Here is a 115343-nt window from a genome sequence, read left to right as displayed (position 1 = left end):
TGGCAGAAAAGCGTCACCCGTGACGAGCGGCTGGGTGAGAAGGATCGGCTGGCCGGCCGCGCCACCCTGCAATGGAAGCCGGAAGGCGGGCTGGTGGCCACGCTGCGCTCCAGCTTCTGGCGCGACAGGTCCGACACCCAGGCGCCCCAGGCCATCTATTACCTGCCGGAGAACCCGGCCGGTGCCCTGGATGCGGCGCTGATCACGCCGTCGCTGCTGCTGGACGCGAAGAACAGTCAGGCCGACTGGGTGCCGGCCGACCATCCCGGTTCGCGCAGCTTTTCGGGACAGCGCCCACCCTATCGCATGAATGCCGATTTCCAGGGCCATGCGCTGGACCTGGAATATGCGTTCGACAATGGGCTGCTGCTGAACAGTTCGACCGCTTACAACCGTGTCACCCGTGATGACATGATCGACGCCAATGGCGCGCCGGTCGAAACGTTGAGCTATCAGCCGCGCGGTCATGTCAATTCCTTCTCCCAGGAACTGCGCCTGTCGGGTGAGGCGGAGCGGCTGAGTTGGACGCTTGGCAGCTACTACGCCCATGACGACATCTTCGAGGGCATGACGGCCTGGCTGGACGATTTCTCCACCGTCGGCGTGCTGCGCGCCGTGGGTGCCACGGTCCCCAACGCCTATCTGCCGGGCCAGATCGCGGAGGGGCTGCGCGTCGATGAGGCGGTGGCCGATATGAAGACCGACAGCTATTCGCTCTTCGGCAGCGGGCAGTACGAGCTGACCGAGGCCCTGAAGCTGACCCTGGGTGCCCGCTACAATGTCGACCGTACGGCTTTCGACGGCTGCACCCGCGATGTGGGCAATAACACCGCACCCATCTGGAATACGGTGGTGGCCGGTGTCCTGGCGGGTGTGCCGGCCAATATCCAGCCTGGCGGCTGCATCACCTTCAACGAGACGATGACGGCGCTGGCCGATACAGTCCATGACAGGCTGCGGGAGGACAATCTCTCCTGGCGCGCGGGCCTGGACTGGACCCTGTCGGATGATACGCTGCTCTATGGCACGATCAGCCGTGGCTACAAGTCCGGCGGCTTCCCCGTCATCGCCGCCAATACCAGCCGGCAGCTGCTGCCGGTTCGGCAGGAGGAGGTGACATCCTATGAGATGGGAACCAAGCTGCGCCTGCTGGATGGGGTCCTGCGCACCAATCTGGCCGCCTATTACAGCGATTATCGCGACAAGCAGGTGTTCGGCGTTCTTACCGACCCGCTGTTCCGCACACTGGAGCGGGTGCTGAACGTGCCCAAGTCGGAGATCTGGGGGCTGGAGGCCGACGTGAGCTGGCGGCTGGCGGCCGGCCTGACGGCACGGGCCGCAGCGTCCTGGATGCAGACCAAGGTGCTGGACTATGAAGGTTTCGACCAGTTCGGCAATGCGGTCGATTTCCGGGGCAGCGCGTTTCCCTATTCACCGGAATGGCAGGTCAATGCCGGCCTGGACCATGTCACGGACCTGTCGGCCGACCTGTCGCTGCGCAGTACGCTCTCCCTCAGCTACCAATCGCGCTCCCACGGGGATTTCCAGGACCTGCCCTATTACAGTGTGAAATCCCGCGCCCTGATCGATGGCGGGCTGACCCTGATGGGACCGGGCGAACGTTGGACGGCCGGCATATGGGTCCGCAACCTGTTCAACGAGGAATACTGGACCAGCGTCAATTACGGTCGCGACATGTTCAGCCGCACCGCCGGCATGCCGCGCACCTATGGCGTCAATCTGGGCTGGAAGTTCGTGTGACCCATGCGAATGGATCATAAGTTTATAGTGATAGACATTTACGAAGCCTTGCTTTGTAAATGTCTATAAACCTGAACCTTGAGGCACAGTTTGAAGCTATGCTATTTTACTAAGTATGACTAGGCAAAGCATAGGAAAGCTGAACTTGCTGGAGCGGACGCTCCCTGATGGGCTGCTGGTGGACGCAGCCTGGATGGAGCGGCACGGCTATTCGACCAGCCTCCGCAGCCAGTATGTCGCAGCCGGCTGGCTGGTACAGCCGGTTCGTGGCACCTACAAGCGGCCGCTTGGCAAGCTGACCTGGGAAAGAGCCGTCATCTCATTGCAATCGCTGATGAAGCATCCATTGATCGTGGGTGGCCGGACCGCGCTTGAACTGCAAGGGTTTGGTCACTACGTCTCCACCAGCGGACCGGCGAGCATCCACCTCTATGGTGACGAACCCCCACCCGGCTGGCTTGCGAAACTGCCTTTCAGGGAGCGCTTCATCTTCCACAAGGCCCAGACCCTGTTCAGTGCAACGACGGCCGCGGAAGGTCCGTTCAGCTTGGCAGGTGGCGACGATGGCGATGACCATGAACGAACCGGGGACCATGTTCGCCCGCTGTCCATGAACGCGCAATGGCCTCTGCTGGTTTCCACACCTGAACGGGCCTTTCTGGAATTGCTGGATGAACTGCCGAAGCGCCAGACATTCCACAATGTCGATGTGATCGCGGAAGGGCTGCGCACGCTCAGCCCGACCCGTCTCCAGAGGCTGCTGGAAGATTGCCGTAGCGTAAAGGCCAAGCGGCTGTTCTTCTGGTTTGCCGAACGGCACGGCCATCGCTGGGTCAACCGGATCGACCGGGACCGCGTGTCGCTCGGCAGCGGCAAGCGCATGCTGGTCAAGGGTGGCCGGCTTGATCCGAAGTACCTGATCACCGTGCCGGAGGATCTTGGTGCCCCTGTCTGATCGCTACCGGGCGCAGGTCGCACTCCTGATCGCCGTAATGCCGTTCGTTGCGGCGGAAGAGGATTTCGCGCTGAAGGGCGGCACGGCGATCAACCTGTTCGTCCGCGACATGCCTCGCCTGTCGGTCGACATCGACCTGACCTATTTGCCGGTGGCTGGGCGTCCGGAATCCCTGTCTGCGATCGATGCCGGCATGAAGCGGATTGCCGCTGCCATCCGCAAGGGACTGCGCGGTGTGCGTGTCACCGAAGTCCTGAACGCGCGCGAGCCGGTCGTCACGAAGCTGACCGTGCAGTGAACCGGTCCGGGATTGTCGGCGGCTCCAACTCCTGAGAGGATGGGGCTACGATGAGCAAGACAACGAACAAATTTTCGGCTGAGGTCCGCGAGCGGGCTGTTCGGCTGGTGCTGGACCACGAGAAGGATCATCCGTCGCGATGGGCGGCAGTTTCATCCGTGGCATCCAAGATCGGGTGTTCGGCGCACACGCTGAATGAATGGGTCAAGAGAGCCGAGGTAGAAAGCGGCAGCCGTGCTGGCATTCCGCTGGATGTGCTGGAGAAGTTGAAGGCGCAGGAGCGGGAGATCCGTGAGCTGCGCCAGGCGAATGAGATCCTGCGCAAGGCATCGGCATATTTCGCGATGGCGGAGCTCGACCGCCGACAGAAATGATGCTGGGCTTCATCGATGCCCACCGCCAGGAATACGGGGTCGAGCCGATTTGCGAGGTTTTGCCAATCGCCCCGTCAACTGTGCGTCGGCATGCGGCCCGCGCCGCTGATCGGGCCAAACTGCCGGCGCGGGCACAGCGCGATATCGGCTTGAAGGCCGCTATCCGCCGGGTGTTCGAAGAGAATTTCCAGGTCTATGGGGTGCGCAAGGTGTGGCGGCAGTTGCAGCGCGAGGGCATCCAGGTGGCGCGCTGCACGGTCGCGCGGCTGATGCGGGAGATGGGCCTGCGCGGTGCCATCCGTGGAAAGCCGGTGAAAACCACCATTGCCGACAAGGCCTTACCCTGTCCGCTGGATCGGGTGAACCGGCAATTCCGGGCGGACAGGCCCGATCAACTGTGGCTTTCTGATTTCACGTATGTGTCCACCTGGAGCGGGTTCGTCTATGTGGCTTTCATCATCGACGCCTTTGCCCGGCGGATCGTCGGCTGGCGAGTGTCCCGGACGGCCGACGCCGGTTTTGTCCTGGATGCCCTGGAGCAGGCCCTGCACCAGCGCCGACCGAAGGGGAAATCCGGACTGGTTCACCATTCGGACCGGGGCAGCCAATATTTGTCCATCCGATACACCGAGCGGCTGGGGCTGGCCGGCATCGAACCGTCGGTCGGCAGCGTCGGCGATTCATACGACAATGCCTTGGCCGAAACCGTCAACGGCCTCTACAAGGCGGAGGTCATTCACAGGCGAGGACCGTGGAAATCCTTTGAAGCCGTGGAATACGCAACCCTCGAATGGGTCGACTGGTTCAACAACCGACGCCTGCTCGAGCCTATCGGAAATATCCCGCCCGCAGAGGCCGAACAACGCTATCATGACGCCGTGAGCATTCAGCAAATGGCAGCATGACTCACGAACTTTTGCCGCCGACAATCCCGGCGCGGTTCAGATGCCCAGATCAAGGTCGAGGTGACGCCCGTCCTGCGTGGCTGCGTCTTCGCACCGGAGCTGCGCTCTGTGTCGGCTGCGGTGGAGGAGGCGTTCGGCTTTGCCGAAATGCAGGTCGTCTCGTTTGCCGATCTTTATGCCGGAAAGATCGTGGCGGCACTCGACCGGCAACATCCGCGGGATCTGTTCGACATCAGGGACCTGCTGGCCAACGAGGGCATCAATGACGAACTGCGCCGCGCCTTCATCGTCTATCTGGTCAGCCATGACCGCTTGATATTTGAACTGGTGGCACCCCGTCGCAAAGACCTGACGCAGGAGTTCGCGCAGGGTTTCAAGGGCATGACGACGGAGCCCGTCGTTCTTGAGGACCTGGCGGCGGCGCGGGAAGCGTTGATTGCCACGATAATCGGCGGGATGCCGGCCGCGCATCGAGACTTCCTGTTGCGGTTCAAGCGCGGTGAGCCGGACTGGCGTCTCGTCGGACTTCCCGAAGCGGCGAACCTGCCAGCCGTGCGGTGGAAACAGCTGAACCTGGACAAACTTGCCAAGACTGTCCGGGCACGTCTTGTCGATCAACTGGGTGCAGCACTGTCATCCTGACCATGATATGCCGTAGCGCCTGCCGGAGATGCAGAAGCAGCTATGAAGGACGAAAGGGGAGGGGCGCCCTGCCTCTACGGGGCCGATTTCGCGCTCGCCCAGGATCCCAAGGGCTGGACCGTATATTTGTGATTGCGCTGCCGTTTTGTGCTGATCGTCGCCTGCTTGGCGATAAAGTCCGAGACCTTCTCCATGGCATTCTTGACGGGGTCGGCCGCCAGATGGGCATAGCGGGCTGTGGTCTGCACCTGGGTATGTCCGAGCAGCTTGCCGATCATCGGCAGCCCTTCGCCCAGGAACAGGGCGCCGCTGGCGAACGAGTGCCGCAGGTCATGGATGCGGACATCATCCAGCCCGGCCTTCTTGCGAATGCGGCGCCAGGGCGGCTGCAGATCGGTCAGCCGGGCACCTTCCTTCGTGCCGGTGACGACCCAGGGATTGTCCTTCAGCCGGGGGATCGACCGCAGGACGGCGGCCACGGCTTCTCCGAAATGGACGACCTTGGCGCCTGTCTTGGAATCCGGCAGCCGCAACACCCGCGCCTGGCAATCCACATAGGACCATTTCAAGGTCATGATCTCGCCCAGACGGCAGCCTGTCAGCATCAGCAACCGGACGGCGGCGACCACGGCCGGAGGTTCCGAGCCGTCCGCCTCAACCTCGGCCAATGTCCGGCCCAGGGAGGCGTACTCGTCGGCACCCAGGAACCGTTCGCGCTTCTCTTCACGATACTTCTTCACATGCAGGCACGGATTGCTGCCGTCCGGCCGCAATCCCCAGACCTCGGCAAGATTGAACATCTTCGACAACACCCCCAGGGTCCGGTTGGCCTGGTAGGGAATATGCTGCAGGGATTGGTGCAGTTCGGCGATGTCCCGGCGCTCGATATCCAGGACCTTGCGGGTACCGATCTCGGGATTGATGAACAGCTCGACGGAGCGCCTGTATTCATACTGGGTGGAGGGCTTGCAGCGGACGGCGACATGTTCCTTGAGGAAACGCTCGCCGAGCCCTTTGACCGTAGGCGATTTGCGAGCCACGTCCAACTCCTTGACAGGGTCGTTGCCAGCTTTCGCCTGTGAGATGATTTCGTGTGCCTTGATCCGGGCCTTCTCGGCGGTGATGGGGCCATGCGTGCCGATCGTTACTTTCCGTAGTCGGCCTTTGACCCGCGTCATGGCCACATAGACCTTGCGGCCCGATGGCCAGACCCGCACGCCGAAGCCGCGAAGCTCATCATCCCAATGGATGGTTTCGACGGCTTCCGGCTCCAACTGTTCGACCACGCGCTTTGTCAGTTTCGCCACCATCAGCCTCCGTGCCTGCCAAAAACTGTGGTCATGCCACCGGTCCGCAGGTAACATATAGGTAACAGGAGAGAGTGAAATCAGGGTAACTGAAGCGTACTTGAGAGGCAATGGATCATTGTGATTAGTATTTATAAACAATATATTATGGGGAGTGGGCTTGTTTGGTCGTATTTGATCGCACGAGTACTTTTCAAACTCATAACCTGAAGGCCGCAGGTTCAAATCCTGCCCCCGCATCCAATGATGTTACAATACCTGTCCAGTCAAGCCTGGGCGGGTTGTGGTAGGCTCGCTGCAAGCTTGCCACGAACTTTTCATGCACGTCCTCGCCATGGTGGTCGGCGAGGACGTGCGGGAGAAATTCGCCTGTCGGTCCTGCGAGGCGGTAAGCTAAGGCACCGGCCGCCTCCCAACCGATCCAAGGCAGCCACTGGTTGATTATGGGTGTATGTGCGGGATGACTGGCCGTTCGGCAGCAGCAATTCGTCCGCCGCCCTGTACCACTATGCCCACACCCGCGCCGGTGAGCATCTGCATCGGCACCTGGCCGACCGCGCCATTCCGGAACGCGCCAATATCCGGTATGAGGTACGCGTCCGGTGTGAACCGCCTTGCGGTGTGTGCGGGATAGCTGGGAGTCTTTGCGTAAGCGCGATAGCGCGGACGCAAACGAGTGGCAAACGTGATGGCTTATCAGCGGCTGGAGGTTTTGACGGGTACGGAGCGGCGTCGAAAGTGGTCGGACGCGGAGAAGGTCCGGCTGGTGGAGGCGGCGTTCAGGCCGGGGATCGTGGTCAAGGATGTTGCCCGGCGGTTCGGGGTCCATGAGAGCCTGCTGTACCGGTGGCGCCGGCAATTGGGCGTATCGGTTTCGACGGTCGACAGCCCGGTTCCGGCGTTTGCGCCGGTCCAGCTTGCCGCTGTGAATGAGCCGATGGCCATGCCGGTCGCGGAGACGGCGCTGCCGACCCCCAGCCCGTCCGCAACATCGGTCGCTGAGATCTCCGTGCTTCTGCCCGGCGGGGTCGAGGTGCGGCTGCGGGGGTCGGTGGATCTGGCGCTGGCCAGGGCGGTGATCCGGGCGGCCGGAGGGGCGGGATGATCCCGATCCCGCCGGGGGTGCATGTGTGGCTGGCGACGGGGCGGACGGACATGCGCAAGGGGTTCGACAGCCTTGCCCGTCAGGTGCAGGAGGTTCTGGGACGCGATCCCCATGGCGGTCACCTGTTCGTCTTTCGTGGCCGCCGCGGTGACCTGGTGAAGGTCATCTGGCATGACGGCCAAGGCGCCTGCCTGTTCACCAAGCGCCTGGAGCGCGGCCGGTTCATCTGGCCGTCGGTGGTGGACGGGGCGGTGACGCTGAGCCCGGCCCAGTTGGGCTATCTGCTGGAGGGGATCGACTGGCGGCTGCCGCAACACACGGCCCGGCCCGAACGGGCGGGCTGAAAAGCTGCAGACAAGACGGCGTGGGCATGATTCAATGACCCCATGTCCAGCCCCAATCCTCTCGCCCAAGCTGCCGACAATCTGCCCGCCGATCTGGCGGCAGCCCATGCGTTGATCCTGGCGTTGCAGGGGGAGTTGGCGACGGCGCGCCAACAGGCCGGTGAACGGGCGATCGAGATTGAACGGCTGCGTCTAGCCCTGGCCAAGGCCCGGCGGGAGCTTTACGGCCAATCCTCCGAGCGGGGCAGGCTGCTGGTGGAGCAGTTGGAACTGCAACTGGAGGAGTTGGAGGAGACCAGCGCCGAGAACGAGGTGGCCGGCGAACTCAGCACGCCCGCCCCCACCCTTGCCGTCACACCGCGCAAGCCGGCGCGGCGACCACTGCCGGAGGCGCTGCCACGGGAGCGTATCGTCCATCCGGGACCCTGTGTCTGCGACCGCTGCGGCGGCGATGCCTTACGCAAGATCGGCGAGGATGTGCTGGAAAGCCTGGAATGCGAACCCCGCCGCTGGAAGGTGGTGCAGCATGTGCGGGAGAAGTTCGCCTGCCGGTCCTGCGAGGCGGTAAGCCAGACGCCGGCGCCCTCCCATCCGATCCGGCGTGGCCGGGCCGGGCCGAACCTGCTGGCCATGGTGCTGGCCGGGAAATATGCCCAGCATCTGCCGCTGCACCGGCAGAGTGCCGCCTATGCCCGGGAAGGGGTCGACCTGGACGTTTCCACTCTGGCCGACTGGGTCGGCGCGGCGGCAGCAACCCTGGCCCCGCTGGTGGCGGCGATACGCTCCCACGTTCTGGCGGCTGATCGTCTCCATGGCGATGACACGCCGGTGCCGGTTCTGGCCAAGGGCAAAGCCGCCACCGGCCGACTATGGGTCTATGTGCGGGACGATCAGCCGTTCGGTGGCAGCGATCCGCCCGCCGCCCTCTACCATTATGCCCGCACCCGTGCCGGCGAACATCCGCAGCGCCACTTGGCCGGCTGGGCCGGAATATTCCAGGCCGACGCCTACAGCGGCTATGCCGGCCTCTACGATCCCGCCCGCAAGCCCGGTCCCCTCCAGGAGACCGGATGCTGGAGCCATGTCCGCCGTCGGTTCTTTGACCTGGCCAAGGATGGCAAGTCGCCCCTGGCAGCCGAGGCCGTGAAGCGCATCGACGCGTTGTTCGCCATCGAGCGGACCATCAACGGCCGCGCCATCGCGGAACGTGCCGAAACCCGCCAGGAGAAAAGCCGTCCCCTGATCGACGATCTGGAGCGATGGCTGCGCCACGCCTGTGCCCGCCTGTCGCCCAAGTCGGATCCTGCCAAGGCCATGGACTATGCCTTGAAACGTTGGCAAGCGATGACCCGGTTCCTGGAGGACGGGCGCATCTGCCTGTCGAACAATGCCGCCGAACGCGCCTTGCGTGGCATCGCCGTCGGACGCCGGAATTGGACCTTCTGCGGTTCCGATGCCGGCGGCGACAGGGCCGCCGCCATCTACACCCTCATCGAGACCGCAAAGCTCAACAACGTCGATCCCCAAGCCTGGCTCGCCGACACCCTCGCCCGCATCCATGATCATCCCGCAAAGGCCATCGCCGACCTCTTGCCATGGAACTGGAAGGCAAAGGCCTGAATGGGTCTACGCCGGATGCTTACGGTATGAGAAAAGCCGCCCCCTGATCGACGATCTGGAGCAACGGCAGCGTCACGCACGAGCCAGTCTGTCGCCCATGTCGGATCCTGCCAAGGCCATGGACTCCGCCATGAACAGTTGGTGCGCCATAACCCGGTTCTTGGAGGACGGACGCATATGCCTGTCGAACAACGCCGCCGAACGCGCCCTGCGCGGCATCGCCGTCGGGCGCCGGAATTGGACAATCTGCGACTCTGATGCCGATGACGATAGGGCCACCGCCATCTACACCCTCATCGAGACGGCAAACCTCAATGACTTCGATCCCCAAGCCTGGCTCGCCGACACCCTCACCCACAGCCACGATCATCCCTCAAAGGCCATCGCCGACCTCCTGCCATGGAATTGGAAAATTGGGTCTACGCCGGATGCTTACGCTTTAGGAGCCAGCCGCTAGGCACTTTCAGGTTTGCAACAATGCAATGCAGTTATGCATTTAGCGCTATTCGATCAGGACTGATCACCATGACTGGACCGGAGCATTTGCCTAAGTAGGTGCAAAGGTTCCGGGTGTCATGAAATGCTTTATACCCTTGAAGAAGCAGCGTTGATGATTCGCCCTGACGGGCTGGTGTCGGCCAGATCCCTGCGTGCAGAGGTGGCAGCGGGTCGGTTGCGACCTACCCGTATTGCCGGCAGGATATTCGTCACGCATGATGATCTGACCGCTTTTCTTCAAACAGCCCGACAGCCTGATAATCATGCCCGGAAGAACACTGGGCAGGATTGGCCGCCTTGCCATTCATCCGTGACGAAGCTGAGCGCTGTCGCCAATGCGTTGACGAAGCGTAAGGCGCAGTGATCCAAGGATGGCTCACCGGACCAATCACCCGCGTAAGGGCGTGATGGGACCGCGGCTCGTACCGATATGTACGACCGGGTCGACGGCGCATCGTTGGTACATCCGTTTCCAGGATCCAGTGAAAGGGAAGCGCGATATCTCCACCGGCTGCACGATGGAGGATAAGGCGGGGGCCGAGTTGGCCCTGGCCAAGTTCATCCTCCAGCGGGCCGCGACCGCGGTGGAGAACGAGATGGCGGCCGTCAGGGGGAAGCGATCAGACGCGGTGACCTGTGGTCAGGTACTGACCATCTACGCAGAGCAACATGCGACAACCACTGCCGACCCGCAGAGGATCGGATGGGCAATCCAGGCATTGTTGCCGTTCTGGGCTGATATCCTGGTATCTGAGGTGCGCGGGGAGACATGTCGCAGATATCTTGAGACCCGCAAGAAACGGGAGCGTATCCCGGAGTCCCATCCTGCCCGCTATCGGTCGGTGGCTGTATCCCCAGCAACGGTCAGGCGCGAGTTGTCCACACTTGCCGCTGCCTTGGCTTACTGTCAGCGGGAAGGCCATCTGCTCGAAGCGCCGACCGTCTGGCGTCCACCCGCATCTGCCCCACGGGAGGCCTATCTTTCGCGTCAAGAGGTAGCACGTCTGATCCGGGCGGCGCGGAAAGATGCGAGGTCGGGCCGGCACCTCGCGCTCTTCATTCTCCTCGCCTACTACACGGGACGCCGGAAAGAGGCGATCCTGACGCTGCAATGGGCACCAAATTCCGAAGGCGGACATGTCGATCTCGAAAAGGGCGTGATCGATTTCCGTCCCACGGGTCGGGTAGAAACGGCAAAGCGCCGTGGGCGACTGGAGATTCCCGATCGGCTTCTCCGGTTTTTGCGCCATGCCCGCCGGCGAACCCGCACGCATCTGTTCGAGTACGGACCTCATAACCGGCCCATCCGCGACGTTAAACGGTCGTTCGCCTCAGCAGCAAGGGCGGCCGGCTTGGCCCCCGAAATCGTCACCCCCCACATACTCCGGCACACCTGTATCAGTCATCTGGCGCAAGCTGGCGTGCCGCTGTTCGACGCTTGTCAATGGGTCGATGTCACCATGGAGACGGCCGAGAGGGTCTATGCCCACAACGATGGACGGCATGACAGAGTGCGGAACGCTCTGGGACAGGGTGGGCGGATGAGGCGCCCCCATTAATTACCCCCCAGCCTTTAGGGTAATGATATGAGATTTGCGTAATTCTGTAGCCAAAGGATTGTGCCGTCATGTGCGCTGCTGCCACTGGTGTGGGTCGCGGCGGTCATGGAAACAGGCGACGATCTCCACCTCGCCTGGGAGGATGCGGAAAACCAGACCATAGGGGAAGCGGCGAAATCCGACGCGGCGGATGTCCCGACGGACACAGGGAAACTGGTGAGGATTGTCGCGCAGGCGCTCCAGCAGACGCTCAAACTCGTCAAGGAAGCGGGCGGCCAGACCCTCGCGGATGCCGCCGTACCACGCCACCGCGTCGTCCAGTTCGGCCTCGGCGGCAGACGTCAGACGGACGCGCATCACGCGTGGCGACGGCGAAGATCGGCCAGCGCCTCGAAAGCGTCGCGGCCCTCGCCCGGCTCCGCATCCAACATGGCCAGCCGCCGGTCCAACTCAGCGGCCTGGGCGTTGGTGAGCGGTACCGCGTCATGGTCGATGCTGTCGCAGAGGTCTGCAATCAGGTCGAGCCGCTGCTCGGTGGTAAGATGGCTGAAATCCAGTGTCGACATGCTTAGCACTCCAACTCGTCCTACGTTCGTACCGTGGCTCGCCACCGCGGCAGAGGTCATAATTTGGGCCCACGCGGTCGGTTCCGCAATGTCCATATCAGCCAGCCGGTATTCGGCACGACAGCGTTTGTCGGTGGGGTGATGTCGTTGCTGGAGGACGAGAGGTGTTGGACGCGATCTTCAGGGGTAGGGCCGGTAGGCCCTGCAATGGATGTATCATCGCTCAATCATCGCTCAAACCCCCGTCACAAGACGCCAAAATCAGCGCAGTTCGCTAAGCTGAACCCCTCAGAAACCTTGATGATTGGGCATTTTTGCGCCAAACGCCTCGGCGCTCCGAAGGCAGAGGCCGATGGTTCGAATCCATTCGGGTCCGCCAATTTTCTCCCAAAAGTCAAACCGATGGAAAATTGTTGGCGATATGTGCCTAGCGCGGTGCCCGCCAGCACCGCTCTCGTTTGGCGCCTGTGACGGGGGTGCCCCTGTGGGACAGGCAACGCCCGGGCCTGTCCCGTCGATAAAACCGACCTTCTGGCATGAACCGGGTCAGCCGTGCAGGCCGGGCGCTTCCTGCCCCGTGCTGGCCACATATTCCGTATAGCCGCCGCCATATTGATGGATGCCGTCCGGCGTCAGTTCCAGCACCCGGTTGGAAAGTGCCGCCAGGAAGTGCCGGTCGTGCGACACGAACAGCATGGTCCCCTCATAGGCGGCCAATGCGGTGATCAGCATTTGCTTGGTGTCGAGGTCGAGATGGTTGGTCGGCTCATCCAGCACCAGGAAATTCGGCGGGTTATACAGCATGATCGCCATGACCAGCCGCGCCTTTTCCCCGCCGGACAGGACACGGCAGCGTTTTTCCACATCATCGCCGGAAAAGCCGAAACAGCCGGCCAGCGCCCGCAGCGACCCCTGGCCAGCCTGCGGGAAGGCGCTCTCCAGCGCCTCGAACACGGTCTGTTCGCCGTCCAGCAATTCCATCGCGTGCTGGGAGAAATAGCCCATCTTCACGCTGGCGCCGACATTGACGGTGCCGGTGTCGGGCTGTGCGGCACCCGCCACCAGCTTCAGCAGCGTCGACTTGCCGGCACCATTGACACCCATGACGCACCAGCGCTCCTTCCGGCGTATGGTGAAATCAAAGCCCTGATAGATGGTCCGGCTGCCATAGCCCTTGTACACATTGCGCAGCACCGCGACATCCTCGCCCGAGCGCGGGGCCGGCGGGAAGTCGAACATGACGGTCTGGCGGCGCTTCGGCGGTTCGACCCGGTCGATCTTGTCCAGTTTCTTGACGCGGCTTTGCACTTGGGCGGCGTGCGAGGCCCTTGCCTTGAACCGCTCGATGAACTTGATCTCCTTGGCCAGCATGGCCTGCTGGCGTTCAAACTGCGCCTGCTGCTGCCGCTCGTTCAGCGCCCGCTGCTGTTCATAGAAGGCATAGTCACCGGAATAGCTGGTCAGCGATCCGCCATCGATCTCGATGATCTTGTTGACGATCCGGTTCATGAATTCCCGGTCGTGAGAGGTCATCAGCAAGGCACCGTCATAGCCCTTCAGGAACCCTTCCAGCCAGATCAGGCTTTCAATGTCCAGATGGTTGCTGGGCTCGTCCAGCAGCATGGCGTCGGGCTTCATCAGCAGGATGCGGCCCAGCGCCACGCGCATCTTCCAGCCACCCGACAGCGCACCGACATCCTTGTCCATCATTTCCTGGCTGAAGCTGAGGCCGGCCAGCACCTCCCGCGCCCGGCCCTCCAGCTCATAGCCGCCCAGCTCATCGAAGCGCGCCTGCACCTCGCCATAACGCTCGATGATCGCATCCATGCGGTCGGCCTGGCCGGGATCGGCCATGGCCTCTTCCAGGCTCGCCAACTCCTTGGCGACCGTGCTGACCGGTCCGGCACCGTCCATCACCTCCTGCACCGCGCTGCGGCCGGACATCTCGCCGACATCCTGGCTGAAATAACCGATGGAAACCTGTTTCTCCACCGACACCTGGCCCGTGTCCGGCGGCTCCTCGCCCGTGATCATCCGGAACAAGGTGGTCTTGCCGGCCCCGTTGGGCCCGACCAGCCCCACCTTCTCCCCCCGGTTCAGCGCCGCGGAGGATTCCAGGAAAAGGATGCGGTGACCATTGTGTTTGCTGATATTCTCAAGGCGAATCATGACAGGCGGCCGGGTTCCAGGGGCGTGGGGGTTGGCCCCCTTATGCCACAAGATGCGGGATGCGACAGTGCCCTGATCCACCCCGATCCCGACAAGAGGCGCAGTCCAGCCCAGCGTGCCCGCCCTGAAGCGGGGCCGGACATGTCGCCCCGCCGGCCGCACGGAAGATGAGAAAGAAGGCCAGAACCCTGTCAGGCCGGTTGGTCGGGACAGGGCTGGGGACCGCCAACAGGGAACCGGCCAACAGGGGCCGGCCAACAGGGGCTGAACCGCGCCGGGATTGTCGGCGGCAAAAGTTCGTGAGTCATGCTGCCATTTGCTGAATGCTCACGGCGTCATGATAGCGTTGTTCGGCCTCTGCGGGCGGGATATTTCCGATAGGCTCGAGCAGGCGTCGGTTGTTGAACCAGTCGACCCATTCGAGGGTTGCGTATTCCACGGCTTCAAAGGATTTCCACGGTCCTCGCCTGTGAATGACCTCCGCCTTGTAGAGGCCGTTGACGGTTTCGGCCAAGGCATTGTCGTATGAATCGCCGACGCTGCCGACCGACGGTTCGATGCCGGCCAGCCCCAGCCGCTCGGTGTATCGGATGGACAAATATTGGCTGCCCCGGTCCGAATGGTGAACCAGTCCGGATTTCCCCTTCGGTCGGCGCTGGTGCAGGGCCTGCTCCAGGGCATCCAGGACAAAACCGGCGTCGGCCGTCCGGGACACTCGCCAGCCGACGATCCGCCGGGCAAAGGCGTCGATGATGAAAGCCACATAGACGAACCCGCTCCAGGTGGACACATACGTGAAATCAGAAAGCCACAGTTGATCGGGCCTGTCCGCCCGGAATTGCCGGTTCACCCGATCCAGCGGACAGGGTAAGGCCTTGTCGGCAATGGTGGTTTTCACCGGCTTTCCACGGATGGCACCGCGCAGGCCCATCTCCCGCATCAGCCGCGCGACCGTGCAGCGCGCCACCTGGATGCCCTCGCGCTGCAACTGCCGCCACACCTTGCGCACCCCATAGACCTGGAAATTCTCTTCGAACACCCGGCGGATAGCGGCCTTCAAGCCGATATCGCGCTGTGCCCGCGCCGGCAGTTTGGCCCGATCAGCGGCGCGGGCCGCATGCCGACGCACAGTTGACGGGGCGATTGGCAAAACCTCGCAAATCGGCTCGACCCCGTATTCCTGGCGGTGGGCATCGATGAAGCCCAGCATCATTTCTGTCGGCGGTCGAGCTCCGCCATCGCGAAATATGCCGATGCCTTGCGCAGGATCTCATTCGCCTGGCGCAGCTCACGGATCTCCCGCTCCTGCGCCTTCAACTTCTCCAGCACATCCAGCGGAATGCCAGCACGGCTGCCGCTTTCTACCTCGGCTCTCTTGACCCATTCATTCAGCGTGTGCGCCGAACACCCGATCTTGGATGCCACGGATGAAACTGCCGCCCATCGCGACGGATGATCCTTCTCGTGGTCCAGCACCAGCCGAACAGCCCGCTCGCGGACCTCAGCCGAAAATTTGTTCGTTGTCTTGCTCATCGTAGCCCCATCCTCTCAGGAGTTGGAGCCGCCGACAATCCCGGACCGGTTCAGGCCGGTCAGCATGGCGTGGGTTCAAAATGGCGTGGGTTCAGACGCTGAGGTCCAGCTTGTCACCCCGGCCACGCGGCGGGGGACCGTTCGTCCGGCTGTTGACGGCCGCCGCCTCATTGTCGAACGCATGGCCGACGAAGGTGCCATCCGTATTCTCGCGGGAGCGATCGCCCTGGGCCACGGCACTGGCGGCACGGCGCGTCTGTGTTTCCGTCGGCTTGGCCAGCTTCTGCGCCGCAACGGCAGCCGTCGCCATGGCCGCATTATTCTGCGGTGATGGCGATGGGGCCGCCTGCGCTGTCGGCAGCGGCGGAAGATGCGGCGGAATGATCATGATGTATCAGGCCGCCTGTTACGCGGCGGAGTCAAGCACCAAGAGGGGCTAATCCTAAAGCCGGCGCGTGGGCGACGGGATGGGGGCTTTGTGGCAAGGGGCGGTTTGATGGACAGGAGACAACTTTGCACCTCAATCTTATCATCCACACATAAATGTCGCTTTTCCTTTGTGGGCTGTACAAACAGAGGCTCACTACGGTCACTTTCTAGGCGCTACACCTCCGCGACGGCCCAGGCCAAAGCCCACGCGATAAAGATCCGGCATATCAATTCGGCCATCTTTCCGGGTGACAAGAATGCCGAGGCGTTCCAGATCCTTGCGAACCCCCTCCCAGCTTTCAGTATGCTGGGGGGGGAGTTGATCTGATGGGATCGTGCTTGCCCCCCCGGGAAATTTCCCGGCCCAGGCGTTAGAAATCGTTTCGAAATCGCAGGGAACATTAATTCCGCTAAGGGGTTCCATGACCCCTGGAACCCATGGATCGTCTTCTGCAACTTGGATTACGCGAATTTGTGATGCCTTTTGAATGCCGCGCTTAATGCTTTCGTAGTGAAGGGCCAATGGGTAGTCAGCGTAGCGCTGAGCGCTATCGTCAGCAGCACCTAGAATGGCCGCCAGAAATGAGCGCGGTGATGTCCAGCCATGACCATCGGCCAGATGACCGACGCTCCAAACATAGGGAACACCGCGGCGCGCATCCTTGCCCATCTTGTCCCCGGCCAGCGCTTCGAACAAGCGCCGCTGATAGGGCGAGTCCGACGTCAATACGGATGGCAATGACCAGTGACTTCCATGGTTGGTCAATAAATCTGAAGGCGGCAGAACGGACGTCACCACAGAGCGTAGGCATATTCCATGTTGATCGGGCGCATTGATGAGCCGTTGCCAGAGCATGGCGTGCAAATCATGCCGATCCCAGGTCAGTTGTACGCCTGTCGAGGTGATTTTTGATGCATCGGGGAAGGCAGTAACTGTGCGTTCCATCTGATCGGGGCGCAGGAATATTTTCGCGCGCAGGCGCGAAAGATCACGTAACCATAGTGCAACCCGCAGCAGATCGCGGACGATGAGGTTCATCGTTCCCCAATCATGGCTGGTTCGGTCCAGAGCGTCAAAGAGGATGAGCCCGAACTGACCATTGGAAGCCAGTTTCTCATTAGCAGCCTCAATGATCTGGGCGAAGGGCTCCGGGTTGTCTCTCACCCATTCCACAGTTGCCTTCCATGTTTCGACAGGGACCTGTCGGCCAGCGACCTGTGCCAGCCACCTCAGAACGACAGCCCGCCAGACGGTGTATGGTTCACATCCCTGGCCAAGCAGGGCCTTGAAAGTCTCAACATCAGGGTACGACCTGAGGTCCGACCTTGCCGCGTAACCGACGTAGATGGTGGTATTGACCAGCTCCGGCACCGCGGCGCCGATTTGTCTGCGCAGGGCATCGTCGCTCAACGCGGCCGTCCAGAACGACTTGCCAACCCCGCGCGCGCCGATCACCAGCACGGCCTCGCGCGCCAATGCCTTGCGGTGGGCCAAGGGGATGTGAAGTGTACCCGGCTTGGGCGTATCTCCCGTATTGTCCAACTCAAATGGGGCCGCTTGGATGGCCAGCCGTATCGCCTGCGCGTTCGTCATGCGGCACTCCCTTTGCCGACAGCCCGATCCAGGAAACCCAGCAAACTTCCGAAGACCGAATTCACTTCCCCGGGATCCACCTGAACCATTCGGTGCTGCAGGCTCAACATACCGTACCAGCCACGGTTCCAACGAATGGCCAGGGGGGAGTGGGGGGCGTTATCGTCGTCTTCTTCGAAGTTCCAATCGCTGACTGCCCCCGGCTCCACTTGGTCATAGGTATCCTCGAACAAGGCATAGGAATCGGCGCGCAGCGCCGTCAGATACTCAAGCCGGCGTTCATCATCTGGAACCAGGCCGGCAACCAGTTGCAGGCGATCGCGGATTTGGGTGATAACGCTGCGCTGCTGCCAGTGCGAGAACAGTGCGCGGTATCCCGTCCAGGTCTGTTGGCCCTGGATGGCAAACATCAACACCGTGTGCGCTCCCAGGTCCGTCACACAGGCCGCCGCCACCTCATCGATGCCCGCGCGGGAATCGATGAGGATGACGTCCGGTTGATGAGTATTTTCCAATCGGTTGACCAGCCGGTCCAGGCGCTTTGACCAGGATTCCAGTGTCCCCCGGCTATCGCGTTTCGGCATCCAGGCTCGCCCCAGCTTGGAAACATATTCCCCCGGTTCCTTCCCATGCGCCGGCACGATAACAATCTGACCGGGGGTGGGCAGATCGCTGGTAGCATAGATACCGGTCAGCAACGTGTCCCCATTATCGACCAAATCTTCAACCAACCAGTCGGTGATACCGAATTCGGGTTGCCGATCGGTCGGGAGCAAAGCACTGGACAGGCCCGGTGATTCCAGGTCCAGGTCCAGCACCAGCACCCGTTTGCCCTGCATGGCCAATGACCATGCGCTGGCCGCAAGGGCTGTTGAACGGCCGACCCCACCCTTGATGGAAAAGAACACGATGCGTGGTGCGCCGGTGGATACGTCCTCTATCAACTCCCACCGGCTTTCCGTCGCCAGACGGTCAACGAACCAAACCTTATCCCCGTCGCCAATCGGGAACGCCGATGTCCCGTGGCAGGCCTCATCGCGCGAGGCTTCATAAAGAATCCCCGTCCCTGCCGCATGGGCGTGCGGTTTGATCCGCCCCGCCAAATCGCTATACAGGACCTCAAGTTGTTCCCGAAGGCCAGCAGCCGAGGCCGTGCTGTCCGGCGCGATCAGGCGGACACGTCCATTAAGGTCGCGGTTCACCAATAACCAATCCAGTTGGGCAACCACGCCTTGATGTGCCCGCAACACCTCCACCGTGATGGGCAGGATTTGGTCGAAAGTGGTCATATCAACCCCTCCCGACTGGCCTTCTTAATCAGTTCACAAACGATCTGTGCAGCCGCTTGATGGGGCTGCACCCGTGCCGCATCGAAATTTCCTTGGTGAGCATAACGTTGGTTTACAGCCCAATCACCAAAGGGGTTGGAAGCGGGTAATGGGTATCCTGTGCCTTTATGGTGTCCGCTGCGGTAGGTTTCATACCTCGCCCAGATGACGTCGACGTGCTTCCGATCCTTATTCACATCCGTCGGATCGCCGGTGAGGGTGTCTACTGCCATGCCGAACGCCACCATCAGCCGTTTCAGGCCGCATTCCGACGCTATCCCATAGAGGTGATCAGCATTGGCCAAGCGGCCGGATTGGAAAAGGCGCTCCGCATCATCGAGGTGCCGTTGGTGTGCATCCAGGAAGTCAGCTTGCACTTATTTTGCTCCCCCAAGTCCCCCGGCAACCTATCGCCCAGGAAGTCCGCCATTTAGTCACGGATTTGGTTGATCGCCGTTAGCGGAAAAGTATCTTTAGCACCTCGTGATGGCGGATGTTAACCACCTCTGTGGTCAGCTTTATCATTCGCCATGCTTACTTACGACCTTCCCGTATTGGGCCGGGATCAGCCCAGGCGCAGCAGGACCGAAAGGCCGCGGTCGCCGCCCAGCATGAGATCATGATCCAGGCTGCGGGCGATATGGTCCGTGAGGGCCAGCCCCAATCCCAGGCCGCGGCGGGCCGGCCCGTCGGCCCGGTCCAGCCGGCCGCCCGGCTCCAGCATGCGCGACCGCTGATCGGCGGGGATGCCCGGTCCGTCGTCGGCGACCAACAGGGCGGGGCCGCCGGCCCGGCGCACGCCGATCACCACCTTCCCGCCCCGCCTTCCATGATGGATGGCATTTTCGACCACGGCCCGCAGCAGGCGGTCCAGCATCACGGGATCGGTCTGGACCGTCACGCTGCTGCGAACCAGCCGCAGGCGGATGCCCGCGGCCTCGGCCTGCGGGGCCAGTTCGCCCACGACGCGGTCCAGCAGCGGCCCCAGGGGAACCTGTTCCCGCCGGACACGGGCCGTGCCGGCGGCCAGGGAGGCCAGGGTCAGCACGGCATCCATCTGGGCGGCCCCGATCTCCAGCGCTTCCTCCAGCCGGCCGGCCAGTTCCACCTGCCCCGGATCACTTAATCGGCCCTGCAAGAGATGCAGGAAAAGACGCATGGCCTGAAATGGCTGCCGCAGGTCATGACCCACGGAAGACAAAAGGCGCACTGGGTCGATCGAAGGGGAAAGGGTCATGGAAAGCCTGATTCTGGAGATAAAACGACAGGTATAATGGCACGTTTTCTTCAAACCTGTGCAAGACCCTGTCGTTTGTCACAGGCATCCGGCTTGATATTTGCCTTGCGATTTCCAGCATGGTTTCCCCGCCGGCCACAAGCGGGGTTGAGACCACGTCCCGGCGATCGCAACCGATCACCGGCCCCGCTTGACGGCGCTGCCCGCCGGCAGCCTGGCGATGCGGCATGTGCCGCGCGGCGGCGGTCCCGGGCGTGACAGCTTCCCCGTCAAGGGCGCCGCTCAAGGGAAAGCCGCTCAAGGGAAAGCTGCTAAAGATGCCCGGCGACCCAGTCCGTCACAGCCGTCAGGGCCGCCGGGTCGGCAGGACCCGTGAAGCCTGGATCGCCGCGCTTCATATTGTGGCTCAATCCGTCCAGCACGATCACGGCGCTGCCATCCGTGCGCCCCGACAGGGTGCGGCGCAGCGCGGCGGCATCCTGTTCCGGCGATACCTGCATATCCCGGCTGCCGAACAGGGCCAGCAGGGGCATCCGCGCGCGGCCGGCCGCCGCCGCCGGATCGAATGTCAGCAGCCCATGCAGGAAATTGCCCAGATAGGCGGGATAGAGCGCCTGGAGCCCCGGCGGCACCTTGTCCACGGGCACCTGCCCCGTGGCAACGATCTCCTGCCGGATGGCCCGGTCGGCGTCCAGGAATTGCTGCTGCACGGCCGGCGGCGCCCCCTGCCGGATCAGCAGGCGCGTCAACTGCTCGGCCAGCAGGTCGCCCAGCGGCCGGCCGGGACCGGCCAGCATCACCGCCGCGCGGGGCGCCACCTTGCCGGCATCGGCCGCCGCCAGCAGCAGCAGGGCGCCTTCGCTGTGGCCCAGGATGCCGGTGCGGGCCGGATCGATCCCCGCTTCGCCCCCCAGCGCGGCATAGGACGCGGCCAGATCACCAATGGCCGCATCCCAGGTGTAGAAGGCGGCCAGACCGGCCGCATCCTCCGGCATCTGGGCCGCGTTGGCATGCATGCCGCGCTTGTCCAGCCGCAAGCTGGCGATACCCTTCCCGGCCAGCGCCGCCGCCACCTGCTTCAACAGGTCGGCCTGCATGCCTTTCTGGCTGCCGTCCCGGTCCGTGGGGCCGCTGCCCTGCACCAGCAACAGGGCCGGAAACCCACCGGCCGGGGCCGGCCCGTCGGGCAGCAGCAGCGTGCCGGAAAGCCGCACGTTCCCCGCCGCGGCAACAGTGACGGCGCGTTCCCCGGCCCAGGCCGGCGATGCCGTCAGAAGACAGGCGGACAGAACGGCGAACATGGCCCGGCGCATCATCATGCCGTCTTCTCCTGCACAAGAGGGCCGGCGAAGGGCGCCTCCAGCCCCGCCGTCACATAATCGACGACGCGGACGGCCACCGCCTCCAGATCATCCAGCTGGCAAAGGCCGCCGGACAGCGATTCCAGCCGCTTCATGTCGGTATAAAGGGAATGCAGCACCCCCATGGCGAAATGCAGCCGCCAATAGACCTCCTGCTGCGGCAGGTGCGGCAGGGCGCGGGCCAGCGACAGGGCAAAACGCTGAAGATGCCCCACATCCTTGTCCAGAATCTCCCGCGCCTCCGCCGGGCCATCCCCCCGGGCGAAGGCCACGAACTGGTTGTAGAGCGCCAGGCGGGTGGAGGTGAAGGAATAACGGATGGCCGGCAGGACCAGGGCCGACACGATCTCGCGCAGCGGCGGCGTGCCGCCCCCGGCCTTTTCCTCCGCCTCGCGCAGCATGCGCGCGCGCTCACGGTTCAGGGCCAGGGCGCCACGCCGGAAAACCGCGATCAGCAACGCATCCTTGGACCCGAAATGATAGTTCACGGCGGCCAGATTGACACCGGCCGCCTGCGTCAGCTCACGCAAGGAGACGCTGGCATAGCTTTTCTCGGCAAACAGCCGTTCGGCGGAATCCAGGATCACTTCCTTCGTATCCTGCCGCGCGGCGATACCCGCGGCGTCCGCTTCGGCCTGTTCGGCAACAACCCTCATCCGCTCCATCCCCCCAGGCGCCCGCCGCCATCCGCCATCGGACCGGGACGCTGTTCTTCCGCTGAAGGCCCCCCGCACCGGCCGGCCCGGGGCTGTGCCCCTGCCGCGCGCGGGTCTCAAACGACTGTTCACAGACTATCCGCAGCGGCGGCCCGCGCCAACATCTCTGTTTTGCGGCAAATCCGCTGGCATGACGTAACGGAAGGTCGCGGGGAGGACACAGGTTGACTTAAACATCCGTTTGAAACTACCATCGGCGTATGACAATGGCCCGGCCGGCTTTTTTGCCGGCACCGGCCCCCAGGGGGAAGACACCAGAGATGACCCAGCCCGTCCGCTATGATCGCCAGGGCGCGATCGGCATCGTCACCATCGACAGCCCGCCCGTGAATGCCCTGTCGCAGGCGGTGCGCCAGGGGGTGATCGATTGCGTGGGCCAGGGCTATGCCGATCCGGCCGTCACCGCGCTGGTCATCGTCGGCGCCGGCCGCACCTTCATCGCCGGGGCCGACATCACGGAATTCATCAAGGGCGGCATGGCCGATCCCGACCTGAACGATGTCAATGCGCTGATCGAGAACGGGCCCAAGCCTGTCATCGCCGCACTGCACGGCACGGCACTGGGCGGCGGGCTGGAGGTGGCATTGTCCTGCCATTATCGCGTCGCCGTGCCCAAGGCACAGGTCGGCCTGCCGGAAGTGAAGCTGGGCATCCTGCCCGGCGGCGGCGGCACACAGCGCCTGTCGCGGCTGGTCGGCGCGAAGACCGCGATCGAGATGATCACCACGGGCACCTTCCTGCCGGCCGCCAAGGCGCTGGCGCTGGGTATCATCGACCATGTGGGCGAGGGGGCCGACCCGCTTTCCGTGGCCCTGGATTTCGCCACCCGCCTGCCGGCGGGCCCGCACACGCGCACCCGTGACCGGGAAGAGAAGCTGGCCGCCGACCGGGGCACGGATGTGTTCGACACGGCCCGCGCCGCCCTGGCGAAATCGGCCCGCGGCCAGTTCGCGCCGCAACGCTGCGTCGATGCCGTGGAGGCCGCCTTCACCCTGCCCTTCGATGAAGGGCTGAAGCGCGAGCGCGAACTGTTCACCGAATGCATGGCGCATGATCAGGCCAAGGCCCTGATCCATGTCTTCTTCGCCGAACGCGCCGTGACCAAGATCCCCGACCTGCCCGCCGATGTGACCCCGCGCAAGCTGGAACAGGTGGCCGTGCTGGGCAGCGGCACCATGGGCGGCGGCATCGCCATGTGCTTTGCCAATGCCGGCATCCCCGTGCGCCTGCTGGACCTGGACCGGGCCGCACTGGACCGCGGCATCGCCGTCATCGCCAAGAATTATGCCGGCACCGTCGCCAAGGGCCGCCTGTCGCAGGCGGACATGGACAAGCGCCTGTCGCTGATCCAGCCCACCACCGACTATGCCGATCTGGCCGACGCCGACCTGATCGTGGAAGCGGTGTTCGAGGATATGGACGTGAAGGCCAAGGTCTTCCGCCGCCTGGACGAGGTGGCGAAGCCGGGCGCCATCCTGGCGTCCAACACCTCCACCCTGGACCTGGATGCCATCGCCGCCAACACGTCCCGGCCGGCCGATGTCATCGGCATGCATTTCTTCAGCCCGGCCAATGTCATGAAGCTGCTGGAGGTGGTGCGCGGCCGTCACACGGCCCCCGACGTGATCGCCACGGCCATGGGCGTGGGCCGGAAGATCGGCAAGGTGTCCGTGCTGGTCGGCAATTGCGACGGCTTCGTCGGCAACCGCATGGTGCAATATTACGCGACGGAGGCCCAGCGCCTGGTGATCGAAGGCGCCTCGGTCGAGCAGGTGGACAAGGCCGCCCTGGAATTCGGGCTGGCCATGGGGCCGTTCGCCATGGGTGATCTGGCCGGCCTGGACGTGATGGGTTTCATCCGTGCCCGCCGCGTGGCCGCCGGCCTGATCTACGGCACGCCGCTTTCCGACCGGATCGACCCATCCCGCAAGGGACAGAAGAACGGCCGGGGCTGGTATCGCTATGAGCCCGGCAGCCGCACGCCCCTGCCCGACCCGGAAATCACGGCCGTGGTCGATGCCTATCGCGCCGAAAGGGGCATCACCCCGCGCGAGATCGGCAACGAGGAGATCGCCCGGCGCCTGATCTACACCCTGGTGAACGAGGGCGCACGCATCCTGGACGAAGGGATGGCGATGCGGTCCGGGGATATCGACATCGTCTATATCTACGGCTACGGCTTCCCCGCCTGGCGCGGCGGCCCCATGAAGTTCGCGGAACTGTCCGGCCTGGACAAGGTCCTGGCCGATATCAGCCGCTATCATGCGGATGCCGTGGCGGCCGGCGATGCCGACGGCGCCTATTGGGAACCGGCTCCCCTGCTGAAGCGGCTGGTGGCGGAAGGGCGGAACAGCTTCGGCTGAACCGCCCCGCCCCCTCACTTCCGCCTGTGCGGGGGTTGAGAGGAAGAGGGCTTCCACCGCAGACCGGACACGTTCAGTTCAGCACCGCCTGGCCAGGAAGGGCGCGGACCGCCCGCCACCCGGGCGGTCGCAGCCAGACAGGAACCCACGCCATGACCGCCATCTTCGAGATGTCCCCGCGCGCCAGCGCCCTGCATGAACGGCTGACGGCCTTCATGGAGGCGCATGTCTATCCCAACGAAAAGGCCCTGTCCGCGCAGGTGGCGGAGGGGGAAACGCGATGGAAGCCGTTGCCGCTGCTGGATGAATTGAAGCAGAAGGCGCGCGAGGCCGGCCTGTGGAACCTGTTCCTGCCGGAATCGGACAAGGGCGCCGGCCTGACCAACCTGGAATATGCCCCGCTGTGCGAGATCATGGGCCGCAGCCACTGGGCCCCGGAAATCTTCAACTGTTCCGCCCCCGACACGGGCAATATGGAGGTGCTGGTCCGCTACGCCTCTCCCGCGCATCAGGAGCGCTGGCTGAAGCCGCTGCTGGCGGGGGAGATACGGTCAGCCTTCGCCATGACGGAACCGGATGTCGCCTCGTCCGACGCCACGAACATCGCCACCCGCATCATGCGCGACGGTGACGATTATGTGATCAATGGCCGCAAATGGTGGATCAGCGGGGCCAGTGACACGCGCTGCAAGATCATGATCGTCATGGGCAAGACCGACCCGGACAATCCCGACCGCCACCGCCAGCAATCCATGATCCTGGTCCCCACCGACACGCCGGGCGTGACCGTGAAACGGCCCCTGCCCGTCTTCGGCTATGATGACGCGCCGCACGGCCATTCCGAGGTGCTGTTCGAGAATGTGCGCGTGCCGGCAGAGAACATCCTGCTGGGCGAGGGCCGCGGGTTCGAAATCGCGCAAGGCCGCCTGGGGCCGGGCCGCATCCATCATTGCATGCGCCTGATCGGCGCGTCGGAGCGAGCCCTGGAACTGATGTGCAAGCGCCTGTCGACGCGCGTCGCCTTCGGCAAGCCCATCGCGGCGCAGAGCATCTGGCTGGAGCGCATCGCCGACGCCCGCGTCGCCATCGACCAGGCCCGCCTGCTGACGCTGAAGGCCGCGCACATGATGGACACGGTGGGCAACAAGGGCGCCAAGGCCGAGATCGCCATGATCAAGGTGGTGGCCCCCAATGTGGCCTGCCAGGTGATCGACATGGCCATCCAGGCGCATGGCGGCGGCGGGGTGTCGGACGATTTCCCCCTGGCCTGGGCCTATGCCAGTGCCCGCACCCTGCGCCTGGCCGACGGACCGGACGAGGTGCATCGCAACCAGTTGGGCAAGATGGAACTGGGCAAGTACCGGGGCTGAGGCCAGCCCCGGTCACCTTCCGTCACAACAGGTCGCGCAGGATGGGGATCAGGGGCAGATCGGCCGGGGGCATGGGATAATCTCCCATGCGCACCGGCTTGACCCAGGCCAGTTGCTGGCCTTCCAGCGGGGTGGGCGTGCCCTTCCAGACGCGCACGGCGTATAGCGGCATCAGCAGGTGGAACGTCTCATAGGTGTGGCTGGCGAAGGCGATGGGGGCCAGGCAGCTCTCCGCCGTATCGATCCCCAATTCCTCCTTCAGTTCCCGCACAAGGGCCGCTTCCGGCGTCTCGCCCGCGTCCACCTTGCCGCCGGGAAACTCCCAGAGCCCGGCCATGGACTTGCCGGGCGGGCGCTGGGCCAGCAGCACGCGCCCGTCGGCATCCACCAGCGCCACCGCCGCGACCAGCACGGTGCGGACCGGTCCCCTGGCGACCGGGTCCTGCCAGCAGGGCGTGTCGTCCCCGCTCACGACCGGTAACTGCCGTTGATGTCGATATAGCCGTGGGTCAGGTCGCAGGTCCAGACCGTGGCACTGCCGTCACCCAGGCCGATATCGACCTCGATCAGGATTTCCCCGCCCTTCATGTGGGCGGCCACGGGCGCCTCGTCATAGCCCGGCACCTCCATCCCGCTGGCGCAGATCTGCACGCCGCCGACGGAGATGACCAGCAGGTCGCGGTCGGCACGCTCGCCCGACCGGCCCACGGCGGCGACGATGCGGCCCCAGTTGGCATCCTCCCCGGCCACGGCCGTCTTGACCAGCGGGGAATTGGCGACGGTCAGCGCGATGCGCTTGGCGGCGGCATCGCTGTCGGCGCCCGTCACACGGATTTCCACGAACTTGGTCGCCCCCTCGCCATCGCGCACGATCTGCTTGGCCAGGTCCAGGCAGACCGCGTCCAGCGCCGTGGCGAAGGCGGCCAGCCGCGCGTCATCCGCGCTGTCGATGGCCGCATGCGCCGCCTTGCGGGTCGCGCACAGCACCAGCGTGTCGGATGTGGAGGTGTCGCCATCCACGGTGATGGCATTGAAGCTGCGATCCGTCGCGGCCGACAGGGCCGCCTGCAAAGGCGCCGGTGCGATGTTGGCGTCGGTGAAGACATAGGCCAGCATCGTCGCCATGTCGGGCGCGATCATGCCGCTGCCCTTGGCGAAGCCGGCCACGGTCACGGTCACGCCATCGATGGTGGCGGTGGCCGAGGCGCCCTTGGGGAAAGTGTCCGTGGTCATGATGGCGCGGGCCGCCACCTCCCAGGCGTCGCCTGCCGCCGGCACCAGTGCGGCGAAGGCGTCGGGCAGCGACTTTGCGACCAGATCGGCCGGCATGGGCTGGCCGATGACGCCGGTCGATGCCGGAAACACCTCCGTCGGCTTGCAGCCGGCAAGTGCAACCGCGGCATCGATCGTGGCATCCACGAACGCTTCGCCCGCCTTGCCCGTGAAGGCGTTGGAATTGCCGGCATTGACGACCAGGGCCCGCACCGAACCGCCCGCCAGGTGGGCGCGGCAGCGATGCACGGGCGCCGATGCCGTCAGCGACCGGGTCAGCACGGCCGCCACGCTGGACCCCTCGTCCAGCAGCGCCACCATGACGTCGTTGCGCGGCGTCTTGTACCGGATGCCGGCGCGGTGACCGGCCAGTCGCACGCCCGCGACGGGCGGCAGCGACGGAAAGGCGGCGGGGGCGAGCGGAGAGATGGCGGTCGCCATGGGTGCGGGCTCCGAAGGAAAGTGGTTTTGCGCATCAAGCCGATGCCGGTGCGCCCGGTCAAGTGTGGGTTCCGTGACGGTGTGTCAAGGCAGCAATGGTTCCAGCAGGTCCGGCACCCGGTCCCTTTCCACCGCTTCCAGCCAGCAATCAGCCAGCCGGTCGGTTTCGGCCACAGCCGCGCGCCAGTATTTCTGCCGGGCGGCCGTTCCCATGCGCTTGAAGTCGCCGCGATCGGGGATCTTGCCGAAGGGCAGCGCCCCGGCGAATGCCGCCGACGGGCACAGGACAAGCATGCGCGACAGGCTGTCCGCCCGTGCCCGGCGCCAGGGCAGCGCCTTGTCGAACCAGCCGGGCACGACACGGTGGGAGAAATGCGGATAGAGTACCAAGCCCGGCGGCGTGAATGCCATGTCCAGATGGTAATCCATGATCCCGCCATCCAGGTAGAGGCCGGGCCGCGCCCCGTCGGGGTCCACCACCCCTTCGAACACGAAGGGCACCGCGCTGGAGGCCAGCAGGGCGGGGATCAGGTTCGTGGATGTGAGGGCCACGGCCTGGGTCGGGAACCCGGCAGACAGGTCGAAGGGCGGCGGGTCGCGCCGGTCGTGCAGGACCGTGCGCTCGAAGAACAGGGGCAGGGCCTGCCGGCTGGCCAGATTGGCCAGACCCGCCGCCCCGAGGCCCAGGCCCAGCCGCACCTTCCCCGCCCGCGGCCCGATGGGCCCGCGCCCGCGCACAGCCAGGATGGACTGGCGCATGAAAGGATGGTCCAGCAGATGTTCCACCCCGCCGGCGCCGAAGATCACATCCAGGAAATCACGGCAATGGGCCGTCAGTTCAGCCACGGTCACCGGCCCTTCGACGGCATAATCCAGATAGCAGGCCTCGAACCGCCGGCAGGCCTCCACGGGATCGGGCTGAGCCAGGCAGGCGAAGCGCCAGGTCCCGATGGAACTGCCGATCATGTGCAGGGGACGGGTGCGGCTGCGGAACCAGCGGCCGAACAGGGCCTGGTCCAGCCGGGTCAGCGCCAGCCATTTGGCCCCGCCGCTGGCCCCCGCCACCACATCCACCATATCCTCGTGCAGCCCGTCACGGCGGATGCGGGCCATGGCCTCCGGCCCGGCCAGGAAACGCAGGGGCTGTGACGTCATGGGATGCCGGTCCGGTCCTCAAATCTTCTCGCAATGCAAAATAGGCAGCCGCGGGGCGGCTGGCAACGCCGGGAAGGCATCGCATCGGCGAAAAGAGACGGAGCGGCGTCACATCGTGGTCTTGGTGTCCAGCGCATAGCCGGCGGAACGGACCGTGCGGATCACGTCCTGTTCCTCCGTCTCGTTCAGCGCCTTGCGCAGGCGGCGGATATGAACGTCCACGGTGCGCAGTTCGACATAGACATCATGCCCCCAGACGATATCCAGCAACTGTTCGCGTGAGAAGACGCGGCCGGGATGCTGCATGAAATGGCGCAGCAGGGCGAATTCCTTCGGTCCCAGATGGATATCCCGTTCACCACGGCGCACGCGGTGGGCCGCCAGATCCATGGAGATGTCGGAGAAGCGCAGCAGTTCCTCCGCCAGGGCCGGCGAGGCGCGGCGCAGCACGGCGCGGATGCGGGCCACCAGCTCGGTGGGGCTGAAGGGCTTGGACAGGTAATCATCGGCCCCGCTGTTCAGGCCGCGGACCTTGTCCGCCTCCTCGCCGCGGGCCGTCAGCATGATCACAGGGATATCGCGGGTCTTTGAATTGCGGCGCAACTGCCGGCAGACCTCAAGCCCGCTCATCAGCGGCAGCATCCAGTCCAGCAGGATCAGGTGCGGGCTGCGCTCGTCGGCCTGCAACAGGGCCTCTTCCCCGTCACCGGCGGTGATGACCCGGAAACCTTCGCGTTCCAGGTTGTAGGACAGCAGGGTGACCAGGTCGGCTTCGTCTTCGACAACCAGGATCAGCGGCTTCAAGGCGGCGTTCATCGGGTTCCCTGGAGGCTAGTCGGTCACGGAAGGGCTGCGGCGGCGCCTCAGCCCTCTTCCGGCTCGATGATGGTGAAGCTGGACTTGTCGCTCTTGGGCCGCTCCGCCGTCAGCGGCTGGCCCTTGACCAGGAAATGCACGGTCTCGGCGATGTTGGTGGCATGGTCGCCGGCACGCTCCAGGTTTTTGGCGATGAACAGCAGGTGCGTGCAGGGCGTGATGTTGCGCGGGTCTTCCATCATGTAGGTCAGGACCTCGCGGAACAGGCTGGTATAGAGATCGTCCAGTTCCTCGTCCCGGTGCCAGGCGGCCACGGCCTTTTCGACATCGCGGTCGATATAGGCGTCCAGCACGTCCTTCAGCATCTCCTGCACCAGCCGGCCCATGCGCGGAATGGTGCCGGCGGGGCGCATCACGGGCAACTGGGCCAGGGCGACGGACCGCTTGGCGATGTTGGCGGCATAGTCGCCCGTGCGTTCAAGATCGGCGGAAATCTTCAGGGCCGCCAGCACCTCGCGCAGGTCGACGCCGACCGGCGCACGCAGCGCCAGCATGCGGATGGCGTCATGCTCGATCTGACGTTCAAAGGCATCCAGCCGGGCATCGCCCTGCATGACGCGCGACGCGCCATCCACGTCGCGGCGGCCGACGGCCTGCACGGCCGCCTCCACCTGCGCTTCCACCACACCGCCCATCTGGGCGATCTGGTTGGACAGGCGCTGCAATTCCGCCTCGAAGGACTTGACGGTATGTTCGGTCGGCGACATGGACACGGGTCCTTAAAATGTGTGGGCTGACGAACGGTTCACATCGAACGGGCCCCCGCGAAAGCGGGGACGCACACAGCAATGAAGGAGAGCGGACAAGGCCGGCTCAGCCGTACCGGCCGGTGATGTAGCCCTGCGTGCGCTCGTCACGCGGATTGGTGAAAATCTCCTCGGTGTCGCCGACCTCCACCAGGTCACCCAGGTGGAAGAAGGCCGTGCGCTGGGACACGCGGGCGGCCTGCTGCATGTTGTGGGTGACGATGGCAATGGTGAAGCTCTCGCGCAGCTCGTCGATCAGTTCCTCGATATGCGCGGTGGCGATCGGGTCCAGGGCCGAGCAGGGCTCGTCCATCAGGATGACTTCGGGGCTGACGGCCACGGCGCGGGCGATGCAAAGGCGCTGCTGCTGGCCGCCGGACAGGCCGGTGCCGGGCTCGTGCAGGCGGTCCTTCACCTCGTTCCACAGGCCGGCGCGCTTCAGCGAGGTTTCGACGATGGCGTCGAACTCATCCTTGCGCGTGGCTAGGCCATGCAACTTCGGCCCGTAGATGATGTTCTCATAGATCGATTTCGGGAACGGATTCGGCTTCTGGAACACCATGCCGATCCGGGCGCGCAGTTGCACCACGTCCAGCCGGGGGTCGTAGATGTCGTGGCCGTCCAGCGTGATGAGGCCTTCCACGCGGCAGATGTCGATCGTGTCGTTCATGCGGTTGATGGTCCGCAGGAAGGTCGACTTGCCGCAGCCCGAGGGACCGATCAGGGCCAGCACCTCGTTCTGGTAGATATCGACATTGACGCCGTGCAGCGCGCGCTTGGCACCGTAATAGACCTTCACGTCGCGGGCCGAGACCTTCACCGGCTGGGTGGTCGTCGCGGCTTGCTCGGGCTTGTTCAGGGTCATGCTGTCCATGGTTACCACCGCCGTTCGAATTTCTTGCGCAGCCAGATCGCCGCGCCGTTCATCATGATGAGGAAGGTCAGCAGCACCAGGATGGCGGCCGAGGTCAGTTCGACGAAGCCGCGTTCCGGCTTGTCTGCCCAGATGAATATCTGGACGGGCAGGACGGACGAGCTGTCCAGCAGGCTGGTCGGAGCCGAGGTGACGAAGGCGTTCATGCCGATCATCAGCAGCGGCGCCGTTTCGCCCACGGCATGGGCCATGCCGATGATGGTGCCCGTCATGATGCCCGGCATGGCCAGCGGCAGCACATGATGCAGCACGGTCTGCAGGCGGGAGGCGCCCATGCCCAGTGCGGCTTCCCGGATCGACGGCGGCACGGCCTTCAGCGCGGCACGGCTGGCGATGATGATGGTGGGCAGCACCAGCAGGCCCAGCACCAGGCCGCCGACCAGCGGCGCCGACCGCGGCATGCCGAAGAAGTTGAGGAACACCGCCAGGCCCAGCAGGCCGAACACGATGGAGGGCACGGCCGCCAGATTGTTGATGTTCACCTCGATCAGGTCGGTCAACCTGTTCTTGGGCGCGAACTCCTCCAGATAGACGGCGGCCGCCACCCCGATGGGCAGGGAGATGGCCAGCGTCACCAGCATGGTCAGCAGCGTCCCCACGGCCGCGCCGAACAGGCCGGCCAGTTCGGGATAATTGCTGTCGCTGGAGGTGAAGAAGGTCGTGTTGAAGGCCATGCGCACGTCGCCGCGCTCATCCAGCGCATCGAACCAGCCCAGTTGCCGGTCGCCGATCCGGCGCTGTGATTCCGGCAGGCTGCGGTCGATGCTGCCCTTGACGATCTGGTTGATGCCGTCCGACGCGGGCAGCCACATCTCGATCGTCTGGCCGACCAGGGACGGGTCCTTGTCCAGCAGCCGGCCTACCCAGACGCCGGCCACCGGGCTGACCAGCCCGCGCAGGTCGCGCCGTTCCAGACGGGCCGTGACCTCCGGAAATTCCTTGTACAGCGCATCGCTCACCAGATCCTGGAAGGCGCCGCGGTCCCACTGGGCCGGGTTGCCGGTGCCGCGCGGGTCGATGGTGCCCGCATCCATCGTGATGGCCAGCTTCACCTCCGTCTGGAAGAAGGCCGAGGTGCCTTCCTTCAGCAGGGTGAACAGCAGGATGAACAGCATCACGCAGGCGAACAGGATCGCCAGGATGCCATAGATACGGAAACGCCGTTCGGCCGCGTAGCGCGCCTTCAGGCGCCGGGTGGCAGCTTCGCCGGTGTGGAAGGACACGGGAGCGGCTGTCTGCATCGGCTCTGCGATCTCAGTCATATTTTTCCCGGTATTTCTGGACGATGCGGAGGGCGATCACGTTCAGCGCCAGGGTCACCAGGAACAGGACCAGACCCAGGGCGAAGACCGACAGCGTCTTGGCGCTGTCGAATTCCTGGTCACCGACCAGGATGGATTTGATCTGCACGGTCACGGTCGTGACGCTGGCCAGCGGGTTCAGCGTCAGGTTGGCCTGAAGGCCGGCCGCCATCACCACGATCATCGTTTCGCCGATGGCCCGGCTGACGGCCAGCAGCATGGCGCCCACGATGCCCGGCAGGGCCGCCGGCAGCACCACCTGCTTGATCGTTTCCGACCGCGTGGCGCCCAGGCCCAGCGATCCGTCACGCAGCGATTGCGGCACCGCCGTGATAACGTCGTCGGCCAGGGAGGAAACGAAGGGCACGATCATTACGCCCATCACCACGCCGGCCGCCAGCGCGCTCTGCGAGGAAATGGGGATGCCCATCGCCGCACCGACATCCCGGATGAAGGGGGCCACCGTCAGGATGGCGAAGAAGCCATAGACCACGGTCGGCACGCCGGCCAGGATCTCCAGCACCGGCTTGACCAGCGACCGCACGCGCTTGGGCGCATATTCGGACAGATAGATGGCCGACATCAGACCGACCGGCGCCGCCACGATCATGGCAATGGTGGCGATCAGCAGGGTGCCGGTGAACAGCGGCACGGCACCGAAGGCGCCAGAGGAGCCGACCTGGTCGGCGCGGATGGCGGTCTGTGGCGACCAGTGCAGGCCGAACAGGAATTCCGTCACCGGCACCTTGGTGAAGAAGCGCACGCTTTCGAACAGCAGCGACATCACGATGCCCACCGTCGTGAAGACGGCGATGACCGAGCACAGGATCAGCAGCCAGGTGACGATCCGCTCGACATTGTTGCGGGCCCGCAATTCCGGGCTGATCCGGCTCCAGGTATAGGCCAGCGCCCCGCCGGCCAGCGCCACCACGAAACCGAACAGGGTCCAGTCGGCCAGCGTGCGAAGCTGGTTCAGATGGGCCGCAGCGGGCGCCAGGGCATCGATGACGGCGGCATTGACATATTGCGGCTGCCCGGCCGCCAGATTGTTGATGTTGATCAACAGAAGCTGGCGATGTGTCTGGGTCAGGGCCTGCGCCTCGTCGGCGATGTTGGCCAGCAGCGTGTCAAGCTCGGCCGGGGCCAGCATGACGCGGGCCCAGGCTTCCACCTGGTCGGGCGTCAGGCCGTCCAGGACCAGCCATTCCATCACGGGGCTGCGCAGCGCCAGCCAGGCCAGCACCAGCACCAGGGCCGGCAGGCCGGCCCACAGCGCGACATAGGAGCCGTAATAGACGGGAACGGAATGCAGCGTGGCGACACGGCCGCCGGCAACGGCGACAGCCCGGCTCCGGCCAAGCCAGAACCCGGCCAGCGACAGAAACAACAGGACGCCTACGGTCAAGGTGACTGACATGGGTTCGATCCGCCGCTGTCAGGGGAAACCGGTTGCAAGATGAACCGGCGGCATCGGTCATGACACCGCCGGTTCCGCCATCTGCTTATACAAGGTGCGCGGCCGGGAGTCCGATCCCCCGAACGGTCGGCCCCGCACCTGATGGCTTTTCTTTTTAAGAGGCCGGACGGGCCATCGGGGTCAGCTTCTGCGCGGAGGCCTCAGAGGCCTTGCGCTTGTCGGCGGGCAGGGGCACCAGGCCCTTGTCGGCCAGATAGCCCTCATCGCCCATGGCGCGTTCCGAACCGTATTCGGCCAGGAATTCCTTCAGGCCGGGGATCACGCCGAAATGCTGGTTCTTGAAATAGACGAACAGCGGACGGGAGATCGGGTACTGGCTGGAGGCGATGGTCTCGTAAGAGGGCGCCACGCCATCGATCGTCAGGCCGTGCAGCTTGTCCTGGTTTTCTTCCAGGTAGCTGTAGCCGAAGATGCCGAAGGCGCGCGGATTGGCGACCAGGCGCTGTACGATCACGTTGTCGTTCTCGCCGGCTTCGATATAGGCGCCATCCTCGCGGACGGTCTTGCAGACGGCGTCGTGACGGGCCTTGTCCAGGGCCTTGATGGCCGGGAACTCCTTGCAGCCCGGCTCCATCACCAGTTCGACCCAGGCGTCGCGCGTGCCGGAGGTCGGGGGCGGGCCCAGCACCTCGATCGGGGTGGCCGGCAGGGAAGCGTCAACATCCTTCCAGGTCTTGTGCGGGTTTGGCACGATCTGGCCGTTGACTTCCACTTCCTTGGCCAGCGCGGCGAAAAGCTGCGCACGGGTCAAATCGAACGACTGGCCCGCCTTGGACTGCACGAAGCCGATGCCGTCATAGCCGATGACCAGTTCGGTGATCTGCTCCACGCCGTTCTTCTGGCAGCTGTCATACTCGCTGGCCTTCATGGCGCGCGAGGCGCCCGTGGCGTCCGGGAAATCGGCGCCGACGCCGGAGCAGAACAGCTTCATGCCGCCGCCGGTGCCCGTGGATTCCAGGATCGGGGCGGCGAACTTCGTGGTCTGGCCGAACCGCTCGACAACCGTGGAAGTGAAGGGGAACACGGTGGAAGACCCGACGATGCGGATCTGGTCGCGGGCAGCGGCGGCGCCGGCCAGGCCGACGATAGACACGGCGCCGAGCACGGCGGCGAGGACAAGCTTCTTGGTGGTCACGACAAGGGCCTCCGGTTTCTGGGCGGCACACCGACGGCGCATCGCTTGATGCCTGCCATCGTCAATGTGTCCATGTCCCTGCTGGGTGCCGGGACCATAGCCGCGCTGCGAGAAGCAATTACTACATCTCTGTTACGCTTTCATGACACCGGCCCGGATCGCCGGCCGGATGCCCGGCGCGGCATGGCGGGCAGCATTGCGCCCGCAGCATTGTGCCCATGGCACGGGTCAGAAGGGGCCCATGGCACGGGTCAGAAGGGGCCGCGGCAGGGGTCAGCCGGCGTCCCGCCGTTCTGCCGCCGCGGCTCCCGCGGCGGGCAGCACGACGGTGAAGGTGCTGCCCTTGCCCACCTCGCTGTCGATGACCAGGCGGCCGCGATGGCGGTTGACGATATGCTTCACGATGGCCAGGCCCAGGCCCGTGCCGCCCAGCGCGCGCGACCGGGCGGGGTCCACGCGGTAGAATTGTTCCGTCAGGCGCGGCAGATGGGTGCGGGCGATACCGTCGCCCCGGTCGGCGACGGCCACGGTCACGGCCGGCCCACGCACCGTGCCCGCCCGGCCCGATGGCCGGGCCGACAGGGTGACCGTCACCTCCGTCTGTTCCTTGCCGTACTTGATGGCATTGTCGATCAGGTTCTGAAACACCTGGGCAAGCTGATCCTCGTCCCCCACCACGGCCGGCAGGCTGTCCGGCTGGTCAAGGCGCAGCTTCACCTTGCGCGACGCCGCCCGCAGTTCCAGCGTGGCCGCCACGTTGCGGACAATCTTGCCCACGTCCACCTCGGCCGTAGGCGGGGAATGCTCGTCCATCTCGATCCGCGACAGGGACAGAAGATCGTTCACCAGCCGGGACATGCGGTTGGACTGCTCGAACATGATGCCCAGGAACCGCTCATGCGCGGCCCGGTCATCCTTTGCCGGACCGCGCAACGTCTCGATGAAGCCGATCAAGGCTGCCAGGGGCGTGCGCAATTCATGGCTGGCATTGGCCACGAAATCGGCCCGCATCTGCTCGGACCGTTTCAGCACGGTGATGTCGTGCAGGCTCAACAGCACCAGCAGGCCCCCGTCCTGCCCCGGCGGGCGGAAGGGCTTCACACGGGCCTGCAGCGTGCGTTCCACCGGTACGGGCAGCAGAACCTCCACGGTGCGCGACGCGCCGCCGGCCAGCACGGCGTCGGCGGCCTCCAGCAGGCTGGGCGTGCGCACCGTGCTGGCCAGGTCGCGGGCCAGGATGCGGTCGCCGAACAGGTCGCGGGCGGCCTTGTTGGCGCGCTGCACCTCCCGCCCGGCACCCAGCAGGATCACGGGATCGTGCAACTGGTCGATCACCGCCTCCACCAGGACAGCGCGCGCCCTGTCACGGCTTTCGCGGTCCAGCCGGTCCTGATGGGCACGGGCCAGGGCGGCAGCGATCGTCTTGGCCGCGGTGCTGGCCATCGCCGGGGGAGACAGGGGGGCCGGCGTCTCCGCCAGCCGGTCGGCATAATCGGTCAGCCGCCTTGTGTCGGTCTGGATCATGCGCAGCACGGCAGCGGCCACGGCGATATTCACCAGCAGGACGGGCAGCGCCACAATGGCATCGACATGGCCGGCCAGCAGCAGCGACAGCAATATCGCCGCCGTCGGCCCGACCAGCGCCACACCAATGATCACGAACCGGACCGGCCGGCCCCCTTCCCACCGCATCTGTTCCCGCCCGTCCTATCTTCGTCTTGCCCGCCACGCGGGCGGGATCGCTGGAGATAACATTGCCGCAGGGCCAGGGTAACAGCATCACGGAAACTTAATAATGGGCGGAAGATACACCTCCCGCAGGCCCGGCTTGACCAGCTCCCCGGAAAGCCCCCCTTCCCGCCGTCGCGCAAAGGGGGGCCGCCGCCTACCGCGTCAGGCTGTCATGGGCCGCCATGACGGCCGCCGTGGTCAGTTCGCTGACCGTGGCGCCCATCTGAACGACCTGGACGGGCTTGTCCATACCGATCAGCAGGGGGCCGATCAGGTTGCCGCCGCCGAACTTGTGCAGCAGCTTGGCCCCGATATTGGCGGCATGCAGGGCCGGCATGATCAGCACATTGGCCGGACCCGACAGGCGTGCGAACGGATAGAGACGCTTCATCAGCTCGTAATCCAGCGCTGTGTCGGCCGACATCTCGCCATCATACTCGAAATCCACCTTGCGCTTGTCCATCAGGGCCACGGCCTCGCGCACATGGGCGGCGCGGTCGCGCAGCGGCTGGCCGAAATTGCTGAAGGACAGGAAGGCCACCCGCGGCTCGTGCCCCATCAGGCGGGCCATGCGCGCCGACTGGATGGCGATATCGGCCAACTGCTCGGGGGTCGGCCGCTCATGGACGGTTGTGTCGGAGATGAAGACGGTCTGCTTGCGGGTGGCCAGCACCGACAGGCCGAACACGATATGGTCGGGCTGCGGGTCGATGACGCGCTCGATATCCTCGAAGCTGACGGCGAAGGAACGGGTCAGGCCCGTCACCATGGCATCGGCATCACCCGTGGCCACCATGCAGGCGGCAAACACGTTGCGGTTCTGGTTCACCCAGCGCTGGCAGTCGCGGTGCAGGCTGCCGCGCCTTTGCAGGCGCTTGTACAGGAAATCGGTATAGCGCTCGATGCTGGGCGCGCCGAACTTGGCGTTCTGGATGTCCAGCGGCTCGATCCCCGCCAGGCCCAGGCTGGCCAGCTTCTCCTTGACCACATTCTCCCGCCCGATCAGGACGGGATGGCCGAAGCCGGCGGCGCGATAGGCGATGGCGGCGCGGATGGCCCGCTCCTCCTCCCCCTCGGCAAAGACCACACGGCGCGGGCTGCTGCGCAGCTTGTCGGCGATGAGCTGCAGGCTGTCCGCCGTGGGATCCAGGCGCAGGCGGAGCGAGCGGCGGTATTCGTCCATGTCGACGATGGGCTTGCGCGCCACGCCCGTGTCCATGGCGGCCTGCGCCACGGCGGCGGGAATGGTGGAGATCAGGCGCGGGTCGAAGGGCACCGGGATGATGTATTCCGGGCCATAGCGCAGGCGCCGGCCGGAATAGGCGGCGTCCACCTCGTCCGGCACATCCTCGCGCGCCAGTTCGGCCAGCGCCCTGGCGGCGGCGATCTTCATCTGATCGTTGATGGTGCTGGCCCGCACATCCAGCGCGCCGCGGAAGATATAGGGGAAGCCCAGGACGTTGTTGACCTGGTTGGGATAGTCCGACCGGCCCGTGGCGACGATGGCGTCGTCACGCACCTGGCGCACCTCTTCCGGCGTGATCTCCGGATCGGGGTTGGCCAGCGCGAAGATGATGGGGTTCTTCGCCATGGACTTGACCATGGCCGGCGTCATGGCGCCCTTGGCCGACAGGCCCACGAACACGTCCGAGCCGTCCACCGCCTCGGCCAGGGTGCGGGCGTCGGTCACGACGGCATGGGCGGATTTCCACTGGTTCATGCCCTCCGCCCGGCCCTTCCAGACCACGCCCTTGGTATCGCACAGCGTGATATTGCCATGGGGGATGCCCATGGACTTGAACAGTTCGGCGCAGGCGATGGCGGCGGCCCCGGCGCCGTTGATGACCAGCCGGGTCTCCTTGATGTCGCGGCCGGTCATCTCCAGCGCGTTGAACAGGCCGGCGGCGGCGATGATGGCCGTGCCGTGCTGGTCGTCATGGAAGACGGGAATGTCCATCAATTCGCGCAGGCGCTGCTCGATGATGAAACAGTCCGGCGCCTTGATGTCCTCCAGGTTGATGCCGCCGAAGCTGGGGCCCAGATAGCGCACGGAATTGATGAACTCCTCCACATCGCGGGTATCGACCTCCAGGTCGATGCCATCCACGTCGGCGAAGCGCTTGAACAGGACGGCCTTGCCCTCCATCACCGGCTTGGACGCCAATGCGCCCAGGTCTCCCAGCCCCAGCACGGCCGTGCCGTTGGAGATGACGGCCACGATATTGCCCTTGGCCGTATAATCATAGGCCGTGGACGGATCGGCATGGATGCGCAGACAGGGGATGGCCACGCCCGGGGAATAGGCCAGCGACAGGTCGCGCTGGGTCGCCATGGGCTTGGTGGGGGTCACTTCCAACTTGCCAGGGCGCCCGCTGCTGTGCAGGAGAAGCGCCTCTTCCTCAGTAATACGCTTGTCGATACCGGCCATCCCACTTTTTCCTTCTTTGCCCGGCCCGGTATTCGGTCCGGACGGGTTTCCTGCTGTCGGGGCACATCGTAACGACCGAAAGCTACCCATGCCAGACCGTTGGCATTGCGAAAATGACGCGGCTGGTGCCGGCCACCGCCATCCGGTCACGATTGCCCCCGGCCGACGCACACCGGCCCTTGCCCTGATCGCAAAGCTTCCGTTAGCTGTATTTCTTCGGACAATCCATCCGGTCGGCGAACCGGAATGACAATGAAAAAGGAAACGGGCATGGCAGTCTTGGAGCGTGAGGAAAAGGTGGGTGGCATCCTGGGGGCCATCGAACGGGTCGGCAACCGGTTGCCGGACCCGGCAACCCTGTTCCTGATAGCCATCATCATTCTGATCCTGCTGTCGGCCATCCTGTCGGCCATGGGGGTTTCGGCCGTCCATCCCGGCACGGGCCAGGAACTGGCGGCCACAAACCTGCTGACCGGGGCCAATATCAGCCGGTTCCTGATCGAGCTGCCGCGGATCTTCGCGGACTTCCCGCCACTGGCCATCGTGCTGCTCTGCGTGATGGGGGTGGGCGTGGCGGAGAAGACGGGCCTGATCGCCGTGTCGCTGGGCTCCCTGGTCCGTGCCATGCCGAAAAGCCTGCTGACCCTGACCGTGGTCTTCGCCGGCGTGCAATCCAGCCTGGCCACCGACGCCGGCTATGTGGTTCTGATACCGCTGGCGGGGCTGTTGTTCCACAGTTCCGGGCGCCATCCCATCGCCGGCATCGCGGCCGGCTTTGCCGGCGTGTCGGGCGGCTTCTCCTCCAACCTGCTGGTCACCTCGCTGGACCCGCTGCTGAGCGGGATCAGCCAGGCCGCCGCCCGCCTGATCGATCCCGGCTATGAGGTGCTGGCGACCTCCAACTACTATCTGATGTTCGCGCTGGTGCCCCTGTTCACCATCATCGGCGCCCTGGTCACCGACAAGCTGATCGAGCCGCGGCTGATGCGCACCTCCCCCGTGCAGGCCGGCAAGATGGAGCCGGAGGCCGACCCCACGCCCGAGCAGCGGGCCAATGAACGGCGCGGCCTGCGCTTCGCCGGCCTGACCCTGCTGGGCATCGCCGCCCTGTTCGGGGCCGCCGTGGTGCCGGAAGGCGCCATGCTGCGCGATGCCAATGGCACGGTGGAACCGTTCCTGCGCGGCATCGTGGCCATCATCTTCATCAGCTTCCTGTCGATCGGCCTGGCCTATGGCATCGGTGCCCGGGTCATCCGGTCGGACCGCGACGTGGTCAGGATGATGAGCCAGAGCATGTCCGAGATGGGCGGCTATATCGTGCTGGCCTTCTGCTGCGCCGTCTTCATCGCGCTGTTCGCCTGGTCCAACCTGGGCGCCATCCTGGCCGTCAACGGTGCCGCCTTCCTCCAGGCTGCCGGGTTCACCGGCCTGCCGCTGCTGCTGGCCATCATCACCGTATCGGCCTTCATCAATGTGCTGATCGGCAGCGCGTCGGCCAAATGGGCCATCCTGGGGCCCGTGATGGTGCCCATGCTGATGTTGCTGGGGGTCACGCCGGAAGCCACGCAGGCGGCCTATCGTATCGGTGACAGCTTTACGAACCCGATCACGCCGCTGCTGCCCTATTTCCCGCTGATCCTGATCATGTGCAAGCGCTATGTGCCGGATTTCGGGATCGGGTCGCTGATCGCCACCATGCTGCCGCTGGCTGTCTGGATGGGTATGGGCGCCCTGCTGCTTTTCAGCGGCTGGTACCTGCTGGACCTGCCGCTGGGACCGGGCAGCGTTATACACATGCCCGTGGCACCATGACGGCACCGGCGCCCGACAGTTGGGTCACCCCCTGCCCGCCTGATCAGGGCGGGGGGCTGTGGGTGGCGCCGGGCGGGTTCCATATCGACCCGACCCGGCCTGTCGGGCGGGCCGTCATCACCCACGGCCATTCAGACCACGCACGGCCGGGACACGCCCATGTCCTGGCCACGCCCGGCACGCTGGCCATCATGCAAGCCCGCCTGGGCGAAGGCGCCGGCCTGCACCGCCAGCCGCTGGCCTATCGCCAGCCCATCCGCATCGGCGAGGTGACGGTGACGCTGGTCCCCGCCGGCCATGTCCTTGGATCGGCCCAGGTGGTGCTGGACTGGCGCGGCAGCCGCGTCGTCATCTCGGGCGATTACAAGCGCCGGCCCGACCCGACCTGCGAACCGTTCGAGCCCGTGCCCTGCGATGCCTTCGTCACGGAGGCGACCTTCGGCCTTCCCGTCTTCCGCCACCCGCCCGTGGAGGGGGAGATTGCCAAGGTCCTGCACGCCCTGTCGCTGTTCCCGGAACGCACCATCGTCATCGGCTGCTATGCGCTGGGCAAGTGCCAGCGGCTGATCACCGAGCTGCGGCGGGCCGGCTATGACCATCCGCTCTATCTGCACGGTGCGCACCTGCCCTTGTGCGAGCTTTACCGCGGGCAGGGGGTGGAGCTGGGGGAATTGCGGCCGGCCACGGCCACGGACGGGGCCGCCATGCGCGGCGGCATCGTGCTGGCCCCGCCATCAGCCATGGCCGACAAATGGCTGCGCCGGCTGGTCGATCCGCTGCCGGCCTATGCCTCCGGCTGGATGCGCGTGCGGGCGCGGGCCCGCCAGCACGGTGTCGAACTGCCCCTGATCGTGTCCGACCACGCCGATTGGGACGAACTGTGCCAGACGGTCCGCGATGTGGCGCCGGGCGAATTGTGGGTGACCCATGGCAGCGAGGAAGCGCTGGTCCATTGGGCCGGCACCCAGGGCGTGAAGGCCCGGCCGCTTCATCTGGTCGGATTCGGGGAGGAGGAGTGATGCAGCGCTTCGCCGCCCTGCTGGACGCGCTGGCCTACACCCCTTCCCGCAACGGCAAGCAGCACCTGATCGCCGATTATCTGGATACCACCCCCGACCCCGACCGCGGCTATGGCCTGGCGGCGCTGACGGGCGATCTTTCCTTCCGGGCGGCCAAGCCGGCCATGATCCGCGAACTGGTGACCCGCCGTGTCGATCCGGCGCTGTTCGGCTGGTCCTATGATTTCGTGGGCGACTTGGCGGAAACCGCGGCCCTGATCTGGCCGGCGCCGCACGGCCCGAACCGCCCGCCGCCGGGGCTGGCCGAGGTGGTGGAGACACTGTCCACCGCCGGGCGCGCCGGCGTGCCGGACCTGCTGGCCGGCTGGCTGGACGTGCTGGACGCCACGGGGCGATGGGCGCTGCTGAAACTGATCACCGGGGGGCTGCGCGTCGGCGTGTCGGGCCGGCTGGCGCGCACGGCCCTGGTGGAATGGGCGGCGGCCCGCGGCAACGCGATCGGACTGGAAATGGTGGAGGAACTGTGGCACGGGCTGGACCCGCCCTTCACCCCGCTGTTCGACTGGCTGGCGGGCCGGGCGGACAAGCCCGACCTGGACCGGACCGGCGGCTTCCGCCCCATGATGCTGGCCCACCCGCTGGAAGAGGCGGACATCCGGTCCCTGGACCCGGCCGCGTACCGCGCGGAATGGAAATGGGACGGTATCCGCGTCCAGCTTGTGGCGCGCGGGGCGCCGGAACAGGCCCGCATCTACAGCCGCACGGGTGATGAGATCGCGCAGGCCTTTCCCGATGTGGCGGCCCATATGGGCTTCGATGCCGTGCTGGACGGGGAATTGCTGATCCGCCGCGACGGTCGCATCGCGCCCTTCAACGACCTGCAGCAACGGCTGAACCGCAAGCGGGTGACGCCGGCCCTGCTGCGCGCCCATCCGGCCTGGGTCCGCCTTTACGATATCCTGTTCGAAGCAGGAGAGGATCTGCGCGCCCTGCCCTTCGATGCCCGCCGCGCCCGGCTGGAACAATGGCATGCCAGGGTGCGGCCGGCGGGAATGGACCTTTCCCCCCTTGTCCCGTTCGACCATTGGGACCATCTGTCGGAACTGCGCCTGTCGGCCCGCGATGCGGGCGTAGAGGACGGGGCCATCGAAGGGCTGATGCTGAAACGGTCCGACAGTGCCTATGTCGGGGGCCGGCCCAAGGGTCCGTGGTTCAAATGGAAGCGTGGACCGTTGACGGCGGATTGCGTGCTGATGTACGCCCAGAGAGGGCATGGCAAGCGATCCAGCTTCTACAGCGATTATACGTTCGGTGCCTGGCGGGGGGAGCCGGGGGCCGGCGGTGAACTGGTGCCGGTCGGCAAGGCCTATTTCGGCTTCACCGACGCGGAACTGGTCGAGATTGACCGCTGGGTGCGCAACCATACCACCAACCGCTTCGGTCCCGTGCGGGAGGTGTCACCCGGTCTGGTGTTCGAGGTGGCGTTCGACAGCGTCCATCGGTCCACCCGGCACAAGAGCGGTATCGCCATGCGCTTCCCCCGCATTGCAAGACTGCGCTGGGACAAGCCGGCGGCCGAAGCCGACCGGCTGGCGTATCTGGAAAGGATGGTGGCGGAATGAAGCAGCACCGGATCTACTCGGCAGACCCCGTTTCCGACGAAACGGCGCGCAGGCTGCGCATGGGGCGCAACAAGGTGCGGCTGGCAGGGCTGGTGGCGGCCGGGTTCGGCGCGCTGGCCGTGCCCATGTGGATCGTCGCCGCCACCTTCGGCTATTTCAAGCTGGACCAGGATTTCGGCCCCACCGTCTTCCCCCGCCTGATGTCGGAGCAGGAGGCGCAGACCATCCAGCAGCAGCGGATCGAGGAGAACCGCGCCGCCGCCGGCCAGCCCTCCCCCACTGACTGATACCAATCTCCCTTGATCGTGACCGATCAAGGGAGATTTAGTGTTCCCTCAATTGCCGGGCGGCGGCATCCGCCGCCTTGGCTCACGGCGCATGAGCGCCGGGCTGGCAGTCGCCAGCCTCCAACCTCCCTAAAGGTCAACCTTTAGGGAGGTTGGTATGATACCCCGGCCTTGGGCCGGGGCCGGGCCTTACTTTTTCAGGAACGCGCTGTCGAAATCCGGGGCCGCGATGTCCAGGTAGCGCAGGCGCTTCATCTCCCGCCGGCCGCGCGTCACCGTGTCCAGGATCAACCCGCAGGTCATGGACAGGAAGGACAGCAGGCCCAGCCCCGTGGCCAGCACGGCCGTGGGGAAGCGCGGGACCAGCCCGGTCTGGTAGTAGGTGATGAACAGCGGCACGGCGATGATGATCGACAGCAGCGCCAGCACCAGCGCCACCAGGCCGAAGGATTGCAGCGGCCTTTCCTCCTTGATCAGCTTGCCGATCATCCACAGGATGCGGAACCCGTCGCGGAAGGTGGACAGTTTCGACACCGATCCCGGCGCCCTGTCCTTGTAGGGCGTTTCAACCTCGCCCAGCGGCATGTTCATTTCCAGCGCGTGGACCACCAGTTCGGTTTCGATCTCGAACCCGCCGGCCAGCACGGGGAAGCTTTTCACGAAGCGGCGGGAAAACACGCGATAACCCGACAGAAGATCGTCGGTGCGCTTGCCGAAGACCATGGTGACCAGCGTGGTCAGCATGACGTTCCCGAGCCGATGGCCGGCGCGATAATTCTCCCAGTCGGTGACACGGGCGCCGTTGACCATATCCAGCTTCTCGTCCAGCAGCCGGGCGACCAGGGCCGGCGCACTGGGGGCGTGATAGGTATCGTCGCCATCGACCATCACATAGATGTCGGCCTCGATATCCGCGAACATGCGGCGCACGACATGGCCCTTGCCCTGCAACGGTTCCCGCCGCACCACGGCCCCCGCGGCCCGCGCGATCTCCGACGTGCGGTCCTTGGAATTGTTGTCATAGACATAGATCGTGGCGGTGGGCAGGGCGGCCTTGAAGTCGCGCACGACGGCTTCGATGGACGCTTCCTCATTATAACAGGGCACCAGCACGGCAATGCGCGGTGCGGCCTGGATCACGCTTTCAGGATTGGACATGGGATGCAGGGTCCGATTGGACGAAGGATGGAAACACGAGAGATAACACGGATCAGAGGGGAAAGCTGCGGCGCAAACGCGGCGATTTCATGTTCTTAAGGGTGGGGCAGGCCGCATCATCCACCCATCAAGGCACCGCTTCCGGTGCCGGCTCCGGCTGTGGCGCGGATGATCTGCGCAGCCGGCACAGCATCATCGGTTCATCCAGGTTGGACGTCACCAGCCGGCAATCCCCCATATCGGCGACCAGCCCATAGGCCGGCAGGATGTGATCGGCCGTCCAGACCTCCCAATGCGCGACCAGCCAGAAGAAATCGCCGTCATGTGCATCGATCCGCTGGCGCATGCGGCGGTTCAGCAGGATGTCGCCATGGTCGGGATGGATGAAATAGCTGTGGACGCGCAGGAACGGCACCTGCGGCGGAAAACCATAGGCCAGGAAGCTTGTCGGGGCATAGCCGGTCTGGATCACGATGGTATTGTCGGGATCCGGCAGGGCCGGCACGTTCACCTCCACGAACCGGTCGGCAAACGGCATGCGGGCCCAGGTGCCTGGCCGGGCCGTCACGCTGACCAGCACCAGCAGGGCCAGCACCAGCGCCCCCCTGGCCCGGGCCGGCAGCGGCCAGAGGCCGATGGCCGCCACCATGACCAGCGGCGCCAGCATTTCCAGCGGGATCAGGTAGCGGTAGATGGAGAACAGCTTCAGCCAGGCCAGATAGGTCAGCGCACCCGCAACGATAACGTACAGCGCCGGTCGCACGGGCACACCGGCGGCCGGGCGACGGCCCATGAGGCGCCCGGCCGCCAGCAGCAGCGGCGTGGCCAGCAGCACGACATACATGACCGGCACCCGCAGGTCGGTGAACAGGATTTCGCCCACCTTCCTGGGGTCCGTCACCCAGCTATAGGGAAAGACGAGATTGTTCCAGACGCCGTGCGGCAGGAACTTGTCATCGCGATAGGGCTCCGGCACCCCCCAGGGGGAGCGGAAGACATCGTTGAAATAGGGGAAAAGCGGGTTCTGGTAGGTTGACCAGAGGTGCCACATCCAATGGCCGGAGAACAGGGCCATGCCCGCGATAACCCCGATGCCGAAGAAGAAGGCCAGGAACATCCGCCGCCAGAACCCGCCGGCCACGGCCAGAAAGGCGAAGCACAGGCCGATGGCATAGGGCAGGGTCGGCTGTTTCAGCCCCACGGCGCCCCCCACCATCAGGCCCGCGACGAACACGACGGGAAAGGCCCGGCGGCCCGGCCCGTCCCAGACATCACCGGCCCGCGCCACCACCAGCCAGGCGCTGCCCAGCACGAAAAGGCTGATGACATTGTCATAGAAGGTGGTGCCCAGCAGGCCCATCTGCCCGCCACCCAGGAAACAGGCCAGGGCAAGCGCCACGGCGGCCAGGGCGCGCGACCGCGGGTTCAGCCCGGCCAGCAGGACCCAGCCCAGCCCCGTCAGCGGCACCAGATTCAGCCCCTGAACGAAGGACAGCACAAACGACACACCGCGCGCCGGCAGCACCTGCGCCAGCCAATAGATCGGCAGGTCCAGCGTGGGGTTGTAATAGGTGGCGACCTGGGCCGGTGCCACGTCCAGCACAAGCTCGCGCCCCGTCAGGAAGGCATAGGCATTGTACCAATGGTAATTGCGCAGATCCCAGTTCCCGTCCTGGCCCAGCGTCAGCGAATAGAAGGCGATCAGCAGCGGCAGGACGACCAGCAGCGGCACGATGATGGCGCTGGGCCGCGACAGGAAGGGCGGGCGGAGGGGCATGGGCGGGGCCGGACATCGGTTGAACCTTCCCGGTGATAAGCCGGCATCCGGGCGCAATCAAGGCGAAGCGACGCGACAGCGCCGGCCGGCGAAGATGAACGGCGGCTGAATACGGGCTTCAGGCGCCGTTCAGACAGGGGCGGGCAGGATGGGCCATCGGCTGCGGCCTTCCTTGACCGCGCCCGACCCGTCTGAACCATTCAGGAGAGAGACCCCATGTCGCGCAAGTCCGCTGCCGCCAGCCCGTTCGAGGGCGGCTACCGCTTCACCCAGATCAACGGCGCCATCACGGGCGTTCAGGAAATGGAGAAGGGCCGCTGGAAGAACGAGAAGATCGACCGCAATGAAAGCTGGTCGACGACGGAGAACGGCATCATCAAGACCGAGACGGACCGCGACGGCAGCGAGGTGACGCTTTATGTCGATACCAATGGCGATGGGGTCTATTTCGAGGCCTATAGCTGGAAGCGCCCCGTGGCTGGCGCCCAGGACGACCTTTACCGGTTCGGCTTCGCCGCCGATGGCCGCGTGACCTCCATCCAGGAATGGGATGATGGCCGGTGGGAGGTGGAACGCCCCGACCGCAACGAAACCTATGTCCTGCAGGACGGGCTGGTCATCAGGACGGAGATGGAAAAGGGCCGTGTCGAATGGACCGTCTTCGCCGACAGCAATGGTGACGGCACCTGGACCGAACTGGCCGATGGCAAGGGCGCACTGGACCTGATCGGGGTGAAGTCGCTGCTGGCCGGCCTGACGGCCGAAGGCCTGGTCTACTGACCCTGCCCCCCCAGGGTGGCGCCAACCGGGCGGTTCCCCCGCGGGACCGCCCGCGCTACCATCCGCCGACCCTGCCCCGTTCCCCCCCGCCCCCTTTCCCGCCCTTCCCCTTTCCCGCAGCCGCCGAGCGAGACCCCCCGCCCCCATGCGACGCCTGTTTCTGCTGCTTCCCCTTTGCCTGGCGCTTGCCGCAGCCGGCACCGTCCATGTCCGGGCCGTCGGCGACGAACCGGCCTGGACCGACGAGGGGGATGATGACGATGATGACGATATCGACGACCATGATCTGGCGCGGGCGGCGCTGGAGCGGGGGGAGATCATGTCCCTGCGCGACATCATGGAAATGGCGGAAAGGGGCTATCCGGGACGGTTGCTGGAGGTGGAACTGGAGATCAAGCGCGGCCGGTTTGTCTATGATATCGAGCTTCTGTCCCCCGATGGCCGGCTGATCGAACTGCTGTACGATGCCCGGACGGGCGAATTGCTGCGGGTGAAGGGGGCCGGCCGGAAGGACGGCCGGCCCGCGGGGGGCGGTTGATGCGTATCCTTGTGGCTGAAGACGATGCCAATCTGCGCGGCCAGCTTATCACCGCGCTGAACGCGGCCGGCTATGTCGCCGATGCCGCGCCGGATGGGCCGGAGGCGGCCTTCCTGGGCGAAACGGAACCCTATGACGCCGTGATTCTGGATCTGGGCCTGCCGGGGCGTGACGGGCTGTCCGTGCTGCGCGGCTGGCGCGCGCAGGCGCGGACCATGCCGGTCCTGATCCTGACGGCGCGCGGCACCTGGCAGGAAAAGGTGGAAGGCATGGATGCCGGGGCCGATGATTATCTGGCCAAGCCCTTCCGCATGGAGGAACTGCTGGCCCGGCTGCGCGCCCTGATCCGCCGCGCCGGCGGCCAGGCCTCCCCTGCCCTTGCCTGTGGCCCCGTGGCGCTGGACACCCGCACGGGGCGGGTGACCGTGGCGGACATGCCGGTGACGCTGACGGCGCATGAACATCGCGTCCTGTCCTATCTGATGCACCATCAGGGCCGGGTCATCTCGCGCACTGAACTGACCGAACATGTCTATGCCCAGGATTTCGACCGCGACAGCAACACGATCGAGGTGTTCATCGGCCGGCTGCGGCGCAAGCTGGGCGTGCCCGTGATCCAGACGGAACGGGGCCTGGGCTACCGCATGGATGCGGGCTGATGCGGCGCGGGTCCCTGGGCCTGCGACTGCTGGTGCTGGCGGCCATCTGGGTGCTGCTGGCCGTGGCCGGTGCCGGCATCCTTCTGACCGACATCTTCCGCCATCATGCGGAAGCCGAACTGGCCCGCCATGTCGAACAGCATGTGGACGAATTGACGGCGACGCTGACCCGCAGCACCGGCAACCGCGTGATTTCCAGCCGTGACCTGTCCGATCCGCGTTTCCAGCGTCCCCTGTCGGGCACCTACTGGCAGGTTTCCGATACGCTGGGTGTCGTGCTGCGCTCCCGTTCCCTGTGGGATCAGACCTTGCGGCTGGAGGGCAGCGTGCCCGACGATGGCGGCCTGCACCGCCGCACGGCGACCGGCCCCGACGGGGAGGAACTGCTGGTCTGGTCGCGGCGCGTGCGCCTGCCGGAGATGGCCGGCCCCGTTGAGGTCTCCGTCGCCGTCATGGCCGCCGACCTGAAGGCGGCAACGCGGCGATTCGCGGGCGTGCTGGCCCTGTCGCTGGGCGTGCTGGCCCTGGGCCTGCTGGCGGCGGCAATGGCCCAGGTGCGGCTGGGACTGGTGCCGCTGGACCGGCTGCGGAAGGCGCTGGCCGACCTGCGGGCCGGCCGGTCGACCCGCCTGGTGGGGGCCTTCCCGTCGGAGGTGCAGCCACTGGCCGACGACCTGAACCAGTTGCTGTCCGACAATGCGGAAATGGTGGAGCGGGCCCGCACCCAGGCGGGCAATCTGGCCCACGCGCTGAGAACGCCGCTGACCATCATCACCAACAGCGCCGCCGGCCTGTCCGATCCGGCCGAAGCCCGGCTGATCGCGGCGGAGGCCGACCGCATGCGCCGGCAGATCGACCGCCACCTGACCCGGGCCCGTGCCGCCGCCATGGCCAAGGGGGCAGGGCTGCGCACACCGGTGGCCGCCACGCTGCGCCCCCTGGCCCGCACCATCACCCGCCTGCATCCGGACAAGAATATTCAGGTCACGGTGGACGGGGATGACGGGCTGCTGTTCCGAGGCGAGGCGCAGGACCTGCAGGAAATGGCCGGCAACCTGCTGGATAATGCCGCAAAATGGGGGCGGCGGACGGTCACCGTGACCATAACCGCCGTCGGCACCGCCACCGGGCCGGGGATGGTGCGAATCGGGATCGCCGATGACGGGCCGGGCATCCCGCCGGCCGCGCGGGATGCCGTGCTGGCCCGCGGTGTCCGACTGGACGAGGCGACGCCGGGCAGCGGCCTCGGCCTGGCCATCGTGGATGATCTGGCCCGGCTCTATGGCGGGTCGCTGGCGCTGGAGACGGCGGCAGCCGGCGGGCTTCTGGCCGTGCTGACCCTGCCGGGGGCGTGAAGTCAGCCCAGCGCCGCCGGCTCTGCCATCCGCGTCAGAAACGCCCGCAATTCCGGAATACCCAGCCCGGTTTCCGCCGAGGTGGCCAGCACCTCTGGATGGGCGGCACCATGGGTCTTCAGCGCCTGGGCCACCTGTGCGCGGATCTTGTCCATCCCGCCGGGCTTCAGCGTGTCGGCCTTGGTCAGCACGATCTGATAGCCGACCGCCGTCTGGTCCATCATCTTCATCATGTCCACGTCATGCGGCTTCAGCCCGTGGCGGGCATCGACCAGCACCAGCGCGCGCTTCAGCGTCACACGCCCGCGCAGATAGGCGCGGATGAAATCCGTCCAGGCGGCCGAACGCTCCTTGGACACCTGGGCATAGCCGTAGCCCGGCATGTCCACCAGCACCAGCCGCTGGCCCAGGGAGAAGAAATTGAGCTGCTGGGTGCGGCCCGGCGTCTGCGAGGTACGCGCCAGTGTCTTGCGCCCCGTCAGGGCGTTGACCAGGGATGATTTGCCCACGTTCGACCGTCCGGCGAAACAGATCTCCGGCAGGATGGCCTCCGGCAGGGTCGTGGCGGCCTCCGCCCCCCAGAAGAAGTCGCATTCCCTGGCGAACAGCAGGCGCCCGGCCTCGATCTCCGCCTCGGTCAGATCACCGAGCAGGGACGGGGTGATAGTCAGCGGCTTCGCCATGATGCGGGTCCTTGCACTGGGGCGGGGCTGCCGGCAGGCGCCCCTTAAACAAATCAACCCTCCCCGGTGGGGGAGGGTGCGATCCGCGCGCCCTTCCGGCGCGGGTGAAAGCAGGAAGGCGGGGAAAAGCGCGCCGAACGGCGCCCTTCCCCCCGCCCCGGCCTTACGTGGCCTTCACGCCCATGCGGCGCATGATGAACCATTGCTGCGCGATGGACAGCAGATTGGACCAGGTCCAGTAGATCACCAGGCCGGCCGGGAAGGATGCCATCATGTAGGTGAAGATGAAGGGCAGCAGCATGAACACCTTCTGCTGCACCGGGTCCGGGTTGGACGGGTTCAGCTTCTGCTGCAGCCACATGGTGATGCCCATCAGCAGCGGCCAGACACCGACATGCAGGAAGCTGGGCGGGTCCCACGGGATCAGGCCGAACAGGTTGAACATCGTCGTCGGATCAATGGCCGACAGGTCGGTGATCCAGCCGAAGAAGGGCGCATGACGCATTTCGATGGTGACGTACAGCACCTTGTACAGCGCGAAGAAGACCGGGATCTGCAGCAGGATGGGCAGGCAACCCGCCAGCGGGTTGGCCTTTTCCTCCTTGTACAGCTTCATCATGGCCATGGAGAGCTGTTCGCGGTTGTCGCCGTGCTTCTTCTTCAGTTCTTCCATCTTCGGCTGAAGCTTCTTCATCTTGGCGAAGGCTTCATACTGCTTGTTGGCGATCGGGAAGAAGGCCAGACGCAGGAAGACGGTGAAGATCAGGATCGCGACGCCGAAATTGCCGACCAGCCCACCCAGGAAATCCAGGGCATGGAAGAAGGGAATGGTCAGGAAGTAGAACCAGCCCCAGTCCACGGCGTAATCCAGGCTGTCGATGCCCAGTTTCTCGTTATAGCTATCCAGCAGGCTGACGATCTTGGCGCCGGCAAACAGGCGATGGGTCGTTTCCGCCGTGCCGCCGGCCGCCACGCTGATGGCCGGGGCCTTGTAATCGACCTGATAGACGTCGCCCGCACCGCCCTGGTGCAGGACGCGCATGTCCGTCGTCTGCGACTGGTCGGGGATCAGGCCGACCAGCCAGTATTTGTCGGTGATGCCGATCCAGCCGCCTGTGGAGGACAGGTTGACGGTGGCGCCATCCTCCTTCAGGTCCTTGTACTTGTATTCCTTCAGGGTGCCGTTGACGATGGCCAGCGGTCCCTCATGCAGGACGAACATGCCCTCGGTCTTCGGGGTGCCGCGGCGCTGCACGAAGCCATAGGGGCTGAGCGCCACATCCGCCCCCGTCTCGTTGCGCACCCGCTGCGTCACCGTGAACATGTAGTCGGCATCGACCGTGATGGTGCGCTCGAACACCAGGCCGGCGCCATTGTCCCAGGTCAGGACCAGCGGCGCATCGGGCGTCAGCCGGTCGGCGCTGGCCGTCCAGACCGTGTCGGCCTTGGGCAGGTCCAACGCCGTGCCGGCATGGGCCGGCACCCAGCCGAATTCCGCGAAATAGGGATCGACGGCGCCGACCGGCGACAGCAGCACGACCTCCGCGCTGTCCTTGTCCGGCGTGACCTTGTACTTGGCCAGCGTCAGATCATCGATGCGGCCGCCGCGCAGGTTGATCGACCCGTGCAGGCTGGGCGTGGCGATGGTGACGCGGCCGGCCTCGGCCAACACGTCGGCCCGCGGCCGCGGTGCAGCCGGGCCGCCAATGGCCCCCACGCCCGGCGTGCTGCCCGGCACGGTGCTGCTGGGCAGCTGCTCGGCCTGCAGGGCCTGCTGGCGCTGGAATTCCGCCTGTGCCGCCATCTGGCGGGGGCGCTCGTAGAAGAAATGGAACCCGAACAGGATCGCGATGGAAATCACGATGGTCAGGATGAGGTTCTTCTGATCCGTCATGGGTGCTTGGTCCAGGTTCCGCTCGAAGTCATGGGCCAATCCGGTGCGTCGGCCGGGTTTGTGCCCGGTTGTTCACACGAAAACGGCAGGCAATCAATGCCCGCCGCAACATTTTCCGTCATCCACGTGTCTTGGATGCGCCGGGGGCACCGGGTCATACCCCGATCCGCCCCAGGGATGACAGCGCGCCAAGCGCCGCAGGGTCAGCCATCCGCCACGGATCGCGCCGTGCATGGACAGCGCCTCCAGCGCGTAATGGGAACAGCTCGGGTAGAAACGGCAGCGCGGCGGCCCCATCAGGGGCCGCACGACCCAGCGATAGCAAAGCACAAAAGCCCGGAGCAGCCAGGCCGCCGGGCTCATGCCGTGCCATCCGCGGGGCGGGCCGATTCGGCCGCCGCCCTCTCTTCCCGCCAGACCCGCAGCTTCTTCAGCGCCTGCTTCAGATCGGCCTTCAGCGCGGCATAGGGGCGCCGCACCGTCTCCGACCGCGCCACCAGCACGAAATCATGGCCGGGGGCGGCGTTAGGGGCCAGCACCTCGGCCAGGGCCGCGCGCAAACGACGACGGGCGCGGTTGCGTTCAACCGCGCCACCCACCTTCTTGCTCGCTGTCAGACCGATCCGCACCGGCGGTTCGCCGGGGTTCGGGTGCTGCCGGTCATCATGGGCACGGGCCTGAAGGATCAGACCCGGCGTGGCCCATTTGCGGCGGGCGCCCGCGACGGCCAGGAACTGGGGCCGCCTGGTCAGGCGCCCCACCTTGGCTTTGGCCGGGGGCGCCATGCCGGTCACCCTCAGGCGCTCAGACGCTTGCGGCCCTGGGCGCGGCGGGAATTGATGATCTTGCGGCCCGACACGGTGGCCATGCGGGCGCGGAAGCCGTGACGGCGGGCGCGCACGATCTTGGAGGGCTGGAAGGGACGCTTCACGGTACTTACTCCGCTCTTGGAAAACTGAATGCGAAAACGAAGCGCGTTCTATAGTGGCGAAGGGGCATGGAGTCAACCGGGCACGGGGGCCGGTGCTGCAACCCTGGCACGCGGGCCGGGCGCTCGGGCGAACGCGCGGGACGGCCGGCGGGGGCGTCGATGGCCGCCGCCGGCCGCCCGTCCTCAATAACCCGGGGGCCGTTTGGTCGTCGCCACCTTCTTGGGCAATGTCATCTCCGCCTTCTGGCGGGCATAGGCGATGGCGATGCGGGCCCCGATGCGGGCATTGTTCAAAAGCAGGGCACGGTTGGCCGCCAGGCTGGCGCCGCCCGTCAGTTCCTCCATCCGGCTCAGCAGGAACGGGGTCAGCGCCTTGCCCCGCACGCCCTGCGCCTCGGCCTCGCCCACGGCCTGGGCGATGGCGGCCTCGACCGCCTCGGCATCCAGCGCCGCCTCGGGCGGGATGGGGACGCCGATGACGACCCCGCCCCCCAGGCCCAACTGCCATTTGGTGCGCAGCACGCGCGCCACCTCTTCGGCCGAGTCGCAGCGGCCATCGACCGGCAGCGGCAGGGATGCCGTATAGAAGGCCGGAAACCGGTCCGTGCCGAACCCGATCACGGGCACGCCCTTGGTTTCCAGATATTCCAGCGTGCGCGGCAGGTCCAGGATGGCCTTGGCCCCCGCGCAGATGACGGCCACGTCGGTGTCAGCCAGTTCTTCCAGGTCGGCGGAGATGTCCAGCGTGGTTTCCACCCCGCGATGCACGCCGCCGATGCCGCCCGTGGCGAAAACGGCGATGCCGGCCAGGGCGGCACCGATCATGGTCGCCGCCACCGTCGTGGCGCCTTCGGCCCCTTGGGCCAGCGCCAGCGCCAGATCCCGGCGGCTGACCTTGCGCACGCCGCTCTGCGCCAGCCGCTCGATATCGTCGGCATCCAGACCGACGCGAATACGGCCATCCAGCACGGCGATGGTGGCCGGCACCGCGCCCTCCGCACGGATCGCGGCCTCCAGGGCGTTCGCCGTCTCCACATTCTCCGGATAGGGCAGGCCATGGCTGATGACGGTCGATTCCAGGGCCACGACCGGTCCGCCCGCCTTCAGCGCCGCCGCCACTTCCGGATGGATGGAAAGAAAGTCCTGCATCGTATCGGCCCCGTCACCTCTGGTCGCGGCGGAGAATGCAACGCCGCCGCGCCCCGCGCAACGCAAGCCCTCACCAGGGCCGCCATGCGCCCGGCAGGGTTCTTATGCCAGATGCCGGTGAGAGCAACTCACCGGCATCTGTTCCGGCGGCAACCGCCGCCCCGCCGCACATGCGGCGTCGCCAAGCCCACGGATGTGGGCGCCGGTGCCAAGCCCACGGATGTGGGCGCCGGTGATTGAGACCGGTGATCGGGTGCGATCACCGGGACTTATTAGGATGGCGCCCCTCGTCGCAGTGGTCACAAGCGAACGAGCGTGCTAAAAATTCCCGGAATATCAATCAGCCGCCCTGAAGGCGCCCGACCGGAGGAACGACCGAAGATGCCCATCCCCAGCCTGTTCCAGGGAAAGCTGTCACTGCCCGTCATCGCCTCGCCGATGTTCATCGTCAGCTATCCCGATCTGGTGCTGGCCCAGTGCAAGGCCGGGATCGTCGGCACCTTCCCCAGCCTGAACGCGCGGCAGCCGGAATTGCTGGATGAATGGCTGGGCCGCATCACGGCCGAACTGGCCGGCTTCGGCGCCGACCATCCGGGCGCGGCCGTGGCCCCCTTCGGCGTGAACCTGATCGTCCACCGGTCCAACAGCCGCCTGCAGGGCGATGTCGAACTGATGGTCAAGCACAAGGTGCCCCTGATCATCACCTCGGTCGGCGCGCCGGTGGGCATCGTGGAGGCCGTGCATTCCTATGGCGGGCTGGTCTTCCATGACGTGACCAACATCCGCCACGCCCGCAAGGCGCTGGAAGCGGGCGTGGACGGGCTGATCCTGGTGGCGGCCGGGGCCGGCGGGCATGCCGGCACCACCTCGCCCTTCGCGCTGCTGGCCGAGGTGCGCGCCTTCTTCGACGGTCCCATCGTGCTGGCCGGCGCCATTTCGACGGGTACGGAGATTCGCGCGGCGGAGGTGCTGGGCGCCGATTTCGCCTATATCGGCACCCGCTTCATCGCCACGGCAGAGGGCAATGCCCCGCCGGAATACAAGCAGATGCTGATCGACCATGCCGCCGCCGACATCGTCTATACGCCCATGTTCAGCGGCATCCCCGGCAACTACCTCGCGCCCAGCGTCGCCGCCGCCGGCCTGGACCCGGCCGCCATCACGGGCGGCAAGGCCGACCCCAACCTGACGATCGAGGATTGGTCGAAGAAGAAGGCCTGGAAGGACATCTGGTCGGCCGGCCAGGGCATCGGTTCCATCCACGACGCCCCCACCGTCGCCGACCTGGTGGACCGTATGAAGGCCGAATACCGCGCGGCCGCGGCCAGGCCCGCCCCCTTCGCCTGATGAAGGCCAGACCGGACATGCCGGCCGGCCCCTGGCCGCCGGCACCGAAGCGCAGGAGCCCGCATGGCGGATGACATCCCCGGAAACGCCGGTAGCCCCGAACCGGGGACCGGCAGGCCACGCAGGCGGCAGCCGCGCCCCGCGGCGTCAAAATCGGCCCCACCCACGGCACCAGCGGACGCGGCCGGGGGCGTGGTCCTGCTTTCGGGCGGCAACCCGCAAATCGCCAAAGGGTATGGCGATGAACCCGTCCAGCGCTATATCGCCGCCCTGCCCGGCTGGAAGGCCGGGGTGGGGCGGCGGCTGGACAGCCTGATCGGACAGACGGTCCCCGATGTGACCAAGGCGGTCAAGTGGAACTCCCCCCTTTACGGGGTGGAGGGGGCGGGCTGGTTCCTGGCGCTCCACAGCTTCACGAAATACATCAAGGTGACGTTCTTCCGCGGGACCTCGCTGGACCCCGTGCCGCCCGGCACCTCCAAGCACCCGGAAACCCGCTATCTCGACATCCGCGAGGGGCAGTTGGACGAGGCACAGTTCGTCGAATGGGTGCGTCAGGCCAGCCGGCTGCCGGGCGAGAAACTGTGACATCGCCGCCCGGCGGGATCAGGACGAGGCCTGGTCGCCGGTATCGCCATACCCGTCCAGCACCACCGGGTCGCCGCCCAATCCGCGCAGCAGCACGGTGACGGCCGTGACGGCCGCTTCCAGCGCCGCCTCATCCGTGGCGCGCAGGACCAGCGCGGTGGACACCTTGCCCTGGCGAAAGGCCGGGTAGGACCCGATATCGACGCCGGCATGTTCCACCGCCAGCCCGCGCAGGCCGTCGGCGAAGGTGCCTTCCGGCACGCCGGAAAGGACGGATCTGGTCCTCACCACGGGGCCACCCACCAGCCGGTCCCCGATGCCCGTCAGCATGGCCTGCATGATGATGGGCACGCCAGCCAGCACGAAGACATTGCCGATCTGGAAGCCCGGCGCGGTCGACACGGGATTATCGATCAGCACGGCACCGTCCGGGGTGTTCGCCATGCGCATCCGCGCCTCGTTCAGCATGCCGGTGCCGGCATAATGCGCCTCCAGCCGGCGCGCAGCCTCCGGATGGCGGATCAGGGGCAGGCCGAAAGCCGTGGCAACGCATTCCGCGGTGATGTCGTCATGCGTCGGGCCGATGCCACCGGTCGTGAAGACATAGGTGTAGCGGGCACGCAAGGCATTGACGGCGGCCACGATCTCCGCCTCCTCGTCCGGCACGACGCGCGCCTCGCGGAACCGGATGCCCAGCCCGCCCAGATATTTGGCAAGGAAGGCCAGATTGGCATCCTGGGTACGGCCGGACAATATCTCGTTGCCGATGATCAGCAGGGCCGCCGTGGGCGCGTCGGTCATTTTCCTGGAACTCCGGTTCTGGGGACGGCAGGGATTATAGCGCCACGTGATCAGCCAAGCACCAGATCGTCGCGATGCACCATCTCGTCGCGTCCGCGATAGCCCAGGACGGCCTCGATCTCCGCACTGCGCCGGCCGGCGATGGCGCGGGCGTCGCCGGCGGCATAGGCCGACAGGCCGCGCCCCATCGTGTGCCCGTCCGGCCCCCGGAGCAGCACCAGATCGCCACGCTCGAAATCACCCTCCACACCGCGCACGCCGGCCGGCAGCAGGCTGCCGCCCTTCAGCAGGGCGGCCACGGCACCGGCATCCAGCACCAGCGTGCCCAGCGGCTTCAGCGCCCCGGCGATCCAGCGCTTGCGGGCCGTGCGGGGCTCGGCCTGCGGCACGAACCAGGTGGCCAGTGCGCCCCCCTGCCCGGCAGGCGTCAGCAGCGCCGACAAGGGGTTGGTACGCTGGCCCATGGCGATGGCCATGCGGCAACCGGCCGCGAGCGCGATGCGCCCGGCCACGATCTTGGTCACCATGCCGCCGCTGCTGTATCCCGGCGGCGGCTCGCCGGCCATGCCCACGATTTCCGGCGTGATCTCGCGCACCAGGGGGATGTGCCTGGCGTCCGGGTCCTTGCGCGGGTCGGCGGTGTACAGCCCATCGATGTCCGACAGCAGGACCAGCGTGTCGGCGCTGATCATCTGGGCCACGCGCGCGGCCAGCCGGTCATTGTCGCCGAAGCGGATTTCGGCCGTGGCCACCGTGTCATTCTCGTTGATGACGGGCACGGCACCCAGCTTCAGCAGGGTTTCGATGGTGGCGCGGCCGTTCAGGTGGCGGCGGCGGTCTTCCGTATCATCCAGGGTCAGCAGCACCTGCGCCACCGTGATGCCGTGGCGGGCCAGCGTCTCCTGATAGGCATGGGCCAGGCGGATCTGGCCCGTGGCGGCGGCGGCCTGTTTTTCCTCCAGCCGCAGCGGCCGGCCGACCAGACCCAGGTGCTCACGCCCGCAGGCCACGGCGCCGGAGGTGACGATCACCACCTCCACGCCGCGCGCGCGCAGCGCCGCGACATCGTCGGCCACCGAATCCAGCCATTCGCGCCGGATGCGGTGCGTGGCGGCATCCACCATCAGCGCCGACCCGATCTTGATGATCAGCCGCCGCGCCGAACCCAGATCCTGCGAAACCGCCGCAACCGCACCCATGGCAACCATCCTGGCAAGAGAGGTGCTGCCTTATGCTTTTCGGCAAGCCGGGCGGTCAATGCATGAAGGAATATTGCCGGTATGCTCGGGTGGCGGGCTTGGCGGAATGTTACAAGGCCGCCATCAGCCGGCCGGCCGCGGCCACCGTTCCCGCCAGACGGGATAAAGGGTGACGATATGGTCGATCAGGACCGGCAGCACGGAAAGAACATTGTCCATCCCGCCGGGATGCCTGTACCCGTGGCCGGTCCTCGCTATCGTCTGGCACCGGAATCCATGACCGATCACCGGGTTCACCTGCATGGCGAGCTCGTCCACGCAGCGCCTTCCGTCGGGATGCATCCTGAGCGGGCTGTAACAAAGCTCGAACTTGGGACGGTCGGCACCAATATTGACACGGAACAGGGGCTTGCGCTGCCTGTCCGGCGCATCGACGGTGAAGTTGATGCGCTTGCCCTGCGCCGGGTCCGTCACCGCCGGCTGACCGAACCAGGTGACCGGCATGTCCGGTCGGGCCCGCAATTCATCCAGGCGCGCCCGGATCACGGTCCGTTCGGCGTCGGTATAATCCCCCTTCGACGGGGATGGCAGACGCACCGGCAAGGGCTGCCAGCCGCGCAGGATCTCCGCCGCCGCCGGCATCATCCGGCGCCAGGACCGGCTGAATTCGTGATGGAAGTCGATGGCCTCGCGAAATGCGCCGAATGAAGCGGCCTCCTGTTCCCAATCCGACCATGTATAGTTGCCCGGATCATGGAGCATGCTGCCATCCTGCATGCGGAACACCTGGATGGCCTCCCGATCGACGCCGGACAGGTGATCGGGCATGTAGCGCAGGAAGGGCCGCAGCTGCGCGGTCGCCTCCAGACCCGGTTTCGCGCCGATACCGGGATGTCCCCTGCGGTTCAGCCGCCGGTCCTCCGCCCGGATCAAAAGACAGCGCGGCGTCAGCATGGCCGCGGTGAAGGCTCCGTCGAAGAATGCCGCGGGGTCGGCCAGGAAGGCATCGCCCCTGACCAGGGCGGTGACGGGCAGCACATGCTCATCAACCTGACCGCGATCATCATATGGCAGGGACAGCAGCCATTCCTCGTCCCGAAGGGACATCAGCCGCCCCTGGGATATGAATAGGGGCGGCAGCATCAAGCTGACCGCGCGCACGATCTCCTGTATCCGCTGTGCGGGGTTGCCCACCCGCCCTGCGGGGGCGGTGAAGACGGCGAACGCCGCCTCGGCCGCCTGCATCATGGCTGCCCACATCGCACCGGGAACCGGGCTGCGGGCACGCTCCAGCTTCGTGCCTGCATCCGGCAGTTCCCGGCGGACAATGTCCCTGACGACATCGGACGTGAAGGCGGGCGGCATGCGATCCGGTTCTCCCAACGCAGGTGTCAACCGTGTCAGGCTGCCTGCCCACGGGCCTGCAGCGCCGCTTCGGCCTGGGCCAGCAGGTCGGCCAGGATATCGGCCACGGGCTGCTCGCGGGTCACCATCCCCACCGACTGCCCGGCCATCAGCGACCCGTTTTCCACATCGCCGTCGATCACGGCGCGACGCAGCGCGCCGGCCCAGTAATGCTCGATCTCAAGCTGGGCCTGCTTCTGGTCCAGCTCACCCGCGTCGAACCGGGCGATCACCTCGCGCTGCTTTTCCATGAAGCGCTTGGTGCCCTCGTTCTGCAGGGCGCGGACGGGGATCACGGGGAAACGGCTGTCCAGCGCCACCGACGCGATGGCCTCGCGCGCGCTGCCGCGGATGAAGGCCTGCTTGAATTTCGGATGCGCGCGGCATTCGGTGGCACAGACGAAACGGGTGCCAAGCTGCACGCCCGCAGCCCCCATCTCCAGATAGGACAGGATCGCTTCGCCCCGGCCGATGCCGCCGGCCACGAAGACGGGCACGTCACGGATTTCCGGCAGGATCTCCTGCGCCAGGACGGAGGTGGAGACGGGGCCGATATGGCCGCCGGCCTCGCTGCCTTCGATCACGATGGCATCGGCCCCGCTGCGGACCAGCTTCCTGGCGATGACCAGCGCCGGGGCGAAGCACATGACCTTGGCCCCGCCATCCCTGGCCGCCTTGATCGCGCCGCCGGGCGGCAGGCCGCCGGCCAGCACGATATGGCCCACCTTCTCCTCCAGGCAGACCTGGATAAGCTGGTCGAGCTGGGGGTGCAGCGTGATCAGGTTGACGCCGAAGGGCTTTTCCGTCAGCGCCTGCGTCGCCTGGATTTCCGCCCGCAGCAGGTCGGGCGGCATGGCGCCCGACGCGATGACCCCGAAACCACCGGCATTGGAGATGGCCGCAACCAGATTGCGATCCGACACCCAGGTCATGGCCCCGCCCATGATGGCAAGGTCGGTGCCCAGATAGTCCCGGCCCCGCGACCAGAGCTGATCGAGGCGTTGGCGTGCGGTCATGGCGGCGGGTCCCCAGAAGTCGAAATCATTCGGTCGGCTTCACTACCGTTCGTGGCGACCGGCGGTCAAGGGGAAGCAGGCGAGAACGGGCCGCAGGCCGGTCCCGAAGCGCAAAGGGCCCGTCCACGACCCGCCAGGGGGGGATCGTGGCCGGGCCCCTTCAGGAAGGAAGGGCGTCACCGGGGCCGGTCAGGCCTTGTCCAGCCCATAGGCCGTGTGCAGGGAGCGCAGGGCCAGTTCGGTATATTCCTCGGCGATCAGCACGGAGACCTTGATCTCGCTGGTGGAGATGACCTGGATGTTGATGCCGCGGTCGGCCAGCGCCTTGAACATGCGCTGGGCCACACCGGCATGGGAGCGCATGCCCACGCCGATCACCGACACTTTCACCACATTGGCATCGGCCGCCAGCCGGCGATAATTCAGGTCGGCCTGGGCCTTCTCCAGCACCTGGACCGCGCGGTCCAGGTCGGCCTTGCCGACCGTGAAGGTCATGTCGGTGGTGCGGCCATCCTCGGACACGTTCTGCACGATCATGTCGACATTGATGGCGGCATCCGTCAGGGGGCCGAAGATGGCGGCGGCGACGCCCGGCCGGTCCTCGACGCCCAGCAGGGTGATCTTCGCCTCGTCCCGGCTATAGGCGATGCCGCTGACCAGTTCCTGTTCCACGATTTCATCCTCGTCCACAACCAGGGTGCCGGGAAGATCGGAGCCCGGCGCCTGTTCAAAGGTTGACAATACCTGCACGCGCACATGGTGCTTCATGGCCATTTCGACCGACCGGGTCTGCAGGACCTTGGCGCCCAGCGACGCCATTTCCAGCATCTCCTCATATGTGATGCGGTGCAGCTTGCGCGCCGTCTTCACGATGCGGGGGTCGGTCGTATAGACGCCGTCGACATCCGTATAGATGTCGCAGCGGTCTGCATTCAAGGCGGCGGCCAGCGCCACGGCGGAGGTATCGGACCCGCCGCGACCCAGCGTGGCGATGCGGCCCTTCTCCGTCACGCCCTGGAAGCCGGCGACGACGCCGACCACGCCCTTGGACATGTTGTCCGACAGGGAGGTCGTGTCGATCCGCTCGATCCGGGACTTGCCGTGCGTCTCGTCGGCGATCAACGGGATCTGCCAGCCCTGCCAGGAACGGGCGGGGATGCCGATCTCCTGCAACGCGATGGCAAGCAGCCCCGACGTCACCTGCTCGCCCGAGGCGACGACGGCGTCATATTCGGCCTGGTCGTGGACCTTGGCGATCTGGCGGCAATAATCGACGAGCTGGTTCGTCACGCCCGACATGGCGGAGACGACGACCGCGACCTCGTGCCCGGCATCGACCTCCTGTTTCACCTTTTTGGCGACATTCTTGATCCGCTCGATATCGCCGACCGAGGTGCCACCGAATTTCAGGACTAGCCGCGCCATAACGCCATTCCATCAAGGGTCAGGGTAATTTTCGTAAAAGCTCCGGTGCCGGAGCGGGCTATCCATAACCCCGCCGGCCCGGACCACGCAAGCCGCGCCACCCCCCGCCGGCCGCACTGCACCCATGAGAATGGCGCCAATCATATCCCCGCTGCGCTCAAATGTGCCCCGCCCCATTGTCCGCGCGACAGGACGGCCCACCTTTGCTATGCCAGTCACGCCCTTTTCCGCGAGGAGAGCCATGACCGCCGCGACCGCCACCGACAGCCCGCCGGGCCGCACGACCGTCGATCCCGCCGAGATCGAGCGTTTCAGCCGCATCGCAGCCGAATGGTGGGACCCCGCCGGCAAGTTCCGGCCGTTGCACAAGTTCAACCCCGTGCGCCTGGCCTGGCTGCGCGACGTGATCTGCAAGGCCCATGGCCGCGACCCGCACGCCCCCCGGCCGCTGCAGGGGCTGCGCATCATCGATGTGGGATGTGGCGGCGGGCTGCTGTCGGAACCGCTGGCCCGTCTGGGGGCCAGCGTGACGGGCATCGATGCGGCCGAGAAGAATGTGAAGACGGCGGCGGCGCATGCCGCCGAGACCGGTGTGGATGTCGATTACCGCGCCGCCACGGCGGAGGATCTGGTGCAGGCCGGCGAACAGTTCGACGTGGTGCTGGCCATGGAGATCGTGGAGCATGTCGCCGATGTCGACCTGTTCCTGGGGGCGGTTTCCGCCCTGGCCCGGCCCGGCGGCCTGGTCTTCATGGCGACCCTGAACCGCACGGCCAAGGGCTGGCTGCTAGGTATCGTGGCCGCGGAATACATCCTGCGCTGGCTGCCGCGCGGCACGCATGACTGGAAGCGTTTCCTGAAGCCATCGGAACTGACCGGCGCCCTGCGCCGCACGGGCGTGGAGGTCCGGGAACTGACGGGCGTGGCCTACAACCCCATTTCCGACCGGTTCAGCCTGGCACCGCGCGACCTGGATGTTAATTATATGCTGTGGGGCGTGCGGGGCTGAACACCCCCCACCCCCACCCCAACCCCCTGGCCCCACCCCCTGGGGTATCAGATTTCAGCCTCCGATTTCAGCCTCCAGCGCGTCGAACGCATCGTTCAGCATGTCGACAAAGGAACGCCGGCCCCCTTCCCGGCCGAAGGTCTCCGTTGCCAGGCGTATCGCGCCCATTGCGAGCATGGCGACCAGCCGGAGCCCGGTTTCCCGGCCCGGCGCCGGCCAGCGTTCGCGCAACGCCGTGAACAGGGCCATTTCCTGCTGGACGTAGCTGGCCTGCTTGCGCGCCTGCACGGCCTCGCTTGAGCGCATCAGCCGGTCGATGGCGATCATGTCATCGGTGGGAATGAGCGCGCAGACCTTCACCGTGGCCTCGCGTATCGCCTCGATGGGCCGCTTGCCGGGCGCCACCTCCCGCAGTGCGGCGACAATCATCTCCCCCGCCCCGCTTTGCAGGGAGAGCAGGATTTCGTCCTTCGATTTGAAATAATGGAAGAAGGTTCGGCGGGAAATTCCAGCCGCAGCCGCGATCTCATCCAGCGTGGCGACGTCATAGCCCTTTTCGATGAACAGACGGATCCCGGCATCGGTGATGCGCTGACGGGTCTGGCGCCGCTTGCGTTGCCGCAGCCCCTCACGGGGAGAATCCGTTCCAGCATCCACTTTCATCAGGCCAGCCTCTTGAATTTGCACTGAGTGCAATTATTATTTTACACCAAGTGCAAATTTTGGAGAAGGCAGGATCATGCCAGGCTGGACCAATGCGGATATTCCCGCCCAGACAGGCCGCTCGGCCGTCGTGACGGGCACGGGCGGGCTGGGGTTCCAGACTGCCCGTGCCCTGGCGAAAGCCGGGTGCGGGGTGGTCGTCGCGGGCCGCAACCCCGACAAGGGGGCGGCGGCCATCGCAGCAATCCGACGCGAGTTGCCGGACGCGGCCGTCCGGTTCGAACGGCTGGACCTTGCCAGCCTTGCATCCGTGCAGGATTTCGCCGCGCGGCTGTGTGGACGTCAGGACAGTCTCGACCTGCTGATCAACAATGCCGGCGTGATGGTGCCACCAAAGCGGCAGCAGACGGAGGATGGCTTCGAACAGCAATTCGGCACCAATCATCTCGGCCATTTCGCGCTTACCGGTCATCTCATGCCTCTGTTGCGCAGGGCAAGGGATGCGCGGGTGATCACACTGTCCAGCATTGCGGCCCGCAAGGGCCGCATCGATTTCGATGATCTGGACGCACAGCGCCACTACAGACCGATGCCGGTATACAGCCAGTCGAAACTGGCCTGCCTGATGTTTTCCCTGGAACTGCAGCGGCGGTCCGTGGCGGCAGGGTGGAACATCGCCAGCATCGCCGCCCATCCGGGGATTTCGCGCACCGACCTTTTGCACAATGCGCCCGGCCGCTGGAGCGGTGTCGGCATGATGCGATCCCTGCTCTGGTTCATGTTCCAGCCGGCGGCGCAGGGGGCCCTGCCGGCCCTGTTCGCCGCCACATCGCCGCAGGCAGAAGGCGGCGGCTATTACGGCCCCGACAGGATGAACGAGACCAGGGGCTTCCCCACCCTGGCGATGATCCCGCCACAAGCCCTGGACCCGGTCGCTTCAGCCCGCCTGTGGGAGGTTTCCCGGCAGATGACCGGGGCAACCTTCTGAGACACCGGCGCCCCGCTTCAGCGGCAGCCCGCACGGCGCAGCATGTCATCGACGAGAATGGGGGTGGCGGCCGACCCGTCCCGTTTATCCGTGTCCGTGCGCGACAACCGCGTCGCTGAAAATCCCCAACGGTCGGGCGCAGGCAATAAGGTCGGGCGAAAGCTGCGCGACCCTTGCGATCATCAGGCCCCGTGCTCTCCCCGAACGCATCCACCTGCACGATGCGCAGGGGTCATCCCTGCCGGTGCAGGGGCAACCTGGCCCTGCGCCTGGTCGATACCGGGGCGGAGGGTTCATCCCTGCCGGTGCAGGGGCAACGCCGCATCGAGGCGCTGCGCCGCGCCACGCTGGGGTTCATCCCTGCCGGTGCAGGGGCAACCCGGTGATTGTCGGCAGTGGGTCCATGGGGTCGGGTTCATCCCTGCCGGTGCAGGGGCAACTTCCGTCAGCGCCGCACGGCGCCAGCGGACCAGGGTTCATCCCTGCCGGTGCAGGGGCAACGGATCTTCCACTGCCGCCCCGCCCCATTCGACGGGTTCATCCCTGCCGGTGCAGGGGCAACAGGCGGCGCGCGATGTCGCCCTTGGCCGCTGGGGGTTCATCCCTGCCGGTGCAGGGGCAACTGGCAGCGGCCGGGCACAGTGCGCGGGGGCAGGGGTTCATCCCTGCCGGTGCAGGGGCAACAGGCCAGGGCATTCAGCCCGCAGGCGGGACACGGGTTCATCCCTGCCGGTGCAGGGGCAACGCATGGCCCGCGTGCTGGAAAGGCTGGCTCAGGGGTTCATCCCTGCCGGTGCAGGGGCAACTTGGTCAGCGTGAAGCCGGTGCCCCCGTGCGGGGGTTCATCCCTGCCGGTGCAGGGGCAACCCGGCGCCGGCGAGTTCGCGGTGCTGGTCCTGGGGTTCATCCCTGCCGGTGCAGGGGCAACCCGCATAGTTCAGCGATGGGATCGGCGTGGACAGGTTCATCCCTGCCGGTGCAGGGGCAACTGCGTCGTCCGGCGCCACGGCTCGCTGAAATAGGGTTCATCCCTGCCGGTGCAGGGGCAACGTTTCCGACAACCGCGTCTCGCTGTCCGTGCAGGGTTCATCCCTGCCGGTGCAGGGGCAACCAGGCGGCGTCCGGGGCCGTCAGGCGGGGAAAGGGTTCATCCCTGCCGGTGCAGGGGCAACGGGGCTTCGGCCAGCACGGCCAGCCGGCGGACGGGTTCATCCCTGCCGGTGCAGGGGCAACGATGTCCAGTTCACCGTCCGGCCAGAAAGTCGGGGTTCATCCCTGCCGGTGCAGGGGCAACGCAGGGCCATGCTGCGGCGGTAATCATCCAGGGGGTTCATCCCTGCCGGTGCAGGGGCAACCCCCATACCTATCACTGGCGCTGGGGGGCGGAGGGTTCATCCCTGCCGGTGCAGGGGCAATGCCTGTTGCGCCGCGCCCGTGTCATTACCCTGGGGTTCATCCCTGCCGGTGCAGGGGCAACTGAAAATCGTTCCGGAATTCGACGTGGGAATTGGGTTCATCCCTGCCGGTGCAGGGGCAACGGACGATTGCGCGCAACTTGGGCGTTGGCAACGGGTTCATCCCTGCCGGTGCAGGGGCAACAACTGGGCGACCTGCGGCGGCAACTGCGGCAGGGGTTCATCCCTGCCGGTGCAGGGGCAACCAATTGCAGGGCGCGTTGAATTTCCAGAACAAGGGTTCATCCCTGCCGGTGCAGGGGCAACACCCTTGGCTTCTCCGACGAACTACAGGCGGGGGGTTCATCCCTGCCGGTGCAGGGGCAACCTCAGACCCACCAGCGGGAACCGCGCTTTGCAGGGTTCATCCCTGCCGGTGCAGGGGCAACCCATCTTGCCCCACTTCCTCCGCGGCCAGCAGGGGTTCATCCCTGCCGGTGCAGGGGCAACACGGATATGGCCAATGGCGCACGTTGGTCTATGGGTTCATCCCTGCCGGTGCAGGGGCAACGGGCGTGCCGGTCGTGCCAATATCCACGGTCGGGGTTCATCCCTGCCGGTGCAGGGGCAACGTTCGCATCACCAGTGCCGGCGACGATGACGGGGGTTCATCCCTGCCGGTGCAGGGGCAACGCGGGGCGGCGATGATCCGGCGGGCGACGGAGGGGTTCATCCCTGCCGGTGCAGGGGCAACGGTAGACTGCTTTGTCGAGGATTGCGACACCGGGGTTCATCCCTGCCGGTGCAGGGGCAACCCAGAGAAACAGCAACTCAATGCCCGAGACACGGGTTCATCCCTGCCGGTGCAGGGGCAACGCTCTGACGATATCATCGTCTCTGGCTACCGGGGGTTCATCCCTGCCGGTGCAGGGGCAACTGTTCGACCCGCTCCCGCGTCGCCCCTGTTTCGGGTTCATCCCTGCCGGTGCAGGGGCAACTTGAACAGGGTCGCGGCACTGAAGCGGCGCTGCGGTTCATCCCTGCCGGTGCAGGGGCAACCGGGAGCCAGGGGTGGCTATGCGTGGACGCTGGGGTTCATCCCTGCCGGTGCAGGGGCAACGATGACATCGCCGCCTTGGAGAAGGCGGGCATGGGTTCATCCCTGCCGGTGCAGGGGCAACGCTGATCTGGACCGGCTGGCGCAAGAGGTGTTGGGTTCATCCCTGCCGGTGCAGGGGCAACCAGCACACCCACGGGCCGGGCACGTCGCGCAAGGGTTCATCCCTGCCGGTGCAGGGGCAACTGCGCCTCTATCAGCCGCTGGGCATAGCCCGTGGGTTCATCCCTGCCGGTGCAGGGGCAACTCACGCCTGCGCCCGACGGCATCTATCGGACGGGGTTCATCCCTGCCGGTGCAGGGGCAACCATGGCGGGCTTTTTCATGGAGAATGCATCATGGGTTCATCCCTGCCGGTGCAGGGGCAACCTTGCTTCCAAGTTTTTGACCCAAAACGGCTTTCGTCTCAATCACTTTCCGTCATCTTCACCATTTCCATCAACGCATAATGCCCATCATAGTCGACAATGTCTCGTTTCGGGGCGCCCAAGCAGCGGAAGTCGATTTCCATCGGTTTCGACTTGTCCCGGTAAATCATGACGGCCTGTCCCTGCGGGTCCGACTGCCACCAGTTTTCCAGGATCCGCCAAATGCGGTCGCGTGAGCCTGCATCCAGGTCCATCGTCACATAGACGCCCGGATGCACGTTCAGCATGGTGGACCGCAGGAAGCCGTGGAAACGGTCGGCGGTGGCCGACAGGCAGATGACGATCATCAGGCCAGAAGCTCCTTGATATCCGTGATCACGGTATCGATGAAGTCCTTGTCGCGGACATGGCGCGACACCGCGCGCCGGCACAGCCGGTCCAGTGTCTCGCCCGGGCGGTCACGCTGCTGCCGCACGCAGGAAAACGCGATAGGCACCGTCACCGTCGTGCGGTAGAGGTCGCAGAGGTCCAGCACCCAGCTTTTGGCGCTGTCCTCATGCAGGAATCCCAGCGGTGGCAGGGTGCCGGTGGCCTGGACGGCGATGGCGACACAGGCTTCAACCGCCGTCACCGCATGGTTGATGGCCTGATTGGGGGCGTCGTCCCCCTCGGGATTGGCGCGATCGAAATGGCGGCCGCGCCAGATGATGCCGGCCTGGCCGGCGATGATCTCATAGGAACGCTTGATGCGCGCCGCCTCCATCCCGCGCAGGCTGTCCAGCGACGTGGTGCGCGGCGTCTCGCCGAAGCGTTTGGCATACATGCGCTTGGCCACCATCATGCGGGTGGTTTCCGACGCCCACCATGTCGCCTGCTGCCGGGCCAGCGTGCTGTCGCGCGCGAACAAGGGCGGGGCGGTGTACAGCCTTGTGCCGTCGGTACCGACGAAAGCCAGGCAGGTACCGTGGCCGGAACAATGGCGCACGGCGTCATGGGTGATGGAACTGCCGGGACCCAGCAGGATGGCGTTCAGCCGCTGATAGGGCAGTTCCAGCGTCTCGCCCTTCTCGGTGAAATGCAGGATCAGGCTGCCATTGTCGATCGACAGCGCGCAGCGCTCCACATAGATCAGGCCATTGCGGGATTTCTGCGGTATCCGCGCCTCATCCAGGCCCAGCCGTCCCTTCAGCATTCGCCTTGGCTCCTCTCGACATGACAGCCCGTGCCGCCGCCCGGTGCCGGTTCCGGGCGGCGGGTTGGTGCAACCTTTTCACTTGTCCATGACCCGGCCCCTCGTGCTTTACGGCGCGGGGGCGATCTGCATCAGGCCATTGCCGAAGGCGCGGCCATTGCCCAACCCGTCGGCCAGTGCCCTGCGCAGGGCCGCCGGGTCCGTCACGCTCAGCACCCCCTCGAACGTAACGGCGCCAAAGCTGATCTGCCTGCGTGCCTTTGTGGTGGGCGTGCGCGACCATTCATACTCGCGCAGTTCCACCATCCCCTCGGCAAAGCTGAAGCCGCAGCGCGCCCCCTGCCGCGCCAGCCAGTCCAGGCAGGCGGCCTGGGCGGCTTCCTCCAGCCGTTCGTCGGTGCGTTCATCGGCGGGGATCCGGCGCCAGGCGGCGACCACCACATCCTCGCGCTTGCCCCGCTTGGCACCGGGCTGCGGCTGCCAATGGCTGGCCACGGCGCGCAGGCGGAAGCGCAGGCGTTGCCCGGCCACAAGCTGCGGGTCGAAGGGGCGCACCTTTTCGATCCGCCACACCCCGCCCAGCCCGTCCACGGGCGGACGCCGCGACCGGATGATGGCGGTGAAGGGCTTTTCCTTCTCCACATGGAACAGGAACAGGCCAGGGCGGCGCGCCTCGGGCGTGTCGGCGAACAGGGTCCAGATCATCTTGTGCGCGAACTGGCCGCCCTGGCGTGCCTTGGGGTCCAGAATGGCATGCAGGGCCTGCGGGTTGCGCGGTGCCAGCACCACCCGGCTTTCATAAAGGGGACCGGGATCGGCATCGAGCGGCGGGGCGGGGCTGTCAGGCATGGGCTTCCTCCCCGCTTTCCACCGGGACGGGCCAGTTCATGCGGATTTCCTGCCGGTCATGGAAGCGCTGATAGATGCGCCCGCCCGGCAGGGGCAGCGGGTCGGGCTGGTCCCGGCGGCTGATCCGGCGCTGGATGATGCCGTCGGCCGGCTGCGGTGCGCCGGGATAGCCCTCCTCCACGGCCAGCATCTCCGGCTCCCGGCGGGCGGCCTTCAGGGTCAGAAGGGGGGCCAGCGCGCCTTCCTTCAGATCGGGATGCCGCTCCCACGGCCAGCCATAGTCCGTCAGCGCCGCCACCGGTCCCGAAGCGGTGACCAGTGCCGGGTCGGGCGGCAGACCCAACATGCAGGATTTCCGCCCGGCATAGAGCACCCAGCGCGGGGAACCTAGTGCCGCCGCCAGACCGGCCAGATCGGCGCCTGCCCCGGTGGCGGCCACGGCCACGCTCCACAGGCCGCAATGCCAATATTCGCGTTTGGACAGCATGGCGCCGCTATCGTCGCGGCCCTCCAGCGCGGGGCGCAGTTCCTCGAACCGCGACCAGCGCTCCCGCCCTTCGGGCCGGCGGGCGCGGCTGATCGTGTGGTAATCGGGCCGTGGGTCATGGCGCGGGCGGATGCCGGTGCGCACCGCCACCCGGAGTGCGGCCGCCAGTGGCCCCAGTGCCGCCCGCTCCACCCCCATTGCTGCGCCCAGCAGCCCGACAATGGCCGATTTCGGCGGGTCCAGCTCCGTCGCCTTCCAGGCCGTGGTGGCCGAGGATGGCGATGCCGCCCCCCAGGCGCCATAAGGCGCCATCAGGGTGAAGCAGAGCTGCGGAAAGGCCGGCACCGTCATGTGCGGGGCCCCAGCACGAAGTTGCGCAGTTCCGCCATTGTCCACACCTCGTTCACGGCCGGCTGATTGGCGCGGGCGGGCGGATAGGCGTTGAAGATGCAGATATCGTTGCCCAGACCATAGGCCTCGGCCAGCTTCTGCTGGAAATCGGCCAGCCGTCCGATGGACGCCTTCATGATGTCGCTGTCCTGATCCGTCGTCACCGGGTCCAGGAAGGCCAGCCCCAGGTTCAGCGACGGGTCGCCCCCGCGCGTGACCAGCACATAGGAGGCGCCGACATCGCTGGCGTGGCTGTTGCGCTTTCCCTTGGGCTGGGACAGAACCAGGCCGGTCAGGAAAGCATCGATGGCCTGATCGGCCAGCAGTTTCGCTTCCGCCAGCGTGCGCCCCCTGGTCAGGTTCTCACGCAGGTGTCCCCGGTCCAGCACCGCATGCTGGTAATAGACACCGCCGCCGAAGAAGGCATAGCTGGTGATGGCGGCCCCAGTGCCCTTCAGTTCGTTCAGTTCCTCTCCGGCGGAGAAGTAATCCGGCTCCTCCCGGAAGGCGTGGGTGGTGAAGGCATGGCCGACCGCACAGGCCGCCTCAATATTGAAGCCGGGATCGGCGGCGACCATGCGGCCGAACAGGGCCGTGTCCAGGTCGTGATCGTCGGTGGTCAGCAGCTTGTCCTTGGCCACTTGCCGCACCCAGGTCTCCAGGTGCCCGGCGAAGCCGTCACGGTCCTCTTGCCAGGCCTGGATCAGCCGCGCCATGGCCTCGTCGATGCGGGCGAATTCGCGGGTGCTGATGACCAGGCCCTGTTCGGTGCCCAGGGCCTTTTCCACGGCCGCCCGATCGATGATGGCATCCTCGGCCGGGGCCGCCGCCTTGCCCTTCTTTCCGCCTTTGCCTCCACCGCCCAGCAGCTTTTCGGCCTCGGCCAGGGTTGGAGCATTACCGCCGGCCCCTGTGGCATGGTTGACGGCCAGTGCCGCCCAGACCGCATGCACATCATCGATGCCGGCCGCGGTCAGTTGGCGATAGCAGCGAATGCCCGCCTCGCGCGTGCGTTTTGCACGCTGGGCCTCGGGGAAATGCGGGGCGAAGCGCAGGGCGCGCTTTTTGGCCTGGCTGGAGATGCGGCCGCGCAGCGTGCCGCCCAACTGGCAGCTTTTCGGCCGCCCATCCTCGTCCCGGTTCACATTGTGCGGGGGAAAGGTGGTCAGCATATGGAACTGCAGCAGGTCCGCGCGCGGCAGGGACGTGTCAGGCATTGTCGATCTCCGAAACGGGCAGGGAGCGATAATAGGAGAGGAAAATCGCGCGCCGGACGTCGGCGCGCAGCGACGGCGTGTGCCAGGCGCCGACCACGTCGGCCACGTCCTGGACCGGCGCCCTGTCATCCAGCAAGCCCAGCGTGCTGCGGAGCAGGCGCAGGAACTGGTCGGGATCGTCGGCCGACAGCAGCAGGCGCAGCCGCTCCTTTGAGACACGGCGCTTGCCGGACGGTGCCATCACGGCCAGTGCCCGGCCCAGGGTCACGCCCCAGCTCACCGGCTTGTCCGGCATCCCGTCGGCATCCTCCCCCTCGGCTGGGCTTTCGGTCCGGTCCTGGCGGATCGTGGCCAGCGCCATGGCGATGCGGGCGGCGGTCAGCGGTCGGTTCCATCGGCCGAGCCGGGGTTGAAGCGCATGATAGGCGGTGACGCCAAAGACCTCCTCCACCTGCTGCGCCCGGCGCAGTGCCGCCCGCTCACCCTTCATTCCCGGCACCTGCAGCCAGGCATGCCAGCGCTCGGTGGCGGTGCTTTCGTCTTCCGGCTTCTGCGCCGTGGGATCGGGGCTCATGCGTGTGCCTCCCCTTTCAGGATAGTGTTCAGCCGCCGGACCAGGCGGGTGCGGAACGCGGCCAGCTTGTCGTCGATCGGCCCCAGCCCATCGATGGGAAAGCCGGCATCGAACAGGGCCAGGGCGCGGCGGCGGGCCAAGGCCAGGAAATCATCGCGCAGCCTGTCGGCCTGCGCGTAACAGTCCGGCCCCGCTTCCCGCACAACCTGGGCCAGTTGCCCCGGCAGGTTCAGGGCCGCGGCGTCCAGGTCGGCCAGCAGCGCGTCGCCCAGATTGTCAGCCAATGCGGCCGGCCCCTCCCGGCGGCCCAGGCGGACGGCTTCCCGCGCCATCCAGCGCAGCGCCCCGGCCATGGCCGACGCTTTCTCCAACACCGTCGTCACCTCGCCGCACAGCCAGTCCAACTGTGCATCGGGCAGCAGCCAGAGGGGCAGTTCCCGCTGGCTCATCCCGCCCACAGCCTTGCCATAGTTGAACTGGGCAAAGGCGCGGACGCGCAGGCTGCCCCGACCCAGGGCCGTGTCCACCCCGTCCACCGCCGGCAGCAGAGTGGAGCGTTCGACATTGGCGATCTGTTGCAGCACGGCCGGCAAATGGCGGCGCTGGGCGCCAGCCTTCTCCGTCTTGCGCTCCCGCGGCGGGGCCAGCGCGGTTTCCAGCCAGTCGTCGAAGCGCAGGGGGCCGGATGCGCGTGCGAACCGCGCCTCCTCCTCCGGCTTGCCCACGATCTCCTTGCGGGAAACGTTGGGATAGCGCCAACCGCGCGGCGCATATTGCAGCCCCTTGGGCCAGCGGTCATAGGATTGATAGACCGGCCCCTCCAGCCCCGTCAGGTCGCATCGGCCCTGTACCGGCGGCGACAACAGATAGCGGCGCGGCATGGGGATATGGGCCGGGTGCAGGCGCGGCCGGTCCAGCGCCTTGGCCGCCCCCTCATCGCGCCGACCCAGCGGCAGATGCGGCAATTCCGGGTCCAGCCAGGGGAAGGCCGATGCATCCAGGGGCGCCGGCCGCCCGGCACCCGGACCCTCATACCCGTCCATGCCGGGATACAGCACGTTCAGCCACAAGGTACGCCACAGCGTGTCGCCCACCATCTGATACTTGATGCTGTCCGCCCCGTGCGGCAGCCCGAAATAGCCACCGCCGCCGGGCGGGAACAGCACCATGTGGCCATACAGCACGGGCAGCATGGCCCCGGCCCCGATAGCCTTTACTCCGCCGCGCCGCACGAAGAAATCCGCATCCTGCTTCACCGCCTCGCCCGTGGGCAGGTCGGGCAGCAGGGCGGCGATGGGCTGGCTGCCCGCTTCCTCACCCTCATCCTCGTCGGCATTTTTTGCGGGGCGTTTGGCCCCCTTGCCCGCTGTGGCGGCGGACAGGCTGTGCGGGGAAGGACGGGCCTGAAGGCAGGGCGTGTCGGGATGATCCAGCCGGAAGACGCTTTGGTAGGGCGCCAGTGCTGCGGCCAGTTCCGCCGGCGTCGGGGGTGTGGCCAGCCGGTGCAGCCACTCCGCCTTGTCGCGCGGCGGGAAGGCGGCCTGCAGGATGTCCCGCATCAAAAGCTCGAACCCACGGTCGGCCAGGGGATGGCCGAACTGGACGGCGATAATGGGGTCGTCAGTGTGATCGGCCGTCAGTTCCAGAGGCGTAGCGGTACCGGGGCCGGAATGTCGGCGCAGAATGGGTATTCTTGTATTAAACCAACAGATATGATCCCCTTTCACGCGGTCCTCCGCCTGAGATTGTTTTTTAATTTAGAATTTTATCTACACTATGCAATTCATGATTTCGATCAACCCAGTTCGATACCAAAGGTGAACTTGGTCATGGATCGATGGGCCAAGGCCGGCAAGGACAGCCACCACCCGCTCCCGTACCATTGCCTGGATGTGGCAGCGGTGCTGGATGTCGGGCTGGCGCGGCGGCCGGCGTTGCTGGATTTCATCGCCGCCGGCCTGTCGATGAGCCTGGCCGATACGCGGGCCATGCTGCTGGTGCTGCTGGCCCTGCATGATATCGGCAAGGTCTCGGCGGCTTTTCAGGTGAAGCGGCCGGACATCCTGCGCCGTCTGGGTCGTGTCCCGCCGTCACGAAAGCCGGCCAACTGGCCCCATGATGCCGTCGGGCAGATGATCCTGCTGGACAGGCTGGGGCCGTCGGGTCTGGCGGCGCTGGGCCTGCCGCTGGCGGACATGCCCCGCGACGGACTGGACCTGCTCTGTGCCATCGCCACGGGCCATCATGGCAGCCCGCCGTCGCGCGGCTTCGATCCGCGCCGTCTGGAACGTGAGGGGGTGCTGGCCCCCGACGATCTCGACGCTGCCAAGGAACTGGTCGCCGCCATGGCGGCGCTGTTCGGCTGGACGCAAGGCACGCCCGATCCGGTGGGGCTGGACCGGCTGTCCCCCTTGTTGAACGGCCTGTTCACACTCTGCGACTGGTTGGGGTCGTCGGAACGCTTTGCCTATCGCGAGGGCGCGATGGATCTGGCCGATTATTACCGGCTCCACGCCCTGCCCGGCGCCGCGGATGTGCTGGACGAGGTGCAGCCGGCCCTGTTCCGGCAGTTGACGCCGCGCCCACCCTTGTCCTTCGCGCAGATGTTCGCCGCCCTGGGCCAGGGCGGATCGGCGCCCGCGCCCACGCCGTTGCAGGCATTGGTCGACCGGCTGTTCACGGCCCGGGCCCTGCCCGACGGGCCGCTGCTGGTGCTGGTGGAGGATCTGCCCGGATCGGGCAAGACGGAGGCCGGGGACCTGATCACCCAGCGGCTGACGGCACTGGGCCGGACGGATGGCACCTATGTCGGCCTGCCCACCATGGCCACGGCCGACGCCGCCTATGACCGCAAGTTCGCGGTCGATGGTGCCGTCCCCTTCGCGGCACAGTTGCTGACCGGCACGCCGCAGGTGGTGCTGGCCCATAGCCGCCGCCATCGCCACCGTACCTTCCGCTTTGCCGCCACCCGCGCCGGATTGGAGGAGGGAGAAGGGGTGGCATCGGCCTGGTTCGCCCGCTCCTCCCGCCGGGCATTGCTGGCGGAACTGGGGGTAGGGACCGTCGATCAGGCGCTGGCTGGCGCCCTGCGCGCGCGTCACGCCACGCTGCGGCTGGCCGGCCTGTGGCGCAAGCTGCTGCTGGTGGACGAGGTGCATGCCTATGACCATTACATGCAGCCCCTGCTGGAGGCGCTGCTGCGCTGGCATGGGCGGATGGGAGACCCGGCCGTCCTGATGTCGGCCACGCTGCCCACCCGCATCCGCAACGCCCTGATCCGCGCCTATGCCGAAGGTGCCGGCTGGGCCGACATCGCCGCCATGACGGAACGCACCCGGCCCGGTGCCTATCCGCTGCTGACCCTGGTCAGCCAGCAGGGCATCGCCCAACACCCGCTGGACCCCGTGCCGGGGCCGGGTACACGCCCGGTACGTTTCGAAGGCGTGGAGGATGAGGCGTCCGTGGACGCGGCCATCCAGGACTGGCAGCGCCAGGGCCGGTCGGTCATCTGGTTCCGCAACAATGTCGGCGATGCCGTGACAGCCTGGAAGCGCCATGCGGAGGCGGCAAGGGCGGAGGGGCTGGCACCCCCCATGCTTTACCATGCCCGGTTCCTGCCGGCGGATCGCGCCGCGGCAGAGGTGGCGCTGATGCGCTTCTTCGGCAAACAGGCGGTTCCGGATGAACGGCGCGGCCGCCTGTTGGTCACCACCCAGGCTGCGGAGCAGAGCCTGGACCTGGACGCCGACGAGATGGTCATTGACCTGGCCCCCGCCGACGCCGTGATCCAACGCCTGGGCCGCCGCCGCCGCCATGCCCGCACGATCGATGGCGCTTTGGCCGGTGATGGGGTGGATCAGCGCCCCGACAGCCCGGTCCTGCTGCACACGCCCCCCGTCTCGGCCCCTTCAAAACATTGGTATGCCCGCAAGTTTCCGCGCGCCGCCTACATCTATCCCGACGATGCGCGCCTCTGGCTGACGGCGCACCATCTCCTGGCCCCATCGACGATTCCCGGAAATCCGCCCGGTAGCGATCATATCGTCCCGGCTCGCGATCTGCGCCCGCTTCTGGAAGCGGTTTATGCCGAACCACCGGCCGCCCCGCCGTGCCTGATGGCCAGCCATGAGACGGCTGACGGCAAGGCTGCGGCGGAACGGCAGCAGGGCCGGCAGGCGCGGCTGTCGTTCCGTGCCGACCTGCTGACGGAATGGCACGCCCATGCCGGGGTCGCCGATGATCCGGCAGGAGAGCCGCGGACACGCCTTATCGACAGCCATATGGTCGGCCTGGCCGGTATCGTCGACGGACGGCCGCAATGGCTGTCCCTCCTGCTGCACCCGGATTTGCCAGAGGGCTGGGACCCGGTGGAGGAGTCCGAATGCCGCTCGCCCCGGCCCTTGATTTGTCCGCCCGAAGAGGAAGGGCTGGCAGGCGCCCTCAAGTCCACCCTGCCCGAGGCGGGGCGAAGACGCTGGGAGGCGCTGTCCGTGATCCTGTTGAGGCCCGCATCGGCTGACCACTGGTGTGGAGAGGCGGTGACCGGCGACGAGATTGGGAGCAAGCGGCGCCGATATACCGTCATCTATAACGTAGGTGAGGGACTGACGCTGACGACACAGGGTCAGCCCTGAGCCTCCTCCTGCTTGCGGGACGGCGGAAGCTTCGGGCATAGGAAGATAATTTCTGCAACAGGTGCCATTGTGCATGCTTTGCTAGCCCGGATTATGCACCGGGTGCGTCCTGCTGGTTGGCGGGTGCAGCATAAGCCATTGATTGGGTTTAGGATTCAGTCGCCAAACACAAATCCGCCCGATCCATGGTGATGGGCACGCACGATGATCGCATCGATCATCAGCCATTCAACGTCTGTATCCGCAGCCAGGAACCGAAGTATCCCGCCCCGGTCATCGCGCTCGACCCGGCGTAGTAGCACCGCTTCACAGCGGGCCACATCGGGTCATGCCCGGGGGATATCAACGCGCATAACCCGAGAACCTGCGGCCGCCTATCCCGACCATCCGAAGCTCAACCGCACTGTCCTGGGGCGGGGCGGGGTCGTCTGCGGGCCACCGGAGAGGGTGAATGGGTTGCCATAGGCGAACTGGTTGGCGGCTGTATCCAACATGTTGCCCACCGACAGCCCCACCGACAAGCTGTCGGCGATATCAAATACCAGTCGCCCATTCAGCAGATCGACCGGCCCTTGGCTGATGCCCTTGGTAAAGGTCAGGTGGGTGCGACCAGCGTGGCTGTAATCCAATGCCGCCAGCAGGTCGACCCCGTCGATCAGGGGGCCCCGCCATGAAAGGCTGGCACCGCCACTGATATGGGCCGCACCCGGCAGTCCGCCTTCAGGTACGGCAGGAAACCCCGGATGGAGCTTGGTCAATTCCGGATCGCTCAGCGTCAAGGTGGCCTCCAGGCGCCAAGGTCCCAGATGCAGGCGGGGGCTGACCTCCAGCCCTGTGTTGCTGCCGTCGCCAGCATTCGTCGTGAAAGTCAATCCATCCGCCCGCAATTGATCGGTCTGTACATTACGCCAGCGAGCATGGAACAGCGCCGCATCCAGGTTGAACCTGGCCCTGCCACAATGACAGCTTCATACCTAACTCGTAATTCCAAAGCTCGTCCGTAGCGAAGCGCGCGGTGCGGTAGTCGCCGACACCGGAACCTCCAGACTCTTCAATATCGATGCCGCCGGGCCGGTACCCTTCCGCCATCTGCGCATAAAGCGTGATGACACCTTCAGGTTGCCAGGCCAGCGCAACCTTCGGCATGGCATCCGTTTCGCGCGCATAGCCTTCGGTTTCCGCCTGGTCGGTGACGGGAGCGGTAGCCGCCGCATCCACCTCCTGGGCGATGTGGAAGACACGGCCGCCCACCGTCAGGGTCCAGTCAGGGCGGAACCGCCAGGAAACCTCCCCGAACAAAGCCCCTTCCCTCACCTCGTCATCACGATTCCGTCGCCACAGAGCCAGGCCGGCATCATCAACGGGAAACAGGGTCCGTTCGGAACGGGACACCTGTCGCGACACATAGAGCCCGGCCAGCCAGTCGATGCTATCACGGCCTTCCGTGTCCACAGGCCCGGCGGCACCGGTCAGGCGGGTCTCGTGCGTCCATAATCGGGACAGAAGCCCTTCCTGAAACAGTGCTGGCCGGGCAGGCAAGCCGGCAAGGCCCGGTACGGCGCTGCTGGCATCATAGAACGTATCCAATTCGTGCCGCACGAAGGCCGTTGTGCTGTGCAGGTCTGCGAAGGGCAGATGCCCCGACAGGTTCAAATGGCCCTCGTGGAAATCGCTGTCATGCGGTTCGGACAGCTGGTCGGAACGGGTACCTGCGGTTCGATGCTGGACGGGTGGCCGGCCTGACCCGCTGCCGGCCAGCCGTGGTGGCCATAACCCATCATTTCGCCCCCGAGCGGCAGCGGGTGGAGGGGATGATCCGCGACACCTATGCCAGCACCTACGGCGGCCATATCGCCGTGACACACCCCATGCTGATGAGCCTGCGCGATACCGAGGATCGCATCCTGGCCGGCGTCGGATTCCGACCGGCGGGTGAGGCGCCGCTGTTCCTCGAAACCTATCTCGACCGGCCAGTGGAGGCGATGATCCTTGGCACTGTGGCCCGATCCCGCATCGTGGAGATCGGCAATCTTGCAGCGGTGGAACCGGGCGCCTCCTATCTGCTGTTCATGGCGCTCGCCGCCTATCTGCACGGGTGCGGGTTCGAGAAGGCGGTGGTCACAGCCACCCGATCCTTGCGTCGCCTGTTCCGCAGGATCGGGTTCGACGCGATGGAACTGTGCCAGGCCAGACCCGAACGGATGGGCCCCGCCGCCGCAGATTGGGGCAGCTATTACGCCGCAGATCCGCGCGTCGTGTGTGGCGACGTCGCCTTCGGCGCCGTCTGCCTGGACCGATTCCTGACCGGTGAAGGTCATCGGGAATTGCCAACCCGCCCCACCTTTCCCCGTCTGCATCCCGCCATCGCGGCGGCGGAGGTGACAAGATGAGCCGTATTCTCTCCGCCATTCGCATGCAGGATCCGCAGCGGCCCGCCATCAATGACTGGACCTATGGGGCCCTTGCCGGTGCGGTGGACCACCTCGCTGCTGAACTGCGCGAACGGATCGGCACCGACTCCCGCCCTGTGGCCGTGGAAGTGACGAACTCCGCCGCGTGGGCCGTGCTGGATCTGGCGCTGCTGATGCTGGGCCAGATCAGCCTGCCCCTGCCCAGCTTCTTCACACAGGTTCAGCGGCGTCACGCCCTGACCGATGCCGGCGCCGGCTGGCTGGTGACGGATCGGGCGGAAACAGGAGGCGAGCTTCTGCGTATCGGGATGCAGATCCTGTATCTGCACCGTCTGGACCATGCCCCCGTGCCGTTGCCGGCCGAGACGGCCAAGATCACCTACACATCGGGAACCACCGGCGCATCCAAGGGCGTCTGCCTGTCGGCCTGTGGCTTGGAACAGGTTGCATGTTCGCTGGTAACCGTGATCGGAGCGGAGCGCGCCGGCAGGCATCTCGCCATCCTGCCGTTGCCGGTTCTGCTGGAGAATGTGGCCGGACTTTACGGCACCCAGCTGGCGGGGGGCCATTACTTGGTAGAGGCCCCGACCTTGCTGGGCGTGGACCAGCCGTTCCAGCCGGATTTCATCAGGCTCCTGTCGGCATTGTCGGCGTTGCGGGCCAGCAGCATCATCCTGGTCCCTGAACTGTTGCGCGGCCTGATGGGGCGGAAGCCGTGGCCAAGGCATTGAACTTGCCGAAGAGCTGCTTCACCTACCTCAACAGCCACGGGGCGCTGGACATCCAGCATATGGAATTCTTCCGCGACCTGATGAACCGGGTGGAGGATGTTCGCGACCGGCAAGCGATCATCGCCATGGCAAACCGCATTTTCGGCCTTTTCGCCGGTCTGTTCCTGGCCATCACCCACAATCGGCCGACCGCGACCGCCGGCACGGAGGTGCGCCATGTCGCTTGAGCGAGGGCTGGAGGGACGCACGGTCCTGGTCACCGGCGGGGCCGGTGGCATCGGATCGGCCCTGGTCGGCTTGCTGCGCCACAGAGGGGCGCAGGTCACAACCCTGGGCGCGGCGAGGCGCCGGGCCGGCACATCCGGGCCGATCTGTCGACGCAGGCCGGCATCGCCCTGTTCCCCAGGCTGATCGACCGCGCCCTGTCCGGCAACGATACCAAGGCCGCCAGCCTGTTCACGCCAAACACCCCTTTCATTCAGGAGGAACCCAATGCGCATTGAAAAGAAACTGGCCGCAGCCAGCCTGGCCCTGCTGTTCACGATGCCGGCATTGGCATCCGCAGATTCGGTCATGGATGCCCGCATCGCGGACCTGCAGACCGGCTGGGCCCACGCGAAATATGAGGTGAAGGGCGAGGAAGCGCAGCAGCGGGCCATGGAGGCCCTGGCCGTCACCGCCAGATCTTTGACGACCACCTATCCTGGCAAAGCCGAGCCCTTGGTTTGGGAAGCAATCATCCTGTCCACCGAAGCCGGCCTCAAGGGCGGCATGGGCGCGCTTTCACTGGTGAAAGAGGCGAGGGCCAAACTGGAGGCTGCCGAACAGATCGACCCCGCAGCACTGGACGGTTCCGTCAGCACCTCCCTGGGCAGCCTCTATTATCAGGTGCCGGGCTTCCCCATCGGCTTCGGCAATGACAAGAAGGCCAGGATCTATCTTGAAAAAGCCCTGGCTCAGAATCCAGACGGTCTCGATCCCAATTATTTCTACGGTGACTTCCTTTTCCGCCAGGGGGAATACGCTAAAGCACGCGACGTCCTGACCCATGCCCTGGCCGCCACGCCGCGCCCGGGCCGCGAAATTGCCGACGCCGGGCGACGGGAAGAGGTGAGCAGCGTGCTGGTCCAGGTGGAAGCCAAACTTGCCCGACGGTAAGCGGGCCGGCCCTAGAGGATAGCACATAATACTATTTTGCGGTGATCAGAACCTGTTGGTTCTGGTCACCGCCCTCAATTGCCGGCGCCAACATTCGTTGGCTTGGCTGCGCCGCACGAGCGGCGCGGCGGCAGTCGCCGCCGGACCAACTTGCGATGAGTTCTACTCATCGCAAGTTGGTATAAAAACTCGACATGCGGGTTTTCAGGATGATGCGATAAAGCGATTTAAAAATGCGTTCCCTCATAGGCGGTACAAGGTGCCGAAACGGCGCATGGAATTCATTCGCCGGCAGCCTTGCCCTTGATAAAATCGGCGCGGGTGAAGTTCATGAATTTTCCGACCGAAACCCGCCGCGCCATCATACAACCGTCAATTCCCATTACAGTGAACTGTTCGGGTTTGCGCAAGCCCGGATGGCCCAACAGACTGCGGATGGCCGCCAGACTGGCCGGTGGGTGCCAGATCGGCCAAGCCAGCGAAAAACCCTGGCGATCCCAGTGACCTCCAGGGATCGCGGCACGTACCCGCCCGGCCCGGACCTCCGGTGCCAAGGTCAGAACAGCCAGCCCGATGGCCGCCAGACGGTTTGCCCCATGCTGCGTGCCAGCCTTATAGGCAGAATCAGTCGGGTTGCCGGCCATCAGCGCATAACGCACATCCTCTTCTGGATCCCAGCGGAAGGAGAAGGTCGGATCAGTTCGATGCCAGGGGCTAAACAAGGCTTCGGCCAGACAATCCTCGGCGGTCAAGGTGACGGCGCTGCGCCCCCGGCCGCGCGGTGGCGGGGCGGGTTGCGCCGGCACGCTGGCCAGCCGGTCCAGAAAATGCTGGTGCCCCTGGCCAAACAGCAGGCAGAGCGGCGTTGGGTCGATCAGCGGCTCCGCTGTTGCCCCCTTCGCCTCCTTCACAGCAGCGTCGGACAGCAAAGCTGACAGCAAGAACACTCGCGCAGCATCATCGGTGGCGCTTTTCAGCAAAGCGCGCGCTTCGCCTTCGCTGTAGTTCAGGTCTTTGCGCCCATCGAAATGATGAGCCTTGGCCAGCAGCGCCACACCGTCTGCCGCCCGTGCCACCACCTCCCCCGTGGTCTGGGCTTTCGCCAAATGCAGCACCGGGCGCAGGGGTGGTTCATCCAGGCTCCAGGACAGGCGCGGTCGCAGCCGGTCTCCATCCCCGTCAACCGCTTCCAGCGCCCGTAGAAGGCCCAGCAAAGCCAGGAAGGCCAGCAGATTATCGGGTTCCAGCCCCGTCAGCCGGTGGGCGCTGGTGGCCTGTGTCGTCCCGTTTTCCACTATGCCACCCCTTTCTTGGCCGCAAACTCGGACGCCCGGTGATCGGCCAGACGGAGGATCGCTTCCATATGGGCCAGACCCCAGGGGCCGTAACGCTGCTTCAACCGGTCGAACAGACCGTGCCAGTCCACACCGTCATGATCGAAATCCAGCGCCTCCGGTCCGGCTGCCGTCGGCGCCGTGTCCCACAGCGCTGGAACCGGCAGCAGATCGGTCCGTGGTCGCGGATCGACATGGGCAAAGAACGGCCGACCGAAACCATGATGGGTACCGATCAGCCAAAGGATGAGGTCGGGATCGCCCCCCTCGCTCCGCCGTTCCGCCAGAAGGTGGGAACAGGCTGCCAGCCGCACCGACAGCACCTCGTGCCGCCATCCCTGTGGCAGCCCCGCCTTCTCCTTGGCGTCTGGCGGCAGCTTGCGGGCAGATTTGGCCAGCACATGGTCAGGATCCGCCCCCAGCGGATCGCCGGCGGCCAGCCATTCCTGAAAACGCGGATCGCACTTGCCAGCATCATGGAGGTATCCCGCCAGCCGCAGATCCTGGACCCGCGCTGGTGCCAGCCCGGCGCGCTTGGCGAAATCCGCTGCAAAGCCAGCCACATCCTCGCTATGGGTTTGCAGCAGCAGCGGAAAGCCCGAAAGCGAGCCTGCCAGATCATCCTCGGTGACGGCAGTTGCCCCGGCGGTATCCGGTGCCGTCATTACGCCTGCGGGGGCCAACAGCACCAGGCCCAAGGGCCGCCCCGCCGTATCCCTGCCATAGACATCCCAGATCGGATCAAGTTTCCGGCCGCCCAGCCTGTCATGCAGCCACCTCACATCGTCAGCCCCATCATAAGGGGCCAGGGTCGCACAAAGCCGCTTCGGGTCGCGTTCCCCTTCCAGGGCCGCCAGCGCGGCCAACAGGTCTTCCCCATCCTTGTCAGGCGGGATCAGTCCGGGCGCCACCCGAACCGCAAAGCGCCGCCCGGCAAAATCATGCGCAGCCTTGCGGGCGACATCCCTCACAGGGTCTTGATTGCCGGGGTCCCACCCATATTGATTGTCCAGGCCGCCATAGGCGGCGGGCACGATGACTGTATCACCGGGGCAAATCTCACGGGCTGCGATCCAGCGGGATGCTTCATCTTCGCCGCCGCGCCAGCGGAAGACGCGGCGGTCCTTCTGCCCCTCCTCATCTTCTGGTGCTGGTGCCGGAATGTCGGCCAGGGCATCGGTGCTCTGCCCCTGCAGCCAGCGGCGCACTGTCCAGACCGGCAGTAACACGGCCTCTCCCGCGCGTGGCGGCACCAGGGTAAGCAGACGGCACATCTGCGCATCATTCGGGAAGCCCGGCGTCACATCGCCACGCCAGACAAGGGTAACACCGTCCGGTTGATGTTTCGGCCCATGCAGGAACAGTGATGTTTCCGGGGTTGGTGACGGAACCGGCCAAGTCTGGCTGAACAGGTCGAGAAGGGCTGGCATCAACACTGGCGCATCGGGCTGGGATGACAGGGCCGGCGCAGGCGGCGGGACATCCCGCAAGGTCGCCGCCATCGTGTGAATACCAAAATCGACTGATGGCAAAGCGGTCAGCCAATCCCAGGTTGGACGCAGGGCCCCGCCATAGACCGGGTCATCATAGCGGGCGGACAGCTCCTGCTTGGTAGCCAGGATCACGCCTTGGGCCGGGATCGGTCGGCCGCCACGGTTGAGCCGGCCGAAACGCTGGCGCAGCGCGTCCAGCGGCGCCAGTTCCGTGACCAGCCCGTCCAGATCAATATCGACGCCGGCTTCGATACATTGCGTGGCGACGATCAGCAGGGGTGCCGTCGCATCGCGCTCCCGCCCCGTCCTGACCCGATCCAGCATGCGCACCAGATCTTCACGGTCGACACTGCGGGATGGGCCGATCAGCAGCAGGCGATCCGCCGCCACCCCTTCCAGCGCCTTGAAGACGCGGCGGGCGCGGTCCACGCGGTTGACGACAACGCCCAGGGCCGGCTGGGCGATGCCGTCCGCGCACAAGGCGTCCAGCATCCGCTGTGCCTGCACGGCCATCGCTTCGGCCCGCTGCGTCTCCGTCAGCGCATCCTTGCCCCCCTCCAGACGGGCCGGCTTGGCGGCAGTCAGCCGCTTTGCCAGTTCCCGGTTAGCCCAATCATCCTCGTTCAAACCGAAGGGTGCCACCGCCCCGTCAGCCCGGGGCGTTGCGGACAGAACGGACAGGGCCCAGGGTGTGTGATGGTTAAGACGATGACGATATTGTCCGACCCAACCAAGGGTTTGCCGAAACGGTTCGGCCAGATGCGCTTCGTCCAGCAGAATCAAGCAATCCGCACCCAACAGGCCGGCATGGATCGGCTTGGCACGATCCGTCACGCCATAGCCGCGAAACAGCAGGCGGGAACCGACCTGATCGACCGTCGAACAAAGGATGGTCGGCTGGGCTGGTGTGCGGGCCCAATCATCCTCCCGTGGGATGCCGCCGCGCAGACGCCGCGCCAGCAGCGGAGGAGCATCGCCGGACAACAGGCGTAGCCGGTCGGCAACGCTGGCGGTGACCGGGCCGGCAGGGGCCGCAAGGGCATCGGCCAGACGCTTGGCCCGTTCAAAGGCATCATCCACCACGAGACGCCGGTCAACAACGAAGGCAATGCGCACCGGCGCCTGTCGCCCCGCCGGCTTCCCCGCCTCCAGCGCCAGATGGAACAGGGCGATATCCAGACAGGCCGTCTTGCCGCTGCCGGTGGGCAGGCCCAGACAATCGGGCCAGCAGCCACTGGCTGCCAGTTCGGTCAGCAATCTTTGTTGCCAGGGAAAGGGCGGATGGCCGTTCACTTCCGCAAAGAAGGCGGTGAAATCGTCTGACGCCAGCGCGCTCATTACCGCCGCTCCTTCTTCTCATCCAGCGGACAGCACAGGCCCAGCCCGGCAAAGCGCCCAGCCCCCAGGATGACCGGCCCGCTCACCTCTTCGGGGAAACGCAGCACGGCATGGGTCAATTGGCGGTGGGCCAGGGCACCCGGCAGATGCCAACGCGGCACGGTGGCGGACGCTCCCGGTGCCGGCACCGAATAAGCGCCCTCAACAGCGGAATGCCGGTCGGGCACCACGATATCCGGTGCCGGCAGGCCGACATGATGACAGGCGGCCATGATCTGGCCGATGATTTCCTGCTGTCGCTCTTCGCCCTTGTGCTTCAAATGCCGGTTAAGCACGATCGGCGTCACCGTGGCAAAGGTCCGTGACGGCCTTGTATATTCCTGCGGGTCCAGCGACCGACGCAGCCCATCCGCCTCTCCGGCCAGGGCGAGATCAAGACCGAAACGGTGCAAGCGAAGCAGGCGTTTCCCTTCCTCCCGCAGTTCAGTCACTTTGCGCAACGCGCTGCGGAAATCCACGTCAGCGACCAGGTTGCTGCCGCGTGGCGGGATGATCGCATAGCCCAGCACATGCCCGTCGGCATGGAGATATCCCGTGAAAGAAAGCGGCACGATGGCGATGTGCGGACCAGCCAAGGGAGCGCCGTCGGACTGATGGCCGCTGACGATGCCAGGAATTTGATCACCCAAGCCGATCTGCCTGTACCCGCTCATCAGCGTATCGCGGATGGCCTTGGCCACCAGCGCCGCCGCCCTGATATCCGGCATGGTGCCATCGATATGGTCCAGGATCAGCCAGCGCTCGGCGAACGGGCTGGCGGCAACCGGCTTGGGCATCGCCGGGGGCGGCAATACGTCAAAGCCCCGCAGCGGCCGCTGACCGCTTTCAAAACGCTGCCGTAGTTCATTGAAACGACCCGGATAGACCCGCCGTCCGGGCCAACCAGCGTTCTCCGGCACATTGTCAGCCGGTACGTGGCGGAAATGACAGCGGGTCAGACTGGCGGAATGACCGATATAGGCGGTGTCGCCGGCCACCCCCTGCAAGGCCCGCATCGTCGCCGCATCGGGGCAGGCATCGGGCCAGAACAGACGCAGGGTGGGATCATGCGGCCGGGCAGCCGGGAAGCGGCGCGGCTGGCGGGCGCGGAAGGCCGGCATCACCTTGCGGTCGCCAGACTTGCCGGTCTGCGCGTCGTTGGGCGGCACGAAGCTGACAGGGGCATGGCGAACCGCATGGTCCGATGCCAGCAGGCGCGGCACCGGCTGCGCTTCCAGCCATCGCAGCGCCGCGGCCTCCTCCGCCCGCTCCCCCCGTGCCGCCCAGGCGGCAACCAGAGCAGAGAAGATGCGGTCGGGCTGCGGCGGCCAGTCTGGCTGGTCGCTGGCCGGCCCCTGGGCGGAGAAGGCGATACCGGTCAGATGCTCGATCTCCAGAACCAGGGTCATCACGCATCCCCGTTTTCGTCGCCCTCTTCCCCGCCCTCGCCGGCCAGCGCCAGTTCCTGGCTGCGCCGGACGATCTCCACCAGCTTCGGCTGCGGCGTCAGGCGGATGGGACCGGCGGGGAAAGTGAAGCCGGCCTGGGTGGCCGCCACCAATGCCTGTGCGAAAAGCGCACGGGCCCCCGCCCGGTCCAGAGCGATATCGGCAACCGCCCCATCGGGCTTGACCAGTTGCAGCGGCGCCCGACCGTCACAGACCAGATCGCAGCGCGACCGCAGGGCATAACCCTGCACATCCTGTTCCGCCACGGCCAGCAGGCCCAACGCCGCCAGCAGCCCCCGCCCCGCCGCATCGCGGGTGGGCGAGCCGAAACGCAACCGGCGCAGGGCCGCGAAGCTCAACACCATCATATGTTCGGCATAGTCGCAGGTGATGCCCAGCGGCATGACCGACGGGGCAATATTGCCATGGTTGATCTCCGACGGGCGCACCTGCTTGGCCCCCTTGCCGGCCCTGGACTTGTCGGTGTCCCACCCGGCGGCCCCCTTGAACACCTCCACCTTGCGCAGCACACCCAGGGGATCGATGCGGCTGCCAGTACGCCGACCGGCGGTCCGCACTTCCAGTTCACCCGTGCGCTTGTCGGCCACGAATTCTTCCACTGAAACGCCGATGGCGCTGATTTCCGACACCAGACAGCGGGCGAACTTGGCGCCGATGCCGCCGCCATCGCCGGTGGAATGCCAGGCACCGAACAGCAGGGCGGTGGGGGAGGCTTCCAGCACCGCCGTCGCGTCGCCGATCTTGGCCTTGGCCAGCGCCTCGCCCAGCGGGCTTTTCATGAAGGGCTGCCCCTCCAACAGACTATCACGCAGGATGGCGTCATAGACGCGGTGCGGCGCGTCCAGCGAGGTGATCTGGGTCAGCCCGGCCAGCCCTTCCCCGCTGAAATCCACCAGCAGATGCGGGATGCGCACCCCGTCGCGCACGGCGTCCAGCAGTGCCTCTTCCAGCCGGTTGGCCTGGGACTGCACACTGTCCACCAGCACGCAATCGACATCCTTGCCGTCGATCCGCCGCACTTCATGGACGTGGCGCGGTGGGGCATTGCGGCCTTCGCCAGGATATGTCGGCGGGAAAATCTTGTCCCCGCGACCGCCAACCGGCTGCAGAACCTGCCGCCGCCGCAGCGCCGCATTACCGGCAACCATTTGGGAAAGCGAGGGAAAGTCCATGTCCAACTGCTCCTTCTGGGCGGATCTTCAGAGGCGTGTAGGGAAATGAAACACAATTCATTGCCGGATGAAATTTATGCTTCATCCCGCTTTCAGAGAACAAGGCATCTGTTTATAACTCGCTGATGGTATATCGGCGATGTGCCTGAATTGGTCACATCGCCGAGATGATGGCATGAACAAGCGACGGGTCGGGACTCGCCCGACCCGTCGCTTCAGCATCATTGTGACTTTGCGCGGGGATTCGGCCGACGGGCCGGCATGTCCGGCAACACGCCGAGAATTTCAGCAGCGCGCTGGCGGCTATCAGGGAACTTCAGTTGGTGTAGAATCTCCCACACCTTCCGGGAGTTACAGCCGAAGCATCCGGCAATTTCGTGTAGATACCGCCCCGCATGATACATCAACCATGCCTGGGTAGCATTTTCCTGGGTTAGTTCAGCGCGATGGGACATTTTGGGGTGACGCATGTGGCTCTCCACATTTGGGTGATGCCCCCCTTGACGCGCGCCCGAACATGAAACATCATGCCAAGTGCAGTGCACTGCGCCCAGGGAAGCCTGGGATATAGTTGGCGGGGGTCGTGACCCCCCGCCAACTACCTTACCCAGCTACATCGAGAGAATACGCCTGTCAAGATTTTTTTGAAGATCCGTATCACATAATTCCAAGCAATCTATCCTCATACTAAAGGAACGTTTGCATCACCTGCCAAGACACGCTATACCTCAGACGTCACGGGGCTCTGGATGATCCGTCTCAAGCCGGCATTCTTCCTCGGTCGTCAGACCGAGGCTACATTGAAGCAGTCTCAGGGTTGAGTGTTTCGTAGCAATCCAAAGACGTGAGCCCCGTGACACCTACCTGATGGCTATGCCCTTTTTTTCCGACCAGCAATAATCGGGGCAACGCCCATGACAGAAGCGGTCACCCACCAGTCGGGCTCTTCCCGTCCAGATGACCGCTTCTGTCACCGATCGCCACCATCCTGCTGTCACCTGTGGCGTACTGGTTGGGGGATGGCATGTCGAAACAATGGGCGGACAGCACCGGCGCGGAGTTGGAGGACGCCATCTGCCGTCTGACATCCCAACTGGAACGGATCGACCATAACATCCAGGCTTTGAAGCGGGATCGACAACTTGTGGCGGATGAGTTGAACCGCACCCGTCAGGCGCTGGCCAAACGACGGGTGGCGCGACCGGAACCCACGGTCAGCGCCCATGCGCTGCTGCGCTATCTGGAACGGGTTTTGGAGATCGACCTGAAGACCATGGAATCCGCCCTGCTCACCCCCACCGTGCGCCAGGCCATGCAGGCCGGTGCCACAAGGGTGACCATCAATGGCGTTGATTTCGTCATCAAGGACAATGTGATTGTTACTGTTTTGAATTGAAATACATTATGCCTCTACACTATCTAATTTGAATTTGCGGCCACTATCCCACCCCAGCGCGAGGCACCTTCCCGGTCATGCGGCATGAAAAGGCTCATCTCCTGTTCCGGCTCGCCCTGGAAATGCAGGGCACCCGTGAGGGATTATCGCTGGAAGAAATCGGGGAACGGTGTGGGGTGGGGCGGCGCACCGCCATGCGTCTGCGCGACGCCCTGCTCCAGACCTTTCCGCAGATGGAGGAAACCCAGGGCGCAGACCGATGCAAACGCTGGCATCTGCCCAAGGGCACCTTGAACGGCCTCGCCGGCATCAATGCCGACGAGTTGGCGGCGTTGGACATCGCCATGCGGCTGATGGTGGAACAGAACCGTCCGGCAGAGGCGGAAACGCTGCGCACCCTGTCTGGCAAGTTGAAGGCGGTGATGCGCCCGGACGCCGTCCGGCGGATTGAACCCGACCTGGAGGCAACGCTGGAGGCGGAGGGACTGGCCATGCGACCGGGGCCCCGTCCCCGCATCGACCCGGCCCTGGTGGGGGAACTGCGAACCGCCATCAAGGCCTGCCGCAAGGTCACCATCCGCTATTACAACCGCAACACCGGCAAGACCAAGGACCGGCTGGTGCATCCCTATGGTTTCCTGCATGGCCACCGGCATTATCTGGTCGCCTGGCATGAAAACCCCAAGGCCAATGATTTCGCCCTGTTCAGCCTGCCCGGTATCCGGGAGGTGCGCCTGGAAACGGCGTCCTTCGCCCGCGACGCCGGATTCGACCTGCAGGCCTTTGCCGCCCGTTCCTTCGGGCTATTCCAGGAGAAGCCGTTCGACGTGGTCTGGCGCTTCGCCCCGGAAGCGGCGACCGTGGCTGCCGATTTCGTCTTCCATCCGTCCCAATCGCTGGAATGGCAGAAGGATGGCAGCCTGATCGTGCGTTTCCGTGCCGGCAGCAATCTGGAGATGGCTTGGCATCTTTATAGTTGGGGCGACAAGGTGGAAGTGCTGGAACCGCCGGCGCTTGCAGCTCTGGTCAATCCCGGCAGGCGCGGATGGACGGCGCTGCCGTGAGCGATCAACCAGCCCCCCCATCAGAACCATATTGGCGGCGACGGCTGACCATCGCCTGCCAAAGGCTGGCCGCTGGCCAACCAGAACAGGTCACCTGCCTGCTGCCAATGCAGGGCCTAACCGAATTTCCCGAACAAGCCATCCTTTTCCTGCATTTCCTGATGCGCCAGGCATTGGCGGAAGCTCGCGCCAATACGGCCAGCCCCCCGGGCGCGGTTGAATTGATCGACGCGATCCTGGCCTTCGCCCGTGACACGGTACGCCCGCTCAGCCTGGATGAGATGGCAGAAGCCAACAGCTTCTTCCGTCGATGTTACGAAATGCAGCCAGGTTGGAGGCGGACTTGGATTCATTCCAGCCACCGGACCGGTACCGACAAGCCGCTTCTGATGGCGGAGAGTTTCCTGGCTGCTCTTTATCCGAGGTCAACCGATCAACACTCCCAAAGCCCCCTTCCATGGAAACCAACAATAAACATTGGGGTCGATTGTTATTATCTTTATCGGGTCTGCGTATATTACGTAATGAGAAGAGACAGTTATCGATACCACCTCGATCAACACAGCGTGCCTAGGCTGGGCAACATACTTGATTGGTGGATGCCGCACTTTCCCGATGCACGGCCAACAAAGCGATATGGGCCGCTGTTGGTTTGACAAGCTCGCTACCTCTCCTTCCAGTGACCAGATCGAAGCGAGGATAATGGTGGAAGACGGTACGGAATCCATTTTGCCCGACCCGGCACCAACCCCACGCGCGGTACAGCTTTCGCTGGCCCTTCCCGCCCCGGCTGCGGGGATTGATGATGTGCTGGTGCCCGCGCGGATGATCAATGAATGGGTTTATTGTCCCCGCCTTGCCTATCTGGAATGGGTGGAGGGGGAATGGGCCGACAGTGGCGATACGGAGGAGGGGCGGCGCGTGCATGCCCTCGTCGATGCCGCCCGTCCTTCCCTGCCCGCACCGGAAGACGTGACAGAGGATAGCCGCCCGTTCACCACCCGGTCGGTGGAGCTGGCATCCGAACGGCTGGGTCTGGTCGCCAAGCTCGACCTGCTGGAGAGCGATGACGGCATCGTTACCCCGGTCGATTATAAGAAAGGCAAGCGCCCGCATGTGGAGACCGGCGCCTATGACCCAGAACGGGTACAGCTTTGCGCGCAGGCCCTGATCCTGGAGGATAATGGCTATCGCGTCGGCGATGGTTTCCTGTGGTTCGCTGGCAGCCGGGAACGGGTGCCGGTGCGGTTCGATGCGGAGTTACGGGCACAGACAGCGGCGGCCGCCGCCTCCCTGCGGCTGGCGGCGTCCACCCGGCGCATCCCGCCGCCGCTGGAAAACTCCAGGAAATGCAACCGCTGTTCGCTACTGCCCATCTGTCTGCCGGATGAGGTGAACCTGTTCCGCACGGGCGGCGTGCCGCGCACGCCCCCGCCATCGGTTGACGGTGCCCTGCCGCTTTATGTGCAGCAGCCGGGCGCGCGCATCGGCAAGGAAGGCGAGGTGCTGGTGATCAAGGCCCCTGCGGCACGGCCCGCCGACAAGGAACGTGACGAGGGCTTTCGGGACAAGGAGGAAGAGGTGCGGGTCGCCATTGGTGAGGTATCGGAGCTTGTGCTGGCCGGCCCTGTCAACCTGTCCACCCCGGCGCTGCACGCCCTGATGAAGGCCGAGGTGCCGGTGGCCTGGATGAGCAGCGGCTTCTGGTACATGGGCACTACGGGCGGGCGCGGGCCGCGCAGTGCCGGGGCACGGATGGCCCAATACCGATTGCGCGAGGATGAGGCGCGCCGACTGGCCTTTGCCCGCACCCTGGTCGATGCCAAGCTGAAGAACCAGCGCACCCTGCTGCGCCGCAATTGGCGCGGGGGTGAGGCGGAGCGGGAACCCGTGCTGGAGCGGTTGCGCCATCTGTCGGCGAAACTGCCGCAGGTGCGTGATATGGCCGAGCTGCTGGGAACCGAGGGCGAGGGAGCGGCAATCTATTTCCGCGCCTGGCCCAAACTGCTGAACGAGAAAGCAGCATCCCTGCCAGAATTCGGGTTTGAACGGCGGTCGCGCCGTCCCCCGGCGGACCCGATCAATGCCTGCCTGTCCTTGTGCTATGCCTTGTTGACCCGCGCCATTTCTACGGCACTGGAGGTGGCGGGGCTGGACCCCTGGGTGGGCTTCTATCACACCGAACGACCGGGCCGCCCTTCACTGGCGCTGGATATGATGGAACCTCTGCGCCCCATCCTGGCTGACAGCGCCGTGCTGACCGTATTGAACCAGGGGGAACTGGGCCCGCGTGACTTTGTCACCCTCGGTCCCGGCTGTAACCTCACGCCCGACGGTCGGCGCACCCTGATCCGCGCGTTCGAGCGGCGATTGGACCAGGAGGCAACGCACCCCGCCTTTGGCTATCAGATTTCCATGCGCCGCATGCTGCATGTGCAGGCCCGCCTGCTGGCAAGGTATCTGCGCAGCGAGGTGCCGACCTATCCGCATTACGTGCCCCGCTGACCCGGCCACAGGAAAGGCTGCCGCCATGTCCCGCCACCATGAACGGCTCTATATCGTCACCTATGACATTGCCGATCCCAAACGCTGGCGGCAGATTTTCAAGGTGATGGAGGCCTATGGCGACTGGCTGCAACTGTCCGTCTTTCAATGCCGCCTGACCGCCCGCCGCCGCGCGGCTCTAGCCATGCGCCTTGACCGTGAGATCAAGGCATCGGAGGATCACATTCTGATCCTCGACATCGGCCCCGCCGACGACGTGGATCTGCGGGTCGAAAGCCTGGGCAAAAGCTTCAAGGCAATCGAACGGCAAGCCAGGGTGATTTGAGGGGCTCTGCCGGTCGCAGGCGCGAGCGGCTCTGTACCCGCCAAAACCTGGGACCCGCTCGCAAGGGCCTAAGTGCTTGGGATTGCAATGGTTCTTGGACATTGTGCATATTTGTCAAGGCGGGTTTGGCACCCCAAAGCCCCGCCCGCACAGACCCGCTCGCAAACCCGGCCATTTCTTGTTATCTTACAACCGGTTCCAGAGCGGGATCCTTCCCCGGCTGAAAGGCCGGGGCCTCATTGAAGCGCTTGTACATCCGTCCGGTAAGCAATTTTCCGAAAAGCCTTCCCCGGCTGAAAGGCCGGGGCCTCATTGAAGCACGTAGCGTTCGATTACGCCAGAAAGGCCATCGTTGAAGCAACCTTCCCCGGCTGAAAGGCCGGGGCCTCATTGAAGCGCGTGTCCGATGAGGTGACTATGAGTAATTTACCCACCCTTCCCCGGCTGAAAGGCCGGGGCCTCATTGAAGCGTCAGCGTGGTCAGCGTGGTCAGCGTGGTCAGCGTGGCCTTCCCCGGCTGAAAGGCCGGGGCCTCATTGAAGCGTATTCGCAATCGGCCCCGCAGGCGTCGGTAAAACTCCTTCCCCGGCTGAAAGGCCGGGGCCTCATTGAAGCTGGCCTTTCGCGTGTTGACTTGATGTGGTCGAACACGGCCCTTCCCCGGCTGAAAGGCCGGGGCCTCATTGAAGCGCAGGCGTGATTGCCCGTGTCGTGTCCGTTCCAGTCTGGGCCTTCCCCGGCTGAAAGGCCGGGGCCTCATTGAAGCGGCAAAACTGCAAAAGGCACTCTTGACGCTGATGACGCCTTCCCCGGCTGAAAGGCCGGGGCCTCATTGAAGCGGCCTTCGAAGCTGTAGGTATTTACCCACCCCCCCCGCCTTCCCCGGCTGAAAGGCCGGGGCCTCATTGAAGCAGGATGGGCGCCGGACGCCTTTCGCGCAGCAGGTGCGACCTTCCCCGGCTGAAAGGCCGGGGCCTCATTGAAGCTTCGATCAAGAGGCCGCGAGAGCGCTCCGGATATTTAACCTTCCCCGGCTGAAAGGCCGGGGCCTCATTGAAGCTGGCGAACCGGCCGTGGTGGTGGAAGTGGGGCTGCGCGACCCTTCCCCGGCTGAAAGGCCGGGGCCTCATTGAAGCTGGCCCGCGCGATGGGGGCGGAGAACGTTGATTTCCATCCCTTCCCCGGCTGAAAGGCCGGGGCCTCATTGAAGCCACATTCATACGCCATGAAGAGCGACATCCCCTTTCCCACCTTCCCCGGCTGAAAGGCCGGGGCCTCATTGAAGCAACTCGAGTGCATGTGGCGCGAATATGGCTGCGCCACCTTCCCCGGCTGAAAGGCCGGGGCCTCATTGAAGCGCCGTAGGTGCCGCAGAATGACCACGCGCCGCTGGACCTTCCCCGGCTGAAAGGCCGGGGCCTCATTGAAGCCAGCGGTCGCGTGCCGAAATTACCGGAAGGCCCCATGCCTTCCCCGGCTGAAAGGCCGGGGCCTCATTGAAGCTCCAATCCGTAACGTCACCGTGACCGCTGTCACGATCCCTTCCCCGGCTGAAAGGCCGGGGCCTCATTGAAGCTCATTTAGCAGGGACGCTGGTCAGGGCAGGGGGGGGCTACCTTCCCCGGCTGAAAGGCCGGGGCCTCATTGAAGCATCGCTGACGCGGGATGGGGAGAACTGGTGCGCATGCTCCTTCCCCGGCTGAAAGGCCGGGGCCTCATTGAAGCATGATCGCCTGCTTGTCGCTGTCGGTGCCGGCCTGCGTGCCTTCCCCGGCTGAAAGGCCGGGGCCTCATTGAAGCGCGCAATCTGGCAAACTCGTTACGAGCGGCTTGCTTGCCTTCCCCGGCTGAAAGGCCGGGGCCTCATTGAAGCGAGTAAGACTGAAATGCTGATGAAGGCGCTTTCTGATCCTTCCCCGGCTGAAAGGCCGGGGCCTCATTGAAGCGAGTAAGACTGAAATGCTGATGAAGGCGCTTTCTGATCCTTCCCCGGCTGAAAGGCCGGGGCCTCATTGAAGCTTTCGCCGGCGATTTCCAGGCGCTCCACCCGACCATCCCTTCCCCGGCTGAAAGGCCGGGGCCTCATTGAAGCACCGGGGCAACGAGTCGCACCCGTCCTATGGTGACAGGTCCTTCCCCGGCTGAAAGGCCGGGGCCTCATTGAAGCGGCACGGTGGAGTTGACCACCGCATTCGAGAGCCTGCCTTCCCCGGCTGAAAGGCCGGGGCCTCATTGAAGCAATCCGACGCCGCTCTGCTGGCTGTGTCCGAACGGGAACCTTCCCCGGCTGAAAGGCCGGGGCCTCATTGAAGCGATCTTCTCCATCTGGCGCAGTCGCCGCGCCAATTCCTGCCTTCCCCGGCTGAAAGGCCGGGGCCTCATTGAAGCGACCCGGCTCATGCCGCCATCCTCACATTCCACCGGGCCTTCCCCGGCTGAAAGGCCGGGGCCTCATTGAAGCAGGTTTGGCGATGTCTGGTCATATTCGATCCCGCTGGCCCTTCCCCGGCTGAAAGGCCGGGGCCTCATTGAAGCGAGAGATTGCGCGGCGTGATGGCGGCGGCGGGACAGCCTTCCCCGGCTGAAAGGCCGGGGCCTCATTGAAGCCGCGCGTCGGTCGACGAACGGCTGACCCAGGTACTGGACGCGGCCCCTTCCCCGGCTGAAAGGCCGGGGCCTCATTGAAGCAATGACCACATCTGAGATATTCGGTATTATGGCGCAAACGCCACCAGCCTGCGGCGGGGTGAGCCATGAATAGTCTCATCGTGGCTGCCACTGGCCTCTTGCTCATACTGCTTTCTCAGAGTTTGATTCAAAAGTAATCTGAACTGTATCAATGCCTTGCGATCCGTCGGATGAATATTTGCACGGATGCGATGAAGCACCATGCGGTTGCAGATGCGATTGTCTGCTCGAAGTCTTTGGCGAGCCGTCTGTTTCGGTTGAGCCATGCCAGGGTGCGTTCTACGACCCAGCGTCGCGGCAAGACTTCGAAGCCTTGGGCTGTGTCGGATCGCTTGATGATGTCAATGGTCCATTTTCTGAACCGGTCCGGGATTGTCGGCGGCTCCAACTCCTGAGAGGATGGGGCTACGATGAGCAAGACAACGAACAAATTTTCGGCTGAGGTCCGCGAGCGGGCTGTTCGGCTGGTGCTGGACCACGAGAAGGATCATCCGTCGCGATGGGCGGCAGTTTCATCCGTGGCATCCAAGATCGGGTGTTCGGCGCACACGCTGAATGAATGGGTCAAGAGAGCCGAGGTAGAAAGCGGCAGCCGTGCTGGCATTCCGCTGGATGTGCTGGAGAAGTTGAAGGCGCAGGAGCGGGAGATCCGTGAGCTGCGCCAGGCGAATGAGATCCTGCGCAAGGCATCGGCATATTTCGCGATGGCGGAGCTCGACCGCCGACAGAAATGATGCTGGGCTTCATCGATGCCCACCGCCAGGAATACGGGGTCGAGCCGATTTGCGAGGTTTTGCCAATCGCCCCGTCAACTGTGCGTCGGCATGCGGCCCGCGCCGCTGATCGGGCCAAACTGCCGGCGCGGGCACAGCGCGATATCGGCTTGAAGGCCGCTATCCGCCGGGTGTTCGAAGAGAATTTCCAGGTCTATGGGGTGCGCAAGGTGTGGCGGCAGTTGCAGCGCGAGGGCATCCAGGTGGCGCGCTGCACGGTCGCGCGGCTGATGCGGGAGATGGGCCTGCGCGGTGCCATCCGTGGAAAGCCGGTGAAAACCACCATTGCCGACAAGGCCTTACCCTGTCCGCTGGATCGGGTGAACCGGCAATTCCGGGCGGACAGGCCCGATCAACTGTGGCTTTCTGATTTCACGTATGTGTCCACCTGGAGCGGGTTCGTCTATGTGGCTTTCATCATCGACGCCTTTGCCCGGCGGATCGTCGGCTGGCGAGTGTCCCGGACGGCCGACGCCGGTTTTGTCCTGGATGCCCTGGAGCAGGCCCTGCACCAGCGCCGACCGAAGGGGAAATCCGGACTGGTTCACCATTCGGACCGGGGCAGCCAATATTTGTCCATCCGATACACCGAGCGGCTGGGGCTGGCCGGCATCGAACCGTCGGTCGGCAGCGTCGGCGATTCATACGACAATGCCTTGGCCGAAACCGTCAACGGCCTCTACAAGGCGGAGGTCATTCACAGGCGAGGACCGTGGAAATCCTTTGAAGCCGTGGAATACGCAACCCTCGAATGGGTCGACTGGTTCAACAACCGACGCCTGCTCGAGCCTATCGGAAATATCCCGCCCGCAGAGGCCGAACAACGCTATCATGACGCCGTGAGCATTCAGCAAATGGCAGCATGACTCACGAACTTTTGCCGCCGACAATCCCGGCGCGGTTCAGTTGACCGCGTGTTGAAGCATTGCGGCGCCGGCCGCTATGTCTTCAGGGTCCAGCAGCTTGCCCGTCTCAGCATCCTCAACTTGGCAGCCCTTAGCCGCCAGTTTTGCGCATGTCTCAAACCAAACAACAGCCGAGCCGAACCTCCAAATCGGACCTCGCTACGTCCGCTTCCAGTAGGTTCAACCGTCCCCGTGAACGACCCATTGGCGGCGCTATGCGGCCGTTGTGGTCGGCGCAAAGGGGCCGGAAGGGGACGGGCGGGGTTCGGTGACGGGAGAACCGAAAACAGCCGTTCGCTTCGAACTCGCCCCTGTTAGTAGCTCGGGCGTCTTGAAGCTGAACTAGCGTGACAGGTGCATCGTCGTGGATTTTTTCGAGTATATGGATTATTGCTGCAACGGAAGGGCATTTGGTTGCGCCACGCATCCGTGAGGAGATGTTTCGAGGGTGAGCAAGTCGGAAAGCAATTTAGCATTGACAGCTTTGCCCACGCCTTCACCGTGGCCAGGGGCTAACGCTCGCTTGCTCGGCGTCGGCGCCGGATTGCCCGTGTCGAAGTTGGATCGATTAGCTGCCTTCGACGACAAAGAATTTGAGCGTCTCGTGCTTGAATGGGGCAATGACTACCTCAAAACCAAAATGCCGGGTGTATTCGAAGTACAACTCCGAGGCGGTGCGGGGGACAAGGGCCGTGATATCGTGGTCTGGTTCGATCCGCCTGGCTCGCCGGGGCGCCGGTGGCATCTATATCAATGCAAGCACTACGCCACCGCGCTGGGCACGGGGACGGCCTTCGAAGAGATTGGCAAGGTCCTGTACTACACCCATATTGGGAACTACACGTCCCCAGAAGAATACTGGTTTGTCACTCATAAGGGCGTGACCTCACCGCTTCAGGACCTGCTCGACGATCCCTCCGCGATGCGGGCCGAAATCTTGAAAAACTGGGCCACCCACTGCCGGACCAAAATCACGTCGACGACAGCCATCGAGCTGACGCCGGACCTGAGAGCCCATATCGAGTCTTTTGAATTCGGCATTTTTCGAGCCAAGCAGCCGCTCGACCTGATTGCTGAGCACGAGATGACCCGCTATCACCTCATGGTTTTCGGTGCCCCTTTGATTCTTCGACCGCCGCCGAAGGCTCCACCTTCCACCGTCGCCCCCCAGGAAACTGGCTATGTCGCTCAGATGCTGGGTGCCATCGGCCACAGGCTTGGTGTGAAAGTGACAAACACGGCCTCGTTCGCACACGTGCCCTATCTCGTGCGCTTATTTGAGCGCTCACGCCTCACGTTCTATTCCGCTGAGGGCCTAAAGGAACTCGCCCGTGACCAAATGGCCGACATGGCATACTTCGACACACTGCTAGATGAGTTCTGCGATGGCCTCTATCATCATTACACTGATCCTGACCGCGTTGGTCTCGATCGCATCATCGATACGGTCAAAGCGTCTCAGGCGCTGCAGTTGAGCGCTCACGTCCTGACGCCACATGTCGTGCCCAATGATCGGGAAGGCATGTGTCATCAGATGGCAAATGACAAACGTGTCGATTGGTGCGCGCCATGATCGACCACCGCCCCTCCTACCCTCGGCCTTTCAACACACCGCTCGAATGCGGCCTGCGTATCCTTTTTATTTTGGATGCACAGCGCGACCGGCCCGCCGACTTGCAGCGCCTCGTTTCATACGACTATCTCCTTGTTCATTCAGGCGACGTGCCGGGAGGACCATCCAGCCTCCATCCGGCCGTGCCTTTTCGTGGAAGCGAATTATTGGTGAAACGCGACCTAGTCAATGCAGGCCTGAACCAGATGCACTCGCGAGAACTTCTAAAAAAATCGTTCGATGCGTCCGGCATACTCTACTACCCAACGCAGCTTACAAGCGCTTTCCTGGCCCTGCTGCACACAGCTTACGCTCAGGCATTACGCGAACGCGCCGAATGGGTTGTCCGGAACTTCGGAGACTTCGCGGATTCTGACCTCAACGCTTTTATGTCGCAGAACATTGGGCGTTGGGGTGGAGAATTCGACCGTCTCACTGCGCTTAGGGAGCTCGAGCTCTAACATGCTTCAGGTTCGCAAAATCCTGCTGCGCGGCAAGGGCGTTCTCGATGCCGAGATCGACTTCACGACTGGAGGCAATATCGTCGCGGGTGATTCAGATACCGGCAAGAGCTATCTATTACGATGCCTAGATTACATCTTTGGCGCTGATGAGATGGCGAAGCGCATTCCGGAAGCCGAACCCTATTCCACACTGTTCGTGCAATTCGAGAACAGTTCTGGTGAAATCCTCACAATCGAGCGCCATCTGTCGGGCGGGGACTTGGCAGCCCACTACTGCTTGATCGAGGACATCAAGCAAAGTGGCAAGGTTCTCAGCGCGAAGCGGTCCGGCAAAAGTCGGGCATTTGACGTCACCGAGGCGCTCCTCGCCTTCGCCGGCATTTCGGAAGCCGTGTTGCGCAAGAACGATCGCGGCAGTGTCCAGCGCCTCACGCTGCGGCTCCTCATGCCGACCGTGCTGGTCGATGAGATCAGTATTATCGACGAGGTCTCGCCTGTTCTCGGTAAGGCAGGCTTTGACGAAACTGCTCGCAAACGCATGTTCGCCTACATGCTCACCGGTAAGGATGACGACGGCATAATTGAGGGCGAGAAGGCGGAGATCGCCAGAGCGCGTCTAACGGCCCAGATCGGCGTCATAAGCAATCTGCTGGAGCCGATAGAAAAACGTTTGAGCCAGCAGCCGGCGTCCGACGAGGACACAATTGATAAGGTCGACACGGCAATCGCCCGTTTGTCTGCTTCGTTGGCTGAAATCTCTGGAGAACGTGCTGAACTACAAGCAGAACGGCTGAAGGCGACACAAACGCTCCAGCGCGCGCAGTCGCAGACCGTTGCCTCTGATGAGCTGCTTACGCGCTATCGTTTGCTCGACGCTCGATATGGCTCCGACCTCAATAGGCTCGATTTCGTGAGCGAGGGAGCTCACTTCTTCGAAGGCCTGCAAGCGGTCGTCTGTCCGTTGTGCGAACAGCCGATGACCGACGAGCATGCTCATGCGGCACTGTCAATCTTGGGTGTCATGGAGTCGGCTCGCGCCGAGGCCGCCAAGATACTGGGGCAGAAGAAGGACCTCGCTGCCGCCATCCAGACCTTGGAAGCCATCAAAGCGAAGCACGAGAAAGAGGGTGCCTCGGCAAGCGCCACGCTTGAGCGGACAGACAGAAGGATCGCGGAGGTTATAGCGCCAGCCGTGAGAACTACCACCGCACGTTTAGAAACGTTAGTAGCACGTCGCATAGAATTGGAGGGACGTCGCGCAGATGAGGAACAGGCGCAGACGTTGCGAACGTTGCGATCAGATCTTGAGGGTACCGGCAGTAGCAAAACCCCGAAACGCGAATGGGAGTCGCTTCCGTCCACCGCGCTTCGCGATCTGTGCATCCAGATCGAGGCAGTCCTCAAGGAATGGCAATGGAAAGGTGAAGGCCGCGTCGAGTTCGACAAGGATGCCTTCGATATTGTGGTCGACGGTCAGGCTCGCCAGTCCCATGGTAAGGGGGTGCGTGCCGTTCTTCATTCTGCCTTCGTCATTGGTTTGCTGCGGTATTGCAAGAAGGCCGGCCGACCTCACCTTGGCATGGTCATGATTGACTCCCCGTTGACCAGCTATAAGAAGAACATCCCCGGTAGGGCTGCCAGTACTTCTAAGGATGGGCCGGTAGACGAGGGCATCGAGGCGGCATTCTGGAAATCTCTGACTTCGGTTGATCCAGCTTTGCAGATCATTATCGTCGAGAACAAGGAACCACCGAAAGCGGTTGCGGATGCGGATGCGGTGAAATATCACTGGTTTGCTGGAGAGTTTGCCCAGCTTGGCGACCGCAGGGCATTTATCCCCGACCGGTAACGAGTTTGCTGAATTTTGTAACAAGAGATTTTGCATTGAAGACTGAAATCGCAGTCATATTGGATTTTGAGCTCTGTCGGCATCCCGGTCCCTCAGTCAATGTAGATCGCCAACTCACCCGGCGTGCCATTCGGGAACGCCGCCTTCAGGTGATCAAGGAAGGCCGAGACACGGGCGCTGAGCAGCCGTCGGGATGGATAGAGAGCCCACAGCTCGATCTCCGGCCCGGCAACGTCACCCCAATGCACCAGGCGGCCTGCATCCAAGTCCCTGGTCACCAGCGAAACGGGCAGGCGCGCAGCCCCGATGCCTGCCCGGACCGCATCGCGGACCATGACCAGCGACGACAGTCTCATTACAGGGTCAACCGCGAGCCTGGACACTCCCTCTGCGGTCATGACCTCCCATGTCTCCGCTCCATCACCAGCGCCGCGCACGACGGCCCGAACGGTGGATCCGTCCTGCGGCAACGCCAAGCCGGGGTTGGCCACGACCACTAGGCGATCGCGGAGGAAGACCTTGCCGACCAGGGTCTCGTCCGGGTCAGGATTCACCCGGATCGCCAGATCGTAGCCCTCCTCCACCAGGTCGACCTGGCGGTCGTCCGTCGTCACCTCCAGCCGGACCTCGGGGAATTTGCACGCGAAGCCGGCGGCCAGCCTGCCCATGACGGTCTGGGAGAACAGCAGCGGGGCGCTAACCCGCAGGCGCCCGCATGGAGCCTCACCGCCCGACGCGATCGCCGCCGCCGCCTCATCGAGCTCGGTGAGCAGGATGCCCGTCCGCTCGAACAGCGCCCGGCCCTCCTCCGTCAGCTTCAGCGTGCGCCCTCCACGCTCGAACAGGCGCAGGCCCAGGCCCGCCTCCAGGTCGGCGACCCGGCGCGACAGCGTGGCCTTGGGGCGGCCCGCCGCACGGGCGGCGCGGCCGAACCCGCCATGCCGGGCGACGAGGTTGAAGTCGGCAAGCGCAAGCAGGTCCATCTGTTCCACCAATGAGACGATCTGTTCAGATATAGCGGCTATTGGCCTTCGTGTGGATCGGTCATTTCTCCATTCATCCAATCACCCCAACCCGGAGATACTCACATGACCATCCTCGTTACCGGCGCCACCGGCCGTGTCGGCCGCCATGTCGTCCAGCAACTCCTGAATCGCGGCGCCGACGTACGCGTCCTGGTCCGCGATCCCGCCAAGGCCGACTTTCCGGCCGGCGTGGAAATTGCCAAGGGCGACATGCTGGACATCGACGCGCTGCGCAGCGCCTTCAAGGGCGTCAGCACGCTGTTCCTGCTCAATGCCGTGGCGGGCGACGAATTCACCCAGGCGCTGGTCGCCTTGAACATCGCCCGCGAGTGCGGCATCGACCGCGTCGTCTACCTGTCGGTGATCCACGCCGACCGCTTCGTGAATGTGCCGCATTTCGCGGTGAAGTCCGCTGCAGAGCGTATGATCGAGCAGATGGGCTTCAGCGCCACGGTCTTGCGCCCGGCCTACTTCATCGACAACGACCTGATGGTCAAGGACGTCATCCTGAACCACGGTGTCTATCCGATGCCGATCGGCGTCAAGGGCGTGGCCATGGTCGACATCCGCGACATCGCCGAGGTCGCCGCGATCGAACTGGTCCGCCGCGCGCAGTCCCCTGGCAAATTGCCGAACGAGACCATCAACCTGGTTGGCCCCGACACCCTGACCGGCGCGGACCTGGCCGCGATCTGGTCGGACGCCCTGGGCTGCCCGGTCGTCTATGGCGGCGATGACCCGAGCGGGTTCGAACAGAACCTGGCAGGGTTCATGCCCCGGTGGATGGCCTATGAGATGCGCCTGATGGCCGAACGCTATGTCAGCGACGGCATGATCCCCGAGACCGGTGACGTCGAACGCCTGACCAGACTGCTGGGCCGTCCACTGCACACCTACACGGATTTCGCGCGCGGGGTCGCCGTCGACACCGAGCGGAGTTGATCCGGCCAGCGCTGTTCCGCTGAAAGGGGAAGACGAGGCGAAGCGCAACGGGGTTTAGCCGTTCTCAGGCTCGGGCAGGTCCGCGTACCACCACCACGGTGCTGAGGGCCGCCCGATTTCCCTCGCCACCACCTTTGGTTCTCAGGGCGCGTAAGCGCCAGCACATGGAGGGCGCCTCCATATGCCAGCAGCAGACCAGCACATGGAGGGCGCCTCCATATGCCAGCAGCAGACCCGTGCTGCCGGAATTCCATCCTCCTCTGCGCTATATGACCATCTATATGGTCAGGAGCATGAAATGGACACGGTAAACCTCGCGGACGCCAAGGCCCACCTGAACGAACTCGTGGACCGCGTCGAGGCGGGGGCCTCCATCGACATCACCCGGCGCGGCAAGCCGGTCGCGCATCTGACGGCCGCGGCCAAGCCGCGCAAGCCGGTAGACGCCGGCGACCTGGTCCGGTCGATGCGGGACGGCGACCGCTACTGATGCTCTACCTCGACACCTCGCTGATCGTCGCGGCCCTTTCAAACGAAGCCATGACGCCCCGCATCCAGGGGTGGCTCGCGGACCAGGACCCGGCGCTGCTCGTCATCAGCGACTGGACCGGCACCGAGATGTCCTCAGCCCTGTCCATCAAGCTGCGGACCGGGCAGATCGACTTGGCACAGCGCGCAACGGCGCTGGCCATGTTCAATCGGCTCGTCGCGGAGAGCTTCCCCGAGCTGTCCGTTTCAGAAATCATGAAGACCTGGAGTTTTCCGCCACCTGGATAATCTTTCCCCTCCGTTACATCAGCTTTCTAAACGTGTTTTAACATCAAAAACTGGGCTGTATTATCTTCGAATAATGGAGTTTTATGTAGAATCAAAAAAAGAGACGACGAATTACCATCCATAAAATGCTCCATCTCATTGAAATATTTATATATATTTCGATAAGACAGACAATAAGTGAATCAGCATTAAAACGGCGCAAACAATTGAAATATCAAAATATTATACGATAACACAGATATCGCATAAGCAGCCGGTGGATCCAGCCGCTTGTCCGCGACCGAAGGACTTTATCCATCCAACTCGTGTGTTTTATGTACAGCCAGGGAGCCGATCACCCACACACCTTAAAACGTGTTTATGTACTGATATACAATGATATTCATCGTTTTGAGGTCGATACAATCATGTGTGGATTTTTACGAGAATTTTAATAATTTCGAACAGATGACAACACAATGGTCCCGATGCCGGCACCTAGCCATCAGGCGTTCTCGGCAGACCGGCCTCACCACAAGAGGCCCGTATAATTCTTAGTAATATCATACACGTAAGCCGCTTTTAGGCGGGCCCACGTCAGCGTTTTATGTATTCGATGGTCAATGCTGAGACCGACCCGACTTGGAATCGGGCGTAGAATGAACAACTAAGGTCCCTCCCGGCTCCGACCAACCAACCTTTACCTTCCTTCCTTTCAACCCCATCTTCGGGCGAACAAAAAGAATTCGAGCGGCTCCGCTCTTATAACCGAGTGCGTGAGCAATAATATTTCGAGAAAATCCAATGCGTCCAAGATCGCATGCGAAAGCATGTCGAAATGATGTAGGACATATTGCCTTCTTTAATCCAATATCCGTACCAATATTACTAACTGCGCGGGCGAGTTCTGATGTACGCCACAATTCTACTCCACCAAGGTCAATTCGCGAATGATCATCTTTCAGTTTCACGGCAAGACCATAGAAGGGATCCTCCACAGCGATGCTAATGTCTCGTGCTAATTCTTTACCCTTCTTCGAATAGTCGAAGAGAAATTTGATTGCGCCTGTCGAATATTCAACACAAACACCGCGCCGAACGTCATCTGGAGAGCATCCGGTGAGAAACAGAACGGAAGCAGCAGCCCAATATCTTCCGTTACCCTTAAAAAGATACTGGTATATCCTATCTCTTTCACTCGCACTCAACAATTGACGTGGACTGATGTTAGAATTACTTTTATTTATGGTAAATTTTATCACAAGCAAGGCCTCAAACCATTTGAGGAGCCTATCTAATTTATCAAGAATAGTGGAGAAGTTTTCAACATCTTGTCCACTTGCAATTGAAAATTGACGATCGCGCAAATCATTTGCAATTCCCCAAAACAATTGCAAAACCATGTGCAGGATAGCCGAACGAATAGACCGCAGGCTTCCATTGGATTTGACATCATCGCTCATCACCTTTAACAATACATTATCCACAGATGATCCATAATACTCTGAAGGACGGAAGTCATCTAGATTCATAATTTTTGGAATAACATTATTTATTATCGATTGATATTGGGCAATCGTCCTTTTAGTGAGATTTTCTTTGTGTTTCCATTTTTCTTGGAGCAGGGAAAATCGCCCCACTATAATGGCGTACCGTCTCATTGCCTCATTGATGTCGCCCGCCAACGCATCGGTATCCATGTTCCCCTCTCCAAGCAGTTCACATACGCCGCATATGGATGGAACCTAGGAACATGGACAGCCCTGAATTTGGTCTGCTGTTCACTGATCGCCGGCGCTCAAGGCGTGCCACCCAACGACATATCGTGAGAAGCAGCCACTTCACCACCAAGGTGGTCGGCATTGAAATTTCCACCCTGGGCAACCCACCAAGACGATGGATCGGCGGGCGGGTGAAGCAAGCTACCAGCACCACGTCCGCCTATTCCACCCTGACCGTCCCCGGCGCGTTACACCCTCGCCACCAAGGCTGTCATTGAACCACCACCCACCCGTCGCCACCCTTGCTGAACCGCATCTCCGTTGTCCCGTCCAGGTTCATCATCGGTCCGCTGCACTTAATCGTCACGGTGCAGTTATATATGGAACTGCCGTCCGTCTTGCCGCAGCTCACCTTCTCGAACTTCTCCAATACGGCTTTGAAGCCGGCAACGCCTCGTTCCGCTGCCATTTTGTTCGCCTTGTCGAACTGCGCCTGCAGTGCATCGCGCATCTCACCTTCGCTTGGTTCGCCACCGCACGCAGCCAAGGCCAGCAGCGGGACCAATGCCAGAACTCGACCGTACTTCATCATATTTTTCATGTCGTCACCTTCTCTTTGATGTCGGTTCTAAGTAGAAACCATCCATGCGGACGCTCTGGCCGACACCAGTCATCCGCTTACAATCGGCCGAAGTTTTCCGGCTCGCCCTGAAGTGGAACTAAGCGGTGCCGAGAGGGCCGGCCCCCCTTCGCTCATCCTGCTTGTATGGAGGCCAAGTACTGCCGGCACGCCTCGTTTACATTCCGTACCCGCCTACCGAAAACCCAGGCCATCACCGCGCCGGTCAACGCCATGGGCAGGCCAATCACGGCACCCAGAACGGTGAGGCTGAGCAGGATGCCAAGCGCCAGTGCCCAGTAGCCGGCTCGCTTCATTTTGGTCGCGGCCTCGGACATCTGTACACGCAGGGCCTCAATCCGAGCCGCGTCGGTGCCGGCTTCCAGCACGAGCGCAGACCGGATGGCCTCGATACTGCCAAGGGCGACAGCCGTCGCGGCGGAATCCTTCATGTTGTTCTCCTCTGGATGGCGCCGACGGGACGCTGCATCCCGCCGGCAGTCTGTTTGTTGAAAGGGAATGGCGAAGACCAGCGTTTGTCGGTCAGCCGAAATAGGTCCAATCGATGTCGAGGTCGCCGGTCGCGATGAGGAGTCGCCCTTCGACCTGGCCGCGCTCAAGATAATGGGCCAGCGGGTTCACTTCGGCGGTTTTCAGGTCCTGGTATTGGTCCAGGTAGGCGGACACGTCGAAATAGGCCGAGGGATCGCGCCCTTCTCTCCAGCCGAAGCTCATGAAGTGCGTCCAGGGATCGACACCCGCCGCCTTGATGTCCGGGTTGTGGCCCAGGTAGTAGGCGGCGTCGAACAACGGGTTTGCCACCCTCCCCTCGGCCTTGCCGAAAGTGAGGAAGTGTTCGTAGCCAGTGGCGAACGTGCCGGCCTTCACGGCGGCGGCGATGTCCGGGTTGACCGCCAGATAGAAGGTCTCATCGTAGAAAGGGTTCGCCGCCAAATCGATGGCGGCGCGTCCTTCAGCCTGGCCCCACTTCGTCCAATGGTCCATGCCGCTGGTGAGCACCCCGGCCGCAACGGCCGATGCCACGTCGGGATTGCGGGACAGGTAGAAGCCCTCGTCGAAGGTCCCGATGCGGTTGAAGCTCACAGGCACGTTCAGGAGCAACTTGTTGCCGGTGAACGCGAGGAACTCCACGCCGGTGTAGACGTCGGCGATGCCCTGCCCCGTCACAACCGTGCCGGCGGCGTTGGTGGAAATGGTGAAGGCCGAACGAGTGCCGCCGACCCCGGCCACGTCGATCCCCGCGCCGCCATCGACGACATTGCTTCCGGAACCGGCCACCACCCAGTCATTGCCGGTACCCAGGAACAGGTGGTCGTCGCCGGCCCCGCCCCAGATGCTGTCGTTGCCCGCCCCGCCCGAGATCTCGTTGGCCACCGAATTGCCGTTGATCCGGTCGTTGCCCGACCCAACCTTGACGTTCTCGATGGTCCCGACGATGCCCAGGTTGTTCTCGCCGGTATAGAGCTGCGCGGCGTTCTGGGCGCTCTGGTAAATGGTGGCGGTGTTGACCAGCTTTTCGGCGACGGTCACCCGCAGGTTGATGCTCGACAGGCTGTTCGGGGTCAGGTCGATGGACGAACGCATGGTCGAGGCGGACAGGTCGATCGTGTCGGTGCCGCCCGCGTCATAAAGTGTCGTGCGGAAAGCCGTATCCTGGGCCCAGGTGTAGGTGTTGTTGCCGGCGTTGGTCGCGGTGTTGGCGCCGTAGAGATGCTGGATGGCCAGCACGTCAAGGATCTTCAGGTTGCTGTCGTCGATCTGCAATGCGGTGCCGGCGGCGTTCCAGCCGTAGGTGTTCTTGCCCACGTCGGCGTAAGACATGATGCTCAATGTCTTGACCTGATAGTCGGCGGCCAGCGAGATGTCGTTGCCGAAGGTATGGGAAAGCCCCATCCCATGTCCGATTTCGTGCAGGACGACATGGGCGATGGCGTTGTACTCGGCCGTGGTCACCGTGCCGTCGGCCTGCATGCGGTTCAGCCAGGTATTGTCGATGCGGATATCGCCGGCGTAGGGGGTGTAGGTAATGGATGACACCTTGCCGGCGGCGTCCTGGGTGTAGGAAACGGAACCGGGGTAGCCCCCCAGGCCGACGGCGGGGGCTTCGGCTTCGGAGAAGGTATCCGTGCCGAAGGACAGGGTCTTGCCGGTATTCGTGGTCGTCTCGGTGAAGGTGACGTTGGCCACGGCGGCCCATTTCGCCAGCTGCTCGACGACGATCTGCTTCTCGACGGCGTTCATCGGCCGGAAGCCGCTGATACCGACGAAGCCGCCGACGCCGGCGGCCTGGGCAAAGTTATAGTTGAGCGCAACGCCCGTGCCGACGCCGACGGTCGAGTTCAGCGCCTCCAGATAGGTTAAGCCTTTGCCAGCTGATGCGTCGAAGTTCCAGCGAGCGGCGCCGGCTGCGAAGTTGCCGGCACTGTCGAGGTCGCTGCGATAGGCCAGCAGGGCCCGCAGGTCGACGGTGGACAGGTCGTAGGCGGAAACGCCGGGGATTGTCGTCGTCAGGGCGGTCGCGGCCTGGGGTTCATCGTCGGACTTGACCCGCCCGGCGCAGCAGGGGCAGCCGACGGCATGGAGTTCCAACGGCACGATGTACGTGTCGGGCATCTTGTCTCCTCGTGTTGACAAGCGCACCCGTCCCGTTCCGGCTGGCGCCGGGCGGCTGAGAACGCGAGCACGAGGTCACGCGCCCCAACGGTTTTCCCGTGAGGGTCTTGTATGCCGAAGGGCCACCCGACAGAGCGGGATAACCTCGTGTTCGCGCAGGATGCGCACCATCGTCGGGTTCTCAGGCCTTCAGACAGCGGAGCTATTATGCCATGGCCGAGTTCAATTATGGAACAGGTTTCCACATGGGGCAGGCAAGCTACCAGAGCCCAGAGGTCGCGCTCGCCATACACGCAGAAATGCCTGATCGGTCAATATACGGGCATTTACCGCCCAGCTGACGGTGAACGCCAGCAAGCCATAGTGCGCTGAATATGTTCCAGAGCTTGCAAGGCATCACAGCGTCACGGCCCACACCATCTGGAACTGCGCATGTGACCGAAGGTTCCGATCATCATCCCTATTTGATGCGATCGCAGAGTTCCCGAAGCTTCTCTGCGATAGATGCGGGAATCGGCACTTCGCCGTTCTCATACCGGGAAATTTGTCGAAGTCGTTTGCCTAGATCTAAAGCCAGATCTTCCTGCGTACGCCCTAACTGGCGGCGGAGTTCACGGAACTCCTCCTTCGGCATCGCACCATCGACCTTCAAAGACAGTATCTCATGGGCCCTGCGCACACGCGTTTCGACAGCCTCGCTAAGACCTTGTTCTAAAAGGACTTCCTTAAGCAGCTGGCTCGCCTCTGAAATGCCATCCCAGTTCGGCCGCGCCATCTGCTTTTCCCCGTCGAATTCTAGAACGCCGCACCATATCCAAATTTCGCACAATCACAACAGCGAAGCCTTGACAAGAAAAATGACGCGTCTTATTTATGGCGTGTCATCAACACACCGAGGTTTCGATCATGCTTTTCCACCAACCACCTGTAGCTCTACCCAGACCGGTGACCGACCTCATGGCGCGGACGATCAAGCGCCTCCGCCATCTGCCTGTGCACCCGGATCCCATCGTACCGTCGAAATATCTGCGCCCATATGGGGTCATCATGTCTGCGGTACGCAGCGACGGGCAGCTCTTGGAGACGGCAGTGAGCGAAGCCCTGAAGGCATCGCCGCGCCTGATCGTCCTTCGCACGCCAGCCATTTACATTCCGGCGGAGGTTGACCAGTTCGTCAACAGTGCGGCGGGTAAGGCGGCGATCCTGCAATCCGATCTGCATTACGAGCACGGTAAAGGCCGCAAGGTCACTCCCGACATCGTCGTTGTGGATCAGGATCGGGAAGCCATCGACATCCTCGAGTTAAAACGCGGTATGGCCAAAACCGACGCTGGAAAGACCCGCCAAACCGAGCGAGACCTGCGTTGTCAGAGGCTCGTGGCAAAGAGCTTCGCCAAGGAGACGCTGAATATCGACGTCACGACGACGACCGCCTGCGTATGCGCCATTCACGGATTTTCGGCGGTGTCCCCAGACCTCCAGGTCAGCCTGGGCGAACTGGAGGTACGGTACGGCGTCGATCTGCAGAGCGTCGTCGAACGTACCTACAAGGAATTCGGTCGCCAGCTGAGCGAATTGCTGTCCGAACAAGCACTTGAAGATGATCTGCCGAATCTTATGGCGAGCTTCGAACTCATCGAGCCTGCTTCCGTCTCCGTATACTGATCGTCCCCAGTTTCATCTCATCCTGTCGTGAACCCTTTACCGAGTTCTGCATCACATCGCTGGCCGCCGTGATCGTCCTGAAAACCCAGAAAGGGAAGGGATTTGATCACCCTGAGCGCCGCCTTGCGTCACATCCAGGAACTCGGTCGCCTGCACCTACTGTTGTGCACGCCTTCTGATCCGTGACCTTCACCCTCACGGCCCCCTTCTCCGCATAGAGCAGTTGCCGCCGCCTCTGGGAGCCGGCCACTGCCTTCGCCATGCCTGCATCATCAGGCGTGCGCCCCTATGCCCATCCGCACCGCCCGCCGACCATCCGTCGACGGGAACACCCACCCTTTGCCTGTTAAGAGGCCAACCATGACCGATGCCGCCACCGATGTGCCGCTCACCCTGGCCGTCGCCGCCAAACGATACAACGCTCAGGTCGCCGCTTCCCTCGAGATGGAGCAGGCCCCACGCCCTTCTCCGACGGTTACGACCGGTGACTGCGCCACCGCATGGGCGATGCTCGATCGCTGCCTCGCCGCATCACCACAGATCGCCGATGCGCTGGACAAGGGCGGCTGCCTCGTCGTCGTCGAAGTGCCTGGACCGGACTGGATTCGCCCTGTTCGCGAAACGTTGAAGCTCTACCTTTCCGGCCCCACGGAAATGGATGATGCGCAGTTCAAGACAATGATGGAGACCTTGGCTCTCCCTGATGATGAAGAAACTCCGTTTTCGGAAGAACCCGAGGAACCTGTTCGACCTGAGTGGGCATGGTTCAGCGAGTTAGGGGAAAAGGACAGGCACTGGGCTCCGCACGACATTGACTCCATGACCACGGCATTGGGCAATGGCAAGGGCGTCATCATGCTGGCCTCCCGGCTGGATCGCATGCCGGCATCCGTCAGACATGCCGCGGATCACCATCTGACCCTTCCGACGCTGGACGGCGCCGCAATGACGGTGGCCGCACACGTGCTGACGGGTCACCATCCCTCCATCACCATCGACGATCGCCTCTGCGGCTACCTCAACCCCGATATCCTCCGGTTGTCACGGCGGCTGGGAGAAGACGGCGATGCCTGGATTCAGCGTCTCCGGTCTTTCGCGAACCTGGCATCGCAAGCCATCCCGTATGCTGGTCCCAAGCTGGCCGACCTGCACGGAATGGATGATGCAAAGAAGTGGGGTCTCAACCTGCTCGAAGATCTCAAGGAATACAGGGCGGGACGCTTGCCCTGGCAGGACGTCGATCGTGGTTGTTTGCTGGTCGGGCCCACTGGCACGGGCAAGACCTCCTTCGCCCGGATTCTGGCTGGCACCACTGGGCTGCCGCTGGTCACCGGATCGCATTCAGAATGGCAGGCCGCAGGGCATCTCGGCCACATGCTGGCGGCGATGCGCAGCACGTTCAACCGAGCGCGGATTGAAGCGCCCTGCATCCTGTTCCTCGATGAGGTCGATGCGTTCCCGGATCGGCAATCCCTGCGGAACAACCAAAGGGACTATAGTCTCCAGGTCGTCAACGCCCTGCTCGAGGCGACCGACGGAACCCTTGCCAGGGAAGGGGTCGTGCTGCTGGCGGCAGCCAACAGCCTTGCGGTCGACCCGGCCCTGGTAAGGCCTGGGCGGCTCGATCGGGTGATCATGGTGTCCCTGCCCGACGATCAAGCATTGGCCGGAATCTTGCGCCAGCACCTCGGTCCTGACCATCTCCCCGGTGTTGACCTCCTTCCCTATGTGGCGGGCATGGTCGCATCCGGTGCCGAAGCCGAACTGTGGGCGCGTGATGCCAAGCGTAAGGCCCGTCGCGCCGGGCGGCCGATGACGCCCGAGGACTTGGTGGCGGATATCCCACGGCCTGAAGCCGTGTCCCCCGATCTGCATTTCAGGGTCGCTGTTCATGAGGCTGGTCATGCAATCGCCGCCGCCATCGAGATGCCGGGCAAGGTCCAGATCGTCAAGGTTCAGGGCGACCATGCCGGTGTTCGGTTCGAACTGGGCCAGTTCGACACTGCGGCCCACGCCCGTTCTCATATCCGCATTCTGTTGGCGGGGCGTGCGGCAGAGGAGTTGTGCTTGGGAGCCGCAGGTTTCGGGTCGGGTGGCCCGGTGAACAGCGATCTCGCGCGGGCCACCAGCCTTGCAGCCTCCATGTTGGCGGGCCACGGGTTTGGTGACCGACTGCTGTGGCTTGGCAACGCCGCGCCTGAGAATGCCGCTTCGTTCCTGTCTGCTCACCCCTCCTTGGCCGACCAAGTCAGCCGCATGCTGACCGAGGAGCATGAACGGGTGATGGCGCTTCTTCGACCGCGCCAGCAGGCCATCGACAAGGTGGCCTGCATCCTGCTCGAGCGTGGCAGCATGTCGGGTCACGAACTGGAAGTGCTTGTCGCGGCCATCCCCACCAGCACTGAGCTGGCACTTTGACCCAGGGCTATCCATGGGGGGCTCGTTCGCCCCCATGGATGGATACCTTCACCATATCATTGGTGATGACAGGAACGGGGCTTCCATATGGGTCGGTGGCCGGCTACCGCCAAGTGGCGACGTTCGGATGGAGGTTCCGGGCCCCTGACGCACCTTATTCAAATAGGGACGGCATAGATGGTTGGATCTCGGCACCACGCCAAGCCCCAACCAGACATGCGCATGACGCATATGTAAGCCGCGTTTCTTGATGGTCAGATGAAGGGTGGGCCAAGTCTGGGTGCTGGAGCATATCGCCGGGGAATGGGACGCGCTGTGCGTCCTTCACGGCCCAGAGTGCTAAGCACATGATCCATCTCCGCCTTGTCATTCCGCCCGCCAACGATGGCAACACAAAGCCGCTCAATGCCCATGCCGATACGCTTGATCCTGCGGTACTCGTGGTGGCCGCTGCTCTCGGTCGCAAGATCGCTCGGGACCTGATCGCCGCGACGACCGCGAACGACAAGCGCCCCCACCCTGACGAAGCGTGATAGCCTTCTGTTCAGGAAGGTTGCTCCCCCATCCCCGTAAAGTCGGTGACTCATGAGCCTCCGCACCGCTATTTATGCCCGCTATTCGTCCGACCAGCAGAGCGCCTCCTCTATTCAGGACCAGTTCCGCATCTGCCGCGAACAAGCCGCCCGCGATGGCTGGCAAGTGATCGGCACCTATCAGGACGCCGCCATCAGCGGCGCTTCCCTGACCTTGCGCCCCGGCATCCAGGCACTGGTCCAGGACGCACAAGCCCGCAAGATCGACATCGTTCTGGCCGAGGCCCTGGACCGCTTAAGCCGGGACCAGGCCGATACCGCCATCCTGCATCGGCAGCTCCAGTTCGCCGGCGTCAAGATCATCACCCTTGCGGAAGGCGAGATCAGCGAGTTACACGTGGGCTTGAAGGGCACCATGAATGCCTTGTTCCTCAAGGACCTCGCGGCC

The 115343-nt window shown here is 64.7% G+C and carries 102 protein-coding genes, 2 pseudogenes, 2 CRISPR repeat arrays and 3 other annotated features (2 of these 109 running past the window's edge); of the genes and pseudogenes, 47 read left to right on the top strand and 57 right to left on the bottom strand.

Annotated features, from left to right (window positions below):
• From ABC728_RS17850 to ABC728_RS17830, 5 genes and pseudogenes are all read left to right on the top strand, one after another.
• Positions 1-1761 carry the 3' portion of a TonB-dependent receptor gene (locus tag ABC728_RS17850; RefSeq protein ID WP_416622244.1) on the top strand. The gene continues 630 nt to the left of window position 1, outside the view, so only the last 1761 of its 2391 coding nucleotides appear in the window; the start codon falls outside the window, past its left edge; it ends in the stop codon at positions 1759-1761.
• Positions 1762-1906: 145 nt separating this feature from the next.
• Complete coding sequence (locus ABC728_RS17845; RefSeq protein ID WP_416622245.1) at positions 1907-2716, top strand: type IV toxin-antitoxin system AbiEi family antitoxin domain-containing protein; 810 nt, start codon at positions 1907-1909, stop codon at positions 2714-2716.
• On the top strand, positions 2703-3014 hold the full coding sequence (locus tag ABC728_RS17840; protein WP_445376632.1) for a nucleotidyl transferase AbiEii/AbiGii toxin family protein: 312 nt from the start codon (positions 2703-2705) through the stop codon (positions 3012-3014). The genes ABC728_RS17845 and ABC728_RS17840 overlap by 14 nt, the downstream gene beginning before the upstream one ends.
• 50 nt (positions 3015-3064) lie before the next feature.
• Positions 3065-4293, top strand: a protein-coding gene (locus tag ABC728_RS17835) for an IS3 family transposase (protein ID WP_445376347.1) whose coding sequence is annotated in 2 segments (ribosomal slippage) — positions 3065-3359 and positions 3359-4293 — 1230 coding nt in all. Because the reading frame shifts where the segments join, the coding sequence is not laid out codon by codon here.
• Positions 3346-3462, top strand: a sequence feature (AL1L pseudoknot). Its footprint overlaps the gene before it by 117 nt.
• Before the next feature lie 45 nt (positions 4294-4338).
• Positions 4339-4935: pseudogene (locus ABC728_RS17830) on the top strand (nucleotidyl transferase AbiEii/AbiGii toxin family protein); the annotation flags it as partial.
• Between the two features lie 74 nt (positions 4936-5009).
• Here the strand turns inward: ABC728_RS17830 and ABC728_RS17825 are convergent.
• Positions 5010-6353 carry a tyrosine-type recombinase/integrase gene (locus ABC728_RS17825; RefSeq protein ID WP_416622347.1) on the bottom strand — a complete coding sequence of 448 codons (1344 nt, stop codon included), beginning with the start codon at positions 6351-6353 and terminating at the stop codon, positions 5010-5012.
• Between the two features lie 577 nt (positions 6354-6930).
• Here ABC728_RS17825 and tnpA point away from each other — a divergent pair.
• The 6 genes from tnpA to ABC728_RS17795 all read left to right on the top strand — a co-directional run bounded on the left by tnpA (position 6931) and on the right by ABC728_RS17795 (position 11368).
• Entirely contained in the window at positions 6931-7347 is a 417-nt protein-coding gene (gene tnpA, locus ABC728_RS17820; RefSeq protein ID WP_445376631.1) for an IS66-like element accessory protein TnpA, read from the top strand.
• Positions 7344-7691: an IS66 family insertion sequence element accessory protein TnpB gene (gene tnpB / locus ABC728_RS17815; RefSeq protein ID WP_094453379.1), complete on the top strand. Its 348-nt coding sequence runs from the start codon at positions 7344-7346 to the stop codon at positions 7689-7691. Before tnpA ends, tnpB begins: the two co-directional genes overlap by 4 nt.
• Positions 7692-7733: 42 nt before the next feature.
• On the top strand, positions 7734-9311 hold the full coding sequence (tnpC, locus tag ABC728_RS17810) for an IS66 family transposase (protein WP_416622349.1): 1578 nt from the start codon (positions 7734-7736) through the stop codon (positions 9309-9311).
• A complete protein-coding gene (locus tag ABC728_RS17805; RefSeq protein ID WP_445376630.1) occupies positions 9250-9768 on the top strand; it encodes an IS66 family transposase in 519 nt (172 codons plus the stop codon). The genes tnpC and ABC728_RS17805 overlap by 62 nt, the downstream gene beginning before the upstream one ends.
• A gap of 123 nt (positions 9769-9891) precedes the next feature.
• Positions 9892-10173, top strand: a complete 282-nt coding sequence (locus tag ABC728_RS17800) for a helix-turn-helix domain-containing protein (RefSeq protein WP_416622321.1) — start codon at positions 9892-9894, stop codon at positions 10171-10173.
• Between the two features lie 118 nt (positions 10174-10291).
• Entirely contained in the window at positions 10292-11368 is a 1077-nt protein-coding gene (locus ABC728_RS17795) for a tyrosine-type recombinase/integrase (protein WP_416622320.1), read from the top strand.
• Positions 11369-11434: 66 nt separating this feature from the next.
• Here ABC728_RS17795 and ABC728_RS17790 read toward each other — a convergent pair whose 3' ends face one another.
• The 11 genes from ABC728_RS17790 to ABC728_RS17740 form a co-directional block, all read right to left on the bottom strand.
• Complete coding sequence (locus tag ABC728_RS17790) at positions 11435-11725, bottom strand: type II toxin-antitoxin system RelE/ParE family toxin (RefSeq protein ID WP_416622319.1); 291 nt, start codon at positions 11723-11725, stop codon at positions 11435-11437.
• Positions 11725-11934: an addiction module protein gene (locus ABC728_RS17785; protein WP_416622318.1), complete on the bottom strand. Its 210-nt coding sequence runs from the start codon at positions 11932-11934 to the stop codon at positions 11725-11727. The genes ABC728_RS17790 and ABC728_RS17785 overlap by 1 nt, the downstream gene beginning before the upstream one ends.
• A gap of 546 nt (positions 11935-12480) precedes the next feature.
• Positions 12481-14103, bottom strand: coding sequence for an ABC-F family ATP-binding cassette domain-containing protein (locus tag ABC728_RS17780; protein ID WP_416622317.1), 1623 nt, complete (start codon positions 14101-14103; stop codon positions 12481-12483).
• A 304-nt stretch (positions 14104-14407) separates the two neighbouring features.
• A protein-coding gene (locus ABC728_RS17775) for an IS3 family transposase (protein ID WP_445376347.1) occupies positions 14408-15636 on the bottom strand; the annotation gives its coding sequence in 2 pieces (ribosomal slippage) (positions 14408-15342 and positions 15342-15636; 1230 coding nt in all).
• Positions 15239-15355, bottom strand: a sequence feature (AL1L pseudoknot). (Overlaps the previous gene by 117 nt.)
• Positions 15637-15727: 91 nt before the next feature.
• Positions 15728-15946 carry a hypothetical protein gene (locus ABC728_RS17770; RefSeq protein ID WP_416620848.1) on the bottom strand — a complete coding sequence of 73 codons (219 nt, stop codon included), beginning with the start codon at positions 15944-15946 and terminating at the stop codon, positions 15728-15730.
• A gap of 279 nt (positions 15947-16225) precedes the next feature.
• On the bottom strand, positions 16226-17659 hold the full coding sequence (locus ABC728_RS17765; protein ID WP_416620847.1) for a hypothetical protein: 1434 nt from the start codon (positions 17657-17659) through the stop codon (positions 16226-16228).
• Positions 17656-18948: a KGGVGR-motif variant AAA ATPase gene (locus ABC728_RS17760; RefSeq protein WP_416620846.1), complete on the bottom strand. Its 1293-nt coding sequence runs from the start codon at positions 18946-18948 to the stop codon at positions 17656-17658. Before ABC728_RS17760 ends, ABC728_RS17765 begins: the two co-directional genes overlap by 4 nt.
• Positions 18945-19364: an SAM-dependent methyltransferase gene (locus ABC728_RS17755; protein WP_416620845.1), complete on the bottom strand. Its 420-nt coding sequence runs from the start codon at positions 19362-19364 to the stop codon at positions 18945-18947. The genes ABC728_RS17760 and ABC728_RS17755 overlap by 4 nt, the downstream gene beginning before the upstream one ends.
• 188 nt (positions 19365-19552) lie before the next feature.
• Positions 19553-20146: a sensor histidine kinase gene (locus ABC728_RS17750; protein ID WP_445376629.1), complete on the bottom strand. Its 594-nt coding sequence runs from the start codon at positions 20144-20146 to the stop codon at positions 19553-19555.
• 389 nt (positions 20147-20535) lie between these two features.
• Entirely contained in the window at positions 20536-21543 is a 1008-nt protein-coding gene (locus ABC728_RS17745; protein WP_416620843.1) for an alpha/beta hydrolase family protein, read from the bottom strand.
• Positions 21540-22241 (bottom strand): TetR/AcrR family transcriptional regulator, encoded by a 702-nt coding sequence (locus ABC728_RS17740; RefSeq protein ID WP_416620842.1) that lies wholly within the window; start codon positions 22239-22241, stop codon positions 21540-21542. The genes ABC728_RS17745 and ABC728_RS17740 overlap by 4 nt, the downstream gene beginning before the upstream one ends.
• 320 nt (positions 22242-22561) lie before the next feature.
• Here ABC728_RS17740 and ABC728_RS17735 point away from each other — a divergent pair, with 320 nt between their 5' ends.
• Both ABC728_RS17735 and ABC728_RS17730 read left to right on the top strand, forming a co-directional pair.
• Entirely contained in the window at positions 22562-24664 is a 2103-nt protein-coding gene (locus ABC728_RS17735; RefSeq protein WP_416620841.1) for a 3-hydroxyacyl-CoA dehydrogenase NAD-binding domain-containing protein, read from the top strand.
• Between the two features lie 152 nt (positions 24665-24816).
• Positions 24817-26034, top strand: coding sequence for an acyl-CoA dehydrogenase family protein (locus ABC728_RS17730; protein WP_416620840.1), 1218 nt, complete (start codon positions 24817-24819; stop codon positions 26032-26034).
• 22 nt (positions 26035-26056) lie between these two features.
• Here the strand turns inward: ABC728_RS17730 and ABC728_RS17725 are convergent, their stop codons facing one another.
• The 11 genes from ABC728_RS17725 to ABC728_RS17675 all read right to left on the bottom strand — a co-directional run bounded on the left by ABC728_RS17725 (position 26057) and on the right by ABC728_RS17675 (position 39530).
• Positions 26057-26506 carry a (deoxy)nucleoside triphosphate pyrophosphohydrolase gene (locus ABC728_RS17725; RefSeq protein WP_416620839.1) on the bottom strand — a complete coding sequence of 150 codons (450 nt, stop codon included), beginning with the start codon at positions 26504-26506 and terminating at the stop codon, positions 26057-26059.
• On the bottom strand, positions 26503-27747 hold the full coding sequence (gene argJ / locus ABC728_RS17720; protein WP_416620838.1) for a bifunctional glutamate N-acetyltransferase/amino-acid acetyltransferase ArgJ: 1245 nt from the start codon (positions 27745-27747) through the stop codon (positions 26503-26505). The genes ABC728_RS17725 and argJ overlap by 4 nt, the downstream gene beginning before the upstream one ends.
• 84 nt (positions 27748-27831) lie before the next feature.
• Entirely contained in the window at positions 27832-28902 is a 1071-nt protein-coding gene (locus ABC728_RS17715) for a patatin-like phospholipase family protein (RefSeq protein WP_416620837.1), read from the bottom strand.
• 108 nt (positions 28903-29010) lie between these two features.
• Entirely contained in the window at positions 29011-29718 is a 708-nt protein-coding gene (phoB, locus tag ABC728_RS17710; protein WP_416620836.1) for a phosphate regulon transcriptional regulator PhoB, read from the bottom strand.
• Positions 29719-29765: 47 nt separating this feature from the next.
• Positions 29766-30485: a phosphate signaling complex protein PhoU gene (phoU, locus tag ABC728_RS17705; RefSeq protein WP_416620835.1), complete on the bottom strand. Its 720-nt coding sequence runs from the start codon at positions 30483-30485 to the stop codon at positions 29766-29768.
• A 106-nt stretch (positions 30486-30591) separates the two neighbouring features.
• On the bottom strand, positions 30592-31398 hold the full coding sequence (gene pstB / locus ABC728_RS17700; RefSeq protein ID WP_416620834.1) for a phosphate ABC transporter ATP-binding protein PstB: 807 nt from the start codon (positions 31396-31398) through the stop codon (positions 30592-30594).
• Positions 31399-31400: 2 nt separating this feature from the next.
• On the bottom strand, positions 31401-32720 hold the full coding sequence (pstA, locus tag ABC728_RS17695) for a phosphate ABC transporter permease PstA (RefSeq protein ID WP_416620833.1): 1320 nt from the start codon (positions 32718-32720) through the stop codon (positions 31401-31403).
• Complete coding sequence (pstC, locus tag ABC728_RS17690) at positions 32713-34176, bottom strand: phosphate ABC transporter permease subunit PstC (protein WP_416620832.1); 1464 nt, start codon at positions 34174-34176, stop codon at positions 32713-32715. The genes pstA and pstC overlap by 8 nt, the downstream gene beginning before the upstream one ends.
• Positions 34177-34330: 154 nt before the next feature.
• Positions 34331-35371, bottom strand: a complete 1041-nt coding sequence (locus tag ABC728_RS17685) for a substrate-binding domain-containing protein (RefSeq protein WP_416620831.1) — start codon at positions 35369-35371, stop codon at positions 34331-34333.
• A gap of 273 nt (positions 35372-35644) precedes the next feature.
• A complete protein-coding gene (locus tag ABC728_RS17680) occupies positions 35645-37063 on the bottom strand; it encodes an ATP-binding protein (protein ID WP_445376628.1) in 1419 nt (472 codons plus the stop codon).
• 193 nt (positions 37064-37256) lie between these two features.
• Positions 37257-39530 (bottom strand): NADP-dependent malic enzyme, encoded by a 2274-nt coding sequence (locus ABC728_RS17675; RefSeq protein ID WP_416620829.1) that lies wholly within the window; start codon positions 39528-39530, stop codon positions 37257-37259.
• A 270-nt stretch (positions 39531-39800) separates the two neighbouring features.
• Here ABC728_RS17675 and ABC728_RS17670 point away from each other — a divergent pair, with 270 nt between their 5' ends.
• Genes ABC728_RS17670 through ABC728_RS17655 form a run of 4 tightly spaced genes read left to right on the top strand, consistent with a single transcriptional unit; the run spans position 39801 to position 44270 of the window.
• Positions 39801-41342 carry an AbgT family transporter gene (locus ABC728_RS17670; RefSeq protein WP_416620828.1) on the top strand — a complete coding sequence of 514 codons (1542 nt, stop codon included), beginning with the start codon at positions 39801-39803 and terminating at the stop codon, positions 41340-41342.
• Entirely contained in the window at positions 41339-42361 is a 1023-nt protein-coding gene (locus ABC728_RS17665; protein ID WP_416620827.1) for a ligase-associated DNA damage response exonuclease, read from the top strand. Before ABC728_RS17670 ends, ABC728_RS17665 begins: the two co-directional genes overlap by 4 nt.
• Complete coding sequence (locus ABC728_RS17660; protein ID WP_416620826.1) at positions 42361-43983, top strand: cisplatin damage response ATP-dependent DNA ligase; 1623 nt, start codon at positions 42361-42363, stop codon at positions 43981-43983. Before ABC728_RS17665 ends, ABC728_RS17660 begins: the two co-directional genes overlap by 1 nt.
• Complete coding sequence (locus tag ABC728_RS17655; RefSeq protein WP_416620825.1) at positions 43980-44270, top strand: hypothetical protein; 291 nt, start codon at positions 43980-43982, stop codon at positions 44268-44270. The genes ABC728_RS17660 and ABC728_RS17655 overlap by 4 nt, the downstream gene beginning before the upstream one ends.
• Positions 44271-44459: 189 nt before the next feature.
• Here ABC728_RS17655 and ABC728_RS17650 read toward each other — a convergent pair whose 3' ends face one another.
• Positions 44460-45428, bottom strand: a complete 969-nt coding sequence (locus ABC728_RS17650) for a glycosyltransferase family 2 protein (protein ID WP_416620824.1) — start codon at positions 45426-45428, stop codon at positions 44460-44462.
• Between the two features lie 127 nt (positions 45429-45555).
• Complete coding sequence (locus tag ABC728_RS17645; protein WP_416620823.1) at positions 45556-47205, bottom strand: hypothetical protein; 1650 nt, start codon at positions 47203-47205, stop codon at positions 45556-45558.
• A 216-nt stretch (positions 47206-47421) separates the two neighbouring features.
• Between ABC728_RS17645 and ABC728_RS17640 the strand changes: the two genes are divergently transcribed.
• From ABC728_RS17640 to ABC728_RS17625, 4 genes are all read left to right on the top strand, one after another.
• Complete coding sequence (locus ABC728_RS17640) at positions 47422-47985, top strand: hypothetical protein (protein WP_416620822.1); 564 nt, start codon at positions 47422-47424, stop codon at positions 47983-47985.
• 145 nt (positions 47986-48130) lie between these two features.
• Complete coding sequence (locus ABC728_RS17635) at positions 48131-48523, top strand: PepSY domain-containing protein (RefSeq protein WP_416620821.1); 393 nt, start codon at positions 48131-48133, stop codon at positions 48521-48523.
• Complete coding sequence (locus ABC728_RS17630) at positions 48523-49182, top strand: response regulator transcription factor (protein WP_416620820.1); 660 nt, start codon at positions 48523-48525, stop codon at positions 49180-49182. Before ABC728_RS17635 ends, ABC728_RS17630 begins: the two co-directional genes overlap by 1 nt.
• Entirely contained in the window at positions 49182-50537 is a 1356-nt protein-coding gene (locus tag ABC728_RS17625; protein ID WP_416620819.1) for a sensor histidine kinase, read from the top strand. Before ABC728_RS17630 ends, ABC728_RS17625 begins: the two co-directional genes overlap by 1 nt.
• Before the next feature lie 2 nt (positions 50538-50539).
• Here ABC728_RS17625 and yihA read toward each other — a convergent pair whose 3' ends face one another.
• The 6 genes from yihA to ABC728_RS17595 all read right to left on the bottom strand — a co-directional run bounded on the left by yihA (position 50540) and on the right by ABC728_RS17595 (position 55194).
• Positions 50540-51220 carry a ribosome biogenesis GTP-binding protein YihA/YsxC gene (gene yihA / locus ABC728_RS17620; protein ID WP_416620818.1) on the bottom strand — a complete coding sequence of 227 codons (681 nt, stop codon included), beginning with the start codon at positions 51218-51220 and terminating at the stop codon, positions 50540-50542.
• Positions 51221-51383: 163 nt separating this feature from the next.
• Positions 51384-53114: a membrane protein insertase YidC gene (gene yidC, locus ABC728_RS17615; protein WP_416620817.1), complete on the bottom strand. Its 1731-nt coding sequence runs from the start codon at positions 53112-53114 to the stop codon at positions 51384-51386.
• Positions 53115-53207: 93 nt separating this feature from the next.
• Positions 53208-53411 carry a membrane protein insertion efficiency factor YidD gene (gene yidD / locus ABC728_RS17610; RefSeq protein ID WP_445376653.1) on the bottom strand — a complete coding sequence of 68 codons (204 nt, stop codon included), beginning with the start codon at positions 53409-53411 and terminating at the stop codon, positions 53208-53210.
• Positions 53412-53473: 62 nt separating this feature from the next.
• A complete protein-coding gene (gene rnpA, locus ABC728_RS17605) occupies positions 53474-53899 on the bottom strand; it encodes a ribonuclease P protein component (RefSeq protein WP_416620815.1) in 426 nt (141 codons plus the stop codon).
• Positions 53900-53910: 11 nt separating this feature from the next.
• The gene (gene rpmH, locus ABC728_RS17600) at positions 53911-54045 is read right to left on the bottom strand and encodes a 50S ribosomal protein L34 (RefSeq protein ID WP_416620814.1); all 135 of its coding nucleotides are present in this window, start codon (positions 54043-54045) and stop codon (positions 53911-53913) included.
• 183 nt (positions 54046-54228) lie between these two features.
• Positions 54229-55194, bottom strand: a complete 966-nt coding sequence (locus ABC728_RS17595; RefSeq protein ID WP_416620813.1) for a pseudouridine-5'-phosphate glycosidase — start codon at positions 55192-55194, stop codon at positions 54229-54231.
• A gap of 381 nt (positions 55195-55575) precedes the next feature.
• On the opposite strand from ABC728_RS17595, the gene ABC728_RS17590 reads away from it, so the two are divergent.
• Both ABC728_RS17590 and ABC728_RS17585 read left to right on the top strand, forming a co-directional pair.
• Entirely contained in the window at positions 55576-56541 is a 966-nt protein-coding gene (locus ABC728_RS17590; protein WP_416620812.1) for an NAD(P)H-dependent flavin oxidoreductase, read from the top strand.
• 192 nt (positions 56542-56733) lie between these two features.
• Entirely contained in the window at positions 56734-57129 is a 396-nt protein-coding gene (locus ABC728_RS17585) for a DUF1801 domain-containing protein (protein ID WP_416620811.1), read from the top strand.
• 18 nt (positions 57130-57147) lie between these two features.
• Here ABC728_RS17585 and ABC728_RS17580 read toward each other — a convergent pair whose 3' ends face one another.
• The 5 genes from ABC728_RS17580 to ABC728_RS17560 form a co-directional block, all read right to left on the bottom strand.
• Entirely contained in the window at positions 57148-57930 is a 783-nt protein-coding gene (locus tag ABC728_RS17580) for a competence/damage-inducible protein A (protein WP_416620810.1), read from the bottom strand.
• Between the two features lie 50 nt (positions 57931-57980).
• Entirely contained in the window at positions 57981-59138 is a 1158-nt protein-coding gene (gene proB / locus ABC728_RS17575) for a glutamate 5-kinase (RefSeq protein ID WP_416620809.1), read from the bottom strand.
• A 114-nt stretch (positions 59139-59252) separates the two neighbouring features.
• Positions 59253-60494 carry a hypothetical protein gene (locus ABC728_RS17570; RefSeq protein ID WP_416620808.1) on the bottom strand — a complete coding sequence of 414 codons (1242 nt, stop codon included), beginning with the start codon at positions 60492-60494 and terminating at the stop codon, positions 59253-59255.
• 35 nt (positions 60495-60529) lie between these two features.
• Entirely contained in the window at positions 60530-61549 is a 1020-nt protein-coding gene (locus tag ABC728_RS17565) for an NAD(P)H-dependent flavin oxidoreductase (RefSeq protein WP_416620807.1), read from the bottom strand.
• Positions 61550-61738: 189 nt separating this feature from the next.
• Positions 61739-62974 carry an aspartate kinase gene (locus ABC728_RS17560; protein WP_416620806.1) on the bottom strand — a complete coding sequence of 412 codons (1236 nt, stop codon included), beginning with the start codon at positions 62972-62974 and terminating at the stop codon, positions 61739-61741.
• Between the two features lie 241 nt (positions 62975-63215).
• Here ABC728_RS17560 and ubiG point away from each other — a divergent pair, with 241 nt between their 5' ends.
• Positions 63216-63983: a bifunctional 2-polyprenyl-6-hydroxyphenol methylase/3-demethylubiquinol 3-O-methyltransferase UbiG gene (gene ubiG, locus ABC728_RS17555; RefSeq protein WP_416620805.1), complete on the top strand. Its 768-nt coding sequence runs from the start codon at positions 63216-63218 to the stop codon at positions 63981-63983.
• A gap of 54 nt (positions 63984-64037) precedes the next feature.
• On the opposite strand, the gene ABC728_RS17550 is transcribed toward ubiG, so the two are convergent.
• A complete protein-coding gene (locus tag ABC728_RS17550) occupies positions 64038-64646 on the bottom strand; it encodes a TetR/AcrR family transcriptional regulator (protein ID WP_416620804.1) in 609 nt (202 codons plus the stop codon).
• Between the two features lie 76 nt (positions 64647-64722).
• Between ABC728_RS17550 and ABC728_RS17545 the strand changes: the two genes are divergently transcribed.
• Positions 64723-65634, top strand: a complete 912-nt coding sequence (locus tag ABC728_RS17545; protein WP_416620803.1) for an SDR family oxidoreductase — start codon at positions 64723-64725, stop codon at positions 65632-65634.
• Positions 65635-65862: 228 nt separating this feature from the next.
• Positions 65863-68514: a CRISPR direct-repeat array (repeat unit 29 nt; unit sequence GGGTTCATCCCTGCCGGTGCAGGGGCAAC).
• A 37-nt stretch (positions 68515-68551) separates the two neighbouring features.
• On the opposite strand, the gene cas2e is transcribed toward ABC728_RS17545, so the two are convergent.
• From cas2e to ABC728_RS17510, 7 genes are all read right to left on the bottom strand, one after another.
• Positions 68552-68860: a type I-E CRISPR-associated endoribonuclease Cas2e gene (cas2e, locus tag ABC728_RS17540; protein WP_416620802.1), complete on the bottom strand. Its 309-nt coding sequence runs from the start codon at positions 68858-68860 to the stop codon at positions 68552-68554.
• Complete coding sequence (gene cas1e / locus ABC728_RS17535; protein WP_416620801.1) at positions 68860-69705, bottom strand: type I-E CRISPR-associated endonuclease Cas1e; 846 nt, start codon at positions 69703-69705, stop codon at positions 68860-68862. Before cas1e ends, cas2e begins: the two co-directional genes overlap by 1 nt.
• Before the next feature lie 108 nt (positions 69706-69813).
• Entirely contained in the window at positions 69814-70554 is a 741-nt protein-coding gene (gene cas6e / locus ABC728_RS17530) for a type I-E CRISPR-associated protein Cas6/Cse3/CasE (RefSeq protein ID WP_416620800.1), read from the bottom strand.
• Positions 70547-71392: a type I-E CRISPR-associated protein Cas5/CasD gene (cas5e, locus tag ABC728_RS17525; protein ID WP_416620799.1), complete on the bottom strand. Its 846-nt coding sequence runs from the start codon at positions 71390-71392 to the stop codon at positions 70547-70549. Before cas5e ends, cas6e begins: the two co-directional genes overlap by 8 nt.
• Positions 71389-72648, bottom strand: a complete 1260-nt coding sequence (locus ABC728_RS17520) for a type I-E CRISPR-associated protein Cas7/Cse4/CasC (protein ID WP_416620798.1) — start codon at positions 72646-72648, stop codon at positions 71389-71391. Before ABC728_RS17520 ends, cas5e begins: the two co-directional genes overlap by 4 nt.
• Entirely contained in the window at positions 72641-73222 is a 582-nt protein-coding gene (gene casB / locus ABC728_RS17515) for a type I-E CRISPR-associated protein Cse2/CasB (protein ID WP_416620797.1), read from the bottom strand. Before casB ends, ABC728_RS17520 begins: the two co-directional genes overlap by 8 nt.
• A complete protein-coding gene (locus ABC728_RS17510) occupies positions 73219-74949 on the bottom strand; it encodes a type I-E CRISPR-associated protein Cse1/CasA (RefSeq protein WP_416620796.1) in 1731 nt (576 codons plus the stop codon). The genes casB and ABC728_RS17510 overlap by 4 nt, the downstream gene beginning before the upstream one ends.
• A 102-nt stretch (positions 74950-75051) precedes the next feature.
• Here ABC728_RS17510 and cas3 point away from each other — a divergent pair, with 102 nt between their 5' ends.
• Positions 75052-77856, top strand: a complete 2805-nt coding sequence (gene cas3 / locus ABC728_RS17505; RefSeq protein ID WP_416620795.1) for a CRISPR-associated helicase Cas3' — start codon at positions 75052-75054, stop codon at positions 77854-77856.
• A gap of 374 nt (positions 77857-78230) precedes the next feature.
• On the opposite strand, the gene ABC728_RS17500 is transcribed toward cas3, so the two are convergent.
• Entirely contained in the window at positions 78231-78743 is a 513-nt protein-coding gene (locus ABC728_RS17500; RefSeq protein WP_416620794.1) for a hypothetical protein, read from the bottom strand.
• A 16-nt stretch (positions 78744-78759) separates the two neighbouring features.
• Positions 78760-79614 carry a TonB-dependent receptor domain-containing protein gene (locus ABC728_RS17495; protein WP_416620849.1) on the bottom strand — a complete coding sequence of 285 codons (855 nt, stop codon included), beginning with the start codon at positions 79612-79614 and terminating at the stop codon, positions 78760-78762.
• Between ABC728_RS17495 and ABC728_RS17490 the strand changes: the two genes are divergently transcribed.
• The 4 genes from ABC728_RS17490 (at position 79587) to ABC728_RS17475 (ending at position 82156) form a co-directional block, all read left to right on the top strand.
• A complete protein-coding gene (locus ABC728_RS17490; protein WP_416620793.1) occupies positions 79587-80246 on the top strand; it encodes a thermostable hemolysin in 660 nt (219 codons plus the stop codon). The genes ABC728_RS17495 and ABC728_RS17490 overlap by 28 nt on opposite strands.
• Positions 80243-80998, top strand: a complete 756-nt coding sequence (locus ABC728_RS17485) for an AMP-binding protein (RefSeq protein ID WP_416620792.1) — start codon at positions 80243-80245, stop codon at positions 80996-80998. Before ABC728_RS17490 ends, ABC728_RS17485 begins: the two co-directional genes overlap by 4 nt.
• 2 nt (positions 80999-81000) lie before the next feature.
• A complete protein-coding gene (locus ABC728_RS17480) occupies positions 81001-81225 on the top strand; it encodes a hypothetical protein (RefSeq protein ID WP_416620791.1) in 225 nt (74 codons plus the stop codon).
• A 265-nt stretch (positions 81226-81490) separates the two neighbouring features.
• Positions 81491-82156 carry a tetratricopeptide repeat protein gene (locus tag ABC728_RS17475; RefSeq protein WP_416620790.1) on the top strand — a complete coding sequence of 222 codons (666 nt, stop codon included), beginning with the start codon at positions 81491-81493 and terminating at the stop codon, positions 82154-82156.
• Between the two features lie 281 nt (positions 82157-82437).
• On the opposite strand, the gene ABC728_RS17470 is transcribed toward ABC728_RS17475, so the two are convergent.
• The 4 genes from ABC728_RS17470 to cas7g are packed head-to-tail and all read right to left on the bottom strand — an operon-like array spanning position 82438 to position 89001.
• The gene (locus ABC728_RS17470; RefSeq protein ID WP_445376627.1) at positions 82438-83451 is read right to left on the bottom strand and encodes a type I-G CRISPR-associated protein, Cas3-extension family; all 1014 of its coding nucleotides are present in this window, start codon (positions 83449-83451) and stop codon (positions 82438-82440) included.
• Complete coding sequence (gene cas3g, locus ABC728_RS17465) at positions 83451-86321, bottom strand: type I-G CRISPR-associated helicase/endonuclease Cas3g (RefSeq protein WP_416620788.1); 2871 nt, start codon at positions 86319-86321, stop codon at positions 83451-83453. The genes ABC728_RS17470 and cas3g overlap by 1 nt, the downstream gene beginning before the upstream one ends.
• Positions 86321-87769, bottom strand: coding sequence for a type I-G CRISPR-associated protein Csb2 (gene csb2, locus ABC728_RS17460; protein WP_416620787.1), 1449 nt, complete (start codon positions 87767-87769; stop codon positions 86321-86323). Before csb2 ends, cas3g begins: the two co-directional genes overlap by 1 nt.
• Positions 87769-89001 carry a type I-G CRISPR-associated RAMP protein Csb1/Cas7g gene (cas7g, locus tag ABC728_RS17455; RefSeq protein ID WP_416620786.1) on the bottom strand — a complete coding sequence of 411 codons (1233 nt, stop codon included), beginning with the start codon at positions 88999-89001 and terminating at the stop codon, positions 87769-87771. Before cas7g ends, csb2 begins: the two co-directional genes overlap by 1 nt.
• A 1024-nt stretch (positions 89002-90025) precedes the next feature.
• On the opposite strand from cas7g, the gene ABC728_RS17450 reads away from it, so the two are divergent.
• The 5 genes from ABC728_RS17450 (at position 90026) to cas2 (ending at position 94291) form a co-directional block, all read left to right on the top strand.
• Complete coding sequence (locus ABC728_RS17450; RefSeq protein WP_416620785.1) at positions 90026-90397, top strand: hypothetical protein; 372 nt, start codon at positions 90026-90028, stop codon at positions 90395-90397.
• 77 nt (positions 90398-90474) lie between these two features.
• Positions 90475-91461 (top strand): helix-turn-helix transcriptional regulator, encoded by a 987-nt coding sequence (locus ABC728_RS17445; RefSeq protein ID WP_416620784.1) that lies wholly within the window; start codon positions 90475-90477, stop codon positions 91459-91461.
• Positions 91458-92117 (top strand): hypothetical protein, encoded by a 660-nt coding sequence (locus ABC728_RS17440; protein WP_416620783.1) that lies wholly within the window; start codon positions 91458-91460, stop codon positions 92115-92117. The genes ABC728_RS17445 and ABC728_RS17440 overlap by 4 nt, the downstream gene beginning before the upstream one ends.
• A 46-nt stretch (positions 92118-92163) precedes the next feature.
• A complete protein-coding gene (gene cas4g/cas1g / locus ABC728_RS17435) occupies positions 92164-93966 on the top strand; it encodes a CRISPR-associated endonuclease Cas4g/Cas1g (protein ID WP_445376626.1) in 1803 nt (600 codons plus the stop codon).
• A 25-nt stretch (positions 93967-93991) separates the two neighbouring features.
• A complete protein-coding gene (cas2, locus tag ABC728_RS17430; protein WP_416620781.1) occupies positions 93992-94291 on the top strand; it encodes a CRISPR-associated endonuclease Cas2 in 300 nt (99 codons plus the stop codon).
• Positions 94292-94501: 210 nt separating this feature from the next.
• Positions 94502-96979: a CRISPR direct-repeat array (repeat unit 36 nt; unit sequence CCTTCCCCGGCTGAAAGGCCGGGGCCTCATTGAAGC).
• Between the two features lie 148 nt (positions 96980-97127).
• Here the strand turns inward: cas2 and ABC728_RS17425 are convergent.
• Positions 97128-97343 (bottom strand): annotated as a pseudogene (locus ABC728_RS17425) (transposase); the annotation flags it as partial.
• A 46-nt stretch (positions 97344-97389) separates the two neighbouring features.
• Between ABC728_RS17425 and ABC728_RS17420 the strand changes: the two are divergent.
• The 4 genes from ABC728_RS17420 to ABC728_RS17405 all read left to right on the top strand — a co-directional run bounded on the left by ABC728_RS17420 (position 97390) and on the right by ABC728_RS17405 (position 102582).
• A protein-coding gene (locus ABC728_RS17420; RefSeq protein ID WP_445376347.1) for an IS3 family transposase occupies positions 97390-98618 on the top strand; the annotation gives its coding sequence in 2 pieces (ribosomal slippage) (positions 97390-97684 and positions 97684-98618; 1230 coding nt in all).
• Positions 97671-97787 (top strand) — a sequence feature (AL1L pseudoknot). Its footprint overlaps the gene before it by 117 nt.
• Positions 98619-99105: 487 nt before the next feature.
• Positions 99106-100230, top strand: coding sequence for an ABC-three component system protein (locus ABC728_RS17415; RefSeq protein ID WP_416622171.1), 1125 nt, complete (start codon positions 99106-99108; stop codon positions 100228-100230).
• Positions 100227-100730 (top strand): ABC-three component system middle component 2, encoded by a 504-nt coding sequence (locus tag ABC728_RS17410; protein ID WP_416622172.1) that lies wholly within the window; start codon positions 100227-100229, stop codon positions 100728-100730. Before ABC728_RS17415 ends, ABC728_RS17410 begins: the two co-directional genes overlap by 4 nt.
• A 1-nt stretch (position 100731) precedes the next feature.
• The gene (locus tag ABC728_RS17405) at positions 100732-102582 is read left to right on the top strand and encodes a hypothetical protein (protein WP_416622173.1); all 1851 of its coding nucleotides are present in this window, start codon (positions 100732-100734) and stop codon (positions 102580-102582) included.
• Positions 102583-102674: 92 nt separating this feature from the next.
• Here the strand turns inward: ABC728_RS17405 and ABC728_RS17400 are convergent, their stop codons facing one another.
• A complete protein-coding gene (locus ABC728_RS17400) occupies positions 102675-103565 on the bottom strand; it encodes a LysR family transcriptional regulator (protein WP_416622174.1) in 891 nt (296 codons plus the stop codon).
• A gap of 105 nt (positions 103566-103670) precedes the next feature.
• Between ABC728_RS17400 and ABC728_RS17395 the strand changes: the two genes are divergently transcribed.
• The 3 genes from ABC728_RS17395 to ABC728_RS17385 all read left to right on the top strand — a co-directional run bounded on the left by ABC728_RS17395 (position 103671) and on the right by ABC728_RS17385 (position 105326).
• A complete protein-coding gene (locus ABC728_RS17395) occupies positions 103671-104549 on the top strand; it encodes an SDR family oxidoreductase (protein WP_416622175.1) in 879 nt (292 codons plus the stop codon).
• Between the two features lie 298 nt (positions 104550-104847).
• On the top strand, positions 104848-105039 hold the full coding sequence (locus ABC728_RS17390; RefSeq protein WP_416622176.1) for a type II toxin-antitoxin system Phd/YefM family antitoxin: 192 nt from the start codon (positions 104848-104850) through the stop codon (positions 105037-105039).
• A complete protein-coding gene (locus ABC728_RS17385) occupies positions 105039-105326 on the top strand; it encodes a type II toxin-antitoxin system VapC family toxin (RefSeq protein WP_416622177.1) in 288 nt (95 codons plus the stop codon). The genes ABC728_RS17390 and ABC728_RS17385 overlap by 1 nt, the downstream gene beginning before the upstream one ends.
• Before the next feature lie 599 nt (positions 105327-105925).
• Here the strand turns inward: ABC728_RS17385 and ABC728_RS17380 are convergent.
• The gene (locus ABC728_RS17380; RefSeq protein ID WP_416622178.1) at positions 105926-107005 is read right to left on the bottom strand and encodes a hypothetical protein; all 1080 of its coding nucleotides are present in this window, start codon (positions 107003-107005) and stop codon (positions 105926-105928) included.
• 53 nt (positions 107006-107058) lie between these two features.
• Between ABC728_RS17380 and ABC728_RS17375 the strand changes: the two genes are divergently transcribed.
• On the top strand, positions 107059-107304 hold the full coding sequence (locus ABC728_RS17375; protein ID WP_416622179.1) for a hypothetical protein: 246 nt from the start codon (positions 107059-107061) through the stop codon (positions 107302-107304).
• Here ABC728_RS17375 and ABC728_RS17370 read toward each other — a convergent pair.
• From ABC728_RS17370 to ABC728_RS17355, 4 genes are all read right to left on the bottom strand, one after another.
• On the bottom strand, positions 107298-107627 hold the full coding sequence (locus ABC728_RS17370; protein ID WP_416622180.1) for a hypothetical protein: 330 nt from the start codon (positions 107625-107627) through the stop codon (positions 107298-107300). The two genes, ABC728_RS17375 and ABC728_RS17370, sit on opposite strands and share 7 nt — an antisense overlap.
• 152 nt (positions 107628-107779) lie before the next feature.
• On the bottom strand, positions 107780-108097 hold the full coding sequence (locus ABC728_RS17365; RefSeq protein ID WP_416622181.1) for a hypothetical protein: 318 nt from the start codon (positions 108095-108097) through the stop codon (positions 107780-107782).
• A gap of 91 nt (positions 108098-108188) precedes the next feature.
• Positions 108189-110279, bottom strand: a complete 2091-nt coding sequence (locus tag ABC728_RS17360; RefSeq protein ID WP_416622182.1) for a matrixin family metalloprotease — start codon at positions 110277-110279, stop codon at positions 108189-108191.
• A 460-nt stretch (positions 110280-110739) separates the two neighbouring features.
• Positions 110740-111054 (bottom strand): helix-turn-helix domain-containing protein, encoded by a 315-nt coding sequence (locus tag ABC728_RS17355; protein WP_416622183.1) that lies wholly within the window; start codon positions 111052-111054, stop codon positions 110740-110742.
• 182 nt (positions 111055-111236) lie between these two features.
• Here ABC728_RS17355 and ABC728_RS17350 point away from each other — a divergent pair, with 182 nt between their 5' ends.
• The 4 genes from ABC728_RS17350 to ABC728_RS17335 all read left to right on the top strand — a co-directional run.
• A complete protein-coding gene (locus tag ABC728_RS17350; RefSeq protein WP_416622184.1) occupies positions 111237-111944 on the top strand; it encodes a hypothetical protein in 708 nt (235 codons plus the stop codon).
• Between the two features lie 360 nt (positions 111945-112304).
• On the top strand, positions 112305-114362 hold the full coding sequence (locus tag ABC728_RS17345) for an AAA family ATPase (RefSeq protein ID WP_416622185.1): 2058 nt from the start codon (positions 112305-112307) through the stop codon (positions 114360-114362).
• A 347-nt stretch (positions 114363-114709) separates the two neighbouring features.
• Positions 114710-114895 carry a hypothetical protein gene (locus tag ABC728_RS17340; protein ID WP_416622186.1) on the top strand — a complete coding sequence of 62 codons (186 nt, stop codon included), beginning with the start codon at positions 114710-114712 and terminating at the stop codon, positions 114893-114895.
• Positions 114896-114947: 52 nt separating this feature from the next.
• A protein-coding gene (locus ABC728_RS17335; protein WP_445376652.1) for a recombinase family protein crosses the window boundary here: on the top strand, positions 114948-115343 show its beginning. It continues 1269 nt past the right edge of the window; only the first 396 of its 1665 coding nucleotides appear in the window; its start codon is at positions 114948-114950; the stop codon falls past the right edge of the window.

It is taken from the genome of Niveispirillum fermenti (assembly GCF_052474395.1).
Note: the sequence above shows the minus strand (reverse complement) of the source record. Positions and strands in the feature narration are given on the sequence as shown.

Coding starts and splice junctions, on each gene's coding strand:
- tnpA (WP_445376631.1), top strand. CDS start 6,931: ATGGCTTATCAGCGGCTGGAGGTTTTGACGGGTACGGAGCGGCGTCGA.
- tnpB (WP_094453379.1), top strand. CDS start 7,344: ATGATCCCGATCCCGCCGGGGGTGCATGTGTGGCTGGCGACGGGGCGG.
- tnpC (WP_416622349.1), top strand. CDS start 7,734: ATGTCCAGCCCCAATCCTCTCGCCCAAGCTGCCGACAATCTGCCCGCC.
- ABC728_RS17805 (WP_445376630.1), top strand. CDS start 9,250: ATGATCATCCCGCAAAGGCCATCGCCGACCTCTTGCCATGGAACTGGA.
- ABC728_RS17800 (WP_416622321.1), top strand. CDS start 9,892: ATGCTTTATACCCTTGAAGAAGCAGCGTTGATGATTCGCCCTGACGGG.
- ABC728_RS17790 (WP_416622319.1), bottom strand. CDS start 11,725: ATGCGCGTCCGTCTGACGTCTGCCGCCGAGGCCGAACTGGACGACGCG.
- ABC728_RS17785 (WP_416622318.1), bottom strand. CDS start 11,934: ATGTCGACACTGGATTTCAGCCATCTTACCACCGAGCAGCGGCTCGAC.
- ABC728_RS17780 (WP_416622317.1), bottom strand. CDS start 14,103: ATGATTCGCCTTGAGAATATCAGCAAACACAATGGTCACCGCATCCTT.
- ABC728_RS17770 (WP_416620848.1), bottom strand. CDS start 15,946: ATGGCGACGGCTGCCGTTGCGGCGCAGAAGCTGGCCAAGCCGACGGAA.
- ABC728_RS17765 (WP_416620847.1), bottom strand. CDS start 17,659: ATGACGAACGCGCAGGCGATACGGCTGGCCATCCAAGCGGCCCCATTT.
- ABC728_RS17760 (WP_416620846.1), bottom strand. CDS start 18,948: ATGACCACTTTCGACCAAATCCTGCCCATCACGGTGGAGGTGTTGCGG.
- ABC728_RS17750 (WP_445376629.1), bottom strand. CDS start 20,146: ATGCGTCTTTTCCTGCATCTCTTGCAGGGCCGATTAAGTGATCCGGGG.
- ABC728_RS17745 (WP_416620843.1), bottom strand. CDS start 21,543: ATGATGATGCGCCGGGCCATGTTCGCCGTTCTGTCCGCCTGTCTTCTG.
- ABC728_RS17740 (WP_416620842.1), bottom strand. CDS start 22,241: ATGAGGGTTGTTGCCGAACAGGCCGAAGCGGACGCCGCGGGTATCGCC.
- ABC728_RS17735 (WP_416620841.1), top strand. CDS start 22,562: ATGACCCAGCCCGTCCGCTATGATCGCCAGGGCGCGATCGGCATCGTC.
- ABC728_RS17730 (WP_416620840.1), top strand. CDS start 24,817: ATGACCGCCATCTTCGAGATGTCCCCGCGCGCCAGCGCCCTGCATGAA.
- argJ (WP_416620838.1), bottom strand. CDS start 27,747: ATGGCGACCGCCATCTCTCCGCTCGCCCCCGCCGCCTTTCCGTCGCTG.
- ABC728_RS17715 (WP_416620837.1), bottom strand. CDS start 28,902: ATGACGTCACAGCCCCTGCGTTTCCTGGCCGGGCCGGAGGCCATGGCC.
- phoB (WP_416620836.1), bottom strand. CDS start 29,718: ATGAACGCCGCCTTGAAGCCGCTGATCCTGGTTGTCGAAGACGAAGCC.
- phoU (WP_416620835.1), bottom strand. CDS start 30,485: ATGTCGCCGACCGAACATACCGTCAAGTCCTTCGAGGCGGAATTGCAG.
- pstB (WP_416620834.1), bottom strand. CDS start 31,398: ATGGACAGCATGACCCTGAACAAGCCCGAGCAAGCCGCGACGACCACC.
- pstA (WP_416620833.1), bottom strand. CDS start 32,720: ATGACTGAGATCGCAGAGCCGATGCAGACAGCCGCTCCCGTGTCCTTC.
- pstC (WP_416620832.1), bottom strand. CDS start 34,176: ATGTCAGTCACCTTGACCGTAGGCGTCCTGTTGTTTCTGTCGCTGGCC.
- ABC728_RS17680 (WP_445376628.1), bottom strand. CDS start 37,063: ATGCGGTGGGAAGGGGGCCGGCCGGTCCGGTTCGTGATCATTGGTGTG.
- ABC728_RS17675 (WP_416620829.1), bottom strand. CDS start 39,530: ATGGCCGGTATCGACAAGCGTATTACTGAGGAAGAGGCGCTTCTCCTG.
- ABC728_RS17670 (WP_416620828.1), top strand. CDS start 39,801: ATGGCAGTCTTGGAGCGTGAGGAAAAGGTGGGTGGCATCCTGGGGGCC.
- ABC728_RS17665 (WP_416620827.1), top strand. CDS start 41,339: ATGACGGCACCGGCGCCCGACAGTTGGGTCACCCCCTGCCCGCCTGAT.
- ABC728_RS17660 (WP_416620826.1), top strand. CDS start 42,361: ATGCAGCGCTTCGCCGCCCTGCTGGACGCGCTGGCCTACACCCCTTCC.
- ABC728_RS17655 (WP_416620825.1), top strand. CDS start 43,980: ATGAAGCAGCACCGGATCTACTCGGCAGACCCCGTTTCCGACGAAACG.
- ABC728_RS17650 (WP_416620824.1), bottom strand. CDS start 45,428: ATGTCCAATCCTGAAAGCGTGATCCAGGCCGCACCGCGCATTGCCGTG.
- ABC728_RS17645 (WP_416620823.1), bottom strand. CDS start 47,205: ATGCCCCTCCGCCCGCCCTTCCTGTCGCGGCCCAGCGCCATCATCGTG.
- ABC728_RS17640 (WP_416620822.1), top strand. CDS start 47,422: ATGTCGCGCAAGTCCGCTGCCGCCAGCCCGTTCGAGGGCGGCTACCGC.
- ABC728_RS17635 (WP_416620821.1), top strand. CDS start 48,131: ATGCGACGCCTGTTTCTGCTGCTTCCCCTTTGCCTGGCGCTTGCCGCA.
- ABC728_RS17630 (WP_416620820.1), top strand. CDS start 48,523: ATGCGTATCCTTGTGGCTGAAGACGATGCCAATCTGCGCGGCCAGCTT.
- ABC728_RS17625 (WP_416620819.1), top strand. CDS start 49,182: ATGCGGCGCGGGTCCCTGGGCCTGCGACTGCTGGTGCTGGCGGCCATC.
- yihA (WP_416620818.1), bottom strand. CDS start 51,220: ATGGCGAAGCCGCTGACTATCACCCCGTCCCTGCTCGGTGATCTGACC.
- yidC (WP_416620817.1), bottom strand. CDS start 53,114: ATGACGGATCAGAAGAACCTCATCCTGACCATCGTGATTTCCATCGCG.
- yidD (WP_445376653.1), bottom strand. CDS start 53,411: ATGGGGCCGCCGCGCTGCCGTTTCTACCCGAGCTGTTCCCATTACGCG.
- rnpA (WP_416620815.1), bottom strand. CDS start 53,899: ATGGCGCCCCCGGCCAAAGCCAAGGTGGGGCGCCTGACCAGGCGGCCC.
- ABC728_RS17595 (WP_416620813.1), bottom strand. CDS start 55,194: ATGCAGGACTTTCTTTCCATCCATCCGGAAGTGGCGGCGGCGCTGAAG.
- ABC728_RS17590 (WP_416620812.1), top strand. CDS start 55,576: ATGCCCATCCCCAGCCTGTTCCAGGGAAAGCTGTCACTGCCCGTCATC.
- ABC728_RS17580 (WP_416620810.1), bottom strand. CDS start 57,930: ATGACCGACGCGCCCACGGCGGCCCTGCTGATCATCGGCAACGAGATA.
- proB (WP_416620809.1), bottom strand. CDS start 59,138: ATGGTTGCCATGGGTGCGGTTGCGGCGGTTTCGCAGGATCTGGGTTCG.
- ABC728_RS17570 (WP_416620808.1), bottom strand. CDS start 60,494: ATGCCGCCCGCCTTCACGTCCGATGTCGTCAGGGACATTGTCCGCCGG.
- ABC728_RS17565 (WP_416620807.1), bottom strand. CDS start 61,549: ATGACCGCACGCCAACGCCTCGATCAGCTCTGGTCGCGGGGCCGGGAC.
- ABC728_RS17560 (WP_416620806.1), bottom strand. CDS start 62,974: ATGGCGCGGCTAGTCCTGAAATTCGGTGGCACCTCGGTCGGCGATATC.
- ubiG (WP_416620805.1), top strand. CDS start 63,216: ATGACCGCCGCGACCGCCACCGACAGCCCGCCGGGCCGCACGACCGTC.
- ABC728_RS17550 (WP_416620804.1), bottom strand. CDS start 64,646: ATGAAAGTGGATGCTGGAACGGATTCTCCCCGTGAGGGGCTGCGGCAA.
- ABC728_RS17545 (WP_416620803.1), top strand. CDS start 64,723: ATGCCAGGCTGGACCAATGCGGATATTCCCGCCCAGACAGGCCGCTCG.
- cas2e (WP_416620802.1), bottom strand. CDS start 68,860: ATGATCGTCATCTGCCTGTCGGCCACCGCCGACCGTTTCCACGGCTTC.
- cas1e (WP_416620801.1), bottom strand. CDS start 69,705: ATGCTGAAGGGACGGCTGGGCCTGGATGAGGCGCGGATACCGCAGAAA.
- cas6e (WP_416620800.1), bottom strand. CDS start 70,554: ATGCCTGACAGCCCCGCCCCGCCGCTCGATGCCGATCCCGGTCCCCTT.
- cas5e (WP_416620799.1), bottom strand. CDS start 71,392: ATGACGGTGCCGGCCTTTCCGCAGCTCTGCTTCACCCTGATGGCGCCT.
- ABC728_RS17520 (WP_416620798.1), bottom strand. CDS start 72,648: ATGCCTGACACGTCCCTGCCGCGCGCGGACCTGCTGCAGTTCCATATG.
- casB (WP_416620797.1), bottom strand. CDS start 73,222: ATGAGCCCCGATCCCACGGCGCAGAAGCCGGAAGACGAAAGCACCGCC.
- cas3 (WP_416620795.1), top strand. CDS start 75,052: ATGGATCGATGGGCCAAGGCCGGCAAGGACAGCCACCACCCGCTCCCG.
- ABC728_RS17485 (WP_416620792.1), top strand. CDS start 80,243: ATGAGCCGTATTCTCTCCGCCATTCGCATGCAGGATCCGCAGCGGCCC.
- ABC728_RS17475 (WP_416620790.1), top strand. CDS start 81,491: ATGCGCATTGAAAAGAAACTGGCCGCAGCCAGCCTGGCCCTGCTGTTC.
- cas3g (WP_416620788.1), bottom strand. CDS start 86,321: ATGAGCGCGCTGGCGTCAGACGATTTCACCGCCTTCTTTGCGGAAGTG.
- csb2 (WP_416620787.1), bottom strand. CDS start 87,769: ATGACCCTGGTTCTGGAGATCGAGCATCTGACCGGTATCGCCTTCTCC.
- cas7g (WP_416620786.1), bottom strand. CDS start 89,001: ATGGACTTTCCCTCGCTTTCCCAAATGGTTGCCGGTAATGCGGCGCTG.
- ABC728_RS17450 (WP_416620785.1), top strand. CDS start 90,026: ATGTCGAAACAATGGGCGGACAGCACCGGCGCGGAGTTGGAGGACGCC.
- ABC728_RS17445 (WP_416620784.1), top strand. CDS start 90,475: ATGCGGCATGAAAAGGCTCATCTCCTGTTCCGGCTCGCCCTGGAAATG.
- cas4g/cas1g (WP_445376626.1), top strand. CDS start 92,164: ATGGTGGAAGACGGTACGGAATCCATTTTGCCCGACCCGGCACCAACC.
- cas2 (WP_416620781.1), top strand. CDS start 93,992: ATGTCCCGCCACCATGAACGGCTCTATATCGTCACCTATGACATTGCC.
- ABC728_RS17410 (WP_416622172.1), top strand. CDS start 100,227: ATGATCGACCACCGCCCCTCCTACCCTCGGCCTTTCAACACACCGCTC.
- ABC728_RS17405 (WP_416622173.1), top strand. CDS start 100,732: ATGCTTCAGGTTCGCAAAATCCTGCTGCGCGGCAAGGGCGTTCTCGAT.
- ABC728_RS17400 (WP_416622174.1), bottom strand. CDS start 103,565: ATGGACCTGCTTGCGCTTGCCGACTTCAACCTCGTCGCCCGGCATGGC.
- ABC728_RS17395 (WP_416622175.1), top strand. CDS start 103,671: ATGACCATCCTCGTTACCGGCGCCACCGGCCGTGTCGGCCGCCATGTC.
- ABC728_RS17390 (WP_416622176.1), top strand. CDS start 104,848: ATGGACACGGTAAACCTCGCGGACGCCAAGGCCCACCTGAACGAACTC.
- ABC728_RS17385 (WP_416622177.1), top strand. CDS start 105,039: ATGCTCTACCTCGACACCTCGCTGATCGTCGCGGCCCTTTCAAACGAA.
- ABC728_RS17380 (WP_416622178.1), bottom strand. CDS start 107,005: ATGGATACCGATGCGTTGGCGGGCGACATCAATGAGGCAATGAGACGG.
- ABC728_RS17375 (WP_416622179.1), top strand. CDS start 107,059: ATGGACAGCCCTGAATTTGGTCTGCTGTTCACTGATCGCCGGCGCTCA.
- ABC728_RS17370 (WP_416622180.1), bottom strand. CDS start 107,627: ATGAAAAATATGATGAAGTACGGTCGAGTTCTGGCATTGGTCCCGCTG.
- ABC728_RS17365 (WP_416622181.1), bottom strand. CDS start 108,097: ATGAAGGATTCCGCCGCGACGGCTGTCGCCCTTGGCAGTATCGAGGCC.
- ABC728_RS17360 (WP_416622182.1), bottom strand. CDS start 110,279: ATGCCCGACACGTACATCGTGCCGTTGGAACTCCATGCCGTCGGCTGC.
- ABC728_RS17355 (WP_416622183.1), bottom strand. CDS start 111,054: ATGGCGCGGCCGAACTGGGATGGCATTTCAGAGGCGAGCCAGCTGCTT.
- ABC728_RS17350 (WP_416622184.1), top strand. CDS start 111,237: ATGGCGCGGACGATCAAGCGCCTCCGCCATCTGCCTGTGCACCCGGAT.
- ABC728_RS17345 (WP_416622185.1), top strand. CDS start 112,305: ATGACCGATGCCGCCACCGATGTGCCGCTCACCCTGGCCGTCGCCGCC.
- ABC728_RS17340 (WP_416622186.1), top strand. CDS start 114,710: ATGATCCATCTCCGCCTTGTCATTCCGCCCGCCAACGATGGCAACACA.